The following is a 113,070-nucleotide window of genomic DNA, read 5'->3' as shown; positions in this document are numbered from 1 at the left end:
AGCCGATGATGGAGACGAGCGCCGTATCCTTCACCGCCTGCACGGCGAAGCCGACCGTCGGCCCGACGGCGATGCGCGTGGCCTGCGGAAGAATCACATGACGAAGCTGCTCGAAGTAGCTCATTGCAAGACTGGACGACGCTTCCCACTGGCCCTTGGGCACCGCTTCGACGGCACCGCGCCATATCTCCGCTAGATAGGCGCTCGTGAACAGCGTGAGCCCGACGGTGGCGGCAACCCAGGGCGACACGTCGATGCCCAGCAACGGCAGCCCGAAGAAGACGAGGAACAGTTGCATCAAGAGCGGCGTGCCCTGAAAGACCTGAATGTAGCCCTTCACCAGCGCGCGCAGGACTTCGTACTTCGATACGCGCATCACGAGGAGCGCGAAGCCGACGATACCGCCGAGCACGAACGATACGATCGACAGCACGACGGTCCAGCGAGCGGCCAGCAGCAGGTTCTCGAAGATCTGCGCGAAGGTGAATTCGATCATCGCGCGTGGCCTCTGTTGGCGCTTACGGCAGGCATGAAGAGACGCTTGCCTGCTGCATTGAGCGCCACGCGCAGGACGAGCGCGAGCGCCAGATACGAAGCGGTGACCAGGAAGCACGTTTCGAATGCGCGAAAGTTGCGCGACTGGATATAGCTCGCGGCATACGTCAGATCGGGCACGGAGATCTGCGAGACCACGGCGGAGCCGAGCATCGTGATGACGATCTGACTCGTGAGCGCAGGGAACACCTTGGCGAGCGCCTGGGGCAACACGACATGCCGAAAGGCTTCATTGCGCGACATCGCAAGCGACGCCGCCGCTTCGTGATGCCCCTTCGGCACCGCCGCGATGCCCGCGCGGATGATCTCGGTGGAATACGCGCCGAGGTTCGAGGTCATCGCGATAATCGCTGCGACATACTCGCTCAGATGAATGCCGAGCGCGGGCAGCCCGAAGAACACGAAGAACAGTTGCACGATGAACGGCGTGTTGCGGATCGCTTCGACATAGCCGCCGACGAGCGAACGCAGCCACGCGCGATCGCTATTGCGAGCGGCCGCGCCGGTCACGCCGAGCGATACGCCAAGCGCCGTCGAGATGGCGGTCAGCGCAAGCGTCGTCGCCGCGCCGCTCGCAAACATGCCCGCGTAATTCGCGAAGTCGGCGAATTCCAGTTGATAGGCCATGCGATGTAGCGCCCTGCGTTACAGACTGGCAGGCAGCGGCTGGCCGAACCACTTCTTCGACATGGCGTTGAGCGTGCCGTCCTTTTTCGCCTGTGCGATGGTGTCGTCGACCTTGGCCATCAAGCGCGGCTCGTTCTTGTTCATGCCGACGAAGCAGGGCGAATCCTTGATGATGAACTTCGCTTCAGGCCGACGCGGCGGATTCTTCGCGAGGATCGCCGCGGCGACGATATTGCCCGCCGCGATCAACTGAACCTGTCCCGAGAGAAACGCGGAGATGGTCGCGTTGTTGTCCTCGAAGCGTTTGATGGTGGCGTTCGGCGCCATTTGCGACAGCGCGATCTCTTCCAGCGCGCCGCGCGTCGCGCCCACGGTCTTGCCGGTGAGATCGGCCGGACCGCTCACCTTGATGTCGGCGGGACCGAAAACCCCTTGGAAATAGGGCGCATAAGGCGTTGAGAAGTCCAGCACCTTGTCTCGCTCCGGCGTCTTGCCGAGCGACGAGATCACCAGATCGACCTTGTTCGTCGTGAGATACGGAATGCGGTTCGCGCTGTTCACGGGCACGAGCTGAAGCTTGACCTTCATCGACTTGGCGAGCAATGCGGCCATGTCCACGTCATAGCCTTGCGGCTGCATGTCGGCGCCGACCGAGCCGAACGGCGGATAGTCCTCGGGCACGGCGACGCGCAGGGTGCCGCTCTTGGCGATGGTATCGAGCGCGTCGGCGTTTGCCGGAGCAGTAAAGGCGAAAAGCGGCGTGACAGCGAGCGCGGCGAGAGCGGTGCGTCGCGCACGGAAGAAGAGCTTCGGCATGGATGATCCTTCAGGCTTTGTGACGGCCGCGTTGCTTGCGCGGCTCTTGGAGCCGTGGTCTAAAGCGAGAGCCGTGCCATCGACGCCAATGCCTTATGCCGTATGTGTTGCATAGCTGATTACACGGACTCGCGCACACACGCGGGGCGCGACCATGCGCCGCCATGGTGCGTGCTCACGTGGTCCACAACCTGAGCGGTTGCGCAGCGACGCCATGCACAAGCGGACGAAGCTGAGTCCAACAATCGGTCAACACGCGTTGCAGCGGCTCCATCGAACGGCTGATGGCGCGCACGATCAATACGCCCGGCGCCACGCACGATGCCCCTGCGCGCATCTCATCATTGAACGGCAGCTGCGCGGTGAGAGCCTCGGCCAACGCGTCGTCGCATGCGGGTCCGACGGCCCATAGCGTGCCATAGGCGGGATAGCTCGCGAGTCCCTGCGATGCATCGCGCAAGGGATCGTTCGCATCGATCAGCGCGCGCTCGAACCACAGCGTGCGTCCATCGCTATATGCGATACGCGACACCGCCTTGATGCGCCCCTGCGTCCAGCGTTCGCCGGCGGCGGCGCGGCCGAGCAGCATCGCGTCCCAGCCGATCGCCGTCGCGCCTTCGTCGAGTGTGACGTTGAACGCAAGCTCCACATTCGACGATTCGAACACGATGTTGTTTTGCGGTAGCCAGTCGAGCTTGGCGTGTCGTCCGAGATGAACGTCGATACGCTGTGTCGCGAGCTTGCCGTTCGCCTTGTACCACTTGGTCGCGCCGGGCGTCGTGATGACGGCATGCGTGTCTTCGCCGAGCTGTACATCGACGGATAAACGATCGCCACCCGCGACGCCGCCCGGCGGATGCACGATCACCGCATGGCAAATATCGCCTTCGGGATAGAGCGGACGTTGCACGCGCAGCGGACCTTCATGCTTGCGATGCGCGCAGACCGTGCGGCCATGCCGCCGGGCAAAGCCGAGTTCGAGCGTGCCGCGCCAGACATCGGGATGAGCGAGCGCCGCGTGAGATTCGTGATGCATGGAAGCAATGCGTTATGAGCGGTCCACCATCATACGGCGATCAGCTCGCGCACTCCATGCGCTTCCATCTCCGATCCCGCGCCGCCCGCGACGATCTCGCCGCGACTCATCACCCAATAATGGTCCGCGAGCTCGCGGGCGAAGTCGTAATACTGCTCGACGAGCAGCACCGTCATGCCCATTTCATCGACGAGCCGACGCAGCGTGCGGCCGATGTCGCGAATGATGGAAGGCTGGATGCCTTCGGTCGGTTCATCGAGAATGAGCAATTGCGGCTGACTCATCAACGCGCGGCCGATGGCCAGTTGCTGCTGCTGACCGCCCGACAGATCGCCGCCGCGCCGATGCTTCATCTCGCGCAGCACGGGGAAGAGCGCATAGATGTGATCGGGAATCTTCGAAGGCGCCTTGCGACTCGCTGCGCCGACGAGCAGGTTCTCCTCCACCGTGAGACGCCCGAAGATATCGCGGCCCTGCGGTACATAAGCGAGACCGCTCGCGACGCGCGCATGCGTGGGCATCGACGAGATCTTCGCGCCGCGCCATGTGATGCTGCCGCTTTTAGAAGGCACCACGCCCATGAGACAGCGCAGCAGTGTCGTCTTGCCAACGCCGTTGCGGCCGAGCAGCACGGTGAGCTTGCCCTCGGGCACGGTCATCTTCACGTCACGCAGAATGTGACTGCCGCCGTAATACTGATTGAGCGATTCGACTTCGAGCATTGAATGGTTCCGGTATCAACGGCCAAGATACGATTCGATCACGGCCTCGTCGCGCTTCACGCTGTCGAGCGTGCCTTCGGCGAGCACGCTGCCTTCGGCCATGACCGTCACCTTGCCGCTGTCGCCCGCGAGCGCCGCGACGAACTCCATGTCGTGCTCGACGACCATCATCGAACATGAACCCCGTAGCGTGTTCAGCAATTCGGCGAGTTCCATGGTTTCGTGATCGGTCATGCCGGCAGCGGGTTCATCGAGCAGAAGCAGGGCGGGCTGCTGCATGAGCAACATGCCTATTTCGAGCCGCTGCTTCTGTCCATGCGACAACTCGCCGGCTAAGCGCGTCGCCTGATGCTGCAAGCGGATCAGTTCGAGCGTCTCTTCGATTCGGGCCTGCGCCGCGCGATCCAGCCGCGCGCGCAGCGACGCGAACCATCGCTTGTCCGTCTTCATCGCGAGTTCGAGGTTCTCCCACACGGGATGGTTCTCGAAGACAGTCGGCTTCTGGAACTTGCGGCCGATGCCGGTGCGCGCGATCACAGGTTCCGACATGCGCGTGAGATCGAACGTCTGCCCGAGAAACACGCGGCCGTCATCGGGCCGCGTCTTGCCGGTGATGACGTCCATCATCGTGGTCTTGCCCGCGCCGTTGGGACCGATCACGCAGCGCAACTCGCCCACGTCGATGGACAGCGTGAGCTTGTTGAGCGCCCGAAAGCCGTCGAAACTGACGGTCACGTCTTCGAGATAGAGAATCGTTCCATGCGATACGTCGATTTCGCCGGGCTTGAGCACATGGCCGAGTCCGGAGTTGACGTTGATGTTCTTGTGCCCCGGCTCGTTCACGCCGGGCGCATGAGGAATCGGCGGCAAGTCGACGATCAATGCATGATGCACGGTCATTCTGCTGCGTCTCCTTGCGTCTTGCGGCGGGCGAGTTCGATGAGACCCATGATTCCGTTCGGCAACAAGAGCGGCACGAGCGTGAAGATGAGGCCGAGGAAAAAGAGCCAATATTCCGCGAAATAAGCCGTGAAAAAGCTCTTCGCGCCATTGACGGCGAACGCGCCGATGATCGGCCCGATGAGCGTGCCGCGTCCGCCGACCGCCACCCAGATCGCCATTTCAATCGAGTTCGCGGGCGACATCTCGCTCGGATTGATGATGCCGACTTGCGGCACATACAGCGCGCCCGCAATACCGCACAGCACGGCCGATACGGTCCAGATGAACAGCTTGTACGCGAGCGGGCTGTAGCCGAGGAACATGAGCCGCGCTTCGCCATCGCGCACGCCCGTCACGACGCGCCCGAGCTTCGACGTGACGATCCAGCGCGCCACGAGGAACGCGAGCACGAGCACCGCGAACGTGATGAGAAAGAGGACCGTGCGTGTCCCCGCATGCGTGATCGGAAAGCCCGCGATGCGCTTGAAATCCGTGAAGCCGTTATTGCCGCCGAAGCCCGTTTCATTGCGATAGAAGAGCAGCATCGCGGCGAAGGTCATGGCCTGCGTGATGATCGACAGATACACGCCCTTCACGCGCGAGCGAAACGTGAAGAAGCCGAAGACCCAGGCCAGCACGCCGGGCACCAGCACCACGAGCAATAGCGCGTACCAGAGATGCTCCGTGCCTTGCCAGTACCACGGCAGCTTGTGCCAGTCGAGAAACACCATGAAGTCCGGGAGATCGCTTTGATACGTGCCTTCGCGTCCGATGGAGCGCATCAGGTACATGCCCATTGCATAGCCGCCGAGCGCGAAGAAGAGCGCGTGGCCCAGGCTCAGAATGCCGCAATAACCCCAGACGAGATCGAGCGCCAGCGCGCCGATCGCATAGCACATGAGCTTGCCGACGAGCGTCATCGCATAGGCCGACAAATGGAACGCGCTGGTTTCCGGCAGCACGAGCGCCGAGAGCGGCACGCAGATGCCCATTGCAACGATGAGCGCAAGCAACGCGATCCAGCCGTTGCGCGGCAACAGCGCGGCGCGTGGCGGCAGGCCGAGCGCGAAGCCTGCGCGTGCGGCGCTTGCATCGGGTTGCGGCGCGACGTCGAGATTCGCGCTGATGTTGGTCGAGGCGGTCATGGTTCAGGCCTCCGCGCTGCGGCCCTTCAGGGCGAACATGCCCTGCGGACGCTTCTGGATGAACAGCACGATCAGCACGAGCACCGCGATTTTCGCGAGCACCGCGCCCCAGAACGGCTCGATCGCCTTGTTGACGAGACCGAGCCCGAAGCCGCCGATCACGGTGCCCGCGAGTTGGCCTACGCCGCCGAGCACCACGGCCATGAACGAATCGATGATGTAGCTCTGCCCGAGGTCAGGGCCCACGTTGCCGATCTGCGAGAGCGCGCATCCGCCGAGCCCGGCGATGCCCGCGCCGAACGCGAACGCGTACGAATCGACGCGTGCGGTCTTCACGCCGACGCACGCGGCCATGCGGCGATTCTGCGTGACGGCGCGCACGAAGAGGCCGAGCCGCGTGCGCGTCAACACGGCCCATGCAATCAGCACCACGGCGAGCGAGAACGCGAGAATCGTCAGGCGGTTATACGGCAGGATCAGGTTCTGCATCACCGCGACGCCGCCGCTCATCCAAGAGGGATTCGTGACCTGCACGTTCTGCGCGCCGAATATCGTTCGCGTCGCCTGAATGAGGATGAGACTGATGCCGAAGGTCGTCAGCAGCGTTTCGAGCGGACGACCATAAAGATGCTTCAGCACGAGCCTTTCCAGCACGATGCCGACGAGCGCCGCCGCAACGAACGACGCGGGCACCGCGAAGAGCGGATACCAGTTGAACGCCGCGGGCGCGTAATGCTGCACGAGGTTCTGCACGACATAGGTCGCATAAGCGCCGATCATCAGGAATTCGCCGTGCGCCATGTTGATGACGCCGATCAGGCCGTACGTGATCGCCAGTCCCAATGCGGCCAGCAACAGCACGCTGCCGAGCGATAGACCGGCGAACAGCGTGCCCGCGATTTCGCTGCGGCGCTGGATAGAGTCGAGGGCTTCGATACCGGTTTGCGCCGCCGCGCGCACGCGTTCATCGGGTTCATTGAAGCTGCCATCGCTTTTCTTCGCGACGATGGGGCGCAGCAACTCATACATGTCGAGGTCATGCCGTGCTGCGACGAGTTGCGCGGCTTCCAGGCGCTTGTTCACATCGGGATCATGCAGCGCGGTCATCGCCCAGAGCGTGTCGAGGCGCTTCTTCAACTCGGCGTCGGTCTCGGCGGCGCGGGCGCGATCGATGAGCGGCTTCATCGACGCGTCGGGGTTCTTCAACAGCGCGGCCACCGCTTCGCGGCGCTTGCCCACGTCCGGCGATGCGAGCTGAAGACCCGATAGGGCGCCTGCCACTTTCGTGCGCAACTGGTTATTCAGCGTGATCGCCTGCGCATCGGGCGCTTCCGCGATCTTGCCTGTGATGGCGTCCTTGTTGCCCTCGTCGGTCTGCACATAGACATGGCCGTTATCGGTGGCGACGAGCGAACCGTCCGCGAGCGCGTTGAGCACGGCGACAGAAGGCGCATCCGCGTTTGCAATGAGCTTGTCGATGGCGGCGGACTTGGCCTGATAGTCATCGCCCGCGAGCGGCGCGAGTTCGTCGGCCGTGAGCGCGTGTGCCACGAACGGCGTAAGCGCGATGCAGACCGCGAGCATCGCGCGAAAGAAGGGGAGCACAACGGAGCCTTTCATAAGGGCCTTTCTGACGAGACTTGAACGGCCGCGCGCAACGTCGAGTCACGCGCGGCCTTGCTTCATGCTTCCGATGCGTCAGGCCACACGCACGCGCGAGCGCCGCAGGAACGACGGAATGGAGGTGACGACATCCGGCTTGCCCTGATTGCCCGCGATATAGGGACTCCACGGCTGAGCGCGGATTGCGGTCTTCGTCTTCCACACGACATTGAACTGACCGTCGCCGCGAATCTCGCCGATCATCACCGGCTTGTGCAGATGATGGTTGCCGTCCATCGTGAGCGTGAAGCCCGAAGGCGCGGCGAAGCTCTGGCCGATCATCGCGGTGCGGACCTTGTCCACGTCCGTGCTCTTCGCTTTCTCGACGGCCTGCTTCCACATGTGAATGCCGACGAAGGTCGCTTCCATCGGATCGTTCGTCACGCGCTTGTCGCCGCCCGGCAGGTTCTGCGTCTTCACCCATTCGGCGAACTGCGTTTCGAACTTCTTGTTGCTCGGGTTCTTGACCGACATGAAGTAGTTCCATGCCGCGAGATGGCCGACGAGCGGCTTCGTGTCGATGCCGCGCAGTTCTTCTTCGCCGACAGAGAATGCGACCACCGGCACGTCCGTCGCTTTCAGCCCTTGATTGCCGAGTTCCTTGTAGAACGGAACGTTCGAATCCCCGTTGATCGTCGAGACGACCGTGGTCTTTCCCCCTTGCGAGAAGGTCTTGATGTTCGCGACGATGGTCTGATAGTCGCTATGACCGAACGGTGTGTAGACCTCCTGAATATCTGCATCCTTGACTCCTTTCGAATGGAGAAAGGCGCGCAGGATCTTGTTGGTCGTGCGCGGGTACACGTAGTCGGTGCCGAGCAGGAAGAAGCGTTTCGCGCTGCCGCCTTCCGGTCCCATCAGATACTCGACGGCGGGAATGGCCTGCTGGTTGGGCGCGGCGCCGGTGTAGAACACGTTGCGCGACATCTCCTCGCCTTCGTACTGCACGGGATAGAAGAGCAGGCCGTTGAGTTCCTCGAACACGGGCAGCACCGACTTGCGCGACACCGACGTCCAGCAGCCGAACACGCAGGCGACCTTGTCTTGCGTGAGAAGCTGACGCGCCTTTTCGGCGAAGAGCGGCCAGTTGGAAGCGGGATCGACGACGACGGCTTCGAGCTGCCGCCCCATCACGCCGCCGTTCTTGTTGATATCGGCGATGGTCATGAGCGCGGTGTCCTTGAGCGATGTCTCGGAGATCGCCATGGTGCCGGAGAGCGAATGCAGCACGCCGACCTTGATCGGACCGTTATCCGCGGCTTGCGCCTTGGAGATGGGAAGCTGGCCTGCGAGGGCGAGCGCGCCCGACATGGAGCCGAGCTTCAGCAGACTGCGTCGTTTCATTGATGTGTTCCCCTTGCCGATGTGTTGTGTTGCTCCGTGGGAGCAGAGATGAGGCGGGTCTTTTGACGTGGTTGACGACTGACCGGCGGGGAAAGAATTGCAAGGGGTATGCCAATGGGCGTTCAAGTCAAGGCTGGCGGGGATTTGCGGGGGTTATGCGATGGTTTGGTCTGGCAAGCGCGATAGCTCGCTGGACCCCGTTTGGTGCACAAACAATGGGGCTTGCATTGTTCCGGTGCGGGACTGTTTTTTCTTGCGCCTCGCTTTGTCGATCGACGCGACGTTGTCCTCCTGGGTGGCCTCGCGCCGGTCCTTCTATGCTGCCGCCGCGCCAGAGGGCCGGGCGCGAGCAGACCGACGCGAAGTTCGATGACACACGGGCACATCCCCCTCAAACACACCTCCCCCCATCCACCTCCAACGCCACCCCCGTAATAAACTCCGCCTCATCGGAAGCCAGATAAAGCGCCGCATTAGCAATATCCTGCGGCGTCGACAGCCTGCCGAGCGGAATCGTCGCGAGAAACTTCTGGCGATTCGCGGGCGTATCCTCCATGCCCATGAATTCGGAGAGCAGCCCAGTCTCGCCCATCACCGGATTGATGCAGTTCACGCGAATGCGGTCCGGGCCCAGTTCCACCGCCAGCGCCTTGCTCGCGACGATCACCGCTGCCTTGCTGCCGTTGTACCAGACGAGGCCGGGACGCGGCCGCACGCCCGCCGTCGATGCAATGTTGATGAACGCGCCGCCGCCTTGCTCGCGGAAATACGGCACGAACTGCTCGACGCTCCAGTAGATGCTCTTCACGTTCACCGCATACACGCGGTCGAATTCGGCCTCCGTGACATCCAGCACCGGCTTGTTACGGTGCGTCGTGCCCGCATTGTTCACGACCACCTGCACGCTGCCGAAGTCCTGAATCGCGGCATCGAAGAGCGCCTGCCAGTCCTCGCGCTTCGTGACGTCGCCTGTGACCGCGATCGCGCGTCCATGCGTCGCCGATGACGACGACCCGAGCGCGATCTCGCTCGCCACCCGCTCGGCCGCCGGGCCGTTCAGATCGTTGACCACCACGTTCGCGCCTTCGCGTGCGAACGTCTTCGCAATGCCTTCGCCGAAACCCGAGCCCGCGCCCGTCACGATCACCGTTTTGCCTTGCAGTCGCATGTCGTCTCCTTTACCCGTGTTTGATGGCAATAGTCTTGAGCGTCGTGAAGCCATACAGCGCCTCGAAGCCTTTCTCGCGTCCGTGCCCCGAATGCTTGACGCCGCCGAACGGCAATTCGATGCCACCGCCCGCGCCGTAGTTGTTGATGAACACTTGCCCCGAGCGCACGCGGCGCGCAAGACGCATCTGCCGCGCGCCGTCGCGTGTCCAAATCGCCGCGACCAGGCCGTAGTCCGTGCCGTTCGCGAGTCTGAGCGCGTCGGCTTCGTCGTCGAAGGGCATTGCGGCGAGCACCGGGCCGAACACTTCTTCGCGCGCGAGACGATGCGTCGGCGGCACATCGCGCAAAAGCGTCGGCGCCTGATAGAAACCCGCTTCGGGCGCGTCGGCGACGACTTCGCCATGCGCGGCCATCGCGATACCGTCGTGCTGCGCATCGGAGAGAAAGTCCCACACGCGCTGCTGCTGCTTCGCGCTGATGAGCGGGCCGCAGTCGAGATCGAGCTTGCTCGGGCCGACCTTCAGCGCCGCGAACGCCTCTGATAACCGGTCGATCAGCGGCTCGTAAGCCGCGCGTTCGATCAGCACGCGGCTGCCCGCCGAGCACGTCTGTCCCGCGTTCTGCACGATGGCCGCGACGAGCACGGGCAGGGCGGCGTCGAAATCGGCGTCGGCGAAAACGATCTGCGGCGACTTGCCGCCCAACTCCAGCGTGACGGGAACGTGGTTGTCGGCGGCCATCTTGGTGACGGCCGCGCCCGTCGCGGGGGAGCCCGTGAACGAAATATGATCGATGCCCGGATGACGCGCGAGCGCCGCGCCCGCTTCGTGGCCGTAGCCGGTGACGATGTTGAGCGCGCCATCGGGCAAGCCCGCTTCGGCGGCCAGTTCCGCGACGCGCAACAGCGACAGGCACGCGTCCTCGGCAGGCTTGACGACGCAAGCGTTGCCGGTGGCGAGCGCCGCGCCGACGCTGCGTCCGAAAATCTGCAGCGGATAGTTCCACGGCACGATGTGCCCGGTCACGCCGTGCGGCTCGCGAATGGTCAGCACGGTGAAGCCGGATTGATACGGCAGCGTCTCGCCGTGCAGCTTGTCGGCGGCGCCCGCGTAGAACTCGAAATAGCGCGCGATGCCGGTGGCATCGGCGCGCGCCTGCTTGAGCGGCTTGCCGGTGTCGCGCGCCTCGATTTGCGCGATTTCCTCGTGGCACGCAGCGATGAGCATCGAGAGCCGCGCGAGAATGCGGCCGCGCTCGGCTGCGCTCGTCGCGCCCCAGACGCCGTCGTAGGCCGCGCGCGCCGCGCTCACGGCGCGGTCGATGTCCGCGCTCGTGCCGCGCGCAAGCTCCGCAAACACTTGCCCGTCCGATGGATCGACCACGGGAATGGTCTCTCCGCCCGATGCCGCGATCCACTGGTTGCCGATGAAATGCTTCGCTTCCTCCATGCGCGTCTCCTTGTCGGTTCGTTCGCTCACTGTGGTCGAATCGATTATCACGCACCCGGTTCCCGGGGCGCCTTTGGCTATAATGCCTGAGTGTTTCACGTCGCAGCGCCCGCGTTCCATTCGTGACGCGTCCCAGAGCGCCGCATCCGTTTTCCCGGTTTCCGAACTCAACTTCTCCAGAGAGTGCTCATGAGCTTCAATAACGTACCTCCCGGCCGTGATCTCCCGCAGGATTTCAACGTCATCATCGAAATTCCCGCGCAAAGCGATCCGGTCAAATACGAAGCGGACAAGGACATGGGCCTGCTCGTCGTCGATCGTTTCATCGGCACCGGCATGCGCTATCCGGCCAACTACGGCTTCATTCCGCAGACGCTGTCGGGCGACGGCGATCCGGTCGACGTGCTCGTCATCACGCCGTATCCGCTGCTCGCGGGTTCGGTGGTGCGCGCGCGTGCGCTCGGCATGCTGCAGATGACCGACGAATCGGGCGTGGACGCGAAGCTGATCGCCGTGCCGCACGACAAGGTCTGCCCGATGACGGCGAACCTCAAGTCCGTGGACGACGTGCCCGAATTCCTGAAGGATCAGATCAAGCACTTCTTCGAGCAGTACAAGGCGCTCGAAAAGGGCAAGTGGGTGAAGGTGGAAGGCTGGGCGGGCATCGACGCCGCGCACAAGGAAATCACGGAAGGCATCGCGAATTACAAGAAGTAAGCGCGTTTCTTTTCGCGATCAACGCCGCCGTCCGTTCGCCGGGCGCGCGGCGTTTTGTTTTGATGCGCGGTGCGGAGGTTTGAATGGCGTCAGCCGGCTTCGACGCGCGGCAGCACCGATTCCAGCGTGCGTTCGCCCGCGATCAACGCGCGCTTTTGCTGCACCGGCAGGCGCTTGACCCAGTACTCGGCGCGCGACGCCTCCGATCGTCCCGCTACCTCGAACGACGCCACCACGCGCAGCGGTTTCTTCGCCCGCGTATAGCGCGCGCCCTTGCCGCTCGCGTGCGCGGTGAATCGCGCTTCGACATCCGTCGCGATGCCGGTGTAGAGACTGCCGTCGTCGCATTCGATCAGATAGAGAAACCACGGCATCGCGTATTTATATGGCTCAGAGACTTCGATGCCGCGCATTATCGCCGATGCAGCCGCGAGAGCGCCCCGACGCCTTCGCGCGACTTGCGCGAGAATAGCCGCTTTCGGGCGCGCGAGCGTCCATCGGTCCATTCTGCGAGGGTGCCTGCTTGAATCGCGAGATCGAAATTCATGTGGTCGATACGCTCGACGACATTCCGGCCGACGACTGGAACCGGCTCGCCGGCGACAATCCATTCGTGCGGCACGGCTTCTTGTCCGCGTTGCAAGAGACGCAATGCGCGGTCAAGCACACCGGCTGGCGCGCGCATCATCTGATTCTGGAGCGCGGCGGGCAGTTCGCGGGCGCGATGCCGCTGTATCTGAAGTCGCATTCGCGCGGCGAATACGTGTTCGATCACGCGTGGGCCGACGCCTTCGAGCGACACGGCCTGCGCTATTACCCGAAGGCGTTGTCAGCAGTGCCGTTCTCACCAGTGACCGGTCCGCGGCTCATCGCCGCCGAGCACGAGGACCGCGTGCTGCTCGCGCGCGGGGCGATCGAGCTGACGCGGCGGCTCGACATCTCGTCGCTGCATGTTTTGTTTCCGCACGCGCAGGACATCGAGGCGCTCACGGACGCCGGCTACATGCTGCGCGAGGGCGTGCAGTTTCACTGGGAGAATCTTCCCGGCGACGGTTATGCGAGCTTCGACGCGTTCCTCGCGACGATGAGCCACGACAAGCGCAAGAAGGTGAAGCAGGATCGCCGCCGCGTGATGGAGGCGGGCGTCACCTACACATGGCTGCGCGGCGCGCAAATCGACGCGCGCGCGCTCGACTTCTTCTACGACTGCTACGAGAACACGTACCGCGAGCACTGGAACGCGCCGTATCTCTCGCGCGAGTTCTTCGGCCGGATTCATTCGGATGCGCCAGAAAGCATGCTGCTCGTGATCGCCGAAGCGGACGGCCAGCGGCTCGCGTGCGCGCTCAACATGATCGGCGGCGACGTCATGTATGGCCGCTACTGGGGCACGCGCGAGTTCATCTCGGGGCTGCACTTCGAGACGTGCTACATGCAGGGCATCGCGTATTGCATCGAGCACCGGCTTGCGCGCTTCGAAGGCGGCGCGCAGGGCGTGCACAAGATGTCGCGCGGGCTTCTGCCGACGCCGACGTGGTCCGCGCACTGGATCGCGGACGAGCGCTTCCGCGAAGCCATCGCCGAGTTCCTCGACGCGGAAACCGAAGCGATGGATCAGCACATCGAAGAGCTCGAAGCGCACACGCCGTTCAGAAAGAAGGGCTAGAACTGCGATAATCGTTGCGGCTCTTTCCACGCCAAACAACGCTCCCACGCGCCGAAGGTAACGACGACCATGAGCAAGAACTTCTTCAATCTGTATAGCCACGACTTTGCGCGCGTCGCGGTCGCGATTCCGAACTGCAAGGTCGCCGATCCCGCGTTCAATGCGGCCGGGACCATCGAACTGGCGCAGCAGGCGGCGGCGCGGGGCGCGGTGCTCGTCGCGTTCCCCGAACTGGGCTTGTCCGCTTATAGCTGCGACGATCTCTTCCATCAGCGCGCGTTGCTCGACGCCTGCAAAGACGCGCTGCAAAGCATCGTCGACGCATCGAAGTCGCTGAAGGTCGCGATGATCGTCGGCATGCCGCTGCTCATCGAGCACAAGCTCTTCAACTGCGCGGTCGTGATCGCGGATGGCGTCATTCGCGGGGTCGTGCCGAAGAGCTACCTGCCGAACTACGGCGAGTTCTACGAAGCACGGCAGTTCAGTCCCGCCGATGCGGCCACCACGCACACGGTCACGCTGTGCGGACAGGAAGCGCCGTTCGGCGCGTCGCTGCTGTTTCAGATCAAGAACCTGCCGCTTTTCCGCTTCCACGTCGAGATTTGCGAGGACGTGTGGGTGCCCATTCCGCCGTCGTCGTTCGCGGCGCTCGCCGGCGCTACCGTGCTCGTCAATCTGTCCGCGTCGAATATCGTCGTGGGCAAGTCGGCGTATCGGCATCAGCTTGTCGGGCAGCAGTCCGCGCGCTGTATCGCCGCGTATCTCTACACATCGGCGGGCGAGGGCGAATCGACCACGGATCTCGCGTGGGACGGGCAGGGCCTGATCTACGAGAACGGCGAGATGCTTGCGGAATCCGAGCGATTTTCGGGCGAGTCGCACATCATCTTCGCCGATGTCGATCTCGAACGGCTCTCGCGCGAACGCATGCGGCAAACCACGTTCGGCCGATCGACGCAGCGGCACGCCGATGAAGTCGCGCAGTTCCGCGTGGTCGAATTCGAACTGCCGGCGCCCGTGGACGGCACCTTGGCGCTCGAACGGCGCGTGCAGCGTTTCCCGTATGTGCCGGCCGATGCCGCCCGCCGCGACGCGCGATGCAACGAGGTCTACAACATTCAGGTGCAGGCGCTGCTGCAACGGCTGCGTTCGTCGGGCATTTCGAAGGTCGTCATCGGCGTGTCCGGCGGACTGGACTCGACGCATGCACTGCTCGTGTGCGCGAAAGCGATGGACCGCCTCGGCCTGCCGCGCTCGAACATCCTCGCCTATACGATGCCGGGCTTCGCGACGAGCGAGCGCACGCTCAGGCAGGCGCGCGAGTTGATGGAAGTGATCGGCTGCACGGCGGAGGAAATCGACATTCGCCCGAGCTGCACGCAGATGCTCGCCGATATCGGCCATCCGCACAGCGACGACAACCAGCAATACGACATCACGTACGAAAACGTGCAGGCTGGCGAGCGCACGAGCCATCTCTTCAGGCTGGCGAATTTTCATAATGCGATCGTCGTCGGAACGGGCGATCTCAGCGAGCTTGCGCTCGGATGGTGCACGTACGGCGTGGGCGATCACATGTCGCACTACAACGTCAACGCGAGCGTGCCCAAGACGCTCATCACGCATCTGGTGCGGTGGGTCGCGGAGTCGGGCCAGATCGGCGATGCGGGCAGCGACGTGCTGGAGAATGTCCTCGCCACGGACATCAGCCCGGAACTCATCCCCGGCAAGGCGAGCGGCGCGCTCGAACAGAAGACGGAAAGCGTGATCGGCCCGTACGAGTTGCAGGACTTCAATCTGTACTACACGGTCCGCTTCGGCTTCGCGCCGTCGAAGGTCGCGTTCCTCGCGTTCACGGCATGGCGCGACCGCGAGGCGGGCGCGTGGCCGGAAGGTCCGAACGTCGCGCGCAATCAGTATGGGCTCGCGGATATCCGCAAGAATCTGCGCATCTTCCTCGACCGGTTCTTCCGCACGAGTCAGTTCAAGCGGTCCTGCATTCCGAATGCACCGAAGGTGGGCTCGGGCGGTTCGCTTTCGCCGCGCGGCGACTGGCGCGCGCCGAGCGATTCGCAGGCAACGGTCTGGCTCAACGATCTCGAACGCGTTCCGGAGAGCGAGTGAGCGCGCAACTCGCGCTTATCGCAGTTAACCCGGCCGATGACTCGATGAAAGGCGGCTAGAATCGAAGGCATCGGTCGCGCAAGCGACGACACTTTTCCTGAACCGTCTGTTTTCCGAAGCGAGGTCCGCCATGAAACGCATCACCGCCATCATCAAACCGTTCAAGCTCGACGAAGTTCGCGAGGCGCTCGCCGAAGTCGGGCTGACGGGCTTGACGGTCACGGAAGTCAAGGGCTTCGGACGCCAGAAAGGGCACACCGAGCTCTATCGTGGTGCGGAGTACGTGGTGGACTTCCTGCCGAAGGTGAAGATCGAGGTCGTCGTCGCGAACGATCAGACCGATCAGGTCATCGACGCGATCATCGGCGCGGCGCGCACCGGCAAGATCGGCGACGGCAAGATCTTCGTGGCCGACGTCGAGCGCGTGATCCGCATCCGCACCGGCGAGGAGAACGAAGCGGCAGTCTGATCGTCCCACGCTTCTCGCCTGCCACGCCCGCTCACCGTAGCGGGCGTTTCTTTTCGGCGTCCGCGCATCTCCTGCTGTAACATCGACTGCCTATAATCTTCTTGTAAGGATCAGTCGATGCACCACGCGATCGGCTTCATTCAGGATCTCGCCGTGCTCATGGCCATCGCGGGCGTCGTGACGGTGCTGTTTCATCGCCTGCGGCAGCCGGTCGTGCTGGGCTACATCGTGGCGGGCGTCATCATCGGGCCGTACACGCCGCCGTTTCAGCTCATCAACGACGAAGCCACCATTCAGACGCTCGGCGAACTGGGCGTCGTGTTCCTGATGTTTTCGCTCGGGCTCGAATTCAGCCTGCGCAAACTCTTTCGCGTCGGCGCCACGGCGTTCGTCGCGGCGCTGTCCGAGATCGTGCTGATGATCTGGATCGGCTACGAAATCGGCCGCTGGTTCGGCTGGAGCGCGATGGATTCGCTCTTTCTCGGCGCGATGCTCGCCATCTCGTCGACCACGATCATCGTCAAGGCGCTCTCGGAACTCGGCCTGAAAGGCGAGGGCTTCGCGCAACTCGTGTTCGGCATTCTGATCGTCGAGGACATACTCGCCATCGCGATGCTCGTGCTGCTGTCGGGCATCGCCCAGACGGGCGCGGTGAGCGCGGGCATGGCTGCGGTGACGCTCGGCAAGCTGCTGCTCTTCATGACGGTGTCGCTCGTGGTCGGCATCGTGGTCGTGCCGCGCGCGCTCGATTACGTGGCTCGTTCTAGAAGCGACGAGATGCTGCTCGTCACGGTGCTGGGCTTCTGCTTCGGCTTCTGTCTGCTGGTCGTCAAGCTCGATTATTCGATCGCGCTCGGCGCGTTTCTGATCGGCGCAATCATGGCCGAATCGAAGCACCTCGCGCGCATCGAGCATCTCATCGCGCCAGTGCGCGACATGTTCTCCGCGATCTTCTTCGTGACCATCGGGCTCTTGCTCAATCCGTCGGTGCTGGTCGATTACGCGTGGCCGATCGCCGTCATCACGGTGGCGGTCGTGCTCGGCAAGATCGTGTCGTGCGGGCTCGGCAGCTTTCTCGCGGGCAAGGACGGACGCACGGCGATGCGCGTCGGCATGAGCGTCGCGCAGATCGGCGAGTTCTCGTTCATCATCGCGTCGCTCGGGCTGTCGCTCAAGGTGACGAGCAGCTTTCTCTATCCGATCGCGGTGGCCGTCTCCGCGCTGACGACGCTCTTGACCCCGTATCTGATGCGCGCCGCCGATCCGCTCACGCTGCGCCTCGCGCGCGCGATGCCCGCGCCGCTCGCGCAGACCTTCGGCGCTTACTCGCAATGGCTCGCGAGCCTCGCGCCAGCCTCCGAGGGCGCGACGCTCGTCGCGATGACGAGGCGCATCGTGCTGCAGATCGCCGTGAATCTGGCGCTCGTCGCCGCGATCTTTCTCGGTGCATCGTACGCGGCGCCGTTCGCATCGAGCCATCTCGCGCGCTGGCTCGAAACGGACAACGCGCAGCGCGTGGTGCTGTGGAGCGCGGCGCTCGTCATTGCGCTGCCGTTTCTGGTCGCGGTGTATCGCAAGCTGGAATCGCTCGCGCTGCTGCTCGCCGAAGTGAGCGTGCAGCCGGCAAAAGCCGGGCGCTTCACGCACGCCATCCGCTCGGCCGTCTCGGGCCTGATTCCGATCGTCGCGATGTTCGGCGTCTTTCTGCTCGTCGCTGCGCTGTCGGGCGGCATTCTCCCGCCGTTCGGCCTGATGCTCGGCGTGCTGCTGTGCGTGGCGCTCCTTTTGACTGTCTTGTGGCGCTGGTGCGTGAAGATTCACGCGACCATGCAGATCGCGTTGCGCGAGACGCTGCAGGAGCCGCGCGATCACTGAGCACGATCACTGAGCGCGTGACATCGCTCGCGATAATGTGAGCAAATGTGTGCTGGTTTGCTTCGCCCCGTTCGATGGGCGGATAATCGAAGCCTCTCCATTCTCCTAGTGGCGCTTTTGTGCGCCTGAAATCGGGATGAGCGAAAAGAACACGTCGAACGACTCGGGCATCACCGGCAACAACGACATTTCCAACACGGCGGCGTCGCGAGGCGCGGACGCATCCGCCGCCGCACAGGCGAGCGCGCGGGCATCGACGGATGCGCCTTCGAGCGCGTCCACCGTCGAGCCCGTGGACCGCAACGCGGCGCGGCGCGAAGAGGCGCAGCAAACCGCCCGCGATGCGCGCGCCCACGTCGCGAGCGCGACCGCCGCACAGGAAGCCGCGGCTCGCGCGGCGAGTGCGGCGACTGCGGCAAGTCCGGCACGCGCGGAACGTGTCGACGCCAAGACGAGCCTCGCGCAGAACCTCGAAGCCGCCACCGAAGCCGAGGCGCAAAGCACGCAGGCCGAAGCCGTGCTGCAAGCCGAGGCCGCGTTAGAGGCCGAGGCGGAAGTGCAGGCCGAAGCCGCGCTTTCGCGGCCCGCCGCCGGCCTGCCTCCGGAATTCACCGCCGCGCCGGATTTCGGCAAGTTCAATCCGCCGCCCATTCCGCCGCAGTCCGCCACCGAGACGACGGCGCCTCAGCCCGCCTATCTGAAAACGTCGGATTCGGCGTGGTCGGTGTTCGGCCGCATCGTTGCGGCGCGGGCGCGCCAGATCTTCGACCGGGCCGGGCAGCGCATCACGCAACGCACGCTGCGCATCGGCGTCTCGGCGCGCATTTTTCATCCGGAGCCGGGCGCGAAGGGCTTGCGCGGCAAGACGTTGCAGTATCTCGAGGAATCCATCGCGCATTGGGTCATGTCGCGCGACGTGCTGGTGTTCATGATTCCGACGGTCGGTCATCAGGGCATGCTGCATCCGAGCAATATTCGCCTGCGCGACTACGCGAAGCATCTCGACGGCTTGCTGCTGCAAGGCGGCGCGGACGTCTCGCCGCAGTCGTACGAAGAGGCGACCACGCGCCCGGAATGGCCCGGCGACCGCGTGCGCGACATGTACGAACTGGAACTGCTGCACGAGTTCGTCGAATCGGGCAAGCCGGTGCTCGGCGTGTGCCGTGGCTGTCAGCTGATCAACGTGGCGTTCGGCGGCACGCTCTACGGCGATATCGCCACCGACGTCCCGACTGCGGGCATCCACGTCAACGAGCATTACGACCAGCATCGTCACTCGATCCGCTTTCCGGACGGCTCGTCGCTCGCCAACATGTTCCCCAATCGGCGCGAAGCGATCGTGAATTCGATCCACCATCAGGCCGTGCGGACGCTCGGCCGCGATCTGAACATCGAGGCGGTATCGTCGTCGGATGGGATTATCGAGGCGGTGCGCTATCGCAAGGCGCCGTTCGTGGTCGGCGTGCAGTGGCACCCCGAGTTCCATCGCGCGGGCGGCGACGAACTGCTCGATTGCACGCCGCTTCTCGATACGTTCCTGCGCGTGGCGCGCGAAACGCGGTTCTAGGCGCGCGGTTTCTAGCGTGCAAAAGCACAAGGCCCGCTGCGTCTGAGCGGGCCTTGTGCTTTCTCAACTTGCGATCACCGCAGCGGTGTCGGCGGCGCGGACGTCAGGCCAGCCTCGGTCGCGCGCTGAAGCTGCTCCACTTGCTGCTGCAACGCATGCAGCTTGCGCTCCGCTTCGAGCTTGTCGGTTTGCAATGCGGCGGATTCCGCCTGCAGCTTCTGCTGACGCTCCGACACCTGCGAGTCCTGCTGCTGCGCGAGCGCGAGATCCGCGGACAAGCGGCTCGCCCGGTTCGACGACACCGCGATCACGCGTTCGAGCAACGCCGTCTGCGCCTGCAACTGCGCGCGGCGAATTTCGCCGTCCGCGAGTTCGTAGCTCTTGCGCGCGAACTGAGCGTAGAGCGCTTCGGCGCGGCTTTCGTCTTGTGTCTTGACCACGCGCCACAGATGCGTTTCCTGCTGAAGCGCGACGTAATAGACCATCTCCTTCGGCAGGAAGTAGAGCTTCGCGCCGTAACTCGCGTTACGCGCGGCGCGCAGTTCGGTGACGCTGCCCGCCTGCACGAGTTCCTGCAATTCGGCCAGATTGCCGGCGGTGGGCGCGGAGCCGTCCGCTTTCACGTCGGATAAGTCTTCGGCAGGCCAAGGGGCTGCCGCAGCTTGCCCGGCCTTCGCGACGGGCGCAGCGAATGCGCTGGCGAAGGCGCCGAAGACAGACAGAGCGACAGCGAGCGTCGCGGTACGGATAAAACGTGAGTGCTTCATGTTGGCGTGATGCCGATAAGGTTGGCGGGCGGCGCGGGCCGTCCTGATCTAGTTCGAGGGGGCGTCGGCGGAACGGTGGTCCGCTCGCGACACCGCGTTGCTGTCGAGCGTCGGCGAGTGCTGGAGCACCGCGTAGAGCGCCTCGACGTTCATGGCGTTGGTCGGACTTTTCGCATTCGTCGCGCTGGTGATTGCGTTGTGGCGCGGCTCACCGGTTCGCGCGGTGATCTGCCTGCCGCGAGCCGTCGCGACGTGCGATGCTCGCTTTCCATGTGCCGTCGATGCCGCCACGCGCGCATGCGCTTGCCGACGCGACGCTTTGACCGGCGAGGGCGAGGGCGAGGGCGCCGGCGAGCCGGCGCGGGCGACGCTGCGCCACTTCATGCCCGCGTGGCGGACGTTGATCGTGCTTGCATTGGGTTGAGCGGCGCTGTTATCCACGTGCGATGCCGCCTGAACCGCGCTCGCAGGCACCGGCTCCCCGGCAACGACCTTGGCCTCGACGGCGGAGGCCGCGTGCGCGACGATGCGCGTCGTTTCGACCCTTGCGGGCGGCGTCGACTGAACAGGCGCCGCCGCCGATGCGAGCGCCGCCGGTTCATCGCTTGCCGGACGGCGTTGGTAGCCGAAGAGCAGCCACGCGATCAACGCGGCGCACGCAATGGCGATGACCGTGCGAAGCGGCTTATGCGAGGCGGCTGCGCGGTTGTGCTCGACCGCCGGCGCGCTGACCGCGATCGGAATGGGCGCCGCGCCGGCTGGCGCTTCCTTGCCGTGCGCCGCCGACGGTTCCGTCGCCTGCATCAGTTGCAGCATCTTCCGGCGAATCTGGCCTTCCGAGAACACGCCCCACAAGCTGGCCGCGCGATACGGCGAGCTCGCGTCCGACAGGCGCGCTGCTTCGACGTAAGCGGTCTCGAAGCGCGCCGCGCTGATCGGAACTTCGGAGTCCGAGCGAACGGGGCGCGAGCGCACGGGCGACCACTCGCGACCGAACGTCAGCGACGGATCGGCGATGGGGCGCAGCGGCGGCAGGCGCAGCTTGCCTTCGATGGCGATCAAAGGTTCGGTCATGGAGTTTCCAGAAGCATGGGGCCGCATGGGGCAGCACGCGGGACCGGGCCGCGTTGAGGCCCGGAGTGCGTCGCGCCCGGCGGTGGACGGACTTCGGACGCGTCCTGCGGCAAAGCCGAAGATGACCCGCGATCATACGAAACGCCCGCGCGCCATGCGACAGGATTACTCCGAAAGACGATTTTTTATAGGACCGCTGATTGACGAATGAGGGTGGCTGTGGTTGCGAGCCGTCAGGAAAATGCGCGCACGTACCGGAGACAGACGACATCGACGCCGCCCAGCTTGTCCTCTTCGCGTCCCGAGCGCGTCCAGCCGCGCGATTCGTAGAAGCCGATGGCGGCCGTGTTGGCTTCGAGCACCGACAGATGCAATTGACGCGCGCCGCGCGTTCGCGCCCACGCGGCGGCGGCATCGAGCAGGACGCTGCCCACGCCGCAGCCGCGAAACGCCGGCAACGCGTGCAGATTGTCGATCAGCGCGCTGCCGGTTGCGTCCGGCGCTTCGACGCATACGAAGCCCGCAGGCTCGCCATTCGACTCGGCGATCAGCACGCACCCCGCGCCGCGCGCGATGTCCTTCATGCGCGTCTGCCAGTGTTTCGCTCGTTCGAGAGGCAATGCATCGTCGAGGTAAGCGTCCGGAAGCGTGCCGCGATACGCCGACGCCCAGCTTCGCGTATGAATCGATGCAATCAACTCCGTATCGTCCACGCCGGCTTCGCGAAGGTTCGATTGAGTAGGTGTAGGCATATAGTCGGCAAACAGTAAGGCGAAATTAATGCTAGTAGACGGAAATTACGCGAACTTCGTGCAGCAACGCGTGTGCAGGCGTTAAGATTCCGGTAGACCCACTCTTACAAATAATGTAAGGGGTTAACCCTAAGAAATCGGGATTCGCGGCCTTATGCCGCGCTCTCGCCAAGATTCGAGAAAGTTCATGTCCACGACCCACGTTGCACCCGCCAATGAATCGAAGTTCAAGACGGTCTTTCGCGTCGTCAGCGGAAACTTCCTTGAAATGTACGACTTCATGGTTTATGGCTACTACGCCTCGGCCATCGCCAAAACGTACTTTCCGAGCGGCAACGAGTTTGCCTCGCTCATGCTCGCATTGTCCGTCTTCGGCGCGGGCTTCTTGATGCGCCCAGTCGGCGCCATCGTGCTCGGCGCGTACATCGACCATCATGGCCGGCGCAAGGGCCTCATTCTCACGCTGACGCTGATGGCGATCGGCACCGCATGCGTCGCGCTCGTGCCGGGCTACGCGACCATCGGCGCACTCGCGCCGATCGTCGTGCTCGGCGGGCGGCTGCTGCAAGGCTTTTCGGCGGGCGTGGAACTGGGCGGCGTGTCGGTGTATCTGTCCGAGATCGCGACCAAGGGCAACAAGGGATTCTATTGCTCGTGGCAGTCCGGCAGCCAGCAGGTGGCGGTCGTGTTCGCGGCGCTCATCGGCGTGATCATGAACCGCGCGCTGCCGCCCGAGCAAATGGGCGCGTGGGGCTGGCGCGTGCCGTTCCTGATCGGCTGCCTGATCGTGCCGTTCCTCTTCATCATCCGCCGCTCGCTGCGTGAGACGGACGAGTTCCTCGCGAGAAAGCATCGCCCGGACATGGGCCAGATCGCGCGCTCGATCATGCAGAACTGGCCCGTCGTCATCGCCGGCATGGGCATGGTCATCATGACGACGGTGTCGTTCTACATGATCACCGCGTACACGCCGACCTTCGGCAAGGAAGTGCTGAAGCTGTCCGCCATCGACGCGCTGGTCGTCACCGTGTGCGTCGGTCTCTCGAACCTCGTGTGGCTGCCGGTGATGGGCGCGTTGTCCGACCGCATCGGCCGCCGTCCGGTGCTGCTCTTCTTCACCATCGCGACGATTCTCACGTCGTATCCGGCGGTGCAGTGGCTGGTCGCGGACCCGTCGTTCGCGCGCCTTCTGATGGTCGAACTGTGGCTCTCGTTCCTGTACGGCAGCTATAACGGCGCGATGGTCGTGGCGCTCACCGAAGTGATGCCGGTCGACGTGCGCACCACCGGCTTTTCGATGGCCTACAGCCTCGCGACGACCATCGGCGGCTTCACGCCCGCCATCTCGACGTATCTGATTCACGCGACCGGCAACAAGGCCGCGCCGGGTCTGTGGATGGGGCTCGCCGCCGTGTGCGGACTGATCGCGACGCTCGTGCTGTATCGCTCGTCCGAGGCGCGCAACCAGTACAAGGCCGCCTGAGTTCGTTCCGAAACTTCTGCGTAGAACGCCTCGTGTCTGCCTGACGCGAGGCGTTTTTTATTGGCGCGACGCAAATCAGCCGCGCAATGCGGCTGCGACTTGTGCGACCACGCCTTGCCAGTCGCCCGGCGCGCGCTGCCGCACGAGTCGCGCGTTCCGATACCACGCGCTGCGTTCGCCATCGACGCCCCAGCGCCAGTCGGCCGCGAACGGCAGCATCACCCATACCGGTTTGCCGAGCGCGCCCGCCAGATGCGCGACCGACGTATCCACGCTGACGACCGCATCGAGCCGGTCGACGATCGCGCCCGTATCGGCGAAATTTTCGAGCCTTCCTTCCAGGCGATGAATCGACTTCGCTTGCGGATGCGCGAGCAGCACCGCGCGTTCGTCTTCGGTGAGAAACGGCTGAAGCACGATCCAGTCGATGCCATCCAGCGCGAAAAGCGGTGCGAGCGCCTCGACGGGCGCCGAGCGCGTCTCGCCGGGCTGCAAACGCCCGGACCACGCGATGCCGATCTTGCGCTTCGCCTGACCGCCGAGCGAACCGCGCCATTTGCGTCGGTAATCGGCCGGCACGACGAGATACGGCGTGCGCGCGGGAAGCGCTTCCGGCGACGTGACGCCGAGCGCGAGCGGCAGGCTCAGAAGCGGGCAGGATGCATCGGCGGTTGCGAACGGAGCATCGGCGCGGCTTCTCAGTTCGATTCGCGCCGCATGCGCGGCCGGTGCCAGAAGCGGCACGAGCGCGGGCTGCACTTCCAGCACCAGCTTGCCGACGCGCTTCGCCGCATACGCCGCGAAGCGCACGAACTGCAGCGTGTCGCCGAAACCTTGTTCCGCGCGCACGAGCAGCGTGCGGCCGGGAAGCGGCTCGCCCTTCCAGCGCGGCAGCGGCGGCGCATTTTCGCTGCCGGGCGTCTTCAGGCGCCATTCGTATTCCGGCAGGCCGCGTTCGTAGTCGCCGGTAGCGAGCAGCGCGAGCCCGCGATTCAGATGCGCGGCGGGCATCTCGGCATCGAGCCGCAACGCCTGATCGAACGCGCGGATCGCGGCGGCGTGCGCCGCGAGCGCGAGATGCGAATTGCCGAGACACAGCCACGCGACCGCGTATTTCGGGTCGAGGCCGACCGCGCGCTCGTAGCACTGCACGGCTTCGTCGTGACGGTTCAGCTTGGCGAGCGCGTGTCCGAGCCCGAAGTGCCCCGGCGCGAAGCGCGGCTGCAAGCGCACGGTCTTCTCTAGCGAGGGCAGCGCTTCTTCGGGATGGCCGCGCGAATCCAGCAGATTCCCCAGGTTGAAATGCGCGGCGACGTAGTCCGGCTCGGCGTCGATGGCCGCGCGGAAGTGCGCAATCGCGCCGAGCGGATCGCCGAGCGCGTTCAGCGCCATGCCCAAGTTGTTGTGCGCGCCGGCGTGTCGCGGGCGCAGGGCGAGCGCGCGGCGAAACGCGCGCGCCGCGTCCTCGTGGCGCGACAGCGCCGCCAGCGCGTTGCCGAAGTTGTTCCATGCGGCCGGATCGTTCGGTTGCACGCGCAGCGCCTTTTCGAAGGCATCGGCGGCGTCTTCGTGGCGGCCGAGCGCCGCGTACGCGTTGCCGAGGTTGTACTGCGCGAGCCCGAAACCGGGCGCGAGCGTGAGCGCATTGCGAAAGCGTTCGATGGCGTCGTCCAGACGCCCGAGCGCCTTCAGCGCGTTGCCGAGATTGAGTTGCAAGGCGGCGTCCGTCGGGCGCAGATCGACGGCGCGCGCGACGAGCGCAGCAGCCTCTTCGTGCTGCCCCTGCTGATGGCGCAGCACGCCGAGGTAGTGCAACGCTTCGACGTGGGAGGGTTCGGCGGCGAGCGCGGCTTGATAGTCGCGTTCGGCTTCGGTCAGGCGGCCGTCACGATGGGCCGCGAAGCCGCGGGCAAATACGGTGTCCATGACGGAGAATTTTTGCAAACCCCGCATTTTCCCACACTGGAAAGCGCCGCTCCCGATTCTTCTGTTGACATGTTGCGACGATGGTAACTAACATGTGAACACCTATTCATATGTTGATGACTCCGTTGGCCTCGCCCCCATTCGCGCTCGGCGGCGCGACTTCCGATGATCGCGTCGTCCCGCTCGCCGACCTTTTCCGTCTGCTCGGCGACCCGACGCGCCTGCGCATCGTGCTGGCCTGCGTCGAGCAGAAGCGCGCGGTCGGCTCCATTGCCGAATCGCTCGGCCTGTCGGGGTCGCTCGTGAGCCACCATTTGCGCCTGTTGCGCGCGGCGCGCATCGTGCGGGCCGAGCGGCAGGGCAAGCAGGTGTTCTATGTGGCCGCGGACCGGCACATCAGCGGCATGCTGGCCGAACTGCTGGAACACGTCGCCGAGCCGCAGTCCGACGCAAGCGACATCAACTGACACCGACTCGAACACCGTCACGCTCATGAGCACGCATACGCATCACGAACACGATCATCACGATCACCACGATCATCACGACCACCACCCGCACGACCATCACGCCGCGCACGAAGGCCACAGCCACGGGCCGGGCGGACATCATCATCACCATCACGCGCCGCAGGCCGGGCAGGGGCGCACGTTCGCGCTCGCGGTCGGGCTGAACCTGCTGATCGTCGTCGTACAGGCGGTGTACGGTCTGCTCGCGCATTCGACCGCGCTGCTCGCCGACGCCGGCCACAACCTGTCCGACGTGCTCGGTCTGTTGCTCGCGTGGGGCGCGGTATGGCTCGGCACGCGCCGGCCGAGCGCGCGCTACACGTTCGGGCTCGGCAGCTCGTCGATTCTCGCTTCGCTCGCCAATGCCGCGCTGCTCTTGCTGGCGTGCGGCGCGATCATCCTCGAAGCCATTCAGCGCCTTCTGAACCCGGCGCCCGTCGCGGGGCTGGACGTGTTCATCGTCGCGCTGGTCGGGCTCGTCGTGAACGGCTTTTCTGCGTGGCTCTTCATGCGCGGGAGCAAGGAAGACCTGAACGTGCGGGGCGCGTTCATGCACATGGCCGCCGATGCCGCCATCTCCGCCGCCGTCGCGGTGAGCGGGCTCGTCATTCTCTACACGGGCTGGAACTGGCTCGACCCGGTGATGAGCATCATCGTGGTGGCGGTCATTTTGTACGGCACCTGGGGTCTCGGCCGGGACGCGATGCGTCTCGCGCTCGCGGCCGTGCCGCCCGGCGTCGACACGGCGCGCATTCGCGGCTATCTGTCGGGGCTGCCCGGCGTGCGCGGCGTGCACGACCTGCACGTCTGGGCGCTCTCGACGACGGAAAACGCGTTGACCGTGCACCTCGTCATGCCGCAGGGCCATCCGGGCGATGCCTTCATGCAGGGCGTCGTGGCCACGTTGCGGCGCGATCACGCGATGCATCACGCCACCGTGCAGGTGGACGTGACGGACAGCGCCTCCGAGTGCGTTTTGCACCAGCGTTGAACCGTCGGAGCGCGAACCGCCGCAGGCAAGCCGGCGTACACTAGCCGGAGACAAAAACCCGCCAAAAACCTGCCGGAGATTCCGTGCATGTTCACGCGCAAGCCGAATTCGAACGACATGCTCGACGTCGCGCCGGTGCTGATCGTCGGTGCCGGACCCACGGGCCTCGCCGCCGCGATGAGCCTCTCGCGCGCCCACGTTCCCGTGCGCCTCATCGACCAGGCGCCGCAGCCTTCGCCGTATTCGCGCGCCATCGGCATCCAGGCGCGCACGCTCGAACTCTTCGAGCAGCATCGCACGGTGGAGCCGTTTCTCGAACTCGGGCATCGGGCGCGCGTCGCCAATCTCTATTCCAACGGCCAGCGCCTCGCGCGGCTCGACTTCGATCCGCTGCAAACGCGCTATCCGTATCTGCTCTTTCTGCCGCAATGCGAGACTGAGCGGCTGCTCGCGGAGCATCTCGCCGAATCGGGCGTGAAGGTCGAGCGCGGCGTGGCGCTGACCGATTTCACGCAAGGCTCGGCAGGCATTCAGGCGACGCTGCGGCATCCCGGCGGGCGCGAAGAAACGCTGCGTCCGTCGTACATGATCGCGGCGGACGGCGCGCATAGCATCGTGCGGCACAGGCTCGATGTGGGCTTCGAGGGCAAGACCTTCGACCAGACGTTCCTGCTCGCCGACGTTCAGGCCGATTACGACTGGCCCGACGACGAATTCCACATCTTCGCGTCGCAAGAAGGGCTGGCCGCGCTCTTTCCGATGGGCGGCGGTCGCGCGCGTCTCATCGCCGATCTCGCGACGGACGCGACGCAAGCGACCTACGAGCCAGCTCCCGCCGACGCGCCGAAGAGCGGTCCCGATCTCGACGAATGCCGCGCGCTCGTCGAGCGGCGCGTGCATCATCGCGTGAAGCTGTGGGACCTCGCGTGGTCGTCGTATTTCCGCGTGAACAGCCGCATGGTGGACCGCCTGCGCGTGCAGCGCATCTTCCTCGCGGGCGATGCCGCGCACGTGCACAGCCCCGCCGGCGCGCAGGGCATGAACACGGGCATTCAGGAAGCGTTCAACATCGGCTGGAAGATCGCGCGGCTGCTCGCGGGTGGCGCGTCCGACCGCCTGCTCGACACGTACTACGCGGAGCGGCATCCGATCGAACGCGACGTGCTGCGGCAGACCAGCATGCTCACGCAGTTGGCGGAAGCCGGACACGGCCCGATGAAGCTGATGCGCGAGCACGTGATGCCCGCGCTCGCGGCGATCGGCCCGCTGCGCGACGCGATGCGCCGCACGGTGAGCGAACTGTCGATCAACTATCGCAAGAGCCCGCTCACGCTCGAACGGGCGCTGGATGGCGGCCCGCGCGCCGGCGAGCGCGCGCCGGATGCGCGCGTGCATGTCGTCGATGGCCCGCTCGGGCGTCTGCCGGGCGTCGGCTGTCTGTACGATCTGCACGATCCCGGCTGCTTCTCGCTCTTCCTGCTCGTCAATCCGACGGGCGAAGACGACATCGCGCTGGCGCCCGCGACCATCACCGTGGCGCATGCGATGCGCGACAGCAATCTGGACGGCCTCGTGCAGTCCATCGAAGCGATTTTTTCCGACGCGGTGCGCGTCTGGCGCATCACGGATACGAGCGGCGACGACGCCCAGTCGCTCACCGAGCACTACGGTCGCACGCGCCCGGCGTTCTACCTCGTGCGGCCGGACGGCTATATCGCGGCGCGCGGGCGCGTGCCGGCCGATACGCAGGCGCTCCTGCGTCATTGCGAAACGTGGTTCGGCGCCGAGCGTCCGGAAAGCGGCAAGCGCGCGGCGGGCGAGTACGCCGAAGACTGACCGCCAAAAGAAAACGCCCCGATACTGCCGGGGCGCAATGGGCACTACAGAGAGCCCAAGGATTCGTGAAGCTCGAAGTCAGGCGGCCGCCGCCTTCGGCTGAAGATCCGCCTTGTGGAGCGTGAGCGCCTCGCGCAGGATCGGCTCCATCGAGGCGCTTGCCTCCGGGTTATCCAGTGCATTCAAGATAGCAATCCGCATGCGCGGTTCCCAGAAGCGGCGGATATGATCCGCCACGCCATCGACGGCTTCGGCGTGATCCGGCATCGAATCGAAGAACTCGCCGATGCGGTTCGCCATCTCGATCAGATTATCCACGTCCATGTGTCATTTTCCTGAAGTGGTCGCGAGACTGCGCATGTTGAGCAGTTCGAGCTGCTGCGTGTTGAAGCGCGAGTAGTCCTTCTGCCATTGCGACGGCTGCTCCACCGGCATCACCTGTACCGCCGTCACCTTGTACTCGGGGCAATTCGTCGCCCAGTCGGACGACTCGGTGGTGATGACGTTCGCGCCCGATTCCGGGAAGTGGAACGTCGTATAGACGACGCCCGGCTGCATCCGGTCGGTGATCTTCGCGCGCAGCACCGTTTGCCCGGCGCGCGACTCGATGCCGACCCAGTCGCCCGTCTTGATGCCGCGGTCCTCGGCGTCGTGCGGATGAATTTCCAGACGGTCCTCGTCGTGCCAGCGCGAATTCTCGGTGCGCCGCGTCTGCGCGCCGACGTTGTACTGGGACAGAATGCGCCCCGTCGTCAGCAAAAGCGGGTACTTGCGCGTGACCTTCTCCGGCGTCGGCACGAACTTCGTGATGACGAAGCGTCCCTTGCCGCGCACGAACTCGTCGATGTGCATCGTCGGCGTGCCGTCGGGCGCCTTCTCGTTGCACGGCCACTGGATGCTGCCCATCTCGTCGAGCTTCTCGTACGAGACGCCGTGGAAGGTCGGCGTGAGGCGCGCGATCTCGTCCATGATTTCGGACGGATGCGTGTAGTTCATCTCGTAGCCGAGCGCGCGGGACAGCAGGATCGTCACTTCCCAGTCCGAGTAGCCCGCGAGCGGCGGCATCACCTTGCGCACGCGCGAGATGCGGCGCTCCGCGTTGGTGAAAGTGCCGTCCTTTTCGAGGAACGTCGAACCCGGCAAGAGCACGTGCGCGTACTTCGCGGTCTCGTTCAGGAAGATGTCCTGCACGACGATGCATTCCATCGCCGACAGCGCGCCCGCGACATGCTGCGTGTTCGGGTCCGACTGAACGATGTCTTCGCCCTGGCAATACAGCCCCATGAAGGTGCCGTGCGTGGCGGCATCGAACATGTTCGGGATGCGCAGGCCGGGCTCCGGTTGCAGCGTCACGTTCCACGCTTCTTCGAAGAGCGCGCGCGTCGCGGCATCGCCGATATGGCGATAGCCCGGCAACTCGTGCGGGAACGAGCCCATGTCGCACGAGCCCTGCACGTTGTTCTGGCCGCGCAGCGGATTCACGCCGACGCCTTCGCGGCCGACGTTGGCCGTCGCCATCGCGAGGTTCGCGATGCCCATCACGGTGGTCGAGCCTTGCGCGTGCTCGGTCACGCCGAGCCCGTAGTAGATCGCCGCGTTGCCGCCGGTCGCGTAGATGCGCGCGGCTTCGCGCACCTGCTGCGCGGGCACGCCGGTGACCGCTTCCGTCGCCTCGGGCGAGTTTTCTTCCAGCGCGACGAAATCGCGCCATTGCTGGAACGCGCGCGGCTCGCAGCGTTGCGCGATGAACGCCTCGTTGAGCAGCCCTTCGGTGACGATCACATGCGCGAGCGCATTGACCATCGCGACGTTCGTTCCCGGCCGCAGCGCCAGATGATGCGACGCCTTCACATGCGGCGTATCGACGATATCGATGCGGCGCGGATCGATCACGATCAGCGTCGCGCCCTCGCGCACGCGGCGCTTCAGGCGCGAGGCGAAGACCGGATGGCCGTCGGTCGGGTTCGCGCCCATCACCACGATCACGTCCGACTTTTCGATGGACGCGAACGTCTGCGTGCCGGCGGATTCGCCGAGCGTCGTCTTGAGACCGTAGCCGGTCGGCGAATGGCAGACGCGCGCGCAGGTATCGACGTTGTTATTGCCGAACGCGGCGCGCACGAGCTTCTGCACGAGATACGTCTCTTCGTTCGTGCAGCGCGACGACGTGATCCCGCCGATCGAATCGCGTCCGTACTTGTCCTGAATGCGGCGGAATTCGCTCGCCGCGTAGCTGATCGCTTCGTCCCACGACACTTCGCGCCACGGATCGGTGATCTTCGCGCGGATCATCGGCTTCGTGATGCGGTCCTTGTGCGTCGCATAGCCCCAAGCAAAGCGGCCTTTGACGCACGCGTGGCCTTCGTTCGCCTGACCGTTCTTGTTCGGCGTCATGCGCACGACGGTGTTGCCCTTCATCTCCGCCTTCAGCGAGCAGCCGACGCCGCAGTACGCGCAGGTCGTTACCACCGAATGCTCCGCCTGGCCGAGCATGATGACGCTCTTTTCCTGCAACGTCGCGGTCGGGCACGCGGCAACGCACGCGCCGCACGACACGCATTCCGATTCCATGAACGGCACATTCTCGCTCGCCGCCACGCGCGATTCGAAACCGCGTCCGGCGATGGTCAGCGCGAACGTGCCCTGCGTTTCCTCGCACGCACGCACGCAGCGATTGCAGACGATGCACTTGGACGGGTCGTAGGTGAAGTACGGGTTCGACTCGTCCTTCTTGTCCTTCAGATGGTTCGCGCCTTCGTAGCCGTAGCGCACTTCGCGCAGCCCGACCACGCCCGCCATGTCCTGCAATTCGCAGTCGCCGTTGGCGGGGCAGGTGAGGCAATCGAGCGGGTGATCGGAGATGTAGAGCTCCATCACGTTACGGCGCAGCAGTTGCAGCTTGTCGCTTTGCGTGCGGACTTTCATGCCCGCTTCGACAGGCGTCGTGCAGGAGGCCGGATAGCCGCGCTTGCCTTCGATCTCCACGAGGCACAGCCGGCACGAGCCCCACGGTTCCAGCGAATCGGTGGCGCAGAGCTTCGGCACGTTGACGCCCGCTTCGATCGCGGCGCGCATCACGGACGTGCCCGCGGGTACGGTGACCGACTGGCCGTCGATGTCGAGCGTCACGTCGATGTCGGCGTGGCGCAGCGGCGTGCCGTAGTCGGTCTCGTCGAACGGATCGCGACGTTGCACCGATGCCGCGCTCTTGCACGCGCAGTTGCCGGAACCGCAGCCGTTGATGGTGTTGGACATGTTCTGTGTCTCCGTACTTTTATGCCGCTTTCCGTGCAGGCGTGCGGGGCAGGCCGAAGTCTTCGGGGAAATGATCGAGCGCGGAGAGCACCGGGAACGGCGTCATGCCGCCCATCGCGCAGAGCGAACCGCCGATCATGGTGTCGCACAGTTCGCGCAAGAGCGTGATCTGCTTGACCGACGTATCGCCTTCGCGAATCTTCGCGATGACTTCCTCGCCGCGCGTCGAACCGATGCGGCACGGCGTGCACTTGCCGCACGATTCGATCGCGCAGAAGTGCATCGCGTATTGCGCCAGTTCGGCGAGATTCGAGGTGTCGTCGTGAACGACGAGGCCGCCGTGACCGACCACCGCGCCGACCTTCGCATACTCTTCGTAGTCGAGCGGAATGTCCCACTGGCTTTCCGGCAGATACGTGCCGAGCGGGCCGCCCACTTGCACCGCGCGCGCCGGCCGGCCGCTCGCCGTGCCGCCGCCGAAATCGCGGATGAGTTCGCGCAGCGTCACGCCGAATGCGAGTTCGACGAGTCCGCCTTGCTTCACATTGCCCGCGAGCTGGAAGGGCAGCGTGCCGCGCGAGCGGCCCATGCCGTAGTCACGATAGAACGCCGCGCCCTTCGCGAAGATGATCAGCACGGTCGCGAGCGTGATGACGTTGTTGATGACGGTCGGCTTGCCGTACAAACCGGTGAGCGCCGGCACCGGCGGCTTCGCGCGCACGATGCCGCGCTTGCCTTCGAGCGATTCGAGCAGCGCGGTTTCCTCGCCGCAGACATACGAGCCCGCGCCTTTGGCCACGTAAAGCTCGAACGCGTGCGACGTGCCGAGCACGCTCGCGCCAAGCCATCCGGCATCGCGTGCGCGGTCGATCGCGCGATTGAGCGTCGCGATGGAATGCGGATACTCGCTGCGGACGTAGATATAGCCCTTGGTCGCGCCGGTCGCGACGCCCGCGATGATCATGCCTTCGATCAGCATGTACGGATCGCTTTCCATCACGAGCCGGTCGGAGAACGTGCCGGAGTCGCCTTCGTCCGCGTTGCAGACGATGTACTTCTGGTCCGCCAGCGCCGCGCGCACCGTCTTCCATTTGATGCCGGCCGGGAACGCCGCGCCGCCGCGCCCGCGCAGACCGGAATCGACGAGCGCCTCGCAGACCGCGTCGCCGTTCATCTCGAGCACGTTGCGCAGACCTTGCAGGCCGCCGAGCGACACGTAGTCGTCGATCGAAAGCGGGTCCGTGATGCCGATGCGCGCGAACGTCAGCCGCTGCTGTTTCTTCAGATACGGAATGTCGTCGACGACGCCGACGTGCTTCTCGTGCGCGCCGCCTTCGTGGAAGCGCGCATCGAAAAGCGCGGCGATCTCGTCTTCTTCGACGTTCGCGTAGCCGACGCGCCCTTGCGCCGTCTCCACTTCGACGAGCGGTTCCAGATACAAGAGCCCGCGCGAGCCGTTGCGCACGATCTGCACGTCGATGCCGCGTTGTTCTGCTTCGCTCTCAATCGCCTTCGCGATGCGATCGGCGCCGAGCGCGAGCGCCGACGAGTCGCAGGGAACGTAGATGCGCGTCATGCCGTCACCTCGCTGCTTTGCTTGGCCGCGTCGTACAGGCGATCGAATTTTTGCGGCGTCACTTTTGCGTGAAGCTCGCCGTTGATGGTCATGGCGGGCGAGAGCGCGCATTGTCCCAAGCAATACACGGATTCGAGTTCCGTGTCCTCTGCGTGGCCGCTGTCGAAACGGCAGCCCGTGTGCCCTTCGATGTGATCCTTCAGCGCCTCCGTCCCCATGCTGCGGCACGCTTCCGCGCGGCACAGCTGCACGGTCACGCGCGCGGGCGGCGCACAACGGAAGTGATGATAGTAGGTGATCGTGCCATGCACTTCGGCGCGCGAAAGCGATAACGTGCGAGCGAGCGGCGCGACGACTTCGGCCGGCACGAAGCCGGTTTCGTCCTGAATGGCGTGCAGGATCGTCATCAATGTCGCGCCTTGCACGGCGTGACGGCGCACGAGTTCGTCTGCTTCGGCGGCGGACAGCTGCGGTTGCGTCATGGGGCTCCTCCGAGGCTCGGCATATGTTTTATCGGTGCATATATCAGTCGTATAATCGGGGCGCCGAGCCCGTGAAGGAACAATAGGCGTCGTGATATATCTTGGCAATAGGAAAGGACAATGCATATGGTTGACGTCGAATGCCGCGCCGAACTGATCCTGCGCGACCCCGATGGGCGCGAAACCAGTCTCAGCGCGGTTGTCCCGCTTTTGCAGCTCGTGGCGCAGACGGGCAGCATCGCCAACGCGGCGAGCGCTAAGGGTTTGTCCTATCGCCATGCATGGGGTCTGCTGCGTGAAATCGAGGCGCGGCTGGGCGGCGCGCTGATCACGAAATCGCGCGGGCGTGGATCGGTGCTGTCGGAACTCGGCGAGTCGGTTCTGCGCGCGCAGCGTCTTTGCGGCGATCGCCTCGAAGCGCCGTTGCAGGCAGTCGCCACCGATGTGGCCGACGAACTGAATCGCCGGCTCGCGGGCGAGGTATCGAACCTGCGCATTCACGCATCGCACGGTTACGCGGTCGCCACGCTCGTTCGCGCGCTCGGCGAACGGCGCGTGCCGGTGGACATCAAGTACCGCGAGAGCGCGGAAGCGGTGAGGGCGCTCGCGCGCAGCGAATGCGAGCTCGCCGGTTTCCACCTGCCTATCGGCAAGTTCCGCGCGACGTGCGCGGAGATCTATCGACCGTATCTCGATCCGAAGAAGCATCAGCTGATTCGCCTGACGCGGCGCATGCAGGGACTTTTTCTGCCGAAGGGCAACCCGAAGCAGATCACCGGCTTGCGCGATCTGGCGCGCAACGACGTGCGTTTCGTGAACCGACAGCCGGGGTCGGGCACGCGCATGCTGCTCGACCTGTCGCTGCGCGGCGTGGGCGTCGATCCGGACGAAATCAATGGTTACGCGTCGACGGAACTGACGCATTCGGCCATCGCGGCGTTCGTCGCGAGCGGCATGGCGGACCTGGGCTTCGGCGTGAAACCCGCGGCGCAGCACTTCGGGCTCGATTTCATTCCGGTCATCGACGAGGACTATTTTTTCGCCTGCGAGCGTGCGCGGCTCACCGAAGCGCGGCTCGTGAGCGTCCTCGGCGTGCTGCGCAGCCCGGCATTCAGCGATAGCGTGGCGCATCTTGGCGGCTACGATCCGCAACGCTGCGGGACGCTCGTGGAAGTCGAGGAAGGGCTGTACGGCTGAGTTCGCTTGAGATGCGAAACGGACCGTAAGACGAATGTCTCCCGTCGAAACCGCCCGCGTCGGCGAATTGCGTTAACCTAGCGGCTTCGGTTTTTCGTTTCAGCGTTTTCTTCTCGTTCCAGACGCGCCTTCGACGCGCGAAAATCGCCATGAAATTCACGTTGCTCGCTTCACTGTCCGCCGCGCTCGTCGCCGGCGCCGTTTATCTCGCTCCCGCCGCGTTCGCGCAGAACTCGCCCGGCATTCCTGGCGGCGTGCTGCAGGACAACTTCCGCATCAACGAGCATCCGCAGATGCCGTTCGCCGCCTCCGCGCCGTCCGACAAATATCAGCGCGGCACGTCCGCGATGCGCCGCCGTGGCGACAACGGCGACCCCGACGGGTGCAACCTGAAGTGCCCGAAAGACGGCAGCAACTAAAGCCGGATGAATCGCGGCGCGTGCAATGCGCGCCGTCAGCGTGTCTTTCCTTCCTTCGCTTTTCGGTTGTATCCCTTCGCGCCATGTGCGCGCCGCCTCATACCGCAGCCATTCAACTCCGCAGCGACCGAAAAAGACTACGAGATGGCCGATGTGCCATGCGGGCCGAGGAGTACCTTGATCGACGTGTCATCGAGCGATAGTTCGATGCGCACGGCCGTTTTTTCTCCGATCTAAAAACCATAAAAACAGGAAGTGCGCGGCTGCGCGAACCACGCGAGACAGCGTGGGGCAAGCAGCAACGGACGCCACGCAACCGTGGGCAGACGTGGCCCCGAACGCACTTCGGACCACCGAGGGACTGCACGCATGCGAATTCTCCAGGTCATACTGGCGCCTCGCCTTTCGGGGGCGGAAGTTCTCGCCAAGGGCGTCGCGATCGGTCATCAGCGCGCGGGACATAGCGTCTCGATCGCCTCGCTGATGCCCGAGCACGACGATTTCAGGCACATCAGCGCAGAGTTGCGCGCGCACGGCGTTTCGTGCGTTTTCCCGGCGAAGAATCCGACGAAGCTGGGCCGGCTGCTCTTTCTGCATCGCGCGATCCGGTCGTTCAAGCCAGACATTATCTTCGCGCACGCGACCATTCCGGCGCTCTACGTGCGCGCGTTGCCGACGCGCGTGCCGATCGTCTGGGTCATGCACTCCGGCGCGAACGACTTCGCCAATGCCGCGCTGATGCGCGCCGAGCGCCTGCTGTCCAACCGCGCGAAGGCGGTGATCGGCGTATCGCAGAAGAACATCGACGACTACGTGAAGGAGATCGGCCTGCATCCGTCGATGATCGTGGTGCCGAATGGCGTCGATGTCTCGCGCTTCGCCGACGATGCCGGGCCGCGCGTGCCCGTCGCGCATAAGCAGATCGTGCAGGTCGGACGCTATATCCCCGAGAAGAACCAGTTGCAGACGGTCGAAGCGTTCGCGCACGTGGCATGCGCCGATCGCGATGCGCGGCTCCTGCTATGCGGCGTCGTCGAGAATCTCGACTATCACGCGGCGGTGGTCGAGCGCGTTGCCCAACTCGGGCTGAAGGATCGCGTGTCGATTCAGGGACCGCAGCAGAACGTCGCGCAGATTCTGCGGGCGTCGAGCGTGTTCGCGATGCCGTCTAGCTTCGAAGCGCACAGCATCGGCTTTCTGGAGGCGCTCGCGTCGGGCATTCCGGTGGTGGGCAACAGCATTGCGTCGTTCGCGTTCGCAGGCAGTTTCCCGGGCGTGCAACTGCTCGATACGAGCGACATCGCCGCCTACGGCCGCGCGCTTCTCGACGCGCTTTCGCAGCCGCGCGCCACGCGTCCGCTGCAAGGACTGACGCTGCAAAGCACGGCCGACCGGTATCTCGCGATCGCGCGCGACGTGCTGAATCTGCGTGTGGGGCTTGGTTGACGGGCGGTGGGTCGGAGAGGGCGCTGACTGCAGCACGGGACGGCGCGTTTTTCTTTTCCGCCCTTCTTGCTGCGGGCGCCTCGAGTCAGCGCCGTTCCGAGTACAGGTCCGGTACGTCGATTCTGAACTGCGCGTAGGCCTCCGTTGAACGCAACACTTGAAGATCCCGCGCCGTCCCGATCGATAGGGCGGCGCGTTTTTGTTTTGCCGCCGCAGGATGCGAGCGTCATGATCCAAGGCGATTCGAATGTAATCCGGGCGCGTCGGGCTGAATTTCGCGTTGGAGTCAGTTGAACGGCAAGACTTGAAGAACACGCGCCCTCGATCGAAGAGCGCATTTTTGTTTGCCGCGCTATTAAGCGAGCGTCTCGATCCCGAGCGATTCCGAAGACAGTCCCGGCACGTCGCCCTGAACTGCGCGTTCGCGTTAGTTGAACGGCAAGACTTGAAGAGCGCGCGCGCCCCGATCAAAAGGCGGCGCATCTTCGTTTGCCGCCGCAGTAGCGAGCGTCTTGATTCGGAGCAATCCCGAGTACGGTTCCGGCGCCTCGCTGGAATGCGCGTAGGCGCCCGTTAATCGGCGAGACTCCGAGATCAGGCGCCGCCCCGATTGAGAGGGCGGCGAGTCTATATTTGCCGCCGCAGTAAGCCAGCGTCTTGAGGCAGAGGCATTTCGAATACAGTTCCGGCACGTCGCGCTGAACTGCGCGTAGGCGTCAGTTGAACGACAAGACTTGAAGATCACGCGCCGCCCGAAGCGATAGGGCGGCGCGCTTATTTGCCGCCGCAGTAGAGCGAGCGTCTTCAGCCATAGCGATTCCGAATACAGTTCGGCACGTCGCCCTGAACTGCGCGTAGGCGTCCGTTGAACGGCAAGACTCGGAGATCACGCGCCGCCCGGATTGAATAGGGCGCCTTTTGTTCGCCGCACCAGTAAGCGAGCGTCTTCAGCCAGAGCGATTGCGAATGCAGTTCCGGCACGTCGCCAATGACTGCGCCTAGGCGTCAGTTGAACGGCAAGTCTTGAAGATCACGCGCCGCCCGGATCAGAAGGGCGGTGCGCTTTTGTTCGCCGCCTTAGTATGCGAGCGCCTTGCGCCAGGACGATCGGGAGTGCGGGCCGGGCAGATGCGCTAACCTTCGCGAGCCTCGGCTGAACGGCGATGATCGAGAAGGAGCACGCGCCGCCCGAGGCAAAAGCGCGGCGCGTTTTCATTTGCGCCTCGTAAGCGTGCGCTTTGAGCCACATCGATTGCGACTACACGCCGGGGCAGATTGCCTTGAATCGCGCGTAGAAGGCGGATGACGCCAATGACTCCAAAGTCACGCGTGCTCGGATCGCGAGGGCGGCGCAATTTTTGTTTGCCGCCCTAGTAAGCGAGCGTCTCAAACAAGAACGATTCGGAGTACCGACGGGGCGAACTTGTTCGAATCTGCGCGTGGTCCCTAGCAAAACCGCAAGTATCAAAGACGCCACGCGCCGCCCAAATCAGAATTGCGGCGCGTTTTCTATCTGCCGCCCCAGTAAGCAAGCGTCTTCAGCCAAAGCGATTCCGAATACAGCCCAGGCAAGTCGCCCCAGATTTGCACCGGCCCCAGCTTGAACGACGAGTCGACGTCATAGCCGGATAAGCTCGGCGCGCCGCCGGTGTAATAAAACTCCTTGAGAATCGCGTTCGCGCGGCTGAACAGAATCAGCGTGGCGTGATTGTCGTGCTCGTTGCGGCGAATCAGCGCCGGCATGGAATCGGCGTAGGACGTGCCGGGCAGCGTCGCGGTCTCCTCGGCCGGGCCGAACACCTTGCCGCCCTCGATGCCGAAAACGCGCGTGCTGGCCGAGTCGGCCCGCGGCGCGAGCACTGCGAGATCGTCAATGCCGTCGCCGTCGATATCGCCCGCCGCGACCTTCACGGACGCGGCGCGCAGTTGCGGGTACACGTTCGTGCGGTAGTGGGCTTCGAATGCAGCACCCGTGCTCGCCAGCTGCGAGAGCGCCAGCGCGCCATTCACGTTCTCCATCGCGATGAGTCCCGCCCGCTCCGATCCCGCGACGCGCGCAGGCACGAAGCGGGCGCTCGCGGACAGCGCGGGCGCGTTCAGCCAGAGCGCAGGGGCGCTTGCCGTCGCTCCGTTCGATGCGAGCACCCAGAGGTCGAGTCCCGCGTCCTTGCGCTGCTGCGCGATCGCGACGTCGGCGCGGCCGTCGCCGTTGAAGTCGCCTGCAACGTATTGCTGCGTGGTGGCAGGCGTCCACTCCGCGCTCGTCTGGAACCACAGGCGCGGCGCTTCGAAGCGCGTGCCCGCGCTTTTCAAGAGCCAGAACGCGGTGCTGCCATTCCGTGGCGTGATCACCATCAGATCGGCGCGACCGTCGCCGTCGAAATCGCCCAGCAGGAAGCGCGCGCTGTCGAAGCAGAGCGTGTCCGCCTCGCAGGTCGGCGCGCTTGCCTGCGGATCGAAGGGCACGGCGTTCAGATACCAGGGCGCGGCCTGATCCATGCGCGACATTTCCGCGACCCAGACGTTGAACCCCGGTCCGTCCTTGCGACGCTGCACGTACACGGCGCTGTCGCGGCCCGTGCCGCGCACGTCGCCGTAGAGCGCGCCTTCCTGGCGCGTATCGGTCCACACGGTCTGCGGCGTCGGCGACCAGCGATATTCCGCCGTCAGCAGCGAGCAGCGCCCGGCGGTCACGGCGCCGTTTTTCTCGCCCAGACAGTGATTGAGCGGCGTGTAGACGAAGCCGAAGTCCCACGGCGTCCAGCGCTGCGACGCGCTCTTCGCGTTGCACGCTTCTTCGACGAGCCCCGAATCGCGTTCGGCGATGCACGCGTGGGTGGCGGCATTGACGAGCAGCGCGTCGTTCTTTTCGCCGGGCGTCGCGGGCAACTGTTGCCAGAACCAGTTCTGCGATGCGTCGCCCGAACACGCGCCAAGGCGCGGCGACTGGCCCGCGCCGCCGGATTGCAGGCATCGGCTCGAATATTCGTTGACGAGCTGCAACGGCCGCAGCTGGAAGTCCGGGCCGGCGTCGTTCGCGCGGGCGCTGCTCCAGTAGCGGCGAGCGACCCAGTTTCCGTCCCACATGTATTCGTCGAAGACGTGGCCGGCGTCGTTGCCGTCGACCGAAAAGTAGCTGCCGACGACATCGCGCTTGCGCAGCGTCTCTTCGGCGTCGAGATTCTTGGGCAGGCCGCCGGTCGGGTAGGTGACGTGATAGCCGATCGGCAGATTGCGTTTCAGGCTCTGCGCGACCACGCGCGTGACGCGCGCCGCGTAGATGTGGTCCGGGTGCTCCATGAACGCGACCGTGTCCGGATTCAGCGTGTAGATGGCGGTGGCCTGCGAGAGAATGGCGCGCACCGTCGCGGACAGGGACGCCCGGTCGTACGTGGTCGCGCCCGTGCCGTCGGACTGCATAGGATACGTGGTCACCGTCTGCCCGCGATCCCACAGCAGCCCGAGCGGGACTTTGCCGCCGCGTACGCCGCCGCCCGGCAGCCGCAGTTCGAGCAGCTTGACGCGCGGCTGTCCCGCAAGCACCAGTTGATGCACGGGCTTGCCGGCAAGCATGACGGTCGATTCCTGCCACCGGTCCGGCACGCCCGCCATGCGCGCATAGGCGAGCTTGGTGCCGGTCTCGCGCAGCAGCACGTAGTCGAACTTGGCGCCGTTCGCGCCGCCGATCAGATGAACGGTGGTGACGCACCAGCCGGCGTCGAGTTTGTCGCTGATGCCGGGATTGACGAAGAGCAGGTCGTCATCCAGATGCGCGACCACGGTGACGAGCGTGCCTGCGCGGCAATCGGCGGAGGCGGAGGCGGAGGCGGGCGCGGTCGCCGCGTGCGCGTAGATCGGAAGAAGCAGGGCGAGCATCGCCCACACGAGCGCGATCACGCTTGTTCGAATGTTGTTGATACCGCTTTCTCGATGCATGCTTCTCCCGCCACGCGAGCCGGTTCGCCGGATAAAGCAGAAGATTGCCTTCGCGCGGACCGCACGGTCGGTTGCCGAACGAACATGTATGACGGATGGGAGCTCAGCTTCGGGCGGGTGCGGACGAAAAAAAGCCTCGCCGGTGGGCGAGGCGAAAGTACCTGGAATGACTTCCCGTCCACGAGAACGAAAAGCACGAGAAGGTTAATGTCGCCGCGTCACGAGAAGAATCGGATTCGTCGGAGAACCAGTCCGCGATGGACCGTCGCGCTCGAATTGTTGACCAAGGTCAGTTATGCAAGCGTTGCCGTGAGCGACATATACCTGACGCACAGCAATATATTCGGACGGCTCCGATACGAAGCGCGCACCGCGGCCTCTATTCTGTCGCCCGTAGCTCGCGTCGTCTCTGCCGCAGCTATGTCTCTCAAGGATGTTTGCCCCGCCTCGCGCGGGGCTTTTTTTCGCCTGCTTGATGAGATAGCGCGCCCCGGCAAACAAAAAACCCGCGACGCTTCACGCGATCGCGGGTTTCGAAATGGGGTGGTGGAGGCGGCGGGAATCGAACCCGCGTCCAGAAGCGCTCTACGACCAGTTCTACATACTTAGTTCTGTCTTTTGATTTAACCGCAACGACGCGGACGAACACGCTGCGTTACGGCGATTCACTAAATTTTCGATCTTGGCGTCGTGACGCCACCAAGACTTATCTGACGTATATGACCTCTCGCGGTATTGCTACCCTAACCCGTCAGCGAATTAGTGAGAGGACGGCGGCCCTTAGGCTGCCAGTGCGAACGTATCGTCGTTTGCAGTTACGTTTTTCCCATTGATTAACGAGGTGACGGGTCCTCGGTATGCCCTGACCGCTTCACAACCCCTGTCGAAACCAGGTCGCCCCCAAAGCGGAACTGAGATTATCCCACGAAATACTGTATGAGGCGAACGGCGGCTTTTTTCAAGAGCCTGCGCCGTCCGCGCTCGCTCCGTTACGGGATTTCGCGTAGCAGCAACTGCAATTCCTCGGTTGATTCGACGACGTGATCCGCGTGCCAGCGATGCGGCGGGATGTCGTCGCCGCAATAGCCGTATGCGGCGGCGACCGTGATCATGCCGGCGGCGAAGCCGGCCTGAACGTCGCGCAGGTCGTCGCCGACGTAGACGATGCGCTCCGGCGCGACGTCGAGCAAATCCGCGGCGTGTAAAAGCGGCGCGGGATGCGGCTTCGAATGCGGCGTCGTGTCGCCGCAAACGAGGCAGCCGGCGCGCGTATCGAGCCCGAGCAGCGCGACGAGCGGCGCGGCAAGCCGCGTCACTTTATTCGTGACGATGCCCCAGCGCACGCCGCGCGCGTCGAGTTCGTCCAGCAATTCGATAATGCCCGGGAATAGCGTCGTTTCGATGCAGAGGTCTGCCTCGTAATTGGCGAGGAACTCCTCGCGCATCGAGGCGAACTCGTGGTGCTCCGGCCCGATTTCGAACGCGCCGCCGAGCAGGCCGCGGGCGCCCGCCGATGCGTACGGCCGCAGCGCCTCCAGCGGACGCATTTCGAGCCCACGGTCGTGGCGCATCTTGTTGACGGCCGCCACGAGGTCCGGCGCGGTATCGGCGATAGTGCCGTCGAGATCGAACAGCACCGCCTGGCAGAGTCCGAGCGAGCGGCCATCGGCCGCGCGTTGCGGCTGCGGCGTGGGATCGTCGGGCAGGGGCTTCGTCTGGACGATGCCCGTTTCGTCTTGTTCTTCCGGAGTCATGGCGTCAAGCTTCCCGACGGCAAGCCATCATGTAGTTGATGCTCGTGTCGTTGGAAAGGCCGAAGTGCTGCGAGATCGGCCGGTACGTGATGCCCTTGATGTCGACCGGCAAGAGCGACGCCGTGCGCGCGAACGTCGCGAGTTCCGAGGGCTTGATGAAGCGCGCGTAGTCGTGCGTGCCTCGCGGCAGCATCCGCGCGATGTACTCGGCGCCGATCACGGCGAAGAGATAAGCCTTCGCGTTCCGGTTGAGCGTGGAGAAGAACACCCAGCCGCCGGGTTTGACGAGCGCGGCGCACGCGGCGACGGTGCCAGCGGGATTCGGCACGTGCTCGAGCATCTCCATGCAGGTCACGACGTCGTACGAACCGGGCTCGCGCGCCGCGAGCGCCTCCGCCGAGATTTCTTCGTACGCCACCTCGATGCCGCTTTCGAGACTATGCAGATCCGCAACGCCCAGCGCGTTCGACGACAGATCGATGCCTTTCACCGTTGCGCCGCGCGTGGCCATCGACTCCGACAAGATGCCGCCTCCGCAGCCGATGTCGAGGACACGCTTGCCCATCAGATGCGCGTGCGCGTCAATCCAGTCGAGCCGTACCGGGTTCAGCTCGTGCAGCGGCTTGAACTCGGCGTTCGGGTCCCACCAGCGATGCGCGAGATCGCTGAATTTCTGCAGTTCGTGGGGATCGACATTCGTCATGAGGAGGACCTTGGCTAAACGTGAATCGGTAGGGTCGAGTATATAGGCGGTCAAGAGGGCGGGCAAAACGCGCGGCGCGTTCCGCGGCGGCATGCAGCAAGAAACTTCGTGAATGCGCCGCCGTTGGGCATAAAAAAACCCCCGCCGAGGCGGGGGTTCGAGTCTGCGGCAAGCCGGCAGAGCTTACTGTTGCGGCTGACGCGTCGTGCCGACAACTTCGACTTCCACGCGACGATCCGGTGCGAGGCAGGCGATGAGTTGCTTGCGGTTCTTCTGCGTGCAGGAACCCTTCGTGACCGGGTCGCGCTTGCCCTTGCCTTCCGTGTAGATACGGTTGGCTTCGATGCCCTTGCTGACCAGGTACGCCTTCACAGCTTGCGCACGGCGCAGCGACAGACGGTCGTTGTACTTGTCCGAACCGATGCGGTCGGTGTAACCCGTTGCAACCACGACTTCCAGGTTCAGTGCGCCGATCTTCGATGCGAGATCGTCCAGCGCGGTCTTGCCGGCCGGCTTCAGGACTGCCTTGTCGAAGTCGAACAGGGCGTCGGCCTGGTACGTGACCTTCTGGCTCGTGATAGCGGGCGGCGGCGGCGGCGGCGGCGCGACTTGCGGCGGCGCGGCTTGCGCGACCAGTGCGCCATCGCACTTCGCGTTAGCCGTGGCCGGCGTCCAGAATGCGTCGCGCCAGCACAGTTCGTTCGTGCCGTTCATCCACACATACTCGCCCGTGCCATTCACCCAGTTGTCATTGACGGCTTGTCGCGAGGCCGGCACCGATTGCGCCGAGGCCGATGCAGCCATAACTGCGGTAGCTGCAATGAACGCGAGCTTTGAAAGTTTATTCATATTTCTCCTCTCGAAATTGAGATTACCGCAGGTTTACTGCGAGCCTTGTAGACGAAGACAGGTCATACATTGCTCGAAGTATAACATTCCCCTGCGGAACAAAACGCTTTGTATAGACTTCGAGCAGTGTCTAACTTTGTGCGTTGGCATTTTGCCATATCGTTCCCTTGCAACGATAAAAATATCCCCGCACCGAGTCCGGCCGCAACCTTATGTGGTGCCTCCGCAACAAGAAAGGGACAGGAACCGGCCCCGCGTCACAAAGGCGCCGAACCTGCGCATATCGCGTGCCTAGACGGCGTTTCCCGCGTATTTTCATCGCCGCTGCTTCGCCGTTCGCGAAGCGCTGAGGCGGCATGATAGCCCGGCTCGATGACCAATTGACGGAAATCGTTCCCCAGTTTTTGTAAGTAATTGGTACAGCCTCGCCTCTCTCTGAATCGTTCTGACCGCGGCGACCTGGCGCACCAACACTATGTATACGCACCGCGCCGGGCGCAAAGGTGCCGCATGGTAGAATCTCGCGATGCGCTGCGTTCGCAGCGCCGCAGCGTACGCCGGCTACGCGCCTGGCCGGCGCAAGTCGCGCGGCCGGCTGGCGGGTGTCGCGAAACTCACGAACGCGCTGCCGTGTCGCTGCTGCACAGTTCAAGACACGGATAATGGATCAATTCGCCAAAGAGACTCTGCCTATCTCCCTCGAGGAGGAAATGCGCCGTTCGTATCTCGATTACGCGATGAGCGTAATCGTCGGGCGCGCGCTTCCCGATGTCCGCGATGGCCTGAAGCCGGTGCATCGCCGGGCGCTGTACTCGATGCATGAACTGAACAACGACTGGAATCGCGCGTACAAGAAGTCGGCGCGTATCGTCGGCGACGTCATCGGTAAGTACCATCCGCACGGCGACGCCTCGGTGTACGAAACCATCGTCCGCATGGCGCAGCCGTTTTCGCTGCGCTACATGCTGGTGGACGGGCAGGGCAACTTCGGTTCCGTCGACGGCGACAACGCCGCGGCCATGCGCTACACCGAAATTCGCATGGCGAAGATCGGCCACGAGCTGCTCGCCGACATCGACAAGGAAACCGTCGACTTCGGTCCCAACTACGACGGCAGCGAGAACGAACCGCTCGTGCTGCCGGCGCGCATTCCGAATCTGCTGATCAACGGCTCTGCCGGCATCGCGGTCGGCATGGCGACCAACATTCCGCCGCACAATCTGCGCGAAATCGTCGATGCCTGCCTGCACCTGCTGAACAATCCGGAATCGTCGGTCGACGAGCTCATCGAGATCGTGCCCGCGCCGGACTTTCCGACCGCCGGCATCATCTATGGCGTGGCCGGCGTGCGCGACGGCTACCGCACGGGGCGCGGGCGCGTCGTCATGCGCGCGGCCACGCACTTCGAGGAGATCGACCGCGGCCAGCGCATGGCGATCATCGTCGACGAAATTCCGTATCAGGTGAACAAGCGCACGCTGCTCGAGCGCATCGCGGAACTCGTCAACGAGAAGAAGATCGAGGGCATCTCCGACATTCGCGACGAATCCGACAAGAGCGGCATGCGCGTCGTGATCGAGCTCAAGCGCGGTGAAGTGCCCGAAGTCGTCCTGAACAACTTGTACAAGCAGACGCAGCTTCAGGACACGTTCGGCATGAATCTGGTCGCGCTCGTCGACGGCCAGCCCAAGCTGCTGAATCTGAAGGAAATGCTGGAGTGCTTCCTGTCGCATCGACGGGAAGTGCTGACGCGGCGCACTGTATACGAACTGCGCAAGGCGCGCGACCGCGGTCACGTGCTCGAAGGTCTCGCCGTGGCGCTCGCGAACATCGACGAGTTCATCGCCATCATCAAGGCTGCGCCGACGCCGCCGATCGCGAAGCAAGAGCTGATGAACCGTCCGTGGGACTCGTCGCTCGTGCGCGAAATGTTGACGCGCGCGGAGACTGAAGCCTCGGGCGGGCGCCTCGCGTATCGTCCGGAAGGGCTGAATCCGGCTTACGGTCTGCAGGAAGACGGTCTGTACAAACTGTCGGACGTGCAGGCGCAGGAAATTCTGCAGATGCGCCTGCAGCGTCTGACGGGCCTCGAGCAGGACAAGATCGTCGGCGAGTATCGCGAGGTCATGGCGCAGATCGCCGACCTGCTCGACATCCTCGCGCGGCCGGAACGCATCCGGCAGATGATCGTGGAAGAACTCGGCCAGGTGCGCGCGGAATTCGGCGACGAGCGTCGCTCGCGCATCGAAATGAACGCGACCGAGCTCAATACCGAAGACCTGATCACGCCGCAGGAAATGGTCGTGACCATGTCGCATGCCGGCTACGTGAAGTCGCAGCCGCTCTCCGAATACCGCGCGCAGAAGCGCGGCGGGCGCGGCAAGCAGGCCACGCAGATGAAGGAAGACGACTGGATCGACACGCTCTTCATCGCGAACACGCACGATCATATGCTGTGCTTCTCGAACCGCGGCCGGGTGTACTGGGTCAAGGTCTATGAAGTGCCGCAAGGCTCGCGCAACTCGCGCGGCCGGCCGATCGTCAACATGTTCCCGTTGCAGGACGGCGAGAAGATCAACGTCGTTCTGCCGATCAAGGAATTCTCGGCGGACAAGTACGTGTTCATGGCCACCGCGCTCGGCACCGTCAAGAAGACGCCGCTAGAAGCGTTCAGCCGTCCGCTCAAGAAGGGCATCATCGCGGTCGGTCTTGATGACGGCGACTACCTGATCGGCGCGGCCATTACCGACGGCGCGCACGACGTCATGCTGTTCTCGGACTCGGGCAAGGCCGTGCGTTTCGACGAAAACGACGTCCGCGCGATGGGTCGCGAAGCGCGCGGCGTGCGCGGCATGCAGCTCGAAGAAGGGCAGCAGGTCATCGCGCTTCTGGTGGCGGGCGGCGAGAACCAGTCGGTGCTGACGGCCACGCAGAACGGCTTCGGCAAGCGCACGCCGATCAATGAGTACACGCGCCACGGCCGCGGCACGAAGGGCATGATCGCGATCCAGACGTCGGAGCGCAACGGCAAGGTGGTCGCCGCGACGCTCGTCGATTCGGAAAGCCAGATCATGCTGATCACCACGTCGGGCGTGCTGATTCGCACGCGCGTGTCCGAGATCCGCGAAATGGGCCGCGCAACCCAAGGTGTTACACTCATCAGCCTTGACGAGGGCACGAAGTTGTCGGGACTGCAGCATATCGCCGAAGCCGAGGCGGACGCCGAACTCGAAGAAGCGGACGCAGCCAATGCCGCCGCGGATGCCGACGCTTCCGCCGCACCGCCCGACGACACCCAAAATGGCGACGCGGGCGAAGGCGCCTGATATTTTTTGTGTCGCCGGTTTCTCGTTATCGCTTTTGAAAGCCTGAATTGGTTAAGCTGCGCGACGTGAGCCTGATGCCGGCGCTGCGTTTCTCGAGTGAGAACGCGAGCGCCGCTCGTGCGGACGTGCAAGGCTCGTCGCGAGTGCTGAACTGAATATTTTTTACAGGGAGTAATGATGCAAGGACGTTTCAAGCAGTGGATGTTGCTGGCCGCTTTCGTGCCGACTTTCGCGATGGCTCAGTCGCTTCAGAACCAGGCGCCGAACCAGGCGGCGGCGCCGGCCGCAGCAGCCCCGGTTGATCCGGCCAAGCAAGCTGCGATCAAGGACCTGCTCGACGCAATCGACGCGCAAAAGCTCGTCGGCGCAATCGGCAACAGCGCACAGATGCAGGCGAAGCAGCTGGTTCCGGCCATCCTGTCGGACGCGCTGTCGGAAAACAAGTCGCTGAACGACAAGCAGAAGCAGGCGGCTGTCCCGACGCTGCAGAAGAACGCAGTGCCGAAGCTGGTGGACTCGGCAGGCCAGGTGTTCGCCACGGATAACTTCCGCCAGGACGCCATGAAGGCCCAGTACGACGCGTACGCGAAGTACTACTCGACCGACGAGATCAAGGACCTGACGAACTTCTACAAGAGCCCGACGGGTCGCAAGTTCATTCAGGTGCAAGACCAGGTCGGCCGCGACGTCGTCAACGGTCTGATGCAGAAGTACATGCCGCAAGCCATCAAGGCGACCCGCACGCAAGCGGATCAAGAAGTGGCAAGCGTGAAGCCGGGCAAGTAAGCACGGCGCGGCAGTCCGAAAACCCGCTACGGCGCGCTGCCCCGCGCGTTGGCGGGTTTTCAGGACAGTGCGATAATGGCTGTTTGCGTGAAAGCGCAAGCAGCCATTTCTTTTTCAGGCGCGCGTCATCCGCTGAACTCAGCGACTCGACCCAACGCCGCGCCTGCCATTCGGGATTCCACATGCGCGTGTTCAATTTCTCCGCCGGCCCGGCCGCCATGCCAGAAGAAGTGTTGAGGCAAGCCGCCGACGAAATGCTCGACTGGCACGGCAGCGGCATGAGCGTGATGGAAATGAGCCACCGCGGCGCCGAATTCATGTCGATCCACGAAGCGGCGCTCACCGATCTGCGTGAACTCCTGAAGGTGCCGGCATCGCATCGCATTCTGTTTCTGCAGGGCGGCGGCATCGGCGAAAACGCCATCGTGCCGATGAATCTGCTCGGCGCGAAGAAGACTGCGGATTTTGTCGTGACGGGCTCCTGGTCGACGAAATCCTACAAGGAAGCGCACAAGTACTGTACGCCGCACGTCGCGGCCACGGGCAAGACGGAGCAAGGCTTCACGCGCGTGCCGGCCATCGGCGAATGGAAGCTCTCGGACGATCCCGCCTACGTGCATCTGTGCACGAACGAAACCATCGACGGCGTCGAGGCCTTCGACATTCCCGATCTCGGCGACATTCCGCTCGTCGCGGACGCGTCGTCGCACATCCTGTCGCGTCCGATGGACGTCGCCAAGTTCGGCGTGCTCTTCGCGGGCGCGCAGAAGAACATCGGCATGGCGGGCGTGACGGTGGTGATGGTGCGCGAAGACCTGCTCGACCGCGCGCTGTCCATTTGTCCGTCCGCGTTCGAGTGGAAGACGGTCGCCGAGAACAACTCGATGTTCAACACGCCGCCCACGTACGCGATCTACATGGCCGGGCTCGTCTTCAAGTGGCTCAAGAAGCAGGGCGGCCTCGAGGCGATGGAAGCGCGCAACGTCGAAAAGGCGAAGCTGCTCTACGACGCCATCGACGCCAGCGATTTCTACGTCAACAAGGTCGAGCGGCGGAATCGTTCGCGCATGAACGTACCGTTCTTCCTTGCCGATGAATCGCGCAATACCGATTTCCTGGCCGGCGCCAAAGCGCGCGGGCTACTGCAGCTGAAGGGCCACAAGTCCGTCGGTGGCATGCGGGCATCGATCTACAACGCGGTGCCGGTCGAGGGCGTCAGGGCGCTCGTCGACTATATGAAGGAATTCGAGCGGACGAGCGCGTGAACGCGCCGTCGCTCCTCTAACCGCATTCGCTCAACACGCACCGCATGGACGACGATCTCAATTCAAGACTCAAACCGCTGCGTGAGCGCATCGACGCGCTCGACGCACAACTCATCGCGCTCTTGAACCAGCGCGCTTCTGTGGCGCTCGAAGTGGGCGAGGTAAAGAAGCACTTCAACGCGCCGGTGTTTCGCCCCGAGCGCGAAATGCAGGTCATCGCGCGCTTGCAGGCCATGAGCGACGGCCCGCTCGCCGCCGACCACATCAGCGCGATCTGGCGCGAGATCATGGCGGCGAGCCGCGCGCTCGAACAGACGCTGCGCGCCGCGTTCCTCGGGCCGGTCGGCACCTACAGCGAACAGGCGATGTTCGAATACTTCGGACACTCCATCGAAGGCCTGCCGTGCCCGTCCATCGACGAAGTGTTTCGCTCCGTCGAAGCCGGCGCGGCGCAGTACGGCGTCGTGCCCGTCGAGAATTCGGCGGAAGGCGCGGTGTCGCGCACGCTCGATCTGCTGCTGCAAACGCAACTCGTGATCGGCGGCGAGCTTGCGCTGCCGATTCACCACAATCTGCTGACGGCCTCAGGCTCGCTGGAAGGCGTGACGCGCGTCTGCGCGCACCCGCAGGCGCTCGCGCAATGCCAGCGGTGGCTTTCCGCGAACGCGCCGCATCTCGAGCGGCAGGCCGTGTCGAGCAATGCGGAAGCCGCGCGCATGGCCGTGGCGGATCCGACCGTGGCCGCGATCGCCGGTGACCGCGCCGCGACGCACTACGGCCTGGGCGTCGTGTATTCGCTGATTCAGGATGATCCGCACAACCGCACGCGCTTCGTGATCATCGGCAAGCAGCCGTCGGACGCGAGCGGCCACGACCAGACCTCGCTCATCGTGTCGGTCGCGAACGAGCCGGGCGCAGTGTTCAAGCTGCTGGAGCCGCTCGCGAAGCACGGCGTCTCGATGACGCGCTTCGAGTCGCGGCCCGCGCGCGTCGGGACGTGGGAGTACTACTTCTATATCGATCTCGAAGGCCACCGCAACGATGCGTCGGTGGCCGCCGCGCTGGAAGAACTCGGGCAGAAGGCCGCGTTTCTCAAGATTCTCGGGTCGTATCCGCGCGCCCGGTAAAATTCGCGCTTTCAGCCGTTCCGTCTTCCGCGTCTTTCGACGCGCTTTTTGCGATGTCCCGTGGCCGCGTTCACTTTCAATAAACTGGTTATTTTCGGCGTCGGCCTGATCGGCGGGTCGCTCGCGCGCGCGTTGCGCGAACGCGCCAGGCTCGCGGGGCGCGTGGTCGGCGTCGGGCGCTCGGCGCAGTCGGTGGCGCGCGCGGTCGAGCTCGGCGTGATCGACGAAGCCGCCGCGCTGGATGACGACGCCGCGCTCGCGCGCGCGTTGCAGGACGCCGATATCGTGCTGCTCGCCGCGCCGGTCGCGCAGACGCAGCCGTTGCTCGCGCGCATCGCGCCGTTTCTGGACGCGCAGACGCTCGTCACCGACGCGGGCAGCACGAAGAGCGACGTCGTCGCGGCCGCGCGGGCGGCGCTTTCCGAACGCGTCGCGCAGTTCGTGCCGGGGCATCCGATTGCCGGACGCGAGTCGAGCGGCGTCGATGCCGCGTTGCCTGATCTCTACGTCGATCGCAATGTCGTGCTGTGTCCGCTCGGCGAGAACGCGCCGCAAGCCGTCGAGCGCATCGCCGGGATGTGGCGGGCGACCGGCGCGGCGGTGCATGCGATGAGCGAGGCGCAGCATGATCGCGTGTTCGCGTCGGTGAGCCATCTGCCGCATGTGCTTTCGTTCGCGCTCGTCGAGCAGATTCTCGAAGCGCCGGACGCGCAACTGAAGTTCTCGTTCGCCGCGGGTGGCTTTCGCGATTTCACGCGCATTGCGGCGTCGAGCCCGGAAATGTGGCGCGACGTGTGTCTGGCGAACCGCGCGGCGCTGCTCGCCGAACTCGACGCCTACACTGACGTGCTGTCGCGGTTTCGCGCGGCCATCGACGCGTCGGATGGCGCGGCGCTCGAAGCCGCGTTCGCGCGCTCGCGCGTGGCGCGCACGGAGTGGCAGGAACGCGGCGGCAAGAAGATTCCCGGCGATTCGCCCACGAAATAAGACACCCCCAGGAAACAGCATGGAACATCTCGACCTCGGACCCTTCGCGCGCGCGTCCGGCACGGTGCGGCTGCCCGGCTCGAAGAGCATCTCGAACCGCGTGCTGCTGCTCGCCGCGCTTTCGACCGGCGAAACGGCGATCACCAATCTGCTCGATTCCGACGACACGCGCGTAATGCTCGCCGCGCTGGAAACGCTCGGCGTGACGCTCCGGCGCGACGGCGAGCGCGTGTTCGTGACGGGCACGGGCGGCGCGTTTCCCTCGAAGTCGGCGGAGCTTTTTCTCGGCAACGCGGGAACGGCGGTTCGGCCGCTGACGGCGGCGCTCGCGGTCAATGGCGGCGAATACCGCGTGCATGGCGTGCCGCGCATGCATGAGCGCCCGATCGGCGATCTCGTCAACGGTTTGCGTCAGATCGGCGCGAAGATCGACTACGAGCAGAACGACGGCTTTCCGCCGCTCAGGATTCATGCGTCGAAGATCGCCGTGGACAAGCCCATTCGCGTGCGCGGCGACGTGTCGAGCCAGTTTCTCACCGCGCTCCTGATGAGCCTGCCGGTCATCGAGGGCCGCAGCGGCCCGGTGACGATCGAAGTCGAAGGGGAGCTGATTTCGAAGCCGTATATCGAGATCACCGTGCGGCTGATGGAACGCTTCGGCGTCACCGTCGAGCGCGACGGCTGGGCGCGCTTCACGGTGCCCGCGGGCGCGTCGTACCGGTCTCCCGGCGCGATCATGGTGGAAGGCGACGCGTCGTCCGCGTCGTATTTTCTGGCGGCGGGCGCCATCGGCCACGGCCCGGTGCGCGTGGAAGGCGTCGGGCGGTCGAGCATTCAGGGCGACGTCGGCTTCGCGGATGCGCTCAATCGCATGGGCGCGAACGTCATGATGGGCGACGACTGGATCGAAGTGCGCGGCGTCGAGTCCGACGACGGCAAGCTCGCGCCCATCGACATGGACTTCAACCTGATTCCCGACGCCGCGATGACCATCGCCGTCGCCGCGCTTTTCGCGAACGGCACGACGACGCTGCGCAACATCGCAAGCTGGCGCGTGAAGGAAACCGACCGCATCGCCGCGATGGCGACCGAACTGCGCAAGGTCGGCGCGACGGTCGAAGAGGGCGCGGATTATCTGGTCGTCACGCCGCCGGCGAAGCTCACCGCGAACGCCGCGATCGACACCTACGACGATCACCGCATGGCCATGTGCTTCTCGCTCGTGAGTCTGGGCGGCGTGCCCGTGCGCATCAACGATCCGAAGTGCGTGAACAAGACTTTCCCCGACTATTTCGACCGTTTCGCGACGCTCGTCAGAACCTGAGCCGCGCCATGCCTTCCATCACGAAAACAGCAACAACGGGCCGCAGCGACCATACGCAATGAAACCGAGCCGTCCTTTCGACCCCACTCCAGTCATCACCATCGACGGGCCGACGGCCTCCGGCAAGGGCACGGTCGCGGCAGTCGTCGCGGCCACGCTCGGCTTTCACCTGCTCGACAGCGGCGCGCTGTACCGGCTCGCGGCGCTCGCGAGCGTCCGCTACGGCATCGACAAGGGCGACGCCCCGGCGCTTGCAAACCTCGTCGGCGACCTCCATATCACCTTTCGCGAGGGATGCGCGCAGCTCGACGGCGTCGATGTATCGACTGAGATCCGCGCCGAGGAGATCGGCAATCGCGCGTCCGCGATCGCAGTGCATCCCGAAGTGCGGCAGGCGCTCGTCGCCCGCCAGCGGGCGTTTCGCAAGCGCCCGGGGCTCGTTGCCGACGGCCGCGACATGGGCACGGTCATCTTCCCCGACGCCACACTGAAGGTGTTTCTGACCGCGAGCGTCGAGGCCCGCGCGGCGAGACGCCATAAGCAATTGATGCAAAAAGGCTTTTCTGCTAATATGGATGACTTGCTGCGCGATTTGCGCGAACGCGACGCCCGCGACATGAACCGGGCAGCCGCGCCGCTCAAGCCGGCGGCGGACGCGAAGACGCTGGACACCTCCGGTTTGTCGATCGATCAAGCGGTCGAACAGATCATCGGCTGGTACAGCGAAATGCGCGTGTAGCTGAAAACGTAGTAGATGTGCCGGTTCGCCCGCCGCAGTGTCCGACTGATTGGCAGGCTTCCGGATAGTTGGGTGCTCCGTCATGTGGCGGAGCGTGTGTTAAACCCCTTAACCCCGTACGGCTTCGCGCATCGTCGGCCCTTTTCGGCCATTCGCGCAAAGGCTGTGCAAATATTGATTTTTATGTCCGACCTGCAAACCTCCACCCCGAATAACGAATCTTTTGCGGCTCTGTTCGAAGAGTCGCTGACCAAGCAGGACATGCGCGCTGGCGAAGTGATCTCCGCCGAAGTCGTGCGTGTCGACCACAACTTCGTGGTCGTGAATGCTGGTCTGAAGTCCGAAGCCTATATTCCGCTCGAAGAGTTCCTGAACGACGCGGGTGAAGTGGAAGTGCAGGCGGGCGACTTCGTTTCCGTCGCGATCGACGCGCTGGAAAACGGCTATGGCGACACCATCCTGTCGCGCGACAAGGCGAAGCGTCTGGCTTCGTGGCTGTCGCTGGAAAAGGCGCTGGACAACAACGAGCTCGTCACCGGCACCATCACCGGCAAGGTGAAGGGCGGCATGACCGTGATGGTCAACGGCATCCGCGCGTTCCTGCCGGGTTCGCTCGTGGACACGCGTCCGGTCAAGGACACGACCCCGTACGAAGGCAAGACGCTCGAATTCCGCGTCATCAAGCTCGACCGCAAGCGTAACAACGTCGTGCTGTCGCGCCGTGCCGTGATCGAAGCTACCCAAGGCGAAGAGCGCGCAAAGCTGCTCGAAACGCTGAAGGAAGGCGCGATCGTGGAAGGCGTGGTCAAAAACATCACCGACTACGGCGCGTTCGTGGACTTGGGCGGCATCGACGGCCTTCTGCACATCACCGACATCGCATGGCGTCGCGTGCGTCACCCGTCGGAAGTGCTGTCGGTCGGCCAGGAAGTCACCGCGAAGATCCTCAAGTTCGACCAAGAGAAGAACCGCGTTTCGCTCGGTATCAAGCAACTGGGCGACGATCCGTGGGAAGGCATCTCGCGCCGTTACCCGTCGGGCACGCGTCTGTTCGGTAAGGTCACGAATATCACCGACTACGGCGCATTCGTCGAAGTGGAATCGGGCATCGAAGGCCTGGTCCACGTGTCGGAAATGGACTGGACGAACAAGAACGTTGCACCGTCGAAGGTCGTGCAGCTGGGCGACGAAGTCGAAGTCATGGTTCTCGAAATCGACGAAGATCGCCGCCGTATCAGCCTCGGCATGAAGCAGTGCAAGCCGAATCCGTGGGATGACTTCAGCCGCAACTTCAAGAAGGGCGACAAGCTGCAAGGCGCGATCAAGTCGATCACCGACTTCGGCGTCTTCATCGGTCTGCCGGGCGGCATCGACGGTCTGGTTCACCTGTCGGACCTGTCGTGGTCGGAAACGGGCGAAGAAGCGGTTCGCAAGTACAAGAAGGGCGACGAAGTCGAAGCAGTGGTTCTGGGCATCGACGTCGAGAAGGAGCGTATCTCGCTCGGCATCAAGCAGCTCGAAGGCGATCCGTTCAGCAACTTCGTCGCGATCAACGACAAGGGCGCAATCGTCGACGGCGTCGTGAAGTCGGTCGATCCGAAGGGTGCGGTCGTCACGCTGTCGGGCGAAGTCGAAGGCTACCTGCGCGCTTCGGAAATTGCACAGGACCGCGTGGAAGATGCGCGCAACGTGCTGAAGGAAGGCGACAAGGTCAACGCGATGATCATCAATATCGATCGCAAGTCGCGCGGCATCAACCTGTCGATCAAGGCGAAGGATTCGGCCGAGCAGCAGGAAGCCATGCGCGGCCTGCAAGCTTCGGACTCGAACGCCGCCGCTACCGGCACGACCAACCTCGGCGCGCTGCTGAAGGCCAAGCTCGACGGCCAGAACAGCTAAGCCTTAACGGTACTGCTGCAGTATGACCAAATCGGAATTGGTCGCCCAGTTGGCCTCGCGATTTCCGCAACTTGTGCTCAAGGATGCGGATTTCGCGGTCAAGACGATGCTCGATGCGATGTCGGAGGCGCTTGCCAACGGTCATCGCATCGAAATTCGCGGCTTCGGCAGCTTCGGGCTCAACCGTCGTCCGTCGCGCGTCGGGCGCAATCCCAAGTCGGGGGAAAAAGTGCTGGTGCCGGAGAAATTCGTGCCGCACTTCAAGCCGGGCAAGGAATTGCGCGAACGCGTCGATGGCCGCGCCGGCGAGCCGCTGAAGGCGTCGAATGACGACGATGCGGACGATCTCTGATCGGCGCGCATCGGTACGAATCATTGCGTGCGCGCAAGTGATCCGCCGCGACGTCCGGCCATGAGGCAATCGACCAGAAAAGCACCCCATGTGGGTGCTTTTTTTTCGTCCCGACGGGCTGCACGCGGCGCCTCGCGTTCGCTAGCGCACATAGTTCGGACGTTTCGTCGGAGGCTTGGGCCGCGCCGGTGCTTCGAAGCAAACGCATCCATTACAATACCGGTCACTTTGACTCGGGTAATCACGTAGGCCGAACGGCGAAGCGACGGCCGCGAGATGCACCGCCATTGCGAGACGTTCATGAAATTCATAGTCTGGCTGATCCGCGTTCTGGTCTTCGTGTTGTTGCTCGTGCTGGCGCTGGCCAACACGCAGACGGCGACGCTGAATTTCCTCGCAGGCTACGCCTGGCAGGCGCCGCTGATCCTGATCGGGCTGGCGTTCTTCGTGGTCGGGCTGCTCGCGGGGCTCGTTTCGGCGGTGCCGGCGATGCTGCGCTTGCGGCTCGAAAACGGGCGTCTTAAGCGCGATGTGCGCGCCGCACGGGAAACGCCGCTGGTCAAAGAAGAACCGCCGATGCCGCCGCTCATCTGATACGCGCATCGTCCGGGCGGCGGCGCTTGCTCGATCCCGCCCGTAGCAGACACCTAACCGACTCACCGAACATTCGCATGGATCTAGACTTCTGGTGGCTGCTCGTCATCCCGGTCGCTTTCGCGCTAGGCTGGATGGCATCCCGCTACGACCTGAAAACGCTGTTATCCGAGAATGCGAACCTGCCGCGCTCGTACTTTCGCGGCCTGAATTTCCTGCTCAACGAGCAACACGACAAGGCGATCGACGCGTTCATCGAAGTCGCCAAGCTGGACCCTGAAACCATCGAACTGCACTTCGCGCTCGGCAATCTGTTCCGGCGGCGCGGCGAGACGGATCGCGCCATTCGCGTGCATCAGAACCTGTTGAGCCGCGCGGACCTGCCGGCTGCCGAACGCGATCACGCGCTGTACGAACTGGGGCAGGACTTCCTGAAAGCGGGCTTGCTGGATCGCGCGGAGGAAACGTTTAGGTCGCTGGAAGCCGGCGAATATTTGCTCGGCGCGCAACGCGCGTTGCTCACGATTTACGAGATCGAAAAGGACTGGCCGAAATCCATCACCACGGCCGAGCGCATCGAGAAGATGGGCGCGCCGTCGCTGCACATGGAAATCGCGCATTTCCACTGCGAACTCGCGCAGGAAGCCTTGCAGCGCAAGAATCAGGACGATGCGCGCGCCGAACTGAAGCTCGCGCTGGCGTCGAATCCGGACAACGTCCGCGCCACGATTCTCTCGGGCGACGCCGAAGCCGCCGCCGGCAACGTCGAAGCCGCGATTGCCGTCTGGAAGCGCGTCGAGGCGCAGAACGAAGCGTATCTGCCGCTCGTCGCCGAGAAGCTGATGAAGGCCTATGCCGCGCTGGGTCGCAAGGAAGAGGGCGTCGACTTGCTGATCGACTACGCGACGCGCTATCCGTCGAACGATCTTCTGGATGTCGCGTACAAGCATGTTCAGGAACTGCGCGGTCTCGATGCGGCGCACGCGCTCGTGCGCAGGCAAATGGAGATCGCTCCGAACCTCGCGGGCATGACGCGCCTGCTCGAAGCGCAGGAAGCGACCGCCGAGGAGCCGCGTCGGGGCGAACTGCAGCTCATGCGCACGCTCGTCAAGCAACGCACCAAGAATTTGCCGCGATATACATGTCAAACGTGTGGATTCCGCGCGCGTCTATTCTATTGGCAGTGCCCCGGCTGCAGCGGCTGGGAGACTTACGCGCCACGACGCGTCGAACCGATCACGAGTTCGGCCTGAGTTCGCACACTATCGCGAGCGCGCTGTTTCGCGCTCATCATCATCGCCGCTATCTTAGAAACCCACGGAGAGCTATGAAAGTTACCATCGTTGGTACGGGTTACGTCGGTCTCGTGACCGGTGCTTGCCTCGCTGAAATCGGCAATGACGTGTTTTGTGTCGACGTCGATCCGCGCAAGATCGAGATTCTCAATAACGGCGGCGTGCCGATTCACGAGCCGGGCCTCCAGGAAATGCTCAAGCGCACGCGTGCAGCGGGGCGCATCCAGTTCTCCACCGACGTGAAGGCGAGCGTCGAGCACGGCGACATTCAGTTCATCGCGGTCGGCACGCCGCCCGACGAAGACGGCTCGGCCGACCTGCAGTACGTGCTCGCGGCCGCGCGCAATATCGGACGCTATTCGAACGGCTTCAAGGTGATCGTCGACAAATCGACGGTGCCGGTCGGCACGGCGCTGCAAGTCAAGCGCGTCGTGGACGAAGAACTGAAGGCGCGCGGACGCGACGACGGCTTTTCGGTCGTATCGAATCCCGAGTTCCTGAAGGAAGGCGCCGCGGTCGACGACTTCATGCGACCGGACCGCATCGTGATCGGCATCGACGACGATCAAGCCGGCAACCGCGCGCGCGAAATGATGAAGCGCCTCTACGCGCCGTTCAACCGCAATCACGAACGCACGCTTTACATGGACGTGCGCTCCGCCGAGTTCACGAAGTACGCGGCCAACGCCATGCTGGCCACGCGCATCTCGTTCATGAACGATCTGTCGAATCTGGCGGATGCGGTCGGCGCGGATATCGAATCCGTGCGTCGCGGCATTGGCTCGGACCCGCGCATCGGCTATCACTTCCTGTATGCGGGCTGCGGCTACGGCGGCTCGTGCTTCCCGAAGGACGTGCAGGCGCTCGTGCAGACGGCGCGCGAAAACGGACATCGGCTGCAGATTCTCGAATCGGTCGAAGCGGTCAACAACGCGCAGAAGGAAGTGCTCGTCAACAAGATCGTCAAGCGCATGGGCGAAGACCTGCGCGGCCGCACGTTCGCCGTGTGGGGCCTCGCGTTCAAGCCGAATACCGACGACATGCGCGAGGCGTCGAGCCGGCGTCTGATCGCGTCGCTGCTCGAACGCGGCGCGACGGTGCGAGCGTACGATCCGGTCGCGATGGCCGAGGCGCAGCGCGTGTTCGCGCTCGATCTCGAAGGCCGCCGCGAAGACATGGAGCGTCTGCACTTCGTGCAAACGCAACAGGAAGCGTTGACGGGCGCGGACGCGCTCGTCATCGTGACGGAGTGGAAGGAATTCAAGAGTCCGGACTTCGGGCACTTGAAGAGCGAGCTGAAGATGCCGGTTATCTTCGACGGCCGCAATTTGTATGAACCGGAAGCGATGGCAGAACTAGGCATCGATTATTTTGCAATAGGACGTCCCCATGTCGAACTCGACGGCAATGGCAGCCGGCAATAGCCCGGCGAATATCCCAGTGGTGCCGCGCGCCCGCATTTCCGCGGCGCGCGTGCTGGTGGTCGGCGATGTGATGCTCGACCGCTACTGGTTCGGCGATGTGAACCGCATCTCGCCCGAGGCGCCCGTGCCGGTCGTGCACGTGCAGAAGAAGGAGGATCGCCTGGGCGGGGCGGCGAACGTCGCGCGCAACGCGGCGGCCCTCGGCGCGCAGGCGGGTCTGCTGTGCGTCGTGGGGCATGACGAGCCGGGCGAGCGCATCGTCGAGCTGCTCGGCGAGAGCCGGGTCGCCGCGCACCTCGCGCGCGACCCGGAACTGCTCACGACCATCAAGCTGCGCGTGTTGTCGCGCCAGCAGCAACTGCTGCGCGTCGACTTCGAGAACACGCCGAATCACGAAGTGCTGCGCGCGTGCCTCGAACGCTTCACCGAACTGCTGCCGCAGCACGACGTCATTCTGATGTCGGACTACGCCAAAGGCGGTCTCACGCACGTTACGAAGATGATCGCCGACGCGCGCGAGGCCGGCAAACCCGTGCTCGTCGATCCGAAAGGCGACGACTGGGAGCGTTATCGCGGCGCGACGCTCATCACGCCGAACCGCGCGGAACTGCGCGAAGTGATCGGCCACTGGAAGTCCGAGGAAGACCTGCACGAGCGCGTGACGACGCTGCGCGCGGACCTCGACCTCGGCGCGCTCTTGCTGACGCGCTCGGAAGAGGGCATGACGCTCTTCACGGAGAACCAGGTGCTGCACAATTCGGCCGAAGCGCGCGAAGTGTATGATGTGTCGGGCGCGGGCGACACCGTCATCGCAACGGTCGCGACGATGCTCGGCGCAGGCGTGCCGCTCGTCGATTCGATCGCGTACGCGAACCGCGCGGCCGGCATCGTCGTGGGCAAGCTCGGCACGGCGACCGTCGACTACAACGAACTCTTCGCCTGATCTCACATGACTTTCATCGTTACCGGGGCGGCCGGCTTCATCGGCAGCAATATCGTCAAGGCGCTCAACGAGCGCGGCGAGCATCGCGTGATCGCGGTGGACAACCTCACGCGCGCCGACAAGTTCAAGAATCTCGTTGATTGCGAGATCGACGATTACTTGGACAAGACCGAGTTCGTCGAGCGTTTCCGGCGCGGCGACTTCGGCAAGGTGCGCGCGGTGTTCCACGAAGGCGCCTGCTCCGACACGATGGAAACCGACGGCCGCTACATGATGGACAATAACTTCCGGTACAGCCGGGACGTGATGGACATCTGCCTCGCGCAGGGCGCGCAGTTTCTGTATGCGTCGTCGGCGGCCACGTACGGCGGGTCGAGCCGCTTCGTCGAGGAGCGCGAAGTCGAGAAGCCGCTCAACGTGTACGGCTACTCGAAGTTCCTTTTCGATCAGATCGTTCGTCAGGTCTTGCCGAAGGCAGGCAGCCAGATCGTCGGCTTTCGCTATTTCAATGTGTACGGTCCGCGCGAGACGCACAAGGGGCGCATGGCGTCGGTCGCGTTCCACAACTTCAACCAGTTCCGCGCCGAAGGCAAGGTCAAGCTCTTCGGCGAATACAACGGCTACGCGGCGGGCGAGCAGACGCGCGATTTCGTGTCCGTGGAAGACGTGGTGAAGGTCAATCTGCACTTTCTCGATCATCCGGAGAAGTCGGGCATCTTCAATCTCGGCACGGGGCGCGCGCAGCCGTTCAACGACATCGCGTCGACGGTCGTCAACTCGCTTCGCGCGATCGACGGCGAAGCGCCGCTGTCGCTCGCCGAGCTGGTGCAACGCGGGCTGATCGAGTACATTCCGTTCCCCGACGCGCTGCGCGGCAAGTATCAGTGCTTCACGCAAGCGGACCAGACGCGCCTGCGCGCAGCCGGCTACGAAGCGCCGTTTCTCACCGTTCAGGAAGGCGTCGACCGCTACGTGCGTTGGCTATTCGGCCAGCTATAAACGCCATCGAAGTCTCTCTACACTGGGTCTCGCGGTCGGCACTGTTCGCCGGCCGGTTCTTCTGGAGACTCAGCATGTTCAAGCAAGCCCTTTCGACCCTCGTTGCGCTCGCGCTCACCCTGTCCATCGGATCGGCGCTCGCAGCGGTCGATGTCAACACCGCCAATACCGATGCCCTGCGCGGCATCAAGGGCATCGGCCCGGCGAAGGCGAAAGCCATTCTCGATGAACGTCAGGCGCACGGCCCATTCAAGGATGCGGCCGATCTCAGCTCGCGCGTCAAAGGCATGGGCGGCAAGACGGTGCAACGGCTCACGGCCGAAGGCCTGACCATCGGCACGGCGTCGAAGACGGCGGCCACCGGCACCCCAGCGGCCACTGGCGCAAATGGCGTCAGCGCGACGCCGGTGCTGTCGTCGCAGGCGTCCAAGCCTGTGGTCGTCAAGAAGTAAGCGGTAGGGCGCGCGGCGCGGCTTGTCGGCGGCCGCGCGCTGCAACGGGTTTCTTCGCTCCTTCAGCCTTCGGATGTTTGGGCTCCCCGCGGTCTGCCTCGCCGCGGGTTTTTTGCGTGACGAAAGCCGCGCGTTCGGCCGCTCGCGTAGCCATCCGCGCGGGAGGGGCGAGGCGCATGGCGGGAAGCGGTGGGCTACAATCAGTGGACTCCCATATCAATATTCCGGCGAACGCGCGCACAAACATGCGCGGCCGTTCCGTGGAACCCGAATTCAGTCCGCTATGGCTTACATGACTATCGAAGACACGATCGGCAATACGCCGCTCGTGCAACTCGTCCGCGTGGTGGACGATGAAATCCGCAGCCGCAATAACGTCGTGCTCGGCAAGCTCGAAGGCAATAACCCGGCCGGCTCGGTGAAAGACCGTCCGGCGCTGTCGATGATCAGGAAAGCTGAAGAGCGCGGCCGCATCAAGCCGGGCGACACGCTGATCGAGGCGACGAGCGGCAACACCGGCATTGCGCTCGCGATGGCAGCAGCCGTGCGCGGCTACAAGATGGTGCTGATCATGCCGGAGGACCTGTCCATCGAGCGGCGTCAGAGCATGGGCGCGTACGGCGCGCAAATCATTCTCACGCCGGTCACAGGCGGCATGGAGTACGCGCGCGATCTCGCCGATCAGATGCAGCGCGACGGCCGCGGCATCATCCTCGATCAGTTCGCGAATCCGGACAATCCGCTCGCGCACTATGAAACCACCGGTCCGGAACTGTGGCGGCAGACCGAAGGACGCATCACGCATTTCGTCTCCTCGATGGGCACGACTGGCACGATCATGGGCGTGTCGCAGTATCTGAAGGAGAAGAACGAGAGAATCGAGATCATCGGCGCGCAGCCCGAAGAAGGCTCGCGCATTCCGGGTATCCGCAAGTGGCCGGAAGCGTACTTGCCGAAGATTTTCGATCGGAGCCGCGTGGACCGCGTGGAGAACGTGAGTCAGGCGGCAGCCGAGGCAATGGCGCGGCGGCTCGCGTCGGTGGAAGGCATCTTCGCCGGCATTTCGTCAGGCGGCGCGTGCGAAGTCGCGCTGCGCGTTGCGCGTCAGCTCGAGAACGCGACGATTGTGTTCATCGTCTGCGACCGCGGCGACCGTTATCTGTCGACGGGCGTCTTTCCCGCCTGAGCGCGCTCATCATTCGCGGTCCGCTTCGCCCGGCGGACCGCCGATGAGAAGCGACCTTACTGCGACGCGTCGCCCGCCGCCATGCGCGCCTTGACGGCCTCGCCCAACTGATACACGGCGAGCGCGTAGAAGAAGCTGCGGTTGTAGCGCGTCAGCACATAGAAGTTCTTGAGGCCGAGCGTGTATTCGGTCGCGCGGCCCGGCGTCGGCAGGTCCACGACGGTCAGCGGCGTGGCCGCCTCCGCGCCCAGATTCAGGCCCGGTTCGGTCAGCAGCATGCCTGCCTTCGTCAATTGCGCGAGCGACCAGTGCGGCTCGGGCTGCCCGTCGGCCGCGGCTTGCGCGATGCCCTGGCTGCCTTCATCGCCCGCAATGCGCCACACGACCGGACGGCCCGGCTCCCAGCCGTTCTGCTTCAGATAGTTCGCGACACTGCCGATGGCATCCGCCGGGCTCGTACGCAAGTCGATGCGGCCGTTGCCGTCGAAGTCCACCGCGTACTGCACGATGCTGCTCGGCAGAAACTGCGGAATACCGATGGCGCCGGTGTACGAGCCGAGCACGGTCGTCGGATCGATTTGCGAATCGCGCGTCCAGACGAGCAGGTCTTCGAGATTCTTGCGGAACGTCGCCTGACGTTCGGCGCGGTTCGGCGTGTTCGGGTAGTCGAACGTGAGCGTGGTCAGCGCGTCGAGCGCGCGGAAATTGCCCATGTACTTGCCGTAGATGGTCTCGACACCGATGATGCCGACGATCACTTCCGGCGGCACGCCGAACTGCGCGGACGCGCGCTGCAACGTGGCCTGATTCGCGCGCCAGAACTTCACGCCCGCGTTGATGCGAATCGGCTCGATGAAACGCGACTGGTACGCGCGCCAGTTCTTGAGCGAGGGCGTGGGCGACGGCAACACCAGCTTCACCGCCGTCGCGGAGTAGCTCACGCGATTGAAGAGGTCATGCAGCGTGGCGGGATCGAAATCGTAGCGCGCGACCATGTCGTTGATGAACGCGTCGACATTCGGGTTGTTCGCGTACCGCTGCGGCACGATCTCTTCTTCGAACACTTGCCCTTGCGGCGTCGCGCTCTGCGGCTGCTGCGACTGCGCCAGGGCACTGTTGCCGCAAACGCCGCCGATTGCGCACAGCAACGAAGCGATGAACGCGCGCGTCAGCGGCTTGAGAGAGGAATCGAGCGAGGCAAGCTGAAAAGTCATAGTGTGCTTGGTGAGCGATTGAGGGCGATGCCGGATGTTCTGCCGTCGCGTGCAGCTTCTTGCAACGATTCTTGACCGAGCGCATTGGCCTGCAACGTGCCGTCGGCGCTGGCTGCCGGGGCGTCGGGGCAGTATAACCGACGCCCTGCGCGCGCCATGCCGATGCGGCTCGGCAAAACTCGGCGCGACGGCCGTTTCGAACGGTGTGGTAACTTAACGTCAAATGCGCGGCACAGGATCGCGTATGACGAAAAAAGACGAGACGCGCCGACGACAGCGGCACTGCGAGACATCATGGCCACCGGCTTCTACACCCACTCCGACTGCCTTCAGCACGATAACGGCCAGTGGCATCCCGAATGCGCCGCGCGCCTTCAGGCAATCGAAGATCAACTCATCGCGAGCCGTATCGACGCCCTGATCGAGCGCGAAGACGCGCCGCTCGCCGACGAAGCCGATCTGGCGCGCGTGCACACGCAGGCGCACATCGACTACATCAAGAGCCGCACGCCCGAACATGGGCGAAGCGAACTGGACCCGGACACGTCGATGTGTCCGCAGTCGTATCGCGCGGCGTTGCGCGCGGCGGGCGCGGCCGTCGCGGCGACCGATGCCGTCATCGAAGGCCGCTACGACAACGCGTTTTGCAGCGTGCGTCCGCCGGGCCATCACGCGGAGCCCGCGCGCGCGATGGGCTTTTGTCTTTTCAACAACGTCGCGATTGCCGCGCGTCATGCGCTGGAAGTGCACGGACTGCAACGCGTCGCGGTCATCGACTTCGACGTGCATCACGGCAACGGCACCGAAGCCGCCTTCACCGGCGACTCGCGCGTGCTGATGTGCAGCTTCTTCCAGCATCCGTTCTATCCGTTCAGCGGCGCGGACAGCCACGCGCCGAACATGGTGAACGTGCCGCTGCCCGCGCGCACGAAGGGCATGGCGGTGCGCGAAGTGATTGACATGATGTGGCTGCCGCGTCTCGAGGAATTCAAGCCGCAGATGCTGTTTATCTCTGCCGGGTTCGACGCGCACCGCGAAGACGACCTCGGCAACATGGGCCTGGTGGAAGACGATTACGCGTGGATCACCGAGCAGATTCGTGCGGTCGCCGAGCGGCACGCAGAAGGGCGCATCGTCAGTTGTCTCGAAGGCGGATACAACCTGTCAGCGCTCGGGCGTAGCGTCGTCGCGCACTTGCGGGCATTGGCGCAGATTTGACGCTGCGCCTCGCCGGTTACTGCATTTATTTCTGTTCTGGCGGGAGGCACACGATGTATGTGGACGCACTCAGAACCATCTCCCCGGCTTGCCCATCCCTACCGGTGAAGGCTGTGATGTAGCCGGTTGGGGTCGCGTGCGACGGACATGAAAATGTCGCCGTCGTGGGGCCTGTGGGAACGATCGAAATATCCGTCCCCCGCCAGTGGAAGGCGGTGGCGGAACCAGAGGCGAGGCCGCCGCCCCTGGCCGATACGGTGCAGGTCCCGCTTGTTCCGCCTGTGCAACTTAATTGCACATAAGCGTCCTGCGTGGCGAATGCGGTGACCGGCGCAGCGGCTGCAACGGAAAACGCGATTGCGGCAACAGAGAAAGCAGCCGTTTTCTTCATTTTTTGACGACTCCACAGTCATTTAGGAGTGTTGAATCTAACTCGGCGCTCGTCTCGTTAATAGATGAATTCATCTCGGCGCGAATCGTTTCTTCCACAATGATCAAACCGGGGAGACAGATAAAGCGCGCGATCATATAAGATTTGGCAATGAGAGCATCGATTTCGATTATTAAAAGAAATCTAACCGACACGGTAGAATCGCTGCCTCAAAATCACGAGCCGCGCGGCAGTCCGCTTTGCGATAGCAAATTCCTTCGGCAGCCACCGCGTCGCGTTTCCATGATCGACATACGTAACCTCTCGCAGCGTTTCGCGGGACCCCGAGGCTGGGTCGAAGCGCTGCACAACGTCAACTTGACGATTCCGGCCGGCGAAGTGTTCGGCATCATTGGGCGCAGCGGGGCGGGCAAGAGCACGCTGGTGCGCACGCTCAATCTGCTGACGCGGCCGAGCGAAGGCAACGTGATCGTCGATGGCCGCGATCTCACGACGCTGCGCCCCGACGACCTGCGCGCCGCGCGCCGCGACATCGGCATGATCTTTCAGCACTTCAACCTGCTGTCGTCGCGCACCGTGTACGGCAACGTCGCGCTGCCGCTCGAACTCGCGGGCAAGAAGCGCGCGGAGATCGAAGCGGCGGTGCTGCCGCTGCTCGACCTCGTCGGCCTCACCACGCACAAGGACAAGTATCCGGCGCAGATCAGCGGCGGGCAGAAGCAGCGCGTGGGCATCGCGCGGGCGCTCGCGAGCAATCCGAAAGTGCTGCTCTCCGACGAAGCCACGTCCGCGCTCGATCCCGAAACGACGCGCGCGATTCTCGATCTGCTGCGCAAGATCAATCGCGAGCTCGGGCTCACCATCGTGCTCATCACGCATCAGATGGAAGTCATCAAGCAGGTCTGCGACCGCGTGGCCGTGCTGGATGCGGGGCGCGTGGTCGAGGAAGGCAAGGTCGTCGATGTCTTCATGCAGCCGCATCACGAAGTCACGCGCGCGCTCATCGGCGATGTCATCGCGCACGAGCTGCCGCCCGCGTTGAAAGCGCGCGTCGCCGAGCGGCTCAAGAGCGGCAGCGGTCATTTGCTGCGGCTCGCGTTCACGGGCTCGGGCGTCGACCAGCCGATTCTTTCCGAGACGATCCGGCGCTACGAACTGGACTTCAACATCCTGCACGGGCAGATCGACGAGATTCAGGGTCAGGCGTTCGGATCGCTCGCCGTGCTGGCGGGCGGTCAGCCGGTCAAGGTCGCGGAGGCGATCGCCTATATGCGCACGCAAGGCGTGGTGGTGGAGGAGTTGTCCCATGTTGAGTGAAATGTTCGACATGTTCGTGCAGTCGTTCTGGGAAACGCTGATCATGGTCGGCATCTCGGGACTCGTCGGCGCGGCGGTGGGCCTGCCGCTCGGCGTGCTGCTCTATCTGACCGACCGCGACGGCGTGCTGCGAAACATGGCCGTGAACCGCGTGCTCGGCGGCATCGTCAATGCGGTGCGCTCGACGCCGTTCATCATCCTGCTCGTCGCGGTCATTCCGTTCACGCGGCTCATCGTCGGGTCGTCGATCGGAACGGCGGCGGCGGTCGTGCCGCTCACCATCGCGGCGGCGCCGTTCATCGCGCGGCTCGTCGAAACGGCGCTGCGCGAAGTGGATCGCGGTCTCATCGAAGCCGCGCAGGCCATGGGCGCGACCACGAGCCAGATCGTCTTCAAGGTGCTGCTGCCCGAATCGCTGCCGGGCGTCGTCGCGGGACTCACCATCACGTTCGTCTCGCTGGTCGGCTATTCGGCGATGGCGGGCGCGATCGGCGGCGGCGGTCTCGGCGATCTCGGCATTCGCTACGGCTATCAGCGGTTCCTGCCGGAAGTCATGCTGGCGGTCGTCGTCATTCTCATCGTGTTCGTGCAGCTCGTGCAGTCGTTCGGCGACTGGCTCGTGCGCCGTCTGAGCCACAAATAATTCCATCAAGAAGAAGGTCAGCACATGCAACGTCGATTCATCCTGAAGTTCGCCGCGGCGCTCGGCGCGGCATCGCTCATCAGCACGCTCGCGCACGCGGACGACAACGCCATCAAGGTTGGCGTGACGGGCGGCCCGCACGCCCAAGTCATGGAAGTCGTGAAGCAGGTCGCCGCGAAGAACGGGCTGAAGATCACGGTCGTCGAATTCTCCGACTACGTGCAGCCGAACGCGGCCCTCGCGGCGGGCGATCTCGACGCGAACAGCTATCAGCATCAGCCGTATCTGGACGCGCAGGTGAAAGACCGCGGCTACAAGCTCATCAAGGTGGCCGATACGGTCACGTTCCCGATGGGCATCTATTCGAAGAAGCTGAAGTCGCTGAATGAGTTGCCGAATGGCGCGCGCATCGCCGTGCCGAACGATCCGACCAACGGCGGCCGCGCGTTGCTGCTGCTGCAAAAGCAGGGCTTGCTGAAGCTGCGCGCGGATGCGGGCCTGAAGGCGACGCCGCTCGATATCGTCGAGAATCCGAAGAAGCTGAAGATCGTCGAGCTGGACGCCGCGCAAATTCCGCGCTCGCTCGGCGATGTCGATGCCGCCGCCATCAACACGAACTTCGCGATGGAAGCGGGCCTGAAGCCCAAATCCGACGCCATCGCCATCGAAAATCCGCACGGCCCGTACGCGAACATCATCGCCATCCGCGCCGCCGACAAGGACAAGCCGTGGGTCGGCAAGCTCGTGGCCGCCTATCATTCGCCGGAGGTGAAGCAGTTCATCGAAGGCAAGTACGCCGGCTCGGTCATCGCGGCCTGGTGAGAGGGTTTCGCAGCGTCTCCGGGTTTTTTGGGATGGGAAGCGAACGACCGTTCGATTAAAGTAGCATCAAATCTATTGCACGCTGACCCTGCTCGCTTGTCGATGGCCGAAGCGCAAACGCGCCGCTCGTATAATGACGCTGGGTTGACGTAATCGTAACTTTGGAGCGTGTGGATGAAAATTCTGGTGCCAGTCAAGCGCGTGGTCGACTACAACGTGAAGGTCCGCGTGAAATCGGACAACACGGGCGTCGAACTCGCCAACGTGAAAATGTCGATGAACCCGTTCGACGAGATTGCCGTGGAAGAGGCGGTGCGTCTGAAGGAAGCGGGCGTCGCAACCGAGGTGATCGCGGTGTCGTGCGGTGTCACGCAGTGTCAGGAAACGCTGCGCACGGCGCTGGCGATCGGTGCGGATCGCGCGATTCTTGTTGAAACGTCCGAAGAGTTGCAGCCGCTCGCCGTGGCGAAGCTGCTCAAGGCTTTGGTCGATCAGGAAAAGCCGGAGCTCGTGATTCTCGGCAAGCAGGCGATCGACGACGATTCGAACCAGACCGGCCAGATGCTTGCCGCGTTGGCGGACCTGCCGCAGGCGACGTTCGCATCGAAAGTCGTGATCGCCGATGGGCGCGCGACTGTCTCGCGCGAAGTCGATGGCGGCGCGGAGACGCTGTCGCTGAAACTCCCCGCCGTGGTAACGACCGACCTGCGCCTGAACGAGCCGCGCTACGTGACGCTGCCCAACATCATGAAGGCGAAGAAGAAGCCGCTGACGACGGTCACGCCTGCGGATCTTGGCGTCGATGTCGCGCCGCGTCTGAAGACGCTGAAGGTCACCGAGCCGCCCAAGCGCAGCGCCGGCGTGACGGTGCCGGACGTGAAGACGCTGGTCGAGAAACTGAAAACCGAAGCGAAGGTGATCTAACGTGACGACTCTCGTAATTGCAGAACACGACAACGCGTCGATCAAGGCGGCGACGTTGAACACGGTCGCGGCAGCGGCCAAGCTGGGCGGCGATATTCACATTCTCGTTGCGGGTTCGAACGCGCAGGGCGCGGCGGATCAGGCCGCGAAGATCGCGGGCGTTTCCAAGGTGCTGCTCGCCGATGCGCCCCAACTCGCGGAAGGACTCGCGGAAAACGTCGAAGGCACGGTGCTGAATATCGCGAAGGATTATTCGCACATCGTCGCGCCAGCGACGGCCTATGGCAAGAATATCGCGCCGCGTATCGCCGCGCATCTTGACGTCGCACAGATCAGCGAAATCACCGCTGTGGTGAGCGCCGATACGTTCGAGCGTCCGATCTACGCAGGCAATGCGATCGCGACGGTGCAATCGGCTGATCCGATCAAGGTCATCACGGTGCGCGCGACGGGCTTCGATCCGGTCGCGGCGGAAGGCGGCAGCGCATCGGTCGAAAAAATCGAAGCAGCGGCCGATGCAGGCGTCTCGCAGTTCGTGAACCGCGAAGTGACGAAGCTCGACCGCCCGGAACTGACGAGCGCGAACATCATCGTCTCGGGCGGGCGCGGACTCGGCAGCGGCGAGAACTACACGCAAGTGCTGGAGCCGCTCGCGGACAAGCTCGGCGCGGCGCTGGGTGCATCGCGCGCAGCGGTCGACGCGGGCTATGTGCCGAACGACTATCAAGTGGGTCAGACGGGCAAGATCGTCGCGCCGCAGTTGTACGTCGCAGTCGGTATCTCCGGCGCGATTCAGCACCTGGCCGGCATGAAGGACAGCAAGGTGATCGTCGCGATCAACAAGGACGCCGAAGCACCGATCTTCAGCGTGGCGGACTATGGCCTCGTCGGCGATCTGTTCTCGGTGGTGCCCGAACTGGTGAAAGAACTCGGCTGATCGCGTGCGTCGCGAGCGGCGCCTGCAATAGAAAAACAAAGGGCGCGACAACCGTTGCGCCCTTTTTGCATCCGGAACGAAAGAGGAGACAAACGATGAGCTACCGCGCTCCCGTGAAGGACATGCTGTTCGTCATGAAGGAACTGGCCGACATCGACAGCATCGCGGCGCTGCCGGGCTACGAGGACGGCAACTTCGACACCGCGCAGGCTGTCGTCGAAGAAGCCGCGCGCTTCTGCGGCGAAGTGCTTGCGCCGCTGAACGTCACGGGCGACCGCCAGCCCAGCACGTGGGCGAACGGACAGGTAACGACGACGCCCGGCTTCAAGGACGCGTTTCGCCAGTTCGCGGAGGGCGGGTGGCAAGGCATCGTGCATCCGGCGGAGTTCGGCGGACAAAACCTGCCGAAGCTCATCGCGACCGCGTGCATTGAAATGCTCAACTCGGCCAATCTTTCGTTCGCGCTCTGTCCCCTGCTGACAGACGGCGCCATCGAAGCGTTGCTGACTGCGGGCAGCGAAGAGCAGAAGGCGCGCTATCTGCCGAAGTTCATTTCCGGCGAATGGACCGGCACGATGAACCTCACCGAGCCGCAAGCCGGCTCCGATCTCGCGCTCGTGCGCACGCGCGCCGAGCCGCAGGGCGACGGCACGTACAAGCTCTTCGGCACGAAAATCTTCATCACGTACGGCGAGCACGACATGACGGAGAACATCGTGCATCTGGTGCTCGCGCGCACGCCGGATGCGCCGGAAGGCGTGAAGGGCATCTCGCTCTTTATCGTGCCGAAGTTTCTCGTCAACGACGACGGCTCGCTCGGCGCGCGCAACGACGTGCATTGCGTCTCCATCGAGCACAAGCTCGGCATCAAGGCGAGCCCGACCGCCGTGCTCCAATACGGCGACCACGGCGGCGCGGTCGGCTATTTGATCGGCGAGGAAAATCGCGGCCTCGAATACATGTTCATCATGATGAATGCCGCGCGTTTCGCCGTCGGCATGCAGGGCGTTGCGGTGTCGGAGCGGGCGTATCAGCAGGCCGTCGCATATGCGAAGGAGCGCGTGCAGAGCCGCCCGGTGGATGGCAGCGCGAAAGCCGCGGTGCCGATCATCCAGCATCCGGACGTGCGCCGCATGCTCGCCACGATGCGCGCCTATACCGAGGGCGCTCGCGCGCTGGCGTATGTCGCCGCCGCGCATAGCGATCTGGCGCACGCGCATCCGGAAGAAGCGGTGCGCAAGCGGCATCAGGCGGTCTATGAATTTCTCGTGCCGATCGTCAAGGGCTTCAGCACCGAAATTTCCGTGGATGTCGCGAGCCTCGGCGTGCAGGTGCACGGCGGCATGGGCTTCATCGAGGAAACCGGCGCCGCGCAGCATTATCGCGATGCGCGCATCCTGCCGATCTACGAAGGCACGACCGCGATTCAGGCCAACGATCTGATCGGGCGCAAGACCGTGCGCGATGGCGGCGCAACCGCGCAGGCGCTGCTCGCGCAGATCGACCAGACCATCTCGGCGCTCGCCGAAGTCGATGGCCAGGCGTTCAAGTCGATGCATCGTCATCTGAGCGCGGGCAGCCTGTCGCTCGCGCGCGTCATCGAGTTCGTCGTCGCGCGGTTCAAGAGCGATCCGAACGCGGTGTTCGCCGGCAGCGTGCCATATCTGAAGCTTGCCGGCATCGTGCTTTCCGGCTGGCAAATGGCCCGCGCGATGCTCGTCGCGCAAGCGAAACGCGCCGAGGACGAGCCGTTCTATTCGGCGAAGATCGCGACCGCCGAGTTCTTCGCGGAACATATCTTGTCGCACGCGCCCGGCTTCGAGGCGGCGATCGTGAGCGCCAACGGACACGAAGGCGTGCTCGCGCTGAGCGAAGATCAGTTCTGAAAACGACGACGGCGCCTGTGCAGGCGCCGTCGTTCAATCAGCCGGTTCGAATGTCAGGCGTCGGCGTAAGTCGGTCGCCCGGTAACGCTTGCATCGCCGAAGTAGCGATGCACCGACAAGTCGTCCGAGCGGATTGCCGGCTGCCTGCCGGACATCAGATCGGCGAGCAACTGGCCCGAACCGCACGACATCGTCCAGCCGAGCGTGCCGTGGCCGGTGTTGAGGAAGAGATTGGGCACGGGCGTGCGGCCGACGATCGGCGTGCCGTCCGGCGTCATCGGGCGCAGGCCGGTCCAGAAGCTCGCGCTTGCGGTATCGCCGCCGCCGGGGAACAGGTCGTTCACGCACATTTCGAGCGTCTCGCGGCGCGCCTGCTTGAGCGTCTTGTCATAGCCGACGATCTCCGCCATGCCACCGACGCGAATGCGGTCGTCGAAACGCGTGATCGCGATCTTGTACGTTTCGTCGAGCACGGTGGAAACCGGCGCGCGCGTCGCATCGACGATCGGCGCGGTAATCGAATAGCCCTTCAGCGGATACACCGGAATCTTGACGAGATCGCCGAGCAGCTTCGGCGAATACGACCCGAGCGCGACGACATACGAATCCGCCGTGATAAGTTCGCTCCCGCATTGCACGCCGGCGATGCGGCCGTTGCTCACGCGCAGCGCGTCGATCGGCGTGTTGTAGCGGAACTCGACGCCGAGCGCTTCGGCCATCGCGGCCAAGCGCGTGGTGAACATCTGGCAGTCGCCGGTTTCGTCGTTCGGCAGGCGCAGGCCGCCCGTCAGCTTGTGCGATACGGCGGCGAGCGCCGGCTCGGCCTTCGCCAGCTCCGCCGCCGACAGCAGTTCGAACGGCACGTTGGCGTCCTTCAATACCGCGATGTCTTTCGCCGCGCCGTCCAACTGCTGCTGCGTGCGGAATACCTGCAACGTGCCGCCGGTGCGGCCTTCGTATTGGATGCCGGTGTCCGCGCGCAACGCTTGCAGGCAGTCGCGGCTGTATTCGGCGAGGCGCACCATGCGGCCTTTGTTCACCGTGTAGCGCTCCTGCGTGCAGTTGCGCAGCATCTGCCACATCCACTGCAGCTGGCTCATCGTGCCGTCGAGGCGGATGGCGAGCGGCGCGTGCTTTTCGAACATCCATTTGACGGCCTTGAGCGGCACGCCCGGCGCGGCCCACGGCGACGCGTAGCCCGGCGAAATCTGTCCCGCATTGGCGAAACTGGTTTCGAGCGCGGGGCCGGATTCGCGGTCGATGACCGTGACTTCGTGCCCGGCGCGCGCAAGGTAATACGCGCTCGTCACGCCGACGACGCCGCTTCCCAGAATAACGATTCGCATGTGATCTCCGTTTCCGATCCGACTGGACAGTCGCGAATCGCGCGAGGGCTGCGACGGATTGTCCGGCTAGTGTTATCGCCTATACTATTGGCAGTAAGGCAGTTTTAGTTATTGTATTTCGCGGATTTTCAGGAAGGAAACGATGAGAACGCAGCGAAATCCGCTTCGGACGCTCGATAAACTCGATCACAAGATTTTGAGCATCCTGCAGCAGGACGGGCGCATCGCGATGAAGGATCTCGCGGAGCGAGTCGGACTGTCGGTGACGCCGTGCATCGAGCGCGTGCGGCGCATGGAGCGCGACGGCGTGATCACCGGCTACTACGCGCGCGTGAACCCCGCGCAATTGGGCGCGGCGCTGCTCGTGTTCGTCGAAATCACGCTGGATCACAAAAGCGGCAACATGTTCGACCAGTTCCGGCGCGAGGTTCAGCGCATTCCCGAAGTGCTCGAATGCCATCTCGTTTCGGGCGATTTCGACTATCTGATTAAGGCGCGCATCGGCGAAATGGCCGACTACCGCAAGCTGCTCGGCGACATTCTTTTGCAACTGCCCGGAGCCGTGCAGTCGAAAAGCTACGTGGTGATGGAGGAGATCAAGGAGACGCTGACCATTCCGGTCGACGTCTAAAAAACTGTTTGCGGTCGCGGCGCGATACTGTATATTTGTACAGTACTTCAAGACGCAACTCTGTGACCGCAATGCCCACGCCGGACGATGAATTCCCTGTCGCGCCGCCTTCGCCGCTGAAGGGGCGCGGCGCTGTGTCCAACCTTCAGGGCCGCTACGAGAAGGACGAGCGCGAGCGCGTCGACGACGGCTGGACGCAGGAAACCGCCGACGGGGAAGGCTCGCCGCCGCTACGCACGCAGGTTTTCGAGGAACGCGCGAAGAGCATTCTCACGCGCAACAACTCGCCGGACATTCCATTCACCGTTTCGTTGAACCCATACCGTGGCTGCGAACACGGCTGCATCTATTGCTTCGCGCGTCCGACTCACAGCTATCTCGGCCTCTCGCCGGGACTGGATTTCGAAAGCCGCATCTACGCGAAAATCAACGCCGGCGAGTTGCTCGAGCGCGAGCTGGCGAAGCCGAGCTACCAGCCGGATCCCATCGCGCTCGGCGTCAATACGGACGCGTATCAGCCGGTCGAGCGCGATCTTAAGCTGACGCGGCGGGTGATCGAGATTCTTCACGACTGCGGGCATCCGTTCGGGGCGATCACGAAGTCGTCGCTGATCGAACGCGATATCGACCTGCTCGCGCCCATGGCCGAACGTAAGCAGTTCATGGCGGCGATCACCGTCACGACGCTCGATGCCGACATCGCGCGCACGCTCGAACCGCGCGCCGCCACGCCGTCGCGCCGGCTGCGCACCATTCGCACGCTCGCGGAGGCGGGCATTCCGGTTGGCGTGAGCATCGCGCCGGTGATCCCGTTCGTCACGGAACCGGACCTCGAACGCGTGCTGGAAGCGTGCGCGGAGGCGGGCGCGACCACGGCGAGCTATATCGTGCTGCGCCTGCCGTGGGAAGTGGCGCCGCTTTTCAAGGACTGGCTCGCCGCGCATTTCCCGGATCGCGCGGACCGCGTGATGAGCCGCGTGCGCGACATGCGCGGCGGCAAGGACTACGACTCGGACTTCGCCACGCGCATGAAGGGCGAGGGCTTGTGGGCGGACATGCTGAAACAGCGCTTTAGTCAGGCGACGAAGCGGCTCGGTCTAAACCTGCGCAATCGCGGCATTCTGGATATGTCGGAGTTCCAGCGGCCAGCGAGCGCGAAGGCCCAGCGGGCGGCGGTGCCTGCCGCTGGCGGCCAGCTGAACCTATTCTGACCTTATTGCGACAGCGTCTTGGCGGCTTCCACCTGGCCTTCGAAATACGTCTGGAACGTCAGGGCAAGGCCCGTCATCAGAAGGAACGCGCCGATCAGCAGCGAGAAGATCACCACGAAGATCACCGTCCAGCCCGAATGGCTTTGACGGCCGGTATGGGCGTTGAACTGCGCGTCCCACTTCGCGTCGGGCCGCAGTCCGTAGACGATTGCCGAGAGAAATGCCGCGAGCAGCGACACCGCGCCCGGCAGGGCGAGCGCCCAGCCGAGCACCGACGTACGCTCGGTCGCGGCGAGCAGCAGATAGCCGACCGCGCCCATCGCGATCCCCACGATATGCGCCCAGCCGTACTTGTCGCGCATGCCATACAGATAGAAGCGGTGAAGCCCGATGCTGCCGAACAGGAACGCGAGCGCGGCGGTCAGCGTTTTCGAACGGAAGTAGGGCGGAGCCGCCTTGCCCGCAGGCTTGGACTCGGACTGCGCGGCAACGGACGAGGAAGTCATCTTGGAGAGCGGTGATAAGTGCAGATTCGTCATTTTACGATGCGGCGCGCGGCGTAGACAGAACGCGACATTTCGGTCGCGGCGGCTCCCGGCGCTGCACGTTGCCAGCAAAAAATGCGTTAAGTGTTTGTTAGGGCTTCGGATTCCCGTTATAATCGCGTGTTCTGGTAGTTCCGAACCCCGGTTTTCAAGGATTTCAGCATGGTCATCATCCGCTTGGCTCGTGGCGGCTCGAAGAAGCGCCCGTTCTACAACATCGTCGCAACCGATTCGCGTAGCCGCCGTGACGGCCGCTTCATCGAGCGCGTGGGTTTCTACAACCCGGTCGCCACGAAAGGCGAATCGCTGCGTATCGCTCAAGATCGCCTGACCTACTGGCAAGGCGTCGGCGCGCAACTGTCGCCGACCGTCGAGCGTCTGGTCAAGCAGTCGAAGCAAGCTCAGCCGGCTGCTTAAGCTGTCTTGTGCTTGTCGATTGAGTGGCGCGTCACGCCGTCAAGCGTGGCTGTCGCTCGGTCATTCCATATTCGCCCAAAGGTTCGCTGATGCCCGCGCGTGATCCCCAAAACGGCCACGAGTCCGGTTCCGTCAGTCAACCGAAGCCGGGGCAACAGGAAGGTGCCGCCACGTTCGGCGCGTTCGTCCGCAAGCCGGGCGCGCGCCGCGTGGCGGCCGGCGTTTCGGGCGCAGGCAAGCCCGAAGGCGTCGAGGGCATCGAGCCGGCGGAGCATCTGCCGGAAGATGCAGTCGAAGTCGGTTTCATCGTGGATGCCTACGGCCTGAAGGGCTGGGTCAAGGTCATGCCGCATGCGCACGGCAAGTCGGGCGGCGACGCGCTGCTCACGGCCAAGCGCTGGTGGCTCGTCAAGAATCGCGATCGCAAGTCCGCGCGCCGTCTGCAGTCGAAGGTGCACGGAGATTCGATCGTCGCGAGTCTGGCGGGTAGCGACGACCGCGACGCGGCGCTGACGCTGAAAGGCTACGCGGTGCACATCGCGCGCAGCGACTTTCCAAAGCTCGACGACGAAGACGAGTTCTACTGGGTCGATCTGATCGGCCTCGATGTCGAAAACGAAGCGGGCGTGGCGCTTGGCCGCGTTGCCGACATGATCGACAACGGCGCGCACTCTATCCTGCGGGTCGAGTACCCGGCCACGAACAAGGATGGCGAGCCCGTCACCGGTGAGCGGCTCATTCCGTTCGTCGGCGTGTACGTGAAGACGGTGGATCGGGCGGCGAAGCGTATCGTCGTCGACTGGGACGCCGATTATTGAAAGCCATCGGCAGAACACGGAGAGGGCGATGCAGTTCGATGTCGTGACGCTCTTTCCCGAGATGTTTCGCGCGCTGACCGACTGGGGTATTACCAGCCGGGCGGTGAAGCAGGGGCGGTTCGGTTTGCGTACGTGGAATCCGCGCGATTTCACGACAGACAACTACCGCACCATCGACGACCGTCCTTACGGCGGCGGCCCCGGCATGGTCATGCTGGCGCGTCCGCTGGAAGACGCGATCGATGCGGCCAAGACAGCGCAGCGCGAGCAAGGCATCGAGAACACGCGCGTCGTGATGATGTCGCCGCAGGGCGCGAAGCTGGACCATGATCGCGTGATGCGTTTCTCGCAGGAACCCGGCCTTGTGTTGTTGTGCGGCCGGTACGAAGCGATCGACCAGCGTTTGATCGATCGCGTGGTGGACGAGGAAGTGAGCCTCGGCGACTTCGTGCTGTCGGGCGGCGAATTGCCGGCCATGGCGCTGATGGACGCGGTCGTGCGCCACTTGCCCGGCGTGCTGAACGACGCGCAATCGGCGGTGCAGGACAGTTTCGTCGACGTGTTACTCGACTGTCCGCACTACACGCGCCCGGAGGAATACGAAGGCGTGCGCGTGCCGGATGTGCTGCTCGGCGGCCACCACAAGGAAATCGACGCCTGGCGCAGGCGCGAAGCATTACGCAATACGTTCATCAAGCGGCCCGATCTGATCGAGCGGGCGCGCAAAAGCAAGTTGCTGAGCCGTGCCGACGAGGCGTGGCTTGCAAGTCTCGCGAAGGACGCGTCGAAGCCGCAATAAGCTTCGGGCGACGAGCGGGACAAATGGGGGCGCCGACCAACATCGGCGCCGGAAGTGAACCCATCCTCTACCGGGGCCTCATTACCAGAAGTCGAGGCACACAACTCCGGCAAGATGGCACAAGGAGTCAGTAATGAATCTGATTGAACAACTCGAGAAGGAAGAGATCGCACGCGTGCTGGGCGAGAAGGCCATCCCCGACTTCGGTCCGGGCGACACGGTCGTCGTCAACGTGAACGTCGTCGAAGGTACGCGCAAGCGCGTGCAGGCTTACGAAGGCGTCGTGATCGCAAAGCGCAATCGTGGCCTGAACTCGAACTTCATCGTCCGCAAGATTTCGTCGGGCGAAGGCGTCGAGCGTACGTTCCAGACCTACTCGCCGCTGCTCGCGAGCATCGTCGTGAAGCGTCGCGGTGACGTTCGTCGCGCGAAGCTGTACTACCTGCGCGAGCGCTCGGGCAAGTCGGCTCGAATCAAGGAAAAGCTGGTCTCGAAGGACCGTGCCGCTACCGCCGCCGAGTAAGCTCTCAGCAGCGCAGTCGCACCGGAAAAAGCACCCCTCGCGGGTGCTTTTTTCTTTGGTGTGTTCAAATCGTATCTTCCACACTCAGGCTTGAGACCCGTGTCCACTGGCAAGACATCGACTCCGCGCATTCTCGAACCCGAACAGATGCCCGTTGTATCGACGGGCGAAGCCATGCCGCCCATTCCGCCGGAACGCCTGACGCCGGATGGACTGCGCGAACGCTTCACGAAAGAACTCGACTGGACGCAGGAGCCGCCCGAGCAGCGCATCAAGGCGATCGGCGGCGATCCGCGCGTCGCGTCGGTGCTCGTGCCGCTCGTCGTGCGCGAGGGCGGGCTGACTGTGCTGTTGACTCAGCGAGCCGATCATCTCTCCGACCATGCCGGCCAGATCAGCTTCCCTGGCGGACGCCGCGAACCCGAAGACGCCGATGCCGCCGCCACCGCGCTACGCGAAGCGCGCGAGGAAGTCGGCCTCGGCGCGGAGCATTGCGAAGTCATCGGCGCGATGCCCGACTATCTGACCGGCACGGGCTTTCGCGTGACGCCGGTCGTCGCGCTCGTCTATCCGCCGTTCACGTTGCAGGCCGACACGAGCGAAGTCGCCGATATCTTCGAAGTGCCGCTCGCGTGGCTCATGAATCCGGCGAACCACGAAGTGCGCGTGTTTCGCTGGGAAGGCGGCGAGCGGCGGTTCTTCGCGATGCCGTACACGCCGTCCGAAGGCAAGGCACCGTACTTCATCTGGGGCGCGACAGCCGGCATGTTGCGCAATTTCTATCGCTTCCTCGCTGCACGTTAGCCACGCTCGCAACGCGCGCAGCGACCGATCGTACAAAACGCGCAAGGCGCTGTGATATCGTTACGCGAAACTCGAATCAACCGACTGTTTCGGCGCTTCGCATGACTTTTTTCTCCGTATTGCTGGCTCTTATCATCGAGCAAGTGCGTGCCTTGTCGCCGCACAATCCTGTTTCGTCGTTGCTTCAGTATCACGCGGAATCCACCGCGCACGGCTTCGATGCCGGCAAGCCCAAGCACGGCGTTCTCGCGTGGCTGCTGGTCGTATTGCCGTGGACGCTCGCGGTCGGCCTCGTCTATTACGTGTTGTATCGCATCAACTTCGTTCTCGCGTTTTTGTGGAACGTGGTGATCGTGTACTTCACGCTCGGCTTTCGCCAGTTCAGCCACTATTTCACCGACATCCATCTCGCGCTCAATAACGACGACGTTCCGCGCGCGCGCGAAGTGCTGACGGAGTGGACCGGGCTGGATACCGTCGATATGCCCGTGAGCGAAATCGTGCGGCACACGCTGGTTCATGCGGTGGTCGCGTCGCATCGGCACGTGTTCGGCGTGTTCTTCTGGTTTCTTATCCCGATCGGTCCGGCGGGCGCGGTGTTCTATCGCATCGCCGAATATCTGGCGCGTGCATGGGCGATGCCGAGCCCCGAGCGCACCGCGGAGTTCTCGTCGTTCGCGCAGCGGGCATTCTTCGTGATCGACTGGATTCCGACGCGCCTGACCGCAATGGGCTTCGCGATCGTCGGCAACTTCGAGGACGCGATCTACGCGTGGCGCAACCATGCGCGCCAGTGGCCGGACTCGAACGACGGCGTGCTGCTGGCCGCAGGCAGCGGCGCGTTGGGCGCGCGACTCGCGGGGCCGCTCGCCGAACCGTTGAGCGTGGAAGCCCTCGCTGTCGGCGATGCAAGCCCGCTTCCCGTCGGCGACGACTGCACGCCGCGCACGTTGCAATCGGCGGTCGGCCTCGTGTGGCGCGCCGTCATCCTGTGGATGCTGCTCTTGCTGATGCTCACCATCGCGGTGTGGCTAGCGTGAGCGTCAGCCGTCGAGCGGATCGCGCTCCGTCTGACATTGCCAGCACACGGTGAACTGCGGCTCCAGCCGTTCGCCGCAATGCTTGCAGAACCAGGGCCGGGCGTTCGCGTCCGGCCCTTTTTGCGCGCGGTCCAGCAGACGGCGCGCCAGCGCTTCGTCGCGATCGTCGACGATCCATATTTCCGGTGAACATTGATCGGCCGGGATCTCGCCTAGCGCACCGTTGAGATAGCGATTGTGCAGCTCGCACGGCACGCCCGCTGTCGCCAGCACATTCACCCAATGTTGTGCCGTGATCAGGTTGGGTGCCCACGTGAGCCGTTTCATCGCACGATCTGGCTGGCTTCGTGGACGAGTTGCGCGTAGAGCGCGTGCCGCTCCGGCCGGATCTTGCCGGCCTCGACCGCTTCGAGCACCGCGCACCCCGGTTCTTGCAGATGATGGCAGTTGTAGAAGCGGCAGTGGCCCAGATACGGGCGGAAGTCGGCGAAGGCGCGTTCTAGCTGGCCTTCCGACAGGTGATGCAGGCCGAACTCCTGAAAGCCCGGTGAATCGATCAGCGAGCCGCCGCCGGGCAGCGTGTAGAGGCGCGTGAAGGTGGTCGTGTGCCGGCCGCTGTTGAGCGCCGACGATATCTCGCGCGTGGCGGCGTCCGCGTCGGGCACGAGCAGATTCACGAGCGTCGACTTGCCCATGCCGGATTGCCCGAGCAGGATCGTCGCGCGGTTGTGCAGATGCGCATCCAGCTGCGGATGCACTTCGCCCGGACGCGCCTTCGCCGACAGTTCGATCACCGTGTAGCCGAGCTCGCGATACGGCGTGAGGCGTTCGCGCGCGAGCGGCAGCGCGTCGGTCACGTCGGTCTTGTTGAGCACGATGAGCGCGTCGAGTTCGTGCGCCTCAGCCGCGATGAGCGCGCGCCCGAGCAGGTCTTCGCTGAAATGCGGCTCGGTGGCGAGCACGATCAGCAACTGATCGAGATTCGCGGCGAAGAGCTTCGACTTGAACTGGTCTGAGCGGTAGAGCAGATTGCGCCGCTCGCCGATCTCGACGATCACGCCCTGATCCGCCGACGACTGTTCGTACATCACGTGGTCGCCCACTGCCACTTCGCTTTTCTTGCCGCGCGGGAAGCATTGAAGCATTGGGCCGCCGTCTTCAGGCATCACGAGATAGTGCCGGCCGTGCGCCGCGATCACCGTGCCGCGAAGACGCGCGGCGGACGGCGCGCCGGTCTTGCGCGTGGCGCGCGTCGTCATGCGGCGTGTTGCATCAGACGGTCGATGCGCTGCGAGGCGGGTGGATGCGAGTAATAGAACGCGGTGTAAATAGGATCGGGCGTCAACGTGGAGGCGTTGTCCTCGTAGAGTTTCACGAGCGCGTTGACGAGATCCTTCGGGTCAGTCTGGCTCGCGGCGAAAGCGTCGGCTTCGAACTCGTTCTTGCGCGATGTCAGGCTGCCGAGCGGCGTCACGAAGAACATGAACACGGGCAGCACGAGCATGAACAGCACGAGCGCGAGCCCGTTGTTGCCGCCGACGAGCGACGGCCGCACGCCCAGGCCTTCGTAGAACCAGACCGTCTGCACGAGCCAGCCGAGCAGCGCGAGCATCGCGAGGCTGATGCCGAACATCACGATCATCAGCTTGAGCACGTGACGGCGCTTGAAGTGGCCGAGTTCGTGCGCGAGCACCGCTTCGATCTCGCTGCCGGACAGCCGCGCGAGCAGGGTATCGAAGAACACGATGCGCTTGGCCGCGCCGAAGCCCGTGAAGTACGCGTTACCGTGCGCGGACCGGCGGCTGCCGTCCATCACGAAGAGGCCCTTGGCGGCGAAGCCCGTGCGCGACATCAGGTTTTCGATGCGCGCGCGCAGCGCCTCGTCTTTCAGCGGCTCGAACTTGTTGAAGAGCGGCGCGATGAACGTCGGGTAGATGATCATGGCGAGCAACTGGAACGCGACCCAGACCATCCACGTCCACAGCCACCAGTAAGCGCCCGCGCGATCCATGAGCCATAGCGTGAGCAGGAGCAGCGGCGCGCCGATCACGACGCCGAGCAGCGTACCCTTGACCAGATCGACGAAGAAGAGCTTCTTCGACATGCGGTTGAAGCCGAACTTCTCTTCGACGACGAAGTGGCGGATGTAGTCGAACGGCAGGTCGATGAGGCTCGTGATCGCGACGACCGACGCCACCAGCGCGATTTGCCCGAGATAGCCACGCCCGAGCCAGCCGGAGATGGCGTTGTCGAGCGCCTGCACGCCGCCGAGCAGCGTCAGGGCGATCAGCACGACAGCGCTCGTCACGACTTCGATCATCGTGAGGCGCGTGCGCTCGATCGTGTAATCCGCCGCCCGCTGATGCGCCGCGAGCGGAATGGTGCCGGTGAACTGCGGCGGCACGCCGTTGCGGTGCGCGGCGACGTGGCGAATCTGGCGCGACGCGAGCCAGAGCTTGGTCGAGACCATGGCGGCGAGCGCCACGACGAAGACGGTCGAGAAGGCGAGCGAGAGGTGGGTCATCCGGGCATTCCGATTGAACTATGCGAGAATTATAGGTTCTTGGCCGTGTCGCCGTTGTCACATCATGCCATCGCGGTGGCTTAGCAGATGCCTTCGGCCCGCGCCTCATTCTCTTCTCAGGCAGCATCCATGACCGACTCTTCCGACCGTCCCGCAAGCGCTGACCTCGCCGCCGAATCCGCACTCGCGCGCAGCGACATGAATCTCATCTGGCTCGACATGGAAATGACCGGGCTGGACCCGGACAACGACCGCATCATCGAAATCGCCGTGGTCGTGACGAATTCGACGCTCGACAAGATGGTGGAAGGTCCGGTGCTCGCCATCCACCAGACGGAAGAAGCGCTCGAACGCATGGACGAGTGGAACCGCAACACGCACGGCCGCTCGGGGCTGATCGAGCGCGTGAAGGCGTCCACGGTGGATGAAGCCGAAGCGACGCGGCAGATTCGCGAGTTTCTCGGCCAGTACGTGCCGCCCGGCAAGTCGCCGATGTGCGGCAACTCCATCTGTCAGGACCGCCGTTTCATGGCGCGCTGGATGCCGGAACTGGAGACGTTCTTTCACTACCGCAATCTGGACGTCAGCACGCTCAAGGAACTGTGCCGCCGCTGGCAGCCGGCCATCTACAAGGGCTTCCAGAAGCGCGCGATGCACACGGCGCTCGCCGATATCCACGAGTCCATCGACGAACTGAAGTACTACCGCGAGCACTTCTTGATTCCGGCGGCGGCGAGCAGCGCGCCTTAAACCTTCGGCGGCCGGATCGCGCTCTTGGGACGAAACGCGGCGACGACTTCCGGCTGCGTGTCGATATACGGCCCGCCGATCAGGTCGATGCAATAGGGCACCGCCGCGAAGATGCCCGGCACGGTCGTCTTGCCGTCCGCGTCCTTCACGCCTTCCAGCGTCTCGCGGATGGACTTCGGCTGCCCCGGCAAGTTGATGATGAGCGCCGCGTGGTCGGCGGTTTCGCGAATGACTGCCACTTGTCGCGAAAGGATGGCGGTCGGCACGAAGTTCAGGCTGATCTGGCGCATCTGCTCGCCGAAGCCCGGCATCGGCTTCGTGGCGACGGCGAGCGTGGCTTCGGGCGTCACGTCGCGGCGCGCGGGGCCGGTGCCGCCGGTGGTGAGCACGAGATCGCAGCCGAGCGTATCGACCAGTTCGAGCAGCGTCGCGGAAATGGTGGCCGCGTCGTCCTGAATCAGCCGCGTTTCGGCGCGCCAGGGCGATGCCATCGCGCCGCCGAGCCACGCTTGCAGCGACGGCAAGCCCTTGTCCTCATACACGCCTTGCGACGCGCGATCGCTGATGGACACGAGTCCGACGATCAACTCGTCCGGATGACTGCGCTCAGGCTTCATCTTTGCCTTCCTCGTCGTTCTCGTCGATGTCTTCGTCTTCCTCGTCTTCCACGCCCGCCGCGTTCTTGATCCACTGGAACAGCTCGCGGTAGTAGCGCGGCGGCTTCTGCTGCTGGCGCTCCTTGCGCGCGTTGCGAATCAGCGTGCGGCCTTCCTGCGGATCGACGCCCGGATGCTCGCGAATGAAGTCGGTGAGCGCGGCGTCATCGGCGAGCAATTGTTCGCGTGTGCGCTCGATCCAGTGCAGCCGCGCCGTTTCCGCCTTGTTTACGCCGCGATGCGTGTCGAGCGCGGTGCGCAGCGCGGCGACTTCCTCGTCCGAAAGCGAGCGCATCACGCGCCCGACATACTGCAATTGGCGGCGCTTGCCTTCGTGATCCGTGATGCGGCGCGCTTCGCGCACGGCGCTGTCGAGATCTTCGGGCATCGGCATGCGCTTGAGCGCGTCTTTCGGCAGCGCGATGAGCGCTTCGCCGAGCTCTTGCAGCGCGTGCATCTCGCGCTTCAGTTGCGATTTGCTCGGGCGGTCGTAGGCCTGATCGGGCGCGTCGTCGCGATCGGCTTCCATCGGTTGAATGCGGGTTTTACGGTTCATGGCGACATTGTAGCTTGCGCTCGCGCGCGAGCCGACGCGGTCGCGGCGGGTGAACGCGCGCCGTCCTTGCTATGATCGCGTGGAGAGTCGGCGCGCGTCTTGAGCGACGACAGGCGCAACAACGGGCGCAACGACGGGCGCAACGACAGGCGCAACGACAGGCGCAACGACAGGCGCGACATTCATGACACGGAGCGCGACGGGCGCTTGCGCGGTCAACAAAACCGAAGGCAACGACACATGGCAGCAGACATCGACGTCAGGCAACGCTTTTTTCCGCACACGCAAGACGAGTTGAAGGAGATCGCGTCGGATATCCTGCGCTACGCGAAGGAACTCGGCGCGAGCGATGCCGCCACCGAAATCTCCGAAGGCGACGGCCTATCGGTGAGCGTGCGGCGCGGCGAAGTGGACACGATCGAGCATAACCGCGACAAGATGGTCGGCGTCACGGTGTTCATCGGCAAGAAGCGCGGCAACGCGAGCACCGCCGACTTCACGCGCGAGGCGTTGCGCGACACGGTCGCGGCGGCGTACAACATCGCGCGATTCACCGCGGAAGACAGCGCCGCCGGGCTCGCCGAGGAAGAACTGCTCGAGAAGTCGCCGCAGGACCTCGATCTCTATCACCCGTGGGACATCGACGCCGAAGAGGCCGCCGACATCGCGCGCCGCGCCGAGGCCGCCGCGTTCGCGGTCGACAAGCGCATCACGAATTCTGAAGGCGCGAGCGTGTCGGCGCAGCATTCGCAATTCGTGCTCGCGACCTCGCGCGGCTTCATGGCGGGCTATCCGTACTCGCGACACTACATCGCGTGCGCGCCGATCGCGGCGAGCGGCCGTGACATGCAGCGCGACGACTGGTACACGTCGAAGCGCGACGCCTCAGAGCTTGCCGATCCGGAAGCCGTCGGCCGCTACGCCGCCGAGCGCGCGCTCGCGCGCCTGAACGCGCGCAGCCTCGACACGCGCAAGTGCCGCGTGCTGTTCGAAGCGCCGCTCGCAGCGGGCATTCTCGGCGCGTTCGTGCAGGCCGTGAGCGGCGGGGCGCTGTATCGCAAGACCACGTTCCTCGTCGACAGTCTCGGCAAGCCGGTGTTCGCGCCGCACATTCAGATCGTCGAAGACCCGCACGTGCGCGGCGGCATGGGCAGCGCGCCGTTCGACGAAGAAGGCGTGCGCACCCAGCGGCGCAACGTCGTGGAAGACGGCGTGGTGCAGGGCTATTTCCTCTCGACGTATTCGGCGCGCAAGCTCGGCATGCAGACCACCGGCAACGCGGGCGGCTCGCACAATCTGTCGATGAAAAGCACGCACACGCAGCCCGGCGACGACTTCGAAGCCATGCTGAAGAAGCTCGGCACGGGCCTGCTGCTGACGGAGCTGATGGGGCAGGGCGTGAACTACGTGACGGGCGATTACTCGCGCGGCGCGTCGGGCTTCTGGGTCGAGAACGGGGAGATCCAGCACGCCGTGGAGGAGATCACGGTCGCGAGCACGCTACAGGAAATGTTCCGCCATATCGAAGCCGTGGGCGCGGATACCGTGGTGCGCGGCACCAAGGCAATCGGCTCGGTGCTGATCGAGCGGATGACGGTGGCGGGGCAGTAAGCGCTTCCCGCGCTGCTGCTGGCGAAACGAAAGGCCCCGGACGACGCGCAGTCGTCCGGGGCCTTGGTCTTTGTTACGCGCGCCGCTCGTACGTGACGAACGCGAACTCGAAGTCGTTGGGCGCCGCCGCGCGATGCCGCTCGCGCGACACTTCGCGCCACAGCGACGCGTCGGGCGCGGGAAAATGCGTGTTGCCGTCGAAATCGGCGTCGATTTCCGTGACGATCAGCTTGTCCGCGCGGCCGATCGCATCGCCATAAAGCTGCGCGCCGCCGATCAGGAACGCCTCGGCCGCGCCGTCGGCAGTCGCGAGGGCGAGGGCTTCGTCGATGCTCGTCACCGTGTCGCAGCCTTCGAAGCGGCGCGTGGCGTCGCGCGTCACGACGATGTTGCGCCGCCCGGGCAACGGCCGCCCGATCGACTCGTGCGTCTTGCGTCCCATGATGATGGGCGCGCCCATCGTCGTGCGTTTGAAGAAGGCGAGGTCTTCGGGCAGGCGCCACGGCAGTTGGTTATCGCGTCCGATCACGCCGTTGCGTGCGCGGGCGACGATGAGAGTGAGCGTCGTCATGTGCAGTCAGGAGAGAGGCGGCGCGCGCCGCCGGGCCGGGGCACGCATTCTAACCGACGCGCTGCCATCGACGAGGGGCTCAGCCTCCGGAAGCGTCCTCGGCGTCGTCGCGATAGGCGCGCGGGATTTCCGGCGCGATCTCGTCCCACAACGTCACGCTCGGAATGGCGGCCGGTCCGCGCCTGCCCGCGGCGTCTGAATCATTGGCCGCACTGTTATTGATCGCGGACCAGTCGAATACTTGCGTCTCGCTCGCGTCCGGCTGCCCATTAGCTGTCAATTGAAGGTGCGGTAAATTGTGATCGAGAGCCATTGTCAATGCATTGAACGAAGTAATTAATTCCAAAAGTCAGTATCGGGAAATAAAATCGCGGGTCGACAGGTATGAAAGACAATTCGCCGTTTCATTCGTAGGGCGCGCGGGCGAAACCATAGCTAAATGCATGCCATTCGCATCGCGGCCTTGACAGGCAATGCGCCCAGCGAAGCGGGTCTGAGTGAATCGGTGAAAACCTTCGGAAAACGTTTCATGCGCGAAACGTCGGGCAAGAAAGGGCGAAATCCTGGGCAGAATCGGTATAAGCTCTCGTCGTATAAAAAGCACGACGCAAACTTGCAATAAATCCGTGCGAAGCTGGTCGCGAGCCTTAGCCAGCAAGGTTTCGCGACGAGTCAAGCGGTCTCGGACGGTATTTGTTTTTGGTGATTCTGGGTTATAGTAGTCTCTTCAATGCGGCGCAGAATCAAACCAAAAGGGTTTCGCGGAAGGCTGCCGGCGCCATGCGCGGCACGTTCCAGGGGGCGAGGTATCGAATTGCAAGTCCGAACGCATCACCTGCGAGGGCCAAGAATTCTGCTTGAAGCGAAAGCCTGAACTACGCGACCTTTTCAACGAACGTTGAACCAAGGATCTGAATAATGGACGTCGCTCGGCGGCAACTGATCTATGTGACTCGGGACCCCAGCGAAACGCTATGCGCGCGTTTCGAGGAACGCGGCTGGCAAATCGAGATCGTGGCAAGCGCGCGCGACACGCGCAAAGCGTTGCGCAGCGACCTCGCGATGGGCGGGCTGCTCGATTTATCGGGACATTTCGAATCACACGAACTGGCGGCGTTCGAATCGTCGCTGACCATGACCAACGTCGGCTGGGTGGCGGCAACCGTCGCCGGCCAGCTCGAAGACGCTGCAGTGCGCCGGTTGATCCGCGACTACTGTTTCGACTACGTCACGCTTCCCACGTCGAATGACCGCGTGGTCGATTCCGTCGGCCACGCCTACGGCATGGTGGCGCTGCACGACGCCGCGTCGAACGACGCGCGCAGCGAGGGCCGCGCCGAGGGCGAGATGGTCGGTTCGTGCGACGCCATGCTCGCGCTCTTCCGCTCCATTCGCAAAGTCGCGATGACGGACGCGCCCGTCTTCATCTCGGGCGAATCGGGCACCGGCAAGGAACTCACCGCCGTCGCCATCCACGAGCGTTCGGCGCGCCGCGATCAGCCGTTCGTCGCGATTAATTGCGGCGCGATTCCCGCGCATCTGCTGCAATCCGAGCTCTTCGGCTACGAGCGCGGCGCTTTCACGGGCGCGAATCAGCGCAAGATCGGCCGCGTGGAAGCGGCCAACGGCGGCACGCTTTTCCTCGACGAAATCGGCGATCTGCCGCTCGAAAGCCAGGCGAGCCTGTTGCGCTTCCTGCAGGAGCGCAAGGTCGAGCGTCTCGGCGGCCACGGATCCACGCCGGTGGACGTGCGCATCATTTCCGCGACGCACGTCGACATGCAGACCGCGATGATCGAAGGGCGTTTCCGCGCCGACCTGTATCACCGCCTGTGCGTGCTTCAGATCGACGAGCCGCCGCTGCGCGCGCGCGGCAAGGACATCGAACTGCTCGCGAAGCACATGCTCGACCGCTTCAAGAAGGACGCGAGCCGCCGCCTGCGCGGTTTCTCGCCGGATGCGATCGCCGCGATTCACAACTACGGCTGGCCGGGCAACGTGCGGGAACTGATCAACCGCGTGCGCCGCGCCATCGTGATGTCGGAAGGGCGGCAGATCACCGCGCGCGATCTGGAACTCGGCGAATATGTCGAAGTGGCGCCGGTCTCGCTCGCGCAGGCGCGCGAAGCGGCGGAGCGGCAGGCCATCGAACTCGCGCTTCTGCGGCATCGCGGGCGTCTGGGCGACGCGGCGCATGAACTCGGCATCTCGCGGGTCACGCTGTATCGGCTGCTGAGCGCGCACGGCATGCGTCACATCGAAGTGGACGCGCCCCCGGAACACGCCACGCGCGGCTGACCGACGCATCGTTTCTGCTCACCGCAACGGGCGCCGCAAGGCGCCCGTTCTTCTTTTTACGAACGCCAGCGCCGAGGCGGGCCGCTTGATAAAATTGGTGGTTTCCGCCTCTCTTCGCGTGGCCCGTGCCCGCATTCAAGGAACATCGAATGAAACAGTATCTCGAGCTCGTCCAGACGATCCTCGATACCGGCACGTGGCAGGAAAACCGCACGGGCATCCGCACCATCAGCATTCCGGGCGCGATGCTGCGCTTCGATCTGCAAGAAGGCTTTCCCGCCGTCACGACGAAAAAGCTCGCATTCAAGTCGGCGATCGGCGAGATGATCGGTTTTCTGCGCGCGTCGAAAAGCGCGGCGGACTTCCGCGCGCTCGGCTGCAAGGTGTGGGACGCGAACGCGAACGAAAATCCGCAGTGGCTCGAAAATCCGTATCGCCGCGGCACGGACGATCTCGGCGACGTCTACGGCGTGCAGTGGCGCAATTGGCCCGCGTACAAGCTGATTGACGCCGGCGCGGGCGACCAGATCGCCGATGCGACCAATCGCGGCTATGAACTCGTGACGAGCTTCGTCGAAAACGGGCGCGAGCAGGTGTTGCTGTACAAGGCCATCGACCAGTTGCGCCAGTGTCTCGACACCATCATCGAGCGGCCGACTGACCGGCGCATTCTCTTTCACGCGTGGAATCCTGCGAAGCTCGACGAGATCGCATTGCCCGCGTGTCATCTGCTGTACCAGTTCATCCCGAACGTGGCGAAGGGCGAGATTTCGCTGTGCCTATATATCCGCAGCAACGATGTCGGGCTGGGCACGCCGTTCAATCTGACCGAGGGCGCAGCGCTGCTGCATCTCGTCGGGCGGCTCACGGGCTACAAGCCGCGCTGGTTCACGTATTTCATCGGCGACGCGCACATCTACGAGAATCAGCTCGACATGCTCAACGAGCAGTTGAAGCGCGAGCCGTATCCGCTGCCGCAGTTGATCATCTCGGATCGCGTGCCCGACTACGCGGTGACGAAACGCTATGAGCCGGAGTGGCTGGAGAAGGTCGAGCCTAAGGACTTCGCGCTGGAAGGCTACCGTCATCACGATCCGATCAGCGCGCCGATGGCGGTCTGATCGAATCGAGAACCTCTGCAACGCGCAGCGCCGGTCGCGCGTTTTGTTTCTAGCGTCCCGATAGAAACCCTTCGAAATGCCGCTGTCCGGCGGGCGTCACGCGCAACACGCGGCGCTTGGCGGTGTGCTCGACCCAGCCGTGCGTTTCGCACGCTTCGAGATACGCCGCGCCGAGCGCGCCGCCCAAGTGCGGACGCCGCTCGCTCCAGTCGATGCACGTGCACGCAAAACGCCGCCGCCGCGCGCGCTGCGCTGTCACGTCGATGCCCAGTTCCGCGAACGCCTGCGCGCCGTCGGGCGTGGTGTCGAGCGCGGACGATTCGCGCGTTGCCGGATCGTCGTGCGCGGCCGCGAGCCAGCGACGCGCGAGCATGCCGTCGAAGAGCCGCACGGCCAGTTCGCCCGCGAGGTGGTCGTAGCAGGTGCGCGCATAGCGCATCTCGAGCGGCACGGCGCTCGCCGGACGCTGCGGCGCGGCTTGCGGCGCGCTGGCGCGAGCGAGATTCGCGAGCGCCTCGATGGCGGCGGCGATATCGGGCGTCGCGATGCGGTAGTAGCGATGCCGCCCGCTGACTTCGAGCGCGAGCAGCCCGCCTTCGGTCAGCCGCGCGAGATGCGCGCTCGCGGCGGACGGCGAAAGGCCCGCGATCATCGTCAGTTCGCCGGCGGGACGCGCGGTGCCGTCCATCAGCGACCAGAGCATCGCGGCGCGGCCCGGATCGGCCAGCAGCGCGCCGATGCGCGAGAGGCCGGGACAATGCCGCGAGCGGACGTCATCGAGAGCGGAATTCATGGCAAGGGCACGCAAAGAAGGCTAGACAACGGTCAATGCCACCACTCTAGCGCGCCCGCGCACCCGACGTTTCACATCCGCGTGAAATGTCGATGCGGCGCTCGCGGCGCTAGAATGGTCGCTCGTATCTCCCTCGTATCACCACGCAGCCAGGAATTCGCATGTCCAAGCTCATCACCGCAGCCGCGCTCGCCGTTCTCACCGTTTGCGCGGGTTGCGCGGGCGGGCCGTCGTCGTCGGCGGGCGGCGGCAGCATCACGATGTACGGCACCATGGATCAGGGCGTCACGGTTCACAACTAGCCGCCAATTTTCGCGGCCTATAATCGCGGCTTCTTTCTTCGCTGCGAGCCGCCATGACCACGCCGACCCCGCCCGCCACCCTGCGCGCAGGCCGCGCCGAAACCACCTTCCGCTTTCTTGCCGAGCCGATTTCCGTCAATTTCGGCGGCAAGGTGCATGGCGGCGCGCTCATGAAATGGATCGACGAAACCGCCTACGCCTGCGCCGCGATGTGGAGCGGACGCTACGCGGTGACGGTGAGCGTCGGCAACATCCGCTTCAGGCGGCCGATTCTCGTCGGCAATCTCGTCGAGTTGCGCGCGCGCGTCGTGTTGACGGGACGCACCAGCATGCATATTCACGTCTCGGTGCACGCGGGCGATCCAAAAGTCGGCGAGCTGGAGCAGACCACCGACTGCCTGATGGTGTTCGTCGCCGTCGACGAAAAGGGGCAGCCCACGCCCGTGCCAGCGTTCGTGCCGGAATCGGAAGAAGAGAAACGTCTCGCGAAATACGCGATGGACGTGAAAGACGCGCTCGATGCAATCGTCGAGCTGAAGCCGGAAGAAGTGGCGGCGGGCAAGGTCTGATGCCGACTTCGCGTTCAGCGCGACGCGCTTCCGTTCACGACTGCGCTTCTGCGCCGGCTCGACCGTCCCGTGCGCACGACGCCACTGCGCCGTGCGAACGCTTGCCGTAGCAGGCACGCTCGCCCGACTTGCGCGTGTTGACTGAAAACGCCTGCGAACGCCTGCTTCGTGCCGACCATTCGCGTGCGCCCGACGCGACTGCGCCGTGCGAACGCTCGCCGTAGCGGGCACGCTCGCCCGACTCGCCCTTGCCGGCCGAGAGCGCCCGAGAACGCCCGAGAACGCCTACTTCCTGCCGACCATCTCGTGCGGCTTCACCCATTCGTCGAACTGCTGCTCGGTCACGTGCCCGAGCGCGAGCGCGGCGGCCTTGAGCGTCGTGCCTTCCTTGTGCGCCTTCTTGGCGATCTGCGCGGCCTTGTCATAGCCGATGTGCGGATTGAGCGCCGTCACCAGCATCAGGGATTCGTTGAGCAGACTGTCGATGCGCTCCTGATTCGCCTCGATGCCCACCGCGCAGTTGTCGTTGAAGCTCTGCGCGCCGTCCGCGAGCAGGCGGATGGACTGCAGCACGTTATGCGCGATCATCGGCCGGAACACGTTTAGCTCGAAATTGCCGCTCGCGCCGCCGAAGTTCACCGCCACGTCGTTGCCGAACACCTGACAGCAGAGCATGGTCACGGCTTCGGACTGCGTCGGGTTCACCTTGCCCGGCATGATGGAACTGCCCGGCTCGTTCTCCGGAATCGATAGTTCGCCCAGGCCGCAGCGCGGACCGCTCGCGAGCCAGCGAATGTCGTTGGCGATCTTCATCATGCTCGCCGCGACGGTTTTCAGCGCGCCGTGCGCGGCGACGAGCGCGTCGGCGGCGGCCATCACCTCGAACTTGTTCGGCGCGGTTTCGAACGGCAGGCCCGTGAGCTTGCCGATGGCCTGCGCCACTTTCACCGCGAACTCCGGATGCGCGTTCAGCCCCGTGCCGACCGCCGTGCCGCCCTGCGCGAGTTGATAGAGATGCGGCAGCGTCGCTTCGACGTGGCGGATGCCCTGGTCGAGTTGCGCCACATAGCCGGAAAACTCCTGGCCGAGCGTGAGCGGCGTCGCGTCCTGCAAGTGCGTGCGGCCGATCTTCACGACGTCCGCAAACTGCTGCGCCTTCTTGTCGAGCGTCTCGCGCAGCGTCTTGAGCGACGGCACCAGATGCTTGACGATCGCATACGCGGCGGCGACGTGCATGGCGGTCGGGAATACGTCGTTGGACGACTGGCCGCGGTTCACGTCATCGTTCGGATGCACGAGTCGCTCTTCGCCGCGCGGCCCGCCGAGCAGCTCGCTCGCGCGATTGGCGATGACCTCGTTCAGATTCATGTTCGTCTGCGTGCCGGAACCCGTCTGCCACACGGCGAGCGGGAATTCGTCCGGATGCTTGCCGTCGATGATCTCGTCGGCCGCCTGCATGATCGCCTGCGCCTTCTTCGCGTCGAGCACCTTCAGGTCCTGATTCACCTCGGCGGCGGCGCGCTTGATGATCGCGAGCGCGGTGATGAGTTCGGGCGACTGCTTCTCCGTCGATATCTTGAAGTTCTGCAACGACCGCTGTGTTTGCGCGCCCCAGAGCTTGCCGTTGGGCACGGCGATCTCGCCGAACGTGTCCTTCTCCATGCGTACATCGCCCTGCGCGTTCTGTGTCATGGCCTGATGTTCCTTTGAAGTGGTCAAAGCTGTTCGTCGACGGGCAGCAGCTTGAAGACGCCCGTCATCGCGTTACGGTAAAAGCCGGCGTCGGGATCGAAGTTATAGGTCACCGTGCCGATGTCTTCCTGGCTGGTCCACACGAGACCGGACTGCGGCGAGCCGGTGCGGCGCAGCTCCGCCATCACCGCCGCGCTCGCCAGTTCCACGCGCCAGCTCGCTTTCGGCGAGATGCCCCGGTCGAACAGCGCCGCGACCTGCTCCGCGACGGGCTTGCTGTGAATCACGAGCGCCAGTTCGGTGTTGAGCCGCGCCGAGCGGGGATCGAGATTCATCGATCCGATCACGAGGATACTCCGATCGATCACATACGCCTTGGCGTGCAGACTCGCGCGCGACGACGAGCCGAAGAGGCCGGGCGGCGGGCGGCTCTCGCCTTCGGGCTGGAGCGGTTTGAATTCGTAAAGTTCGACGCCGTTTTGCAGAAGCGGCATGCGGTACGGCGCATAGCCCGCCTGAACCGCGACGGCATCCGTGGCGGCGAGCGAGTTGGTCAGCACCGCGACGCGCACGTGGCGGCGCGTCAGGTCGGCGAGCGCCTTCACGCCCACGTCGTGCGGCACGAAGTACGGCGACAGAATGAGGAACTCGTTCTGCGCGTTCTTCATCAATTCGGCGAGCCGCGTCATCGGCGGGCTTTTGTAGTCGTCGCTCGGATGCTCGATTTTCGCGGGCGAATCCGCTTCGAACTCGGTCGGCGCCCAGACGAGGCTCATCTCGCCGCGCGATATCTGCTGGGCGAGCGGCGTCGCGTTGAGCGGCTTGGCGTTCAGCGGGTCCGCTTGCTCGCGCCAGTGGTTGCGCAGATCCTCGCGCGTCTTGTCGAGCTCGGACGGATCAAACTTCTGCTTGTTCAGCACGCGCAGCGGGTAGGAGAGCGTGCTGTTCCAGTAATCGTCGAAGCTCGCGGAGACTTTGTGCACGACAGGGCCGGCCGTGAACATGTCGAGGTCGCGGAATTGCAGCGTCGGGCTGGCGTTGAAGTATTCGTCGCCGAGATTGCGTCCGCCGACGATCGCGATCTGGTTATCCGCGATCATCGCCTTGTTGTGCATGCGGCGCGTGAAGTGGTTCAGATTCGTGAAGAAGTTCTGCGTGCGCTCGGCGAAGCTGCGTTGCGCGCTGCCGTACGGGTTGAACACGCGAATCTCGATGTTCTCGTGCGAGTTCAGCGCCGCCATGATGCGGTCGATGTCCTTGAAGTTCAGGTCGTCGACCAGCATGCGCACGCGCACGCCGCGATCCGCCGCGTAGAGCGCCGCGCCGAGCAGCAGCTTGCCCGTGTTGTCCTCTTCGGCGATGTAGTACTGCATGTCGAGCGTCTTCGTCGCGGCGCGAGCGAGCGCGACGCGCGCCTGAAGCGCATCGGAGCCGGTCGGCAGCAGGCGCACGGCGGATTCGTCCGGATGCTGCTTTTCGAGCGGCGCGAGCGCTGTTTGGAGCGACGTCGGCTCGGTCGCGGACAGCGCGTGCGTCACCGGACGATCGAACGCGGTGGCGGGCGGGCGCGTCGCGCATCCGGCGCACAGCGCGGTGATGACCGCCATGGCCGCCATGCGGCGCGTGCGGCTCGTCCATTTAGTTGTATTCGTCGCGATTGGAGCGCGCGCGACTTCGCTTTCGGCTTGGCGAATTCCCCGGATTTCCGACACTTCGCTTCCTCTTTTTTGTTTATCTCGATTCGGCTGCTTCCGTGCGACCGCTTAAGGCAAGCAGCTTCGCCACACAGCAAGAAGCGTTCTCGCCGATGCGGCATCTCGAAATCATTCTAGGGGAACTGGCGTGCGGGCCAGGCGAGCAAACGCACGATGCGCGGAAATCGGCAGGCGAAAAAAAGCCCGCTCGGCAGAGCGGGCTATAACCCCTGTTACTGGATAAGTCTCAAGGAGGAGACGGGTTCATCCTAGCAACGCGCGCCACGAGCACCAACCAAGCATTCTTGCTTTGCATATGCATGGCGCGTCGAACTCATCAGGCGACGCTTTTGGAAGCAGCATCGACGCGATCGCCGGCGCGCGCGACGCCCGTTTCCACCAGCCGCTTGCTGATGCGATGAAAGCGCAGCGTCATCAGCACGGCGACGCTCGCCAGCCCAGCCGCGAGTCCCCACCACAAGCCTTTGGCGCCCAGCTCGAAGTGAAACGCGAGCACATAGCCCGTCGGAAACCCGACGCCCCAATAGCCGAACGCGGCGGCGAGCATCGGCACGCGCGTGTCTTTCAGGCCGCGCAGGCAGCCCGAGCCGACGGTCTGCATGCCGTCGACGATCTGAAACACGGCCGCGACGCTCAATAGCGATGCAGCGAGCGCGACGGTTCGCGCATTGGCGGGATCGTCGAGATGCAGATACAGGCCGACGATCGCGCGCGGCGCGGTAATGAGCACGAGCCCGGAGCACATCATGAAACCGACGCCGAGCGCCAGCGCGACGAAGCCCGCGTGACGCGCCGCGACGGGCACGCCCGCGCCGGCCCAGTAGCCGACGCGCACGTTCGCCGCCTGTCCGATCGCGAGCGGCACCATGAATGCCGCCGACGCCACGTTGAGTGCGATCTGGTGCGCGGCGAGCGGCGCTTCGCCGAGCAGGCCGACCATCATGCCGGTCGCGAGAAAGAGCGTCGATTCGACGCCGTACGTGATCGCGACCGGCCAGCCGATGCCGAAGAGTTCGCCCATGAGCGGCAGATGCGGCCGCGCGGCGGCGACGAAATGGCGGTAGCGCGGGCGCAGATGCAGCAGCGCGACGAGCGCGAAGGCCGTCAGCCAGACGGTGATGGCGGTGGCCGCCGCCGAGCCGAGAAAGCCTTCGCGCGGCAGGCCGTACGCGCCGTGGATCAGCCCGTAGTTCAGAAAGCCGTTGACGAACACGCCGCCGATGGACACCCACAGCAGGCGCTTTGCCGCGCCGATGGCCGGCAGAAACGCGCGCATCATGCCGATGCCGATCAGGCTGCCCGGCGTGCCCCAGCGCAGCACCGCGCAGTATTCGCCGACGTTGTGCGCGAGCGTCGCGGGCTCGTGGAACGCGAGCAGAAGCGGCTCCGCATACGACAGCAGCACGAACGCCGGCACGGCAAGCAGCACGGACAACACGAGCCCCGTCCAGTAGATGCCGGGCACGCGGTGTTCCGCATCCGCGCCGCGCGCATGGGCGACAGCCACGCTCACCGACGTCAGTACGCCTTGCAGCAGGGTCACCACGACGAAGAACATGTTCGCGCCCAGACCGCCCGCGGCGAGCGCGTCGGGACCGAGCGAGCCGAGCAGAATCGTGTCCGTCACGCCCATCGCCATTTGCGACAGTTGCGCGATGGCGAGCGGCGCGGCGAGGCGCGCGGTATCGACGGCATGGCGAGACAGGCTGACGTGTCCCGAATGCGCGCGGGTCGCGCGGCTGGTGTGCGATTGCATGATCGAGAGAAAGGAGCGGAAGGGCGTGTGGACGCGTCCGTGTCGCGCGCTGAAACCTGAACGAAAGACGCCTAGCTTATGGCCTCGCGCGCGGCATGTCGATGACGCGCCCCGCTATGGTCGTCTTTTCGCAAGCGGCAGGCGCATGCGCGCAAGCGGTATCAGTCGGGCGCGCGCACTCGAATCTTTTGGCCGTCGAGCATCACGACCTGACCCGCGCGGATCTTGCACGTCTTGCGCAGTTCCACTTTGCCGTCGACGGTGACGTCGCCCATCGCGACGCGCGCCTTCGCGGAGCCGCCGCTGTCGGCGAGTCCCATCAGCTTGAGCAGGTTGTGAAGTTCGACGTAGTCGCCCGTGAGGGTGAATTGAAGCTGCGGCATGGCGGGCGTTCGGAATGCAAGAAGACTTGGATGATAAACCAGCGCGGAGCATCTTCCGGGCATAGCGCGTGCTCGTACACGATCGACCGTTCGTTTCGCCGGATTAAGCAGATGTAGCGAAGTGAAACCGCCGGTAACAATGACTCGTTTCGGGAAACTCGCGCGTCGTCCGGCCGGTCTGTAGGTTTGATCGATGCAGCTTCGGTCATCTTCTAAACGACAAGTCGCGTCATCGCGTTCCGAGTTGTCGAACGCGTTTGGCGGACACACCCAGAGAGGACAAGCTCATGACTAAGGCTCGAATTCTGATGATCGGCGCCGCTTTCGCCGCGATGGCTGCCACCGGCGCGCAGGCGCAAACCGCCCAGCCGGCCGACTCCGCTCCCGGTCAGGCGCCGATGCAGGCTCAGCAGCAAGTGTCGCCGCCGCCGCAAAACGTGGTCGCCCCGGCACCGACCGATCCGCTCGTGCAGAAGCGCAACGCCGACGCGCAGGCCAACGCGGAATATCGCGCGTCCAAGAAGGCGTCGAAGGCGGAGATGAAGGCTGCCGACAAGCAGGCCAAGCAGCAGTACAAGGAGGAAGTCCGCAACGCGAAGATCAATCGCAAGGCCGACAAGGCCGCCGCGAAGGACGACCTGAACGCCGCGACCGACCGCACGCCGAAGGATGAAGGCGAGCAGCACTGATCGCGCAGGACGCCGCGAAGCCTGGCTGACTCTCGCTTCGCGGCGGGAACACAACGACCACACTAACGACCACACGGAGGACGCCATGAATCGACGCACCCATACATTGCTGGCTGCGCTCATCGCGGGCGCACTGACGAGCGTGAGCGCGGCACCGGCTTTCGCGCAATCGACGAGCGACGCGCCGACCCACGCCGACAAGAAGGCCGCGAAGAAGCAGGCCGAAGCGGACAAGGAATCCGCCGTCGCGCAGGCGAAGGCGGACAAGAAGAAGACCGAAGCGCAATCGGAGGCGAATGAAGCCGCCGCAAAAGCCAATCTGAAGGATGCCAAGAAGGCCGATTAAGCGCGTCTTGTAGAGCCGCGGCCCGTCGAAGGAAACACGTGCCGCGGCAAAGACTTGCGTGCGCGGGTTGTATGGATATACAGTGTGCGTCACTTCTTTCGACGCCCGCATTTCTCTGTGCTGACCCTTCCGGACGACACCGCCACCGCCGACGCCTCCTCTGAGAACGTCGCCGCTTATCTTGCCAAGCTCAACGATGCGCAGCGCCGGGCGGTCGAATTCGGTGTCGACGCGCCGGGGCGCTGCGGCGGTCCGTTGCTCGTCATCGCGGGCGCGGGCTCGGGCAAGACCAACACGCTCGCGCATCGCGTCGCGCATTTGCTGGTGAAGGGCGCGGATCCGCATCGGATTCTGCTGCTGACCTTTTCGCGCCGCGCGGCGCTCGAAATGACGCGGCGGGTGACGCGCATCGCGACGAACGCGCTCGGCAGCAAGAGCGCCATCGCGCAGGGGCTCACGTGGTCCGGCACGTTTCACGGCATCGGCGCGCGGCTGCTTCGCGATTACGCCGATCTCGTCGGCCTCGCGCCGTCGTTCACCATCAACGACCGTGAAGACTCCGCCGACCTGATGAACCTCGTGCGCCACGAGCTCGGGCTCTCGTCGAAAGAGAAGCGGTTTCCCGCCAAATCGACGTGCTTCGCCATCTACTCGCGCGTCGTCAACACGGGCGCGTCGCTCGCCACCGTGCTGGACCAGGCGTATCCGTGGTGCCGCGAGTGGGAAGCGGACCTGAAGCGCCTCTTCGCCGCGTACGTGAGCGCGAAGCAGGCGCAAAGCGTCCTCGACTACGACGACCTGCTGCTCTACTGGTCGCACCTCGCCGCCGAGCCGAGCATCGCGGCGGACTTGTCGAGCCGCTTCGATCACGTGCTCGTCGACGAATATCAGGACACCAACCGCCTGCAAGCCACCATCCTGCTCGCGATGAAACCGGACGGACGCGGCCTCACCGTCGTGGGCGACGACGCGCAGTCCATCTATTCGTTTCGCGGCGCGACGGTGCGCAATATCCTCGACTTCCCGCAGCACTTCGACCCGCCCGCCGCGACCGTCACGCTCGACCGCAACTATCGCTCGACGCAGCCGATTCTCGAAGCGTCGAACGCGGTGATCGGGCTTGCCACTGAGCGGTACACGAAGGATCTGTGGACCGACAAGGCATCGGCGCAAAGGCCGCGCGTCGTTTCGGTCGCCGACGAGGCGGATCAGGCGCGTTATGTCGTCGAAAAGGTGCTGGAGGCGCGCGAGGCCGGCATGAAGCTCAAGTCGCAGGCGGTGCTCTTTCGCGCGGCGCATCACAGCGCGACGCTCGAAATCGAGCTCACGCGGCGCAACATTCCGTTCGTGAAGTTCGGCGGCCTCAAGTTTCTGGACTCCGTGCACGTGAAAGACGTGCTCGCGGTGCTGCGCTGGGCCGAGAATCCGCGCGATCGCGTCGCGGGCTTTCGCGTCGCGCAACTGCTGCCGGGCATCGGGCCGGCGATTGCGGGGCGCTTACTCGATAGCGTCGCGCAGGCCGAGCGCGCGCCGACCGCGATCGCCGCGTTCGGAGCGCCCGCGCGGGCGAGCGAAGACTGGCCGCGCTTCGTCGCGCTCATGGGCAAGCTGTGCGGCCGCGAATCGCCGTGGCCCGCCGAATTCGAGATGATCCGCCGCTGGTACGAGCCGCACCTCGAACGCAATCACGAAGACGCGGCTATCCGCATCGGCGACGTATTGCAGATGGAAAGCATCGCGTCCACGTACCCGACGCGCGAGCGTTTCCTCACCGAACTCACGCTCGATCCGCCCGACGCGACGAGCGACGAGTCCGGCGTGCCGCTCATCGACGAGGACTATCTGATTCTCTCGACCATCCACTCGGCGAAGGGGCAGGAGTGGCGCAACGTGTTCGTGCTGAACGGCGTGGACGGCTGCATTCCGTCCGATATGGGCACGGGCAGCGACGAGGAAATCGACGAAGAGCGCCGCCTGCTGTATGTCGCGATGACGCGGGCGAAAGAAGATCTGCACATCGTCACGCCGCAGCGTTTCTACGTGCACAACCAGACGAATCTCGGCGATCGCCACGTGTGGGCGCAGCGCACGCGCTTCATTCCGCCGCATCTGATGCAGCACTTCGAGGCCGGCGCATGGCCGCCGGTGCCGGTCGCGGCCGCGCCGACGGCGGCGGGCCTGGCCGCGGCGGCGAAAGCGAAGATCGATATCGCCGCGCGGCTGAAGGGAATGTGGGAGTAGGGCCGCGCTCGTTCAGCGCGGGGCGCGTGAGGCGCGCGGCACGCGCGGCGCGCTGCCGAAAATGCTGCGCAGCCACGCCGCGAAGCGCGTGAAGCCGTCGTAGGGTTCGTCGACGAAAAGCTCCGGCCGCATCGAGCGCAGATATTCCAGCAGTTGCTGCGCTTCCTGTTTCTGGATCGATCCGTAGAAGATGCCCAGCCGCAGCAGCGCGCGCAGTTCGCCGAGCTTTTCGCGCGCGGTGGAGCCGACGTTCGTTTCCACCGCGATCTTCGCATCGAAGACGCGCTGGCGCAGCGAATCGGCGAGCCGCCAGGCGGGCGTCTGCATCTTCTGCTCGACTTCGCGGATATCCACCGCCGCCGACTTGATCTGCGAGGCGAGCACGTCCACCTGCGAGGCGTCGCCCTTGGCTTCGGTGACGATGGCCGTCGCCCATTCGCGCGACGCTTTCACCAGATCCTCGGCGCTCCAGTCGGAGCGGATCGCGAACGCGAAGCCATGCTCGGCCGCCTGCCGGATCAGAATTTCGACGACATCCGGGAACTCCTTGTCGAGCGCGCGCTTGGCCCACGCATACTGGCCGTGCGTGAGCATGCGCTGCACGGCCTGCTCGGTGAGCGGCGTGTCGTTGTCGAGCAGCTTCGCGCGCAAAAAGTCCTCGAACGACGGCGTGACGAACTGCGGGTCGAGCTTGAGCGACAGACGCAGGAACGCCTCGAAGTCGCGATTCAGCGACGCGATCGTTTCATCGCGCAACGAAAGAGTGATTTGACGCATGTCGGTTTCCGGTTCCGCGCTCGGCTGGCCCGATGGCGGGAAATGCTGTCGGCCTGCCGCGCGGGCGGAGTCCGTTCGTTTCAGATAACGGCGGAGCGGCCGGAAACTTGAGGGCTCTAGAAAGGCGCCTCGCTTCGGTGTTCAGCGCAGCACGACGAGCTGCCAGACGAAGAACACGCCGAGCGATACCGCGATCGTTAGCAGCGCGCGGCGTGTCAGCGCGCAGACGGCGATCGCCGCCAACGCCGCGATCAGTTGCGGATTGCGCCACGTCAGCTCGGCGCCGTTGCCGTGCGGCGAGACCGTCATCGGCACGATGATCGCGGTGAGCACCGTCACCGGCACGAAGCCGAGCGCCGTGCGCACGACCGGCGCAAACGACAGCCGCTCGCCGAGCACGAACACCGCGGCCCGGATCAGATACGTGACGAGCGCCATGCCGACAATCAGGATGACGTAGTTCATTGCGCGCGCTCCTTGGCGTCTTTCATGCGCGGTTTCTGTTCGATGAGCGTCAGCAGCAAGCCCACGGCGACGCCGGCGAGCACGGCCGCGAGCAGCCCGAGCTTGTACGGCCAGCCTTGCCACGCGAACGACAGCACGCCCGAGGCCAGCGCCGCCGCGATGAAGCGCAGCGCCACGAGTTGCGGAACGATGATCGCGATGAACGTGGCGACCATCGCGAAATCGAGCCCGAGCGACTTGAGCCCCGGAAACGCTGCGCCGAAGAAGAGCCCGATGAGCGTCCACGCTTGCCAGTTCGCATACATCGCGAGACCGGAGCCGAGAAAGTAGTGCGGCCCTGTTTCGCCCGGCGCGCGCGCTCGATAGTGCGCGTAGGCGACGGCGAACACTTCGTCGGTCAAGAGGCCGGCCAGCGCCCAGCGCCAGCGCGCGGGCAGATGCGCGACGTAGGGCGCGAGCGTCGCCGAATAGAGCACATGGCGCAGATTGACGACGAAGGTCGTCGCCCAGATGACGGCGAAGCTCGCGTGTCCCGCGATCATGCCGGCCGCGATGAACTGCGCCGAGCCCGCGAAGACCGCGAGCGACATCAGCTGGCCGTGCCAGAGCGTGAGCGGACTAGCCGTGACGAGCGTGCCGAAGATCACGCCGAAGGGCGCGGCGCCGATCATCATCGGAATGGTGTCGCGAGCGCCGGCGGTGAGTTCCCGCCAGGCGTTGCCGGATGGTGCGTTCAAGATCGTCCTCCTGATTCGCGGAGGATAAGGCGGCGTGAATGCGAAAGCTTGTACGTTCTTGCGGTGTCAGTGTTGTCGCGCGCGGTTGCTTGGGCGGACGCGGCCGTGATGCAGATTGCGGTGCTGTGCGGTCCCGGAGTGGTTTTCGTTGCACGCGTCGTGCGTGCGAAACGAGGGTGCATCGGCGTGGTGGGCGTCGGTGTTGGCGTTCGTGTTGACTTTGGCGTCACGGTCGGGTCGCGCTCGCCGCCGACGGCACGCGACTCACGCCCTCCTGCAACTCACCGCCAGCGCCCCCGGCGCAACGCGGAACGGCTGCTTGCCGTGCCGCGTGAAACAGCCGCGGTCGGCGAAGCCTCTCGCCGTTCACGGCGAGCAACTCCCGCACTCCCGGCCAATCACCGCCAGCGCCCCGGCGCGACCCCGAACGCCCGCTTGAAATGCCGCGTGAAGTGGCTCTGATCGGTGAAGCCGCTCGCCGCCGCGACCTGCGCGATCGACGCCCCCGCGCGCAACGCCGGCAGCGCCCGCGCAATACGCAACTGATTGCGCCACGCATGCGGCGCGAGACCCGTTTCGCGCGTAAAAAGCCGCGCCGCGTGAAAGGTCGAAAGGCCGACGACGCGCGCCAGTTCGGCGAGCGTGACCGGTTCCAGCAGATCGTCGGCGAGGCGGGATTTCATCGTGGCGACGCGGGCGGCATCCGCGGCGGGCGGCCCGCACGATGGGCGTTGCAGCGCGTGCCGGGCGAGCAGCGTCGTCACGGCATCGACGAGCGCAGTCTCAGCGGCGAGCGGATCGGCGCGGGTGGCGTCGTTTGTGGCATCGCTCGTCAGGCTCTCCAGCGCCCGATGCGCGCGCAAAAGCCGGCGCGCGAGATCGTCGTCGCGGATGATGTCGGTCGAGAACCACGGCGAGCCCGCGCGCGGCGACAGCTCACGCGCGAGCGCTTCCACGAACGGCACCGGCAGATAGAACACGCGATAACGCCACCCGGCATCGACGGCGCGCGCGCCGGTATGCAGCTCGCCCGGATTGATGACCGGCACTGACCCCGCTTCCGCCACATGATGCGAGCCGCGATAGTCGTAACACTCCGCGCCCGCTTCTATGACAGGCACCGTGTACGCGTCGTGCCAGTGCGGCGTGAACGCGTGATCGTAGTACTCGGCGGTGACCATGTCCGCGTCCGGCACGAGCGGCGAGCGCCAGTAACGCGCGGCGTTGCGAAAGCGTGGGGCGGTCATCGGTGGATGCGCGGCTTGAAGGGCTAATCGCTCAGTCTACCGCTTCATCGCGCGGCGAGTGCATGTTGGCTGCTCCTGCCGGAGGCGTGGAATGCGGTCGAACACGTTCGCCCCGCGACGACGCGGCTCGCTCACTTGACCGGGATCGTCGTGCCTTCTGGCACCGGCACCGCCGTGACGCTGTTCTTCGCGCTGCCGCTCGCGACGCGGTCGCTGTACGTCAGGTACACGAGCGTGTTGCGCTTCGTATCGACGATGCGCACGACATGCAGCGTCTTGAAGATGAACGACATCCGATCCGTGAAGACATCGGTCTTCTGCTTGAGCGGCTGCGCGATCTTGATCGGCGCGACCTGTCGGCACGCGATGGACGCCTCGGTCGGGTCTTCCGCGATGCCGAGCGTGCCCTTCACGCCGCCCGTGCGCGCCCGCGACACATAGCAGGTCACGCCGGAGACGAGCGGATCGTCGTACGCCTCGACGCTCACGCGGTCGGAGCCGGTGAAGCGGAAGTTGGTATTGACGCTCGCGATTTCCTCGGCATGCGCGATGCCCGCGCCGAAGAGAGACAGGAGCGATGCGCTCAGAACGAACGGTGCGGTGCGCTTCATTGAGATCCCACGCATTAAAGAAAAAGGGCGTCGTATTGTAACGACGCCCTTCGGTCTCTTCGATTCTTCTGCTGCGTGCGGCGCCGGCATCAATGGAAGATCAGGTAAAGGATCACCAGCACCACGACCGGCACACCGAGCAGCCATCCGAGTAGGTAAGGCATATCGTCCTCCTTGCGCATGTTTGTTTTCGACGGTTCCAGTATCGCGGACCGTAAAGGCCCGCGTTAGCGGTGCGCGTCCGAAATGCGTGTAGGCGCTGTCCTATCGGGTCTTACGGCGGCGTTACGAATTCGTCATGCCATCATGAGATACGCCGTCGCGCGATTTCTCCGCCGGCCGGTCGCGATACAGCGCGCGCACGTAGTCCAGATGCGCGCCCGCGCAGTCGCGCGCGCGGGCCGGATCGCGCGCCACGATGGCATCGAGCATCGCCCGATGCTGCGCCAGCAGGTCGGCCTCCACGGCGTCGTCGTAATCGACGAGGCGATGCGACGTGAGCATCGACTCGCGCATCACTTCGTTCAGGCCGTGCATCACGTGCGTCAGCGCGATGTTGTGCGTCGCATCGGCAATGGCGAGATGGAAGGCGGCGTCTTTTTCCGCGATGCGCGTGCTTCTTTGCTCGACGGCGGCTTGCAGTGCATCGAACGCGGCGGCAATGCGCACGAGATCGGCGTCGGTCGCGCGCTCGGCGGCGTAGGCCGTGGCGAGCGTCTCTAAGCCGTGACGCAGTTCGAGCACGTCGGCGCTCGCGTCGGGCTGCTGTTCGAGCAGTGCGGCGAGCGGATGCGACACGAGCGGCGCCGTCACGTCCGACACGACGAAGCCGCCGCGCCCCGCCGCGCGAATGAATCCGTCCGATTCGAGACGAATGAGCGCTTCGCGCAGCGACGGCCGCGACACGTTCAGCTGCTCCGCGAGATCGCGCTCGGCAGGCAGGCGCTGGCCGGGCAGCAGGGTGCCGTTCGAGATCAGTTGACGAATCTGGCCGGACACGACATCGGAGAGGCGCACGCGGGCGTAGGCGTGCGAGTGGACGGGCTGGAAGGTCATCGGTCGGAGCAACACGGCGAGAGGCTTTGGATTACCCTAGTTTGACACGAAAGCGCCGCGTCCCTAAAGTCTTGGTCAGACCAAGCTGACCAACGCGGACTGTCCGCCAAGCGATCACCATGAAAGTTGCCCTTTTCGTCCCCTGTTTCATCGACGCGTTTTATCCGCAGATCGGCATCGCCACGCTGGAATTGCTGGAGCGGCTCGGCCTCGATGTCGACTATCCGCAGGATCAGACATGCTGCGGCCAGCCGATGGCCAATAGCGGCGCGCACGCGGACGCGGCCGGCGCGGAGCGCGTGTTTGCCCGCAACTTCGCGGACTACGACTATGTGGTCGGCCCGTCGGCGAGTTGCACGCATCACGTGCGCGAGCACTTCACGGCCATCGAGCAGACGAGCGCCGTCCAGAAGGTGCGCAAAAGCACATATGAACTCGTCGAGTTCCTGCACGACGTCTTGCAGGTGCGTGACTTTCCGTGGGCCGAGTTCCCGCATCGCGTCGGCCTGCACAACAGTTGCAGCGCGGTGCGGCATCTGCGCGAGACGTCGAACTCGGAAGTCGCGGGCACGCCGTATTCGAAGCCGCGCGCCTTGCTGGAACGCGTGAAGGGCATCGAGTTCGTCTCGCCCGCGCGGCCCGATGAATGCTGCGGCTTCGGCGGCACGTTTTCCGTCACCGAAGAGGCCGTGTCCGTGCGCATGGGGCAGGACAAGGTGCGAGATCACATCGGCGCGGGCGCGGAGTACATCGTCTCGGGCGACATGTCGTGTCTCATGCATCAGCAGGGCTGCGCCGAGCGCATGAAGCTCGACGCGAAGTTCATCCACATTGCGCAGGTTCTGAACGGAGCGCGGGCATGACGAAGACCGTTCGCATCGATCACGCGAAGGCTGCAGGCGCGTTCCTGCAGAAAGCCGACCACGTCGCGTTCCACGACAAGCGTCTCTGGGACTTGCGCAGCAAGCGCGACGCGCAGGCGCACGGCATTCCCGAGTGGGAAACGCTGCGCAGTCTGGCATCGGGCATCAAGGAACACACGCTGTCCCATCTCGCGGATTACCTCGCGCAGTTCGCGGATCAGGCCGAGAAAAACGGCGTCGTCGTGCATTTCGCGGCGGACGCGGAAGAGCACAACGCGCTCGTCTACAAGCTGATGAGCGAGCGCGGCATGACCACGCTCGTCAAAAGCAAGTCGATGCTGACCGACGAGTGCTACATGCGCGACTATCTGGAGCCGCGCGGCATCACGGTGATGGAGACCGATCTGGGCGAGCGCATTCAGCAGCTCGATCATCAGGACCCGAGCCATATGGTCGTGCCGGCCGTCCACAAGCTGCGCGCGGACGTGGCGGAACTCTTCGGCAAGACCATCGGCACCGATCCGAAGAACAGCGACATCCACTATCTGGCGGAAAGCCAGCGCATGAACACGCGGCCGTACTTCGTGCGCGAAAAGACGGCGGGCATGACGGGCTGCAACTTCGCGGTCGCGGAGACGGGCACGGTCGTCGTCTGCACGAACGAGGGCAACGCGGATCTCTCCGCGAACGTTCCGCCGCTGCATATCGCGTCCATCGGCATCGAGAAGCTGATTCCGACCATCGCCGATCTCGGCGTGTTCGTGCGCATGCTCTCGCGCAGCGCGCTCGGCTCGCCCATCACGCAGTACACGTCGCACTTTCGCGCGCCGCGGCCGGGCACGGAGATGCACTTCATCCTCGTCGACAACGGACGCTCGGAGCGGCTCGCGCTCGAAGACTTCTGGTATTCGCTCAAGTGCATCCGCTGCGGCGCGTGCATGAACACGTGTCCGGTGTATCGGCGAAGCGGCGGGCTGTCGTATGGCGGCACGTACTCCGGGCCAATTGGCGCGATCATCAACCCGACTTACGACCTGAAGCGCTACAGCAGTCTGCCGTTCGCCTCGACGCTCAACGGCAGTTGCACGAACGTGTGCCCGACGAAGGTCAACATTCACGAGCAGATCTACAAGTGGCGCGCCGTGATCGCGGAGCGCCACGAAGTGCCGTTCGTGAAGCAGGAAGTGCTAAAGATGGCGGGGCGTCTGCTCGCGAGCCCGACGCTTTATCGCGCGACGGTCGCGTCGCTCGGCGGCGCGTTGAAGCGGCTGCCGAACTTCGTGCTGTACAACCCGCTCAACATCTGGGGCCGCGGGCGCGACTTGCCCGAAGCGCCGGCCGAGACCTTTCACGAGTGGTACAAGAAAAACCGGAAGCCCGCCAAATGACGACCCGCGATGCCTTTCTCGCAAAGATTCGCGCCGCGCAGCCCGCAGCGCGTCCGCGCCCCGAACTGCCGATTTTCCCGTCGCCCGAAGGCGATCTGCAGACGCGCTTCATCGCCGCGCTGACCGCGATGGGCGGTACCACAGCGCACGCGCACAGCCTCGACGAAGTGAAGGAGATGATTGCCGCGCGTTTCGGTGCGGATGCGGTTGTGGCGTCTGCCGTGCCGGGTATCGAAGGCACGCGTGTGCTCACGCCGGATACGGCCCCGGCCTCGCTGCAAGATGTCGATGTGGGCGTCGTGCGCGGGCGCTTCGGTGTCGCGGAGACGGGGTCCGTCTGGTTCAGCGAAGACGAGTACGTCGTCAATTCGATCGGCTATCTCGTGCAGCATCTCGTCGTGCTGCTCGATCCCGCGCAACTCGTCGACGGCTTGCAGCAGGTGTATCGACGGCCCGACTTCCAGTCGGCGCGCTATGCCGTGCTGGTGACGGGCCCGTCCGCGACGGCGGATATCGAAGGCGTGCTGATTCGCGGCGCGCAGGGCGTGCGCTCGCTGACCGTCGTGTGGATTCAGTAGCGCCAGAAGATTGCGACCGCGATGCCGCCGAACAGCAGCCACTTCACGATGTAATACACGGTCCGGTTCCACGCCTTCAGCCGCTTGCCGACGAGCCGGATCGAATAGAGATACTTGAACGCGCGATTCAGGCCGCCGGTGCGGTCGCCGGTTTCGTTCGGCGAGGCCGCCGCGCGCATCAGAAAGCCGCCGACTGCGTTGTTCACCGCCTGTGCCCAGCGGTATTTCATCGGCCGCTCGATGTCGCAGAACAGAATGATGCGGTCTTTGTCCGTCGTGTTCTCGGCCCAGTGCAGATAGGTTTCGTCGAAGACGACTTCCTCGCCGTCGCGCCACGAGTAGCGCTCGCCGTCCACGACGATCGCGCAGCCGTCGTCGTTCGGCGTCACAAGCCCGAGGTGATAACGCAGCGACCCGGCATACGGATCGCGATGCAGCGTGAGCGTCCCGCCGGGCGGCAGCATCGCAAACATTGCGGCTTTGACGCTCGGGATGTTTTGCAGAATCGAGAGCGTCTTCGGGCAGACCGCGACCGCCGACGGATGGGGCCGGTCATACCACTTGAGATAAAAGCGCCGCCAGCCGCGCCGGAAAAACGAGTTGAAGCCGATGTCGTTGTAGGCGCCGGCCGCCTGAATCTTGCTTGCTTCGTGCAAGGCGAGGGCTTCGTCGCGAATCGTCTGCCAGTGCGCCTTGATCGGGGCGAGATCCGGAAACAGGGAAGGGTGAAGGTACGGCGTGGACGGCACGCGCGAGAAGAGATACACGAAGCCGTTCACCGGCGACATGAACGTCGAATGATCGGACAGCTGCCGGAAGAAACCGTGGCGGACCTTGCCCCGCCAGTGCGTGTACGCGGCACACGCGATAAACAGCATGAGAATCAGCCACCGCATCTGCGTTTCCCCTTGCGTCACTGTCGCCGTTAGCGTCAACAAAACGTGACGGAATTATCGAACGGAAACGCAGTGTCTGCTGAAACGGCCCGGTGAGACACGAGGATGGCCACAAAACAAAAAGCCCAGTCGCATGACTGGGCTTTTTGCTTGGAACTTTTTGGCTCCCCGACCTGGGCTCGAACCAGGGACCTACGGATTAACAGTCCGGCGCTCTACCGACTGAGCTATCGGGGAACATCTACAACAGTGAAACTGACTAAAAAGCCCAGTAAGTTGACTGGGCTTTGCTGAATTTTTTGGCTCCCCGACCTGGGCTCGAACCAGGGACCTACGGATTAACAGTCCGGCGCTCTACCGACTGAGCTATCGGGGAACATCTACAGCAGAGAAGCGGAATTATAGGGAGCGTCTCTTACCCTGTCAACGCCGATTCTTCACTCGAAACACCTTTTTGCACCGACGCGAACTCGTCCTAAAGCCGACCGCAAATGGCTGACCACAGAAGGACGCCCGTTCGCCTCAACGCTCGAGCAGATTCAGTTTGTCCTTCACGTCCTTGAATTCGTCGGCTTCGGGCAGCGGCGCCTTCGTCTTTGTGATGCTCGGCCAGTTGCGCGCGAGATCCGCATTCAGTTCGATGAACTGCTGCTGATCGCCGGGCACGTCTTCTTCGGCGTAAATGGCATTCACCGGGCATTCGGCCACGCACACGGCGCAGTCGATGCACTCGTCCGGATCGATCGCGAGAAAGTTGGGACCTTCACGGAAGCAATCCACCGGGCACACATCCACACAGTCGGTGTAGCGGCACTTGATGCAGCTTTCGGTCACAACGTGAGTCATTCAGGCTCCTGCATGCGGAATTCGTGGGGACGGCGTCCGGCAGCCTGCGTGGGCCAATGCGGGTACGCGCGCCGAAACGCATATTGTAGCGTAACGGTCAAAACGGGCGCGACCGCCGCGGAACGTGCCTTATATCGTTTTGGAATGTATGTATGCGCGGTTGCCAAAAACGGTCGGCGAGCGTCTTGCCGGTCCGCGCATTCGGGTAACATGGCCCCAAGGCACGCCGCGGCAAGACGGCGCGCGGTCTCATCGCTCGATGTTCCAGCCAAACCATGATCATCAATTCGCTGCTCGATACCGACCTCTACAAATTCACGATGATGCAGGTCGTGCTGCATCACTTCCCGGCTGCGCACGTGGAGTATCGCTTCCGCTGCCGCACGCCGAATGTCGATCTCGTGCCGTACATCGACGAGATTCGCGACGAAGTGCGCCAGCTCTGCAACCTGCGCTTCCGTGAAGAAGAGCTCGACTATCTGCGGCGCATGCGCTTCATGAAGAGCGATTTCATCGACTTTCTCGCGCTCTTTCATCTCAACGAGAAGTCGATTCAGATTTCGCCGTCGCCGAAGAACAACGGCGAGATCGACATTCTGATTGAAGGGCCGTGGCTGCATACGATTCTCTTCGAGATTCCGGTGCTCGCGATCGTCAACGAGGTCTACTTCCGCAACACGCAGCGTCAGCCGGAGTACGAGACCGGGCGCGAGCGCCTGCGCGACAAGATCAAGCTGCTCGCCACGCCGCCCGAGTACTCGGATTGCAAGATCGCCGATTACGGCACGCGCCGCCGTTTCTCGAAGCAGTGGCATGAGGAAGTGGTGCTGACGCTCAAGGAGCGGCTCGGCGCGCAGTTCGCGGGCACGAGCAACGTGTTCTACGCGATGAAGCACGGCCTGCGGCCGCTCGGCACGATGGCCCACGAGTATTTGCAGGCGTGTCAGGCGCTGGGACCGCGCCTGCGCGATTCGCAGATTTTCGGCTTCGAGATGTGGGCGAAGGAATATCGCGGCGACCTCGGTATCGCGCTGTCGGATGTGTACGGCATGAAGGCGTTCCTGCGCGACTTCGACATGTACTTCTGCAAGCTCTTCGACGGCGCGCGCCACGATTCGGGCGATCCGTTCGACTGGGGCGAGCGCCTCATCCGGCATTACGAAGAAAATCGCTGCGATCCGCGCACGAAGGTGCTCGTTTTTTCGGATGCGCTCGACATTCCCAAGGTGCTGCAACTCTACGAACGTTTCCGTGGGCGCTGTCAGCTTGCGTTCGGCGTCGGCACGAATCTCACGAACGATCTCGGCTATCAGCCGCTGCAGATCGTCATCAAGATGGTCCGCTGCAACGGCCAGCCGGTGGCGAAGCTCTCCGATTCGCCCGGCAAGAACATGTGCGACGACAAAGCGTATCTCGCTTACTTGCGTCAGGTGTTCGGCATCGAGCAACCGGTCGAAGAAAGCTGACACCGCACGCGGCCTATGCCGTTCGGCCGAGGTCCGTCCCGCGCGGACCGGTCGATATAATCGGTTTCAGCTTCACGTCGCGGATTTATCGCCGCGACTTCTCCACGCATGCATCGACGAGGACGGCACCATGGACACATCGGCCGCGCGCCGCAACATTCTCGCGCGCATTCGCAGCGCGCAGGGCAGGAAAGGCGCGCCGACCGAGGCCGAGCGTGCCGCCGTCGACGAGTATCTCGCGCGGCATCCCGCCGGTCCGCGTCCGCCGCTTCCCGCCACGCGCGACGAACTGATCGCGCGTTTTCGTCTGGAAGCGGAGCGACTCTCGACGAGCGTCGCCGAAGCCGAGGCGCTCGCCGACGCCCCTGCCGAAGCCGCCCGCTATCTCGACGCGCTCGGTCTGTCGCGCGATGTCGTCGCGTGGCCCGCGCTCGCTGATTTGCCGTGGATGCAAGCGGGCATCGCGGCGTCGCTGCGCAAGCCCGTCGATGCGGACCTCGTCGGCATCACCGGCTGCTTTTGCGCGGCTGCGGAGACCGGCTC

The 113,070-nt window shown here is 64.3% G+C and carries 105 protein-coding genes, 2 tRNA genes and 1 other RNA gene (2 of these 108 cut by a window edge); 58 read left to right on the top strand and 50 right to left on the bottom strand.

Annotation, left to right across the window (positions count from 1 at the left end; translation table 11 throughout):
* The 11 genes from JYK05_RS09785 to JYK05_RS09735 all read right to left on the bottom strand — a co-directional run.
* Positions 1 to 496, bottom strand: the 5' portion of a protein-coding gene (locus JYK05_RS09785; RefSeq protein ID WP_206466783.1) for an amino acid ABC transporter permease. It extends 155 nt beyond the left edge of the window; only the first 496 of its 651 coding nucleotides appear in the window; the start codon lies at positions 494 to 496; its stop codon lies off the left edge, out of view.
* On the bottom strand, positions 493 to 1,182 hold the full coding sequence (locus JYK05_RS09780; protein WP_206466782.1) for an amino acid ABC transporter permease: 690 nt from the start codon (positions 1,180 to 1,182) through the stop codon (positions 493 to 495). The genes JYK05_RS09785 and JYK05_RS09780 overlap by 4 nt, the downstream gene beginning before the upstream one ends.
* An 18-nt stretch (positions 1,183 to 1,200) precedes the next feature.
* Positions 1,201 to 1,998 (bottom strand): transporter substrate-binding domain-containing protein, encoded by a 798-nt coding sequence (locus tag JYK05_RS09775; RefSeq protein WP_206466781.1) that lies wholly within the window; start codon positions 1,996 to 1,998, stop codon positions 1,201 to 1,203.
* Between the two features lie 175 nt (positions 1,999 to 2,173).
* Positions 2,174 to 3,034, bottom strand: coding sequence for an urease accessory protein UreD (locus JYK05_RS09770; RefSeq protein ID WP_206466780.1), 861 nt, complete (start codon positions 3,032 to 3,034; stop codon positions 2,174 to 2,176).
* A 29-nt stretch (positions 3,035 to 3,063) separates the two neighbouring features.
* The gene (gene urtE / locus JYK05_RS09765) at positions 3,064 to 3,756 is read right to left on the bottom strand and encodes an urea ABC transporter ATP-binding subunit UrtE (protein ID WP_175944687.1); all 693 of its coding nucleotides are present in this window, start codon (positions 3,754 to 3,756) and stop codon (positions 3,064 to 3,066) included.
* Positions 3,757 to 3,771: 15 nt separating this feature from the next.
* The gene (urtD, locus tag JYK05_RS09760) at positions 3,772 to 4,656 is read right to left on the bottom strand and encodes an urea ABC transporter ATP-binding protein UrtD (protein ID WP_241269794.1); all 885 of its coding nucleotides are present in this window, start codon (positions 4,654 to 4,656) and stop codon (positions 3,772 to 3,774) included.
* Positions 4,653 to 5,843: an urea ABC transporter permease subunit UrtC gene (gene urtC / locus JYK05_RS09755; RefSeq protein ID WP_175944685.1), complete on the bottom strand. Its 1,191-nt coding sequence runs from the start codon at positions 5,841 to 5,843 to the stop codon at positions 4,653 to 4,655. Before urtC ends, urtD begins: the two co-directional genes overlap by 4 nt.
* A 3-nt stretch (positions 5,844 to 5,846) precedes the next feature.
* Positions 5,847 to 7,463, bottom strand: a complete 1,617-nt coding sequence (gene urtB / locus JYK05_RS09750; protein ID WP_206466779.1) for an urea ABC transporter permease subunit UrtB — start codon at positions 7,461 to 7,463, stop codon at positions 5,847 to 5,849.
* Between the two features lie 78 nt (positions 7,464 to 7,541).
* Positions 7,542 to 8,849 carry an urea ABC transporter substrate-binding protein gene (gene urtA / locus JYK05_RS09745; RefSeq protein ID WP_206466778.1) on the bottom strand — a complete coding sequence of 436 codons (1,308 nt, stop codon included), beginning with the start codon at positions 8,847 to 8,849 and terminating at the stop codon, positions 7,542 to 7,544.
* Between the two features lie 391 nt (positions 8,850 to 9,240).
* Positions 9,241 to 10,017 carry an SDR family oxidoreductase gene (locus tag JYK05_RS09740; RefSeq protein WP_206466777.1) on the bottom strand — a complete coding sequence of 259 codons (777 nt, stop codon included), beginning with the start codon at positions 10,015 to 10,017 and terminating at the stop codon, positions 9,241 to 9,243.
* Positions 10,018 to 10,027: 10 nt separating this feature from the next.
* Complete coding sequence (locus JYK05_RS09735; RefSeq protein WP_175945266.1) at positions 10,028 to 11,467, bottom strand: aldehyde dehydrogenase family protein; 1,440 nt, start codon at positions 11,465 to 11,467, stop codon at positions 10,028 to 10,030.
* Positions 11,468 to 11,656: 189 nt separating this feature from the next.
* Here JYK05_RS09735 and ppa point away from each other — a divergent pair, with 189 nt between their 5' ends.
* Positions 11,657 to 12,184: an inorganic diphosphatase gene (ppa, locus tag JYK05_RS09730; protein ID WP_175944678.1), complete on the top strand. Its 528-nt coding sequence runs from the start codon at positions 11,657 to 11,659 to the stop codon at positions 12,182 to 12,184.
* A gap of 89 nt (positions 12,185 to 12,273) precedes the next feature.
* On the opposite strand, the gene JYK05_RS09725 is transcribed toward ppa, so the two are convergent.
* A complete protein-coding gene (locus JYK05_RS09725; RefSeq protein WP_206468267.1) occupies positions 12,274 to 12,558 on the bottom strand; it encodes a GIY-YIG nuclease family protein in 285 nt (94 codons plus the stop codon).
* Positions 12,559 to 12,707: 149 nt separating this feature from the next.
* On the opposite strand from JYK05_RS09725, the gene JYK05_RS09720 reads away from it, so the two are divergent.
* From JYK05_RS09720 to JYK05_RS09700, 5 genes are all read left to right on the top strand, one after another.
* The gene (locus JYK05_RS09720; protein WP_206466776.1) at positions 12,708 to 13,850 is read left to right on the top strand and encodes a GNAT family N-acetyltransferase; all 1,143 of its coding nucleotides are present in this window, start codon (positions 12,708 to 12,710) and stop codon (positions 13,848 to 13,850) included.
* 69 nt (positions 13,851 to 13,919) lie between these two features.
* Complete coding sequence (locus JYK05_RS09715; RefSeq protein WP_206466775.1) at positions 13,920 to 15,974, top strand: NAD(+) synthase; 2,055 nt, start codon at positions 13,920 to 13,922, stop codon at positions 15,972 to 15,974.
* Between the two features lie 130 nt (positions 15,975 to 16,104).
* Positions 16,105 to 16,443 (top strand): P-II family nitrogen regulator, encoded by a 339-nt coding sequence (gene glnK / locus JYK05_RS09710; RefSeq protein WP_008342452.1) that lies wholly within the window; start codon positions 16,105 to 16,107, stop codon positions 16,441 to 16,443.
* 117 nt (positions 16,444 to 16,560) lie between these two features.
* Positions 16,561 to 18,318, top strand: coding sequence for a cation:proton antiporter (locus tag JYK05_RS09705; RefSeq protein ID WP_206466774.1), 1,758 nt, complete (start codon positions 16,561 to 16,563; stop codon positions 18,316 to 18,318).
* A gap of 136 nt (positions 18,319 to 18,454) precedes the next feature.
* A complete protein-coding gene (locus JYK05_RS09700; RefSeq protein WP_206466773.1) occupies positions 18,455 to 19,885 on the top strand; it encodes a gamma-glutamyl-gamma-aminobutyrate hydrolase family protein in 1,431 nt (476 codons plus the stop codon).
* A gap of 74 nt (positions 19,886 to 19,959) precedes the next feature.
* Here JYK05_RS09700 and JYK05_RS09695 read toward each other — a convergent pair whose 3' ends face one another.
* The 3 genes from JYK05_RS09695 to JYK05_RS09685 form a co-directional block, all read right to left on the bottom strand.
* Positions 19,960 to 20,652, bottom strand: coding sequence for a DUF2968 domain-containing protein (locus tag JYK05_RS09695; RefSeq protein ID WP_175944666.1), 693 nt, complete (start codon positions 20,650 to 20,652; stop codon positions 19,960 to 19,962).
* 48 nt (positions 20,653 to 20,700) lie between these two features.
* Complete coding sequence (locus tag JYK05_RS09690; protein WP_175944664.1) at positions 20,701 to 21,726, bottom strand: hypothetical protein; 1,026 nt, start codon at positions 21,724 to 21,726, stop codon at positions 20,701 to 20,703.
* A gap of 233 nt (positions 21,727 to 21,959) precedes the next feature.
* Positions 21,960 to 22,478, bottom strand: a complete 519-nt coding sequence (locus JYK05_RS09685) for a GNAT family N-acetyltransferase (protein ID WP_206466772.1) — start codon at positions 22,476 to 22,478, stop codon at positions 21,960 to 21,962.
* 187 nt (positions 22,479 to 22,665) lie between these two features.
* Here JYK05_RS09685 and JYK05_RS09680 point away from each other — a divergent pair, with 187 nt between their 5' ends.
* Entirely contained in the window at positions 22,666 to 23,961 is a 1,296-nt protein-coding gene (locus JYK05_RS09680; protein ID WP_206466771.1) for an MFS transporter, read from the top strand.
* Positions 23,962 to 24,036: 75 nt separating this feature from the next.
* Here JYK05_RS09680 and JYK05_RS09675 read toward each other — a convergent pair whose 3' ends face one another.
* Positions 24,037 to 25,887 (bottom strand): tetratricopeptide repeat protein, encoded by a 1,851-nt coding sequence (locus tag JYK05_RS09675; protein ID WP_206466770.1) that lies wholly within the window; start codon positions 25,885 to 25,887, stop codon positions 24,037 to 24,039.
* A 116-nt stretch (positions 25,888 to 26,003) separates the two neighbouring features.
* On the opposite strand from JYK05_RS09675, the gene JYK05_RS09670 reads away from it, so the two are divergent.
* The 3 genes from JYK05_RS09670 to JYK05_RS09660 all read left to right on the top strand — a co-directional run bounded on the left by JYK05_RS09670 (position 26,004) and on the right by JYK05_RS09660 (position 29,223).
* On the top strand, positions 26,004 to 26,354 hold the full coding sequence (locus JYK05_RS09670) for a metalloregulator ArsR/SmtB family transcription factor (RefSeq protein WP_241269900.1): 351 nt from the start codon (positions 26,004 to 26,006) through the stop codon (positions 26,352 to 26,354).
* Between the two features lie 25 nt (positions 26,355 to 26,379).
* Positions 26,380 to 27,387 carry a cation diffusion facilitator family transporter gene (locus tag JYK05_RS09665; RefSeq protein ID WP_206466768.1) on the top strand — a complete coding sequence of 336 codons (1,008 nt, stop codon included), beginning with the start codon at positions 26,380 to 26,382 and terminating at the stop codon, positions 27,385 to 27,387.
* 87 nt (positions 27,388 to 27,474) lie between these two features.
* The gene (locus JYK05_RS09660; RefSeq protein ID WP_206466767.1) at positions 27,475 to 29,223 is read left to right on the top strand and encodes an FAD-dependent monooxygenase; all 1,749 of its coding nucleotides are present in this window, start codon (positions 27,475 to 27,477) and stop codon (positions 29,221 to 29,223) included.
* A 78-nt stretch (positions 29,224 to 29,301) separates the two neighbouring features.
* Here the strand turns inward: JYK05_RS09660 and JYK05_RS09655 are convergent, their stop codons facing one another.
* From JYK05_RS09655 to JYK05_RS09640, 4 genes are read right to left on the bottom strand one after another with little or no spacing between them, the layout of a single operon-like run.
* Positions 29,302 to 29,547 (bottom strand): formate dehydrogenase subunit delta, encoded by a 246-nt coding sequence (locus JYK05_RS09655; protein WP_175944650.1) that lies wholly within the window; start codon positions 29,545 to 29,547, stop codon positions 29,302 to 29,304.
* Between the two features lie 3 nt (positions 29,548 to 29,550).
* Positions 29,551 to 32,478: a formate dehydrogenase subunit alpha gene (gene fdhF / locus JYK05_RS09650; protein WP_175944648.1), complete on the bottom strand. Its 2,928-nt coding sequence runs from the start codon at positions 32,476 to 32,478 to the stop codon at positions 29,551 to 29,553.
* A gap of 19 nt (positions 32,479 to 32,497) precedes the next feature.
* Complete coding sequence (locus tag JYK05_RS09645; RefSeq protein ID WP_206466766.1) at positions 32,498 to 34,054, bottom strand: NADH-quinone oxidoreductase subunit NuoF; 1,557 nt, start codon at positions 34,052 to 34,054, stop codon at positions 32,498 to 32,500.
* A complete protein-coding gene (locus tag JYK05_RS09640; protein WP_206466765.1) occupies positions 34,051 to 34,536 on the bottom strand; it encodes an NAD(P)H-dependent oxidoreductase subunit E in 486 nt (161 codons plus the stop codon). The genes JYK05_RS09645 and JYK05_RS09640 overlap by 4 nt, the downstream gene beginning before the upstream one ends.
* A gap of 126 nt (positions 34,537 to 34,662) precedes the next feature.
* Between JYK05_RS09640 and JYK05_RS09635 the strand changes: the two genes are divergently transcribed.
* The 3 genes from JYK05_RS09635 (at position 34,663) to JYK05_RS09625 (ending at position 37,598) form a co-directional block, all read left to right on the top strand.
* Positions 34,663 to 35,733, top strand: a complete 1,071-nt coding sequence (locus JYK05_RS09635) for a substrate-binding domain-containing protein (protein ID WP_206466764.1) — start codon at positions 34,663 to 34,665, stop codon at positions 35,731 to 35,733.
* A 149-nt stretch (positions 35,734 to 35,882) separates the two neighbouring features.
* Positions 35,883 to 36,152, top strand: a complete 270-nt coding sequence (locus JYK05_RS09630) for a hypothetical protein (protein ID WP_159836746.1) — start codon at positions 35,883 to 35,885, stop codon at positions 36,150 to 36,152.
* Positions 36,153 to 36,521: 369 nt separating this feature from the next.
* Positions 36,522 to 37,598, top strand: a complete 1,077-nt coding sequence (locus tag JYK05_RS09625) for a glycosyltransferase family 4 protein (protein WP_206466763.1) — start codon at positions 36,522 to 36,524, stop codon at positions 37,596 to 37,598.
* Positions 37,599 to 39,107: 1,509 nt separating this feature from the next.
* Here JYK05_RS09625 and JYK05_RS09620 read toward each other — a convergent pair.
* The 5 genes from JYK05_RS09620 to ompA form a co-directional block, all read right to left on the bottom strand.
* Positions 39,108 to 41,534: an FG-GAP-like repeat-containing protein gene (locus JYK05_RS09620; protein WP_241269793.1), complete on the bottom strand. Its 2,427-nt coding sequence runs from the start codon at positions 41,532 to 41,534 to the stop codon at positions 39,108 to 39,110.
* A gap of 544 nt (positions 41,535 to 42,078) precedes the next feature.
* Positions 42,079 to 42,436: a transfer-messenger RNA gene (gene ssrA, locus JYK05_RS09615) on the bottom strand.
* 87 nt (positions 42,437 to 42,523) lie between these two features.
* Positions 42,524 to 43,288 carry a phosphoglycolate phosphatase gene (gene gph, locus JYK05_RS09610; RefSeq protein WP_206466762.1) on the bottom strand — a complete coding sequence of 255 codons (765 nt, stop codon included), beginning with the start codon at positions 43,286 to 43,288 and terminating at the stop codon, positions 42,524 to 42,526.
* A gap of 4 nt (positions 43,289 to 43,292) precedes the next feature.
* Positions 43,293 to 43,991 (bottom strand): bifunctional 2-polyprenyl-6-hydroxyphenol methylase/3-demethylubiquinol 3-O-methyltransferase UbiG, encoded by a 699-nt coding sequence (ubiG, locus tag JYK05_RS09605; protein ID WP_206466761.1) that lies wholly within the window; start codon positions 43,989 to 43,991, stop codon positions 43,293 to 43,295.
* Positions 43,992 to 44,174: 183 nt separating this feature from the next.
* On the bottom strand, positions 44,175 to 44,840 hold the full coding sequence (ompA, locus tag JYK05_RS09600; protein ID WP_206466760.1) for an outer membrane protein OmpA: 666 nt from the start codon (positions 44,838 to 44,840) through the stop codon (positions 44,175 to 44,177).
* A 662-nt stretch (positions 44,841 to 45,502) separates the two neighbouring features.
* On the opposite strand from ompA, the gene gyrA reads away from it, so the two are divergent.
* From gyrA to cysM, 16 genes are all read left to right on the top strand, one after another.
* Entirely contained in the window at positions 45,503 to 48,166 is a 2,664-nt protein-coding gene (gene gyrA / locus JYK05_RS09595; protein ID WP_206466759.1) for a DNA gyrase subunit A, read from the top strand.
* Positions 48,167 to 48,343: 177 nt separating this feature from the next.
* Entirely contained in the window at positions 48,344 to 48,952 is a 609-nt protein-coding gene (locus JYK05_RS09590) for a DUF2059 domain-containing protein (RefSeq protein WP_159838093.1), read from the top strand.
* 182 nt (positions 48,953 to 49,134) lie between these two features.
* Positions 49,135 to 50,217 (top strand): 3-phosphoserine/phosphohydroxythreonine transaminase, encoded by a 1,083-nt coding sequence (gene serC, locus JYK05_RS09585; RefSeq protein WP_206466758.1) that lies wholly within the window; start codon positions 49,135 to 49,137, stop codon positions 50,215 to 50,217.
* A gap of 44 nt (positions 50,218 to 50,261) precedes the next feature.
* Entirely contained in the window at positions 50,262 to 51,344 is a 1,083-nt protein-coding gene (gene pheA / locus JYK05_RS09580; RefSeq protein WP_175944627.1) for a prephenate dehydratase, read from the top strand.
* A gap of 60 nt (positions 51,345 to 51,404) precedes the next feature.
* Entirely contained in the window at positions 51,405 to 52,331 is a 927-nt protein-coding gene (locus JYK05_RS09575) for a prephenate dehydrogenase/arogenate dehydrogenase family protein (protein ID WP_206466757.1), read from the top strand.
* A gap of 19 nt (positions 52,332 to 52,350) precedes the next feature.
* Complete coding sequence (aroA, locus tag JYK05_RS09570) at positions 52,351 to 53,655, top strand: 3-phosphoshikimate 1-carboxyvinyltransferase (protein WP_206466756.1); 1,305 nt, start codon at positions 52,351 to 52,353, stop codon at positions 53,653 to 53,655.
* A 58-nt stretch (positions 53,656 to 53,713) separates the two neighbouring features.
* Positions 53,714 to 54,394 carry a (d)CMP kinase gene (gene cmk, locus JYK05_RS09565; protein ID WP_206466755.1) on the top strand — a complete coding sequence of 227 codons (681 nt, stop codon included), beginning with the start codon at positions 53,714 to 53,716 and terminating at the stop codon, positions 54,392 to 54,394.
* A 165-nt stretch (positions 54,395 to 54,559) separates the two neighbouring features.
* Positions 54,560 to 56,293, top strand: a complete 1,734-nt coding sequence (gene rpsA, locus JYK05_RS09560) for a 30S ribosomal protein S1 (protein ID WP_175944619.1) — start codon at positions 54,560 to 54,562, stop codon at positions 56,291 to 56,293.
* Positions 56,294 to 56,315: 22 nt separating this feature from the next.
* Complete coding sequence (locus tag JYK05_RS09555) at positions 56,316 to 56,645, top strand: integration host factor subunit beta (protein ID WP_008342376.1); 330 nt, start codon at positions 56,316 to 56,318, stop codon at positions 56,643 to 56,645.
* A gap of 300 nt (positions 56,646 to 56,945) precedes the next feature.
* A complete protein-coding gene (locus JYK05_RS09550) occupies positions 56,946 to 57,239 on the top strand; it encodes a lipopolysaccharide assembly LapA domain-containing protein (protein ID WP_206466754.1) in 294 nt (97 codons plus the stop codon).
* Between the two features lie 77 nt (positions 57,240 to 57,316).
* The gene (gene lapB, locus JYK05_RS09545; RefSeq protein ID WP_206466753.1) at positions 57,317 to 58,492 is read left to right on the top strand and encodes a lipopolysaccharide assembly protein LapB; all 1,176 of its coding nucleotides are present in this window, start codon (positions 57,317 to 57,319) and stop codon (positions 58,490 to 58,492) included.
* Between the two features lie 74 nt (positions 58,493 to 58,566).
* Positions 58,567 to 59,958, top strand: coding sequence for a UDP-glucose/GDP-mannose dehydrogenase family protein (locus JYK05_RS09540; RefSeq protein WP_175944615.1), 1,392 nt, complete (start codon positions 58,567 to 58,569; stop codon positions 59,956 to 59,958).
* Positions 59,924 to 60,901, top strand: coding sequence for a D-glycero-beta-D-manno-heptose-7-phosphate kinase (gene rfaE1, locus JYK05_RS09535; protein ID WP_241269792.1), 978 nt, complete (start codon positions 59,924 to 59,926; stop codon positions 60,899 to 60,901). The genes JYK05_RS09540 and rfaE1 overlap by 35 nt, the downstream gene beginning before the upstream one ends.
* Before the next feature lie 6 nt (positions 60,902 to 60,907).
* Positions 60,908 to 61,900, top strand: a complete 993-nt coding sequence (gene rfaD / locus JYK05_RS09530; protein ID WP_175944613.1) for an ADP-glyceromanno-heptose 6-epimerase — start codon at positions 60,908 to 60,910, stop codon at positions 61,898 to 61,900.
* Between the two features lie 74 nt (positions 61,901 to 61,974).
* On the top strand, positions 61,975 to 62,352 hold the full coding sequence (locus JYK05_RS09525) for a helix-hairpin-helix domain-containing protein (RefSeq protein ID WP_206466752.1): 378 nt from the start codon (positions 61,975 to 61,977) through the stop codon (positions 62,350 to 62,352).
* Between the two features lie 283 nt (positions 62,353 to 62,635).
* Positions 62,636 to 63,538 (top strand): cysteine synthase CysM, encoded by a 903-nt coding sequence (cysM, locus tag JYK05_RS09520; protein ID WP_175944610.1) that lies wholly within the window; start codon positions 62,636 to 62,638, stop codon positions 63,536 to 63,538.
* A 56-nt stretch (positions 63,539 to 63,594) separates the two neighbouring features.
* On the opposite strand, the gene mltB is transcribed toward cysM, so the two are convergent.
* Positions 63,595 to 64,752 (bottom strand): lytic murein transglycosylase B, encoded by a 1,158-nt coding sequence (gene mltB, locus JYK05_RS09515; protein ID WP_175944608.1) that lies wholly within the window; start codon positions 64,750 to 64,752, stop codon positions 63,595 to 63,597.
* A gap of 294 nt (positions 64,753 to 65,046) precedes the next feature.
* Here mltB and JYK05_RS09510 point away from each other — a divergent pair, with 294 nt between their 5' ends.
* From JYK05_RS09510 to JYK05_RS09480, 7 genes are all read left to right on the top strand, one after another.
* Entirely contained in the window at positions 65,047 to 65,970 is a 924-nt protein-coding gene (locus JYK05_RS09510; RefSeq protein ID WP_175944606.1) for a histone deacetylase family protein, read from the top strand.
* A gap of 673 nt (positions 65,971 to 66,643) precedes the next feature.
* Positions 66,644 to 67,678, top strand: coding sequence for a methionine ABC transporter ATP-binding protein (locus tag JYK05_RS09505; protein WP_206466751.1), 1,035 nt, complete (start codon positions 66,644 to 66,646; stop codon positions 67,676 to 67,678).
* Positions 67,668 to 68,321, top strand: coding sequence for a methionine ABC transporter permease (locus tag JYK05_RS09500; protein ID WP_175944601.1), 654 nt, complete (start codon positions 67,668 to 67,670; stop codon positions 68,319 to 68,321). Before JYK05_RS09505 ends, JYK05_RS09500 begins: the two co-directional genes overlap by 11 nt.
* Positions 68,322 to 68,345: 24 nt before the next feature.
* Positions 68,346 to 69,143 (top strand): MetQ/NlpA family ABC transporter substrate-binding protein, encoded by a 798-nt coding sequence (locus JYK05_RS09495; RefSeq protein ID WP_206466750.1) that lies wholly within the window; start codon positions 68,346 to 68,348, stop codon positions 69,141 to 69,143.
* Positions 69,144 to 69,317: 174 nt separating this feature from the next.
* Positions 69,318 to 70,067, top strand: coding sequence for an electron transfer flavoprotein subunit beta/FixA family protein (locus tag JYK05_RS09490; RefSeq protein WP_206466749.1), 750 nt, complete (start codon positions 69,318 to 69,320; stop codon positions 70,065 to 70,067).
* A gap of 1 nt (position 70,068) precedes the next feature.
* Positions 70,069 to 71,004, top strand: coding sequence for an electron transfer flavoprotein subunit alpha/FixB family protein (locus tag JYK05_RS09485; RefSeq protein WP_206466748.1), 936 nt, complete (start codon positions 70,069 to 70,071; stop codon positions 71,002 to 71,004).
* A 95-nt stretch (positions 71,005 to 71,099) separates the two neighbouring features.
* Positions 71,100 to 72,890 (top strand): acyl-CoA dehydrogenase, encoded by a 1,791-nt coding sequence (locus tag JYK05_RS09480; RefSeq protein ID WP_206466747.1) that lies wholly within the window; start codon positions 71,100 to 71,102, stop codon positions 72,888 to 72,890.
* 53 nt (positions 72,891 to 72,943) lie between these two features.
* On the opposite strand, the gene JYK05_RS09475 is transcribed toward JYK05_RS09480, so the two are convergent.
* Entirely contained in the window at positions 72,944 to 74,236 is a 1,293-nt protein-coding gene (locus tag JYK05_RS09475; protein WP_206466746.1) for a D-amino acid dehydrogenase, read from the bottom strand.
* 142 nt (positions 74,237 to 74,378) lie between these two features.
* Here JYK05_RS09475 and JYK05_RS09470 point away from each other — a divergent pair, with 142 nt between their 5' ends.
* Positions 74,379 to 74,867, top strand: coding sequence for an Lrp/AsnC ligand binding domain-containing protein (locus JYK05_RS09470; protein WP_175944590.1), 489 nt, complete (start codon positions 74,379 to 74,381; stop codon positions 74,865 to 74,867).
* Between the two features lie 71 nt (positions 74,868 to 74,938).
* The gene (locus JYK05_RS09465) at positions 74,939 to 76,078 is read left to right on the top strand and encodes a PA0069 family radical SAM protein (RefSeq protein ID WP_206468264.1); all 1,140 of its coding nucleotides are present in this window, start codon (positions 74,939 to 74,941) and stop codon (positions 76,076 to 76,078) included.
* A 2-nt stretch (positions 76,079 to 76,080) separates the two neighbouring features.
* Here the strand turns inward: JYK05_RS09465 and JYK05_RS09460 are convergent, their stop codons facing one another.
* Positions 76,081 to 76,584: an NINE protein gene (locus tag JYK05_RS09460; RefSeq protein ID WP_241269791.1), complete on the bottom strand. Its 504-nt coding sequence runs from the start codon at positions 76,582 to 76,584 to the stop codon at positions 76,081 to 76,083.
* A 201-nt stretch (positions 76,585 to 76,785) separates the two neighbouring features.
* Here JYK05_RS09460 and rpsP point away from each other — a divergent pair, with 201 nt between their 5' ends.
* The 6 genes from rpsP (at position 76,786) to JYK05_RS09430 (ending at position 81,024) form a co-directional block, all read left to right on the top strand.
* On the top strand, positions 76,786 to 77,040 hold the full coding sequence (gene rpsP / locus JYK05_RS09455; RefSeq protein ID WP_175944588.1) for a 30S ribosomal protein S16: 255 nt from the start codon (positions 76,786 to 76,788) through the stop codon (positions 77,038 to 77,040).
* A gap of 89 nt (positions 77,041 to 77,129) precedes the next feature.
* Positions 77,130 to 77,858 (top strand): ribosome maturation factor RimM, encoded by a 729-nt coding sequence (rimM, locus tag JYK05_RS09450; RefSeq protein ID WP_206466745.1) that lies wholly within the window; start codon positions 77,130 to 77,132, stop codon positions 77,856 to 77,858.
* Between the two features lie 28 nt (positions 77,859 to 77,886).
* On the top strand, positions 77,887 to 78,657 hold the full coding sequence (trmD, locus tag JYK05_RS09445) for a tRNA (guanosine(37)-N1)-methyltransferase TrmD (RefSeq protein WP_175944583.1): 771 nt from the start codon (positions 77,887 to 77,889) through the stop codon (positions 78,655 to 78,657).
* A 133-nt stretch (positions 78,658 to 78,790) separates the two neighbouring features.
* Positions 78,791 to 79,180: a 50S ribosomal protein L19 gene (gene rplS / locus JYK05_RS09440; protein WP_159836713.1), complete on the top strand. Its 390-nt coding sequence runs from the start codon at positions 78,791 to 78,793 to the stop codon at positions 79,178 to 79,180.
* Between the two features lie 147 nt (positions 79,181 to 79,327).
* Positions 79,328 to 79,984, top strand: a complete 657-nt coding sequence (locus JYK05_RS09435) for a CoA pyrophosphatase (protein WP_206468263.1) — start codon at positions 79,328 to 79,330, stop codon at positions 79,982 to 79,984.
* Positions 79,985 to 80,085: 101 nt separating this feature from the next.
* Complete coding sequence (locus JYK05_RS09430; protein ID WP_175944581.1) at positions 80,086 to 81,024, top strand: CobD/CbiB family protein; 939 nt, start codon at positions 80,086 to 80,088, stop codon at positions 81,022 to 81,024.
* A 3-nt stretch (positions 81,025 to 81,027) separates the two neighbouring features.
* Here JYK05_RS09430 and JYK05_RS09425 read toward each other — a convergent pair whose 3' ends face one another.
* Genes JYK05_RS09425 through JYK05_RS09415 form a run of 3 tightly spaced genes read right to left on the bottom strand, consistent with a single transcriptional unit; the run spans position 81,028 to position 83,548 of the window.
* The gene (locus JYK05_RS09425; RefSeq protein WP_206466744.1) at positions 81,028 to 81,351 is read right to left on the bottom strand and encodes a DUF2007 domain-containing protein; all 324 of its coding nucleotides are present in this window, start codon (positions 81,349 to 81,351) and stop codon (positions 81,028 to 81,030) included.
* A complete protein-coding gene (rsgA, locus tag JYK05_RS09420) occupies positions 81,348 to 82,283 on the bottom strand; it encodes a ribosome small subunit-dependent GTPase A (RefSeq protein WP_206466743.1) in 936 nt (311 codons plus the stop codon). The genes JYK05_RS09425 and rsgA overlap by 4 nt, the downstream gene beginning before the upstream one ends.
* Positions 82,280 to 83,548, bottom strand: a complete 1,269-nt coding sequence (locus tag JYK05_RS09415; RefSeq protein ID WP_206466742.1) for a M48 family metallopeptidase — start codon at positions 83,546 to 83,548, stop codon at positions 82,280 to 82,282. Before JYK05_RS09415 ends, rsgA begins: the two co-directional genes overlap by 4 nt.
* Before the next feature lie 129 nt (positions 83,549 to 83,677).
* Here JYK05_RS09415 and orn point away from each other — a divergent pair, with 129 nt between their 5' ends.
* Positions 83,678 to 84,298 carry an oligoribonuclease gene (orn, locus tag JYK05_RS09410; RefSeq protein WP_175944572.1) on the top strand — a complete coding sequence of 207 codons (621 nt, stop codon included), beginning with the start codon at positions 83,678 to 83,680 and terminating at the stop codon, positions 84,296 to 84,298.
* Here orn and mog read toward each other — a convergent pair.
* Together mog and yjgA are read right to left on the bottom strand one after the other, a co-directional pair.
* Complete coding sequence (gene mog, locus JYK05_RS09405) at positions 84,295 to 84,915, bottom strand: molybdopterin adenylyltransferase (protein WP_206466741.1); 621 nt, start codon at positions 84,913 to 84,915, stop codon at positions 84,295 to 84,297. The genes orn and mog overlap by 4 nt on opposite strands.
* The gene (gene yjgA / locus JYK05_RS09400) at positions 84,905 to 85,510 is read right to left on the bottom strand and encodes a ribosome biogenesis factor YjgA (RefSeq protein WP_175944567.1); all 606 of its coding nucleotides are present in this window, start codon (positions 85,508 to 85,510) and stop codon (positions 84,905 to 84,907) included. Before yjgA ends, mog begins: the two co-directional genes overlap by 11 nt.
* Before the next feature lie 240 nt (positions 85,511 to 85,750).
* On the opposite strand from yjgA, the gene pmbA reads away from it, so the two are divergent.
* Positions 85,751 to 87,121 (top strand): metalloprotease PmbA, encoded by a 1,371-nt coding sequence (gene pmbA, locus JYK05_RS09395; RefSeq protein ID WP_175944565.1) that lies wholly within the window; start codon positions 85,751 to 85,753, stop codon positions 87,119 to 87,121.
* Between the two features lie 73 nt (positions 87,122 to 87,194).
* Here the strand turns inward: pmbA and JYK05_RS09390 are convergent, their stop codons facing one another.
* Both JYK05_RS09390 and JYK05_RS09385 read right to left on the bottom strand, forming a co-directional pair.
* Positions 87,195 to 87,692 carry a dihydrofolate reductase gene (locus JYK05_RS09390; protein ID WP_175944563.1) on the bottom strand — a complete coding sequence of 166 codons (498 nt, stop codon included), beginning with the start codon at positions 87,690 to 87,692 and terminating at the stop codon, positions 87,195 to 87,197.
* 79 nt (positions 87,693 to 87,771) lie between these two features.
* A complete protein-coding gene (locus JYK05_RS09385; protein ID WP_175944561.1) occupies positions 87,772 to 88,005 on the bottom strand; it encodes a hypothetical protein in 234 nt (77 codons plus the stop codon).
* 605 nt (positions 88,006 to 88,610) lie between these two features.
* Between JYK05_RS09385 and JYK05_RS09380 the strand changes: the two genes are divergently transcribed.
* Entirely contained in the window at positions 88,611 to 89,990 is a 1,380-nt protein-coding gene (locus JYK05_RS09380; RefSeq protein WP_175944559.1) for a sigma-54 dependent transcriptional regulator, read from the top strand.
* Positions 89,991 to 90,139: 149 nt separating this feature from the next.
* Entirely contained in the window at positions 90,140 to 91,111 is a 972-nt protein-coding gene (locus JYK05_RS09375) for a thymidylate synthase (protein WP_206466740.1), read from the top strand.
* Positions 91,112 to 91,160: 49 nt separating this feature from the next.
* On the opposite strand, the gene JYK05_RS09370 is transcribed toward JYK05_RS09375, so the two are convergent.
* Positions 91,161 to 91,904, bottom strand: a complete 744-nt coding sequence (locus JYK05_RS09370) for a helix-turn-helix transcriptional regulator (RefSeq protein WP_206466739.1) — start codon at positions 91,902 to 91,904, stop codon at positions 91,161 to 91,163.
* A gap of 161 nt (positions 91,905 to 92,065) precedes the next feature.
* Between JYK05_RS09370 and JYK05_RS09365 the strand changes: the two genes are divergently transcribed.
* Both JYK05_RS09365 and JYK05_RS09360 read left to right on the top strand, forming a co-directional pair.
* Complete coding sequence (locus JYK05_RS09365; RefSeq protein ID WP_206466738.1) at positions 92,066 to 92,206, top strand: hypothetical protein; 141 nt, start codon at positions 92,066 to 92,068, stop codon at positions 92,204 to 92,206.
* A 53-nt stretch (positions 92,207 to 92,259) separates the two neighbouring features.
* Positions 92,260 to 92,775 (top strand): acyl-CoA thioesterase, encoded by a 516-nt coding sequence (locus JYK05_RS09360; RefSeq protein WP_206466737.1) that lies wholly within the window; start codon positions 92,260 to 92,262, stop codon positions 92,773 to 92,775.
* Positions 92,776 to 93,060: 285 nt separating this feature from the next.
* On the opposite strand, the gene fumC is transcribed toward JYK05_RS09360, so the two are convergent.
* The 4 genes from fumC to JYK05_RS09340 form a co-directional block, all read right to left on the bottom strand.
* On the bottom strand, positions 93,061 to 94,467 hold the full coding sequence (gene fumC, locus JYK05_RS09355) for a class II fumarate hydratase (RefSeq protein ID WP_206466736.1): 1,407 nt from the start codon (positions 94,465 to 94,467) through the stop codon (positions 93,061 to 93,063).
* A 23-nt stretch (positions 94,468 to 94,490) separates the two neighbouring features.
* Positions 94,491 to 96,074, bottom strand: a complete 1,584-nt coding sequence (locus JYK05_RS09350) for a phospholipase D family protein (protein WP_371826375.1) — start codon at positions 96,072 to 96,074, stop codon at positions 94,491 to 94,493.
* A 424-nt stretch (positions 96,075 to 96,498) separates the two neighbouring features.
* Positions 96,499 to 97,938, bottom strand: a complete 1,440-nt coding sequence (locus tag JYK05_RS09345; protein ID WP_206466734.1) for an MATE family efflux transporter — start codon at positions 97,936 to 97,938, stop codon at positions 96,499 to 96,501.
* Positions 97,939 to 98,099: 161 nt separating this feature from the next.
* The gene (locus JYK05_RS09340) at positions 98,100 to 98,321 is read right to left on the bottom strand and encodes an RNA-binding S4 domain-containing protein (protein ID WP_175944540.1); all 222 of its coding nucleotides are present in this window, start codon (positions 98,319 to 98,321) and stop codon (positions 98,100 to 98,102) included.
* Positions 98,322 to 98,608: 287 nt separating this feature from the next.
* On the opposite strand from JYK05_RS09340, the gene JYK05_RS09335 reads away from it, so the two are divergent.
* From JYK05_RS09335 to JYK05_RS09325, 3 genes are all read left to right on the top strand, one after another.
* Entirely contained in the window at positions 98,609 to 99,010 is a 402-nt protein-coding gene (locus JYK05_RS09335; protein ID WP_175944538.1) for a hypothetical protein, read from the top strand.
* A gap of 85 nt (positions 99,011 to 99,095) precedes the next feature.
* Positions 99,096 to 99,356 carry a hypothetical protein gene (locus JYK05_RS09330; RefSeq protein WP_175944536.1) on the top strand — a complete coding sequence of 87 codons (261 nt, stop codon included), beginning with the start codon at positions 99,096 to 99,098 and terminating at the stop codon, positions 99,354 to 99,356.
* A gap of 117 nt (positions 99,357 to 99,473) precedes the next feature.
* Positions 99,474 to 101,597, top strand: a complete 2,124-nt coding sequence (locus tag JYK05_RS09325; RefSeq protein WP_175944534.1) for an ATP-dependent helicase — start codon at positions 99,474 to 99,476, stop codon at positions 101,595 to 101,597.
* Positions 101,598 to 101,609: 12 nt separating this feature from the next.
* Here the strand turns inward: JYK05_RS09325 and JYK05_RS09320 are convergent, their stop codons facing one another.
* The 6 genes from JYK05_RS09320 to JYK05_RS09295 form a co-directional block, all read right to left on the bottom strand.
* Positions 101,610 to 102,374 carry a DUF4088 family protein gene (locus JYK05_RS09320; RefSeq protein WP_175944532.1) on the bottom strand — a complete coding sequence of 255 codons (765 nt, stop codon included), beginning with the start codon at positions 102,372 to 102,374 and terminating at the stop codon, positions 101,610 to 101,612.
* 141 nt (positions 102,375 to 102,515) lie between these two features.
* Positions 102,516 to 102,839, bottom strand: a complete 324-nt coding sequence (locus JYK05_RS09315) for an AzlD domain-containing protein (protein WP_175944529.1) — start codon at positions 102,837 to 102,839, stop codon at positions 102,516 to 102,518.
* Positions 102,836 to 103,513: an AzlC family ABC transporter permease gene (locus JYK05_RS09310; RefSeq protein WP_175945250.1), complete on the bottom strand. Its 678-nt coding sequence runs from the start codon at positions 103,511 to 103,513 to the stop codon at positions 102,836 to 102,838. The genes JYK05_RS09315 and JYK05_RS09310 overlap by 4 nt, the downstream gene beginning before the upstream one ends.
* A 461-nt stretch (positions 103,514 to 103,974) precedes the next feature.
* A complete protein-coding gene (locus tag JYK05_RS09305) occupies positions 103,975 to 104,823 on the bottom strand; it encodes an AraC family transcriptional regulator (RefSeq protein ID WP_206466733.1) in 849 nt (282 codons plus the stop codon).
* 131 nt (positions 104,824 to 104,954) lie between these two features.
* Positions 104,955 to 105,434: a CreA family protein gene (locus JYK05_RS09300; protein WP_206466732.1), complete on the bottom strand. Its 480-nt coding sequence runs from the start codon at positions 105,432 to 105,434 to the stop codon at positions 104,955 to 104,957.
* A gap of 285 nt (positions 105,435 to 105,719) precedes the next feature.
* Positions 105,720 to 106,490, bottom strand: coding sequence for a FadR/GntR family transcriptional regulator (locus JYK05_RS09295; protein WP_206466731.1), 771 nt, complete (start codon positions 106,488 to 106,490; stop codon positions 105,720 to 105,722).
* A gap of 119 nt (positions 106,491 to 106,609) precedes the next feature.
* Between JYK05_RS09295 and JYK05_RS09290 the strand changes: the two genes are divergently transcribed.
* From JYK05_RS09290 to JYK05_RS09280, 3 genes are read left to right on the top strand one after another with little or no spacing between them, the layout of a single operon-like run.
* On the top strand, positions 106,610 to 107,353 hold the full coding sequence (locus tag JYK05_RS09290) for a (Fe-S)-binding protein (RefSeq protein ID WP_175944521.1): 744 nt from the start codon (positions 106,610 to 106,612) through the stop codon (positions 107,351 to 107,353).
* Entirely contained in the window at positions 107,350 to 108,741 is a 1,392-nt protein-coding gene (locus JYK05_RS09285) for a lactate utilization protein B (RefSeq protein ID WP_206466730.1), read from the top strand. Before JYK05_RS09290 ends, JYK05_RS09285 begins: the two co-directional genes overlap by 4 nt.
* Positions 108,738 to 109,319, top strand: coding sequence for an LUD domain-containing protein (locus tag JYK05_RS09280; protein WP_175944517.1), 582 nt, complete (start codon positions 108,738 to 108,740; stop codon positions 109,317 to 109,319). Before JYK05_RS09285 ends, JYK05_RS09280 begins: the two co-directional genes overlap by 4 nt.
* On the opposite strand, the gene lpxO is transcribed toward JYK05_RS09280, so the two are convergent.
* The 4 genes from lpxO to fdxA all read right to left on the bottom strand — a co-directional run bounded on the left by lpxO (position 109,313) and on the right by fdxA (position 111,061).
* Positions 109,313 to 110,215 carry a lipid A hydroxylase LpxO gene (gene lpxO, locus JYK05_RS09275; protein ID WP_175944515.1) on the bottom strand — a complete coding sequence of 301 codons (903 nt, stop codon included), beginning with the start codon at positions 110,213 to 110,215 and terminating at the stop codon, positions 109,313 to 109,315. The two genes, JYK05_RS09280 and lpxO, sit on opposite strands and share 7 nt — an antisense overlap.
* A 161-nt stretch (positions 110,216 to 110,376) precedes the next feature.
* A tRNA-Asn gene (locus JYK05_RS09270) sits at positions 110,377 to 110,452 on the bottom strand.
* A 63-nt stretch (positions 110,453 to 110,515) separates the two neighbouring features.
* A tRNA-Asn gene (locus tag JYK05_RS09265) sits at positions 110,516 to 110,591 on the bottom strand.
* Between the two features lie 146 nt (positions 110,592 to 110,737).
* The gene (fdxA, locus tag JYK05_RS09260; protein ID WP_175944513.1) at positions 110,738 to 111,061 is read right to left on the bottom strand and encodes a ferredoxin FdxA; all 324 of its coding nucleotides are present in this window, start codon (positions 111,059 to 111,061) and stop codon (positions 110,738 to 110,740) included.
* A 275-nt stretch (positions 111,062 to 111,336) separates the two neighbouring features.
* Here fdxA and pncB point away from each other — a divergent pair, with 275 nt between their 5' ends.
* Both pncB and JYK05_RS09250 read left to right on the top strand, forming a co-directional pair.
* Positions 111,337 to 112,527 carry a nicotinate phosphoribosyltransferase gene (gene pncB, locus JYK05_RS09255; protein ID WP_206466729.1) on the top strand — a complete coding sequence of 397 codons (1,191 nt, stop codon included), beginning with the start codon at positions 111,337 to 111,339 and terminating at the stop codon, positions 112,525 to 112,527.
* 130 nt (positions 112,528 to 112,657) lie between these two features.
* A protein-coding gene (locus JYK05_RS09250; RefSeq protein WP_175944509.1) for a lactate utilization protein C crosses the window boundary here: on the top strand, positions 112,658 to 113,070 show its 5' portion. Its footprint extends 259 nt past the window's final position; the window shows 413 of its 672 coding nt (coding positions 1-413); the start codon lies at positions 112,658 to 112,660; its stop codon lies off the right edge, out of view.

Source organism: Caballeronia sp. M1242 (assembly GCF_017220215.1).
In the GTDB taxonomy this organism is placed as follows: Bacteria; Pseudomonadota; Gammaproteobacteria; order Burkholderiales; family Burkholderiaceae; genus Caballeronia.
This window is presented reverse-complemented; position numbering and strand designations above follow the sequence as displayed.

Bases quoted from the DNA above. Each gene is read 5' to 3' on its own strand.
- JYK05_RS09780 (WP_206466782.1), bottom strand. From the start codon at position 1,182: ATGGCCTATCAACTGGAATTCGCCGACTTCGCGAATTACGCGGGCATG.
- JYK05_RS09775 (WP_206466781.1), bottom strand. From the start codon at position 1,998: ATGCCGAAGCTCTTCTTCCGTGCGCGACGCACCGCTCTCGCCGCGCTC.
- JYK05_RS09770 (WP_206466780.1), bottom strand. From the start codon at position 3,034: ATGCATCACGAATCTCACGCGGCGCTCGCTCATCCCGATGTCTGGCGC.
- urtE (WP_175944687.1), bottom strand. From the start codon at position 3,756: ATGCTCGAAGTCGAATCGCTCAATCAGTATTACGGCGGCAGTCACATT.
- urtD (WP_241269794.1), bottom strand. From the start codon at position 4,656: ATGACCGTGCATCATGCATTGATCGTCGACTTGCCGCCGATTCCTCAT.
- urtC (WP_175944685.1), bottom strand. From the start codon at position 5,843: ATGACCGCCTCGACCAACATCAGCGCGAATCTCGACGTCGCGCCGCAA.
- urtB (WP_206466779.1), bottom strand. From the start codon at position 7,463: ATGAAAGGCTCCGTTGTGCTCCCCTTCTTTCGCGCGATGCTCGCGGTC.
- urtA (WP_206466778.1), bottom strand. From the start codon at position 8,849: ATGAAACGACGCAGTCTGCTGAAGCTCGGCTCCATGTCGGGCGCGCTC.
- JYK05_RS09740 (WP_206466777.1), bottom strand. From the start codon at position 10,017: ATGCGACTGCAAGGCAAAACGGTGATCGTGACGGGCGCGGGCTCGGGT.
- JYK05_RS09735 (WP_175945266.1), bottom strand. From the start codon at position 11,467: ATGGAGGAAGCGAAGCATTTCATCGGCAACCAGTGGATCGCGGCATCG.
- ppa (WP_175944678.1), top strand. From the start codon at position 11,657: ATGAGCTTCAATAACGTACCTCCCGGCCGTGATCTCCCGCAGGATTTC.
- JYK05_RS09725 (WP_206468267.1), bottom strand. From the start codon at position 12,558: ATGCCGTGGTTTCTCTATCTGATCGAATGCGACGACGGCAGTCTCTAC.
- JYK05_RS09715 (WP_206466775.1), top strand. From the start codon at position 13,920: ATGAGCAAGAACTTCTTCAATCTGTATAGCCACGACTTTGCGCGCGTC.
- glnK (WP_008342452.1), top strand. From the start codon at position 16,105: ATGAAACGCATCACCGCCATCATCAAACCGTTCAAGCTCGACGAAGTT.
- JYK05_RS09705 (WP_206466774.1), top strand. From the start codon at position 16,561: ATGCACCACGCGATCGGCTTCATTCAGGATCTCGCCGTGCTCATGGCC.
- JYK05_RS09700 (WP_206466773.1), top strand. From the start codon at position 18,455: ATGAGCGAAAAGAACACGTCGAACGACTCGGGCATCACCGGCAACAAC.
- JYK05_RS09695 (WP_175944666.1), bottom strand. From the start codon at position 20,652: ATGAAGCACTCACGTTTTATCCGTACCGCGACGCTCGCTGTCGCTCTG.
- JYK05_RS09690 (WP_175944664.1), bottom strand. From the start codon at position 21,726: ATGACCGAACCTTTGATCGCCATCGAAGGCAAGCTGCGCCTGCCGCCG.
- JYK05_RS09685 (WP_206466772.1), bottom strand. From the start codon at position 22,478: ATGCCTACACCTACTCAATCGAACCTTCGCGAAGCCGGCGTGGACGAT.
- JYK05_RS09680 (WP_206466771.1), top strand. From the start codon at position 22,666: ATGTCCACGACCCACGTTGCACCCGCCAATGAATCGAAGTTCAAGACG.
- JYK05_RS09675 (WP_206466770.1), bottom strand. From the start codon at position 25,887: ATGGACACCGTATTTGCCCGCGGCTTCGCGGCCCATCGTGACGGCCGC.
- JYK05_RS09670 (WP_241269900.1), top strand. From the start codon at position 26,004: ATGACTCCGTTGGCCTCGCCCCCATTCGCGCTCGGCGGCGCGACTTCC.
- JYK05_RS09665 (WP_206466768.1), top strand. From the start codon at position 26,380: ATGAGCACGCATACGCATCACGAACACGATCATCACGATCACCACGAT.
- JYK05_RS09660 (WP_206466767.1), top strand. From the start codon at position 27,475: ATGTTCACGCGCAAGCCGAATTCGAACGACATGCTCGACGTCGCGCCG.
- JYK05_RS09655 (WP_175944650.1), bottom strand. From the start codon at position 29,547: ATGGACGTGGATAATCTGATCGAGATGGCGAACCGCATCGGCGAGTTC.
- fdhF (WP_175944648.1), bottom strand. From the start codon at position 32,478: ATGTCCAACACCATCAACGGCTGCGGTTCCGGCAACTGCGCGTGCAAG.
- JYK05_RS09645 (WP_206466766.1), bottom strand. From the start codon at position 34,054: ATGACGCGCATCTACGTTCCCTGCGACTCGTCGGCGCTCGCGCTCGGC.
- JYK05_RS09640 (WP_206466765.1), bottom strand. From the start codon at position 34,536: ATGACGCAACCGCAGCTGTCCGCCGCCGAAGCAGACGAACTCGTGCGC.
- JYK05_RS09635 (WP_206466764.1), top strand. From the start codon at position 34,663: ATGGTTGACGTCGAATGCCGCGCCGAACTGATCCTGCGCGACCCCGAT.
- JYK05_RS09630 (WP_159836746.1), top strand. From the start codon at position 35,883: ATGAAATTCACGTTGCTCGCTTCACTGTCCGCCGCGCTCGTCGCCGGC.
- JYK05_RS09625 (WP_206466763.1), top strand. From the start codon at position 36,522: ATGCGAATTCTCCAGGTCATACTGGCGCCTCGCCTTTCGGGGGCGGAA.
- JYK05_RS09620 (WP_241269793.1), bottom strand. From the start codon at position 41,534: ATGCATCGAGAAAGCGGTATCAACAACATTCGAACAAGCGTGATCGCG.
- gph (WP_206466762.1), bottom strand. From the start codon at position 43,288: ATGACTCCGGAAGAACAAGACGAAACGGGCATCGTCCAGACGAAGCCC.
- ubiG (WP_206466761.1), bottom strand. From the start codon at position 43,991: ATGACGAATGTCGATCCCCACGAACTGCAGAAATTCAGCGATCTCGCG.
- ompA (WP_206466760.1), bottom strand. From the start codon at position 44,840: ATGAATAAACTTTCAAAGCTCGCGTTCATTGCAGCTACCGCAGTTATG.
- gyrA (WP_206466759.1), top strand. From the start codon at position 45,503: ATGGATCAATTCGCCAAAGAGACTCTGCCTATCTCCCTCGAGGAGGAA.
- JYK05_RS09590 (WP_159838093.1), top strand. From the start codon at position 48,344: ATGCAAGGACGTTTCAAGCAGTGGATGTTGCTGGCCGCTTTCGTGCCG.
- serC (WP_206466758.1), top strand. From the start codon at position 49,135: ATGCGCGTGTTCAATTTCTCCGCCGGCCCGGCCGCCATGCCAGAAGAA.
- pheA (WP_175944627.1), top strand. From the start codon at position 50,262: ATGGACGACGATCTCAATTCAAGACTCAAACCGCTGCGTGAGCGCATC.
- aroA (WP_206466756.1), top strand. From the start codon at position 52,351: ATGGAACATCTCGACCTCGGACCCTTCGCGCGCGCGTCCGGCACGGTG.
- cmk (WP_206466755.1), top strand. From the start codon at position 53,714: ATGAAACCGAGCCGTCCTTTCGACCCCACTCCAGTCATCACCATCGAC.
- JYK05_RS09555 (WP_008342376.1), top strand. From the start codon at position 56,316: ATGACCAAATCGGAATTGGTCGCCCAGTTGGCCTCGCGATTTCCGCAA.
- JYK05_RS09550 (WP_206466754.1), top strand. From the start codon at position 56,946: ATGAAATTCATAGTCTGGCTGATCCGCGTTCTGGTCTTCGTGTTGTTG.
- lapB (WP_206466753.1), top strand. From the start codon at position 57,317: ATGGATCTAGACTTCTGGTGGCTGCTCGTCATCCCGGTCGCTTTCGCG.
- JYK05_RS09540 (WP_175944615.1), top strand. From the start codon at position 58,567: ATGAAAGTTACCATCGTTGGTACGGGTTACGTCGGTCTCGTGACCGGT.
- rfaE1 (WP_241269792.1), top strand. From the start codon at position 59,924: ATGTCGAACTCGACGGCAATGGCAGCCGGCAATAGCCCGGCGAATATC.
- rfaD (WP_175944613.1), top strand. From the start codon at position 60,908: ATGACTTTCATCGTTACCGGGGCGGCCGGCTTCATCGGCAGCAATATC.
- JYK05_RS09525 (WP_206466752.1), top strand. From the start codon at position 61,975: ATGTTCAAGCAAGCCCTTTCGACCCTCGTTGCGCTCGCGCTCACCCTG.
- cysM (WP_175944610.1), top strand. From the start codon at position 62,636: ATGGCTTACATGACTATCGAAGACACGATCGGCAATACGCCGCTCGTG.
- mltB (WP_175944608.1), bottom strand. From the start codon at position 64,752: ATGACTTTTCAGCTTGCCTCGCTCGATTCCTCTCTCAAGCCGCTGACG.
- JYK05_RS09510 (WP_175944606.1), top strand. From the start codon at position 65,047: ATGGCCACCGGCTTCTACACCCACTCCGACTGCCTTCAGCACGATAAC.
- JYK05_RS09505 (WP_206466751.1), top strand. From the start codon at position 66,644: ATGATCGACATACGTAACCTCTCGCAGCGTTTCGCGGGACCCCGAGGC.
- JYK05_RS09500 (WP_175944601.1), top strand. From the start codon at position 67,668: ATGTTGAGTGAAATGTTCGACATGTTCGTGCAGTCGTTCTGGGAAACG.
- JYK05_RS09495 (WP_206466750.1), top strand. From the start codon at position 68,346: ATGCAACGTCGATTCATCCTGAAGTTCGCCGCGGCGCTCGGCGCGGCA.
- JYK05_RS09490 (WP_206466749.1), top strand. From the start codon at position 69,318: ATGAAAATTCTGGTGCCAGTCAAGCGCGTGGTCGACTACAACGTGAAG.
- JYK05_RS09480 (WP_206466747.1), top strand. From the start codon at position 71,100: ATGAGCTACCGCGCTCCCGTGAAGGACATGCTGTTCGTCATGAAGGAA.
- JYK05_RS09475 (WP_206466746.1), bottom strand. From the start codon at position 74,236: ATGCGAATCGTTATTCTGGGAAGCGGCGTCGTCGGCGTGACGAGCGCG.
- JYK05_RS09470 (WP_175944590.1), top strand. From the start codon at position 74,379: ATGAGAACGCAGCGAAATCCGCTTCGGACGCTCGATAAACTCGATCAC.
- JYK05_RS09465 (WP_206468264.1), top strand. From the start codon at position 74,939: ATGCCCACGCCGGACGATGAATTCCCTGTCGCGCCGCCTTCGCCGCTG.
- JYK05_RS09460 (WP_241269791.1), bottom strand. From the start codon at position 76,584: ATGACTTCCTCGTCCGTTGCCGCGCAGTCCGAGTCCAAGCCTGCGGGC.
- rpsP (WP_175944588.1), top strand. From the start codon at position 76,786: ATGGTCATCATCCGCTTGGCTCGTGGCGGCTCGAAGAAGCGCCCGTTC.
- rimM (WP_206466745.1), top strand. From the start codon at position 77,130: ATGCCCGCGCGTGATCCCCAAAACGGCCACGAGTCCGGTTCCGTCAGT.
- trmD (WP_175944583.1), top strand. From the start codon at position 77,887: ATGCAGTTCGATGTCGTGACGCTCTTTCCCGAGATGTTTCGCGCGCTG.
- rplS (WP_159836713.1), top strand. From the start codon at position 78,791: ATGAATCTGATTGAACAACTCGAGAAGGAAGAGATCGCACGCGTGCTG.
- JYK05_RS09435 (WP_206468263.1), top strand. From the start codon at position 79,328: ATGCCCGTTGTATCGACGGGCGAAGCCATGCCGCCCATTCCGCCGGAA.
- JYK05_RS09430 (WP_175944581.1), top strand. From the start codon at position 80,086: ATGACTTTTTTCTCCGTATTGCTGGCTCTTATCATCGAGCAAGTGCGT.
- JYK05_RS09425 (WP_206466744.1), bottom strand. From the start codon at position 81,351: ATGAAACGGCTCACGTGGGCACCCAACCTGATCACGGCACAACATTGG.
- rsgA (WP_206466743.1), bottom strand. From the start codon at position 82,283: ATGACGACGCGCGCCACGCGCAAGACCGGCGCGCCGTCCGCCGCGCGT.
- JYK05_RS09415 (WP_206466742.1), bottom strand. From the start codon at position 83,548: ATGACCCACCTCTCGCTCGCCTTCTCGACCGTCTTCGTCGTGGCGCTC.
- orn (WP_175944572.1), top strand. From the start codon at position 83,678: ATGACCGACTCTTCCGACCGTCCCGCAAGCGCTGACCTCGCCGCCGAA.
- mog (WP_206466741.1), bottom strand. From the start codon at position 84,915: ATGAAGCCTGAGCGCAGTCATCCGGACGAGTTGATCGTCGGACTCGTG.
- yjgA (WP_175944567.1), bottom strand. From the start codon at position 85,510: ATGAACCGTAAAACCCGCATTCAACCGATGGAAGCCGATCGCGACGAC.
- pmbA (WP_175944565.1), top strand. From the start codon at position 85,751: ATGGCAGCAGACATCGACGTCAGGCAACGCTTTTTTCCGCACACGCAA.
- JYK05_RS09390 (WP_175944563.1), bottom strand. From the start codon at position 87,692: ATGACGACGCTCACTCTCATCGTCGCCCGCGCACGCAACGGCGTGATC.
- JYK05_RS09385 (WP_175944561.1), bottom strand. From the start codon at position 88,005: ATGGCTCTCGATCACAATTTACCGCACCTTCAATTGACAGCTAATGGG.
- JYK05_RS09380 (WP_175944559.1), top strand. From the start codon at position 88,611: ATGGACGTCGCTCGGCGGCAACTGATCTATGTGACTCGGGACCCCAGC.
- JYK05_RS09375 (WP_206466740.1), top strand. From the start codon at position 90,140: ATGAAACAGTATCTCGAGCTCGTCCAGACGATCCTCGATACCGGCACG.
- JYK05_RS09370 (WP_206466739.1), bottom strand. From the start codon at position 91,904: ATGAATTCCGCTCTCGATGACGTCCGCTCGCGGCATTGTCCCGGCCTC.
- JYK05_RS09365 (WP_206466738.1), top strand. From the start codon at position 92,066: ATGTCCAAGCTCATCACCGCAGCCGCGCTCGCCGTTCTCACCGTTTGC.
- JYK05_RS09360 (WP_206466737.1), top strand. From the start codon at position 92,260: ATGACCACGCCGACCCCGCCCGCCACCCTGCGCGCAGGCCGCGCCGAA.
- fumC (WP_206466736.1), bottom strand. From the start codon at position 94,467: ATGACACAGAACGCGCAGGGCGATGTACGCATGGAGAAGGACACGTTC.
- JYK05_RS09350 (WP_371826375.1), bottom strand. From the start codon at position 96,074: ATGGCGGTCATCACCGCGCTGTGCGCCGGATGCGCGACGCGCCCGCCC.
- JYK05_RS09345 (WP_206466734.1), bottom strand. From the start codon at position 97,938: ATGCAATCGCACACCAGCCGCGCGACCCGCGCGCATTCGGGACACGTC.
- JYK05_RS09340 (WP_175944540.1), bottom strand. From the start codon at position 98,321: ATGCCGCAGCTTCAATTCACCCTCACGGGCGACTACGTCGAACTTCAC.
- JYK05_RS09335 (WP_175944538.1), top strand. From the start codon at position 98,609: ATGACTAAGGCTCGAATTCTGATGATCGGCGCCGCTTTCGCCGCGATG.
- JYK05_RS09330 (WP_175944536.1), top strand. From the start codon at position 99,096: ATGAATCGACGCACCCATACATTGCTGGCTGCGCTCATCGCGGGCGCA.
- JYK05_RS09320 (WP_175944532.1), bottom strand. From the start codon at position 102,374: ATGCGTCAAATCACTCTTTCGTTGCGCGATGAAACGATCGCGTCGCTG.
- JYK05_RS09315 (WP_175944529.1), bottom strand. From the start codon at position 102,839: ATGAACTACGTCATCCTGATTGTCGGCATGGCGCTCGTCACGTATCTG.
- JYK05_RS09310 (WP_175945250.1), bottom strand. From the start codon at position 103,513: ATGATGATCGGCGCCGCGCCCTTCGGCGTGATCTTCGGCACGCTCGTC.
- JYK05_RS09305 (WP_206466733.1), bottom strand. From the start codon at position 104,823: ATGACCGCCCCACGCTTTCGCAACGCCGCGCGTTACTGGCGCTCGCCG.
- JYK05_RS09300 (WP_206466732.1), bottom strand. From the start codon at position 105,434: ATGAAGCGCACCGCACCGTTCGTTCTGAGCGCATCGCTCCTGTCTCTC.
- JYK05_RS09295 (WP_206466731.1), bottom strand. From the start codon at position 106,490: ATGACCTTCCAGCCCGTCCACTCGCACGCCTACGCCCGCGTGCGCCTC.
- JYK05_RS09290 (WP_175944521.1), top strand. From the start codon at position 106,610: ATGAAAGTTGCCCTTTTCGTCCCCTGTTTCATCGACGCGTTTTATCCG.
- JYK05_RS09285 (WP_206466730.1), top strand. From the start codon at position 107,350: ATGACGAAGACCGTTCGCATCGATCACGCGAAGGCTGCAGGCGCGTTC.
- JYK05_RS09280 (WP_175944517.1), top strand. From the start codon at position 108,738: ATGACGACCCGCGATGCCTTTCTCGCAAAGATTCGCGCCGCGCAGCCC.
- lpxO (WP_175944515.1), bottom strand. From the start codon at position 110,215: ATGCGGTGGCTGATTCTCATGCTGTTTATCGCGTGTGCCGCGTACACG.
- fdxA (WP_175944513.1), bottom strand. From the start codon at position 111,061: ATGACTCACGTTGTGACCGAAAGCTGCATCAAGTGCCGCTACACCGAC.
- pncB (WP_206466729.1), top strand. From the start codon at position 111,337: ATGATCATCAATTCGCTGCTCGATACCGACCTCTACAAATTCACGATG.